Source organism: Lentzea aerocolonigenes (assembly GCF_000955955.1).
Lineage (GTDB): Bacteria > Actinomycetota > Actinomycetes > Mycobacteriales > Pseudonocardiaceae > Lentzea > Lentzea aerocolonigenes_A.
The window spans coordinates 1-115,343 of sequence record NZ_JYJG01000020.1; the positions used below are offsets into that span (position 1 = coordinate 1).

Consider the following 115,343-nt stretch of genomic DNA (forward strand, 5'->3'; position numbering starts at 1 on the left):
GGGGCGCAGTCCGAGCTCCGACGGTCAGCCGTACAACTCGCTGCCCTGGCGGCCGGCCGTGCTGACGCTCCAGCGCTGATCACCTGACCTCGGGCGCCCTCCCCGCACTTCGGGAGAGGGCGCCCGATGCCAGTTAGGTAAGGTTTCCCTATGACCGCGCTGCGCAACGATGTCGCCCGGCTGGGCACCGACGGTGTCACGGTCGGGTACGGCGACCGCGTCGTCCTCGACAACCTGGACGTCTCCATCCCGACCGGCGTCATCACCACGGTCATCGGGCCGAACGGCTGCGGCAAGTCGACTCTGCTGCGCACCCTGTCCCGGCTGCTCAAACCGCGCCAGGGCACGGTGCTGCTCGACGGTCACGACATCGCGCGCCTCAGGACCAAGGACGTCGCGAAGAAGATGGGTCTGCTCCCGCAGGCCCCGATCGCGCCGGACGGGCTCACCGTCGCCGACCTGGTCGCCCGCGGCCGGCACCCGCACCAGAGCTGGGTCCGCCAGTGGTCCAGCGACGACGCCGGCATCGTCGCGAAGTCGCTGGAGATGACCGGTGTCGCCGACCTGGCCCACCGTCCCGTCGACTCGCTTTCAGGTGGGCAACGGCAGCGCGTGTGGATCTCCATGACGCTCGCCCAGGGCACGGACCTGCTGCTGCTCGACGAGCCGACGACCTACCTGGACCTCGCGCACGCGATCGACGTGATCGACCTCGTCGACGACCTGCACGAGGGCGGCTGCACGATCGTCATGGTGCTGCACGACCTGAACCTCGCGGTCCGCTACAGCGACAACCTCATCGTGATGAAGTCCGGATCCATTGTGGCTCAAGGACATCCGAGCGAGGTGATCACGAGCGACCTGCTGCTGGACACGTTCGGCCTGCAGGCGAAGGTGATCGACGACCCGGTGAGCGAACGCCCCTTGATCGTTCCCATCGGACGGACGCACGTGACGCCGACGAGTGACGAACGCCTAGGTTAGCCTGCCCTAACCGGGTGATAAGGTTCGCCTGTCCTAATTTCCCCGCCGCGTGGGCAGCGAACGAAGAGGTGCCGAATGGGCCAGCGAACAGCCATGACCTGGAAGCGTTTGACGGCCGTGGCAGCAGCCGCGGTGGTCGGGGCGACCGTCCTCGCCGGGTGTGGTTCCTCCACTCCGGCCTCGACGCCCGGCGCGAACAACGCTTCCGGTGGCACGTTCCCGACCAAGGTCGAGCACTTCTTCGGCACGACGGAGATCAAGGAAGCGCCCAAGCGCGTCCTGTCCCTCGGCTACACCGACGACCAGACGCTGCTCGCGCTCGGCGTCGTCCCGGTCGGCATGGTCGACCAGTACACGAACCCCGAGGGCACCAAGCCCGACATCAACACCCAGTGGGCCTGGGTGAAGGACAAGTGGGGTTCGGCCACGCCCGAGGTCGTCATGAAGAACGGTGACACCGAGCCGAACTACGAGAAGATCGCGCAGCTGCGTCCCGACCTGATCGTCGCCGTCTACTCCGAGGCCACCCAGGACTGGTACGACAAGCTGACCAAGATCGCGCCGGTGGTCGGCCGCACCAAGGAGGAGAAGGAGCCCTTCAGCGCGAAGTGGCAGGACAACGTGCTGCAGATCGCGAAGGCGGTCGGCAAGGGTGACGAGGGCGCGAAGCTGATCAAGGGCCTCGACGACAAGCTCGCGGACGCCAAGAAGGCCAACCCGGACTTCGCGAACCAGACCGCGAGCGTGGTGACCTGGTACAAGGACGCGATCGTGCCGTTCACCACCACCGACGTGCGCGGCCAGCTCGTGACCGGCATCGGCTTCAAGGGCAACTCGAAGGTCGACGAGATCGCGGGCGGCGACTTCTCCGCCAAGCTCTCGCCCGAGAAGATCGACCTGATCAACACCGACCGCATCTTCGTGATCGCCGACAAGGCGGACGCGGACGCGCTGAAGAACTTCCAGCTGTTCGCGAACCTGCCCGCGGTCAAGGCCGGCAAGGTCACGTGGCTGCTCGACAGCGAAGGCCCGGCGGTCGGCGCCGCGATCTCGCAGGCCACCCTCCCGTCCCTGCCCTACGCGATCGACGAGCTGGTCAAGTCGGCCAAGACCGCCGGCTGATCCGCACAACCCCGGCGAAAGGCCTCCTCTCGTGACCACGAGCGTCTCCGGCGCGCCGTCGAAGATCCTGCGCACGGCGTCCGGGCGGGAGGCCTCCCGCTGGTTGCTCGACCACTGCCGCGCCGCTCCCCTGCTGCCGATCGCCACCGTGCTGGCGACGGTGGCGGGGGCGGTGCTGCAGGTCGTCCCGGTGTTCCTGCTGGGCACTGTGGTGGACGGGATCGTGCAGGGTCGAAACGGTTCGATCCTCTGGTCTGTCGGCATCGCGACCGTCTTGGCAGCGCTGGCCGGGGCGGTGATGACCGCGGTCTCGACGTATCTCGTCGGCCGGGTGGGCGCGGAAATGCTGGCACGGCTTCGGGAAGGCGCTGTTCGCGCGGTGCTCGGGATGCCGAGCGCGCGCATCGAGGAGGTCGGCCGCGGAGACGTGCTGTCGCGCGTCGGTGACGACGTCGCCGTCATCTCCAAGGGTTTCCGCATGGCGATCCCGACGATCTTCTCGGCGGTCGTGCTGGTCGTGATCGCCACTGCGGGCATGTTCGGGCTGGACTGGCGGCTCGGCCTGGCGGGTGCGTGTGCGCTGCCCGCTTACGCGTTGGCGTTGCGCTGGTATCTCCCGCGTTCCCAGCCTCTGTACCGCGCGCGCTCCGAGGCTCAGGCCGACCGCGCCCAGGCGTTGATCAGCGGTCTCGACGGCATCGCGACGGTTCGCGCATACCGGTTGGAGAACGCCTTCCGCGACAAGGTGACCGCCGAGTCGTGGCGGGTGCGCAACATCGGCATCGACGTCTTCCGGTTCTTCGGCCGGTTCATCGGGCGGGAGAACCGCGCCGAGTTCATCGGGCTCGGGCTGATCATCGTGGCCGGCTACTTCCTGGTGACCAGCGGGCAGTCTTCGCTCGGCCAGGTTTCCGTTGCGGCGCTGCTGTTCCACAAGCTGTTCGTGCCGCTCGGCCTGATCATGGCGTTCTTCGACGAGGCGCAGAAATCCGGCGCCGGGCTGACGCGTCTCGTCGGCGTGCTGTCGGAATCCGACGGCGACTCGCTGGTGCGCAGTGCGGTGGCGGTCGATGGCGGCGCACAACCACTTCCGGTCTCGGTGCGCGGACTTTCCTTCCGCTATCCCGAATCCGAGCACGACGTGCTTGCGGACATCTCGCTGGAAATCCCCGCGGGGACGTCGCTGGCGCTGGTCGGCGCGACCGGTGCGGGCAAGACGACGCTGGCCGCGCTGGTGGCCGGTACCGGGACTCCCCTGACCGGGTCCGTGCACATCGGGCCGACCGATCTCGCCGGCGTGGACGAGGCCGGGGCACGTGCGCTGGTCAGCATCCTGACTCAGGAAGCGCACGTCTTCGCCGGTCCGCTCGCCGAGGATCTTCGTTTGGCCGCACCGGATGCGAGCGACGAGGAACTGATGTCCGCGCTGCGAACCGTGGGCGCGGACTCGTGGGTCGAAACGCTTCCGCAAGGCCTGCAGACCGATGTCGGTGAGGGCGGTGAACGCCTGGACGTGACCAAGATCGCCCAGATCGCGCTGGCCAGGCTCGTGCTCGGCCGCTCCCCCGTCGTCGTGCTGGACGAGTCGACGGCCGAGGCGGGCAGCCAGGGTGCCGCCGCGCTGGAACGGGCCGCACTGGCCGCCTGCCGTGGCCGCACGACGCTTCTGGTGGCACATCGGCTGACTCAGGCGATCGCGGCAGACCGGATCGCGGTCCTGGACGCCGGCCGCGTTCTCGAGCAGGGCACGCACGAGGAACTCGTCGCGCGTGACGGGCGTTACGCGGCACTTTGGGCTGCTTGGCGATTCGGATCGGCGAATACTTAGGTTAGGCTCACCTATATGGAACAGGTGCTGCTTTCGACCGACCGGATCGCCTCTGTTCGGCGCCGTGCCGGTGAGTACCCGCAGCGGACCATCGCCGTCGCGAGTGCGGTGGCGCTGACGCACTGGGCGGATCCCTCGCTGATCGTCGGCGGGCTGGAACTCTCGCCCGCAACGCTTTTCGGGGATCTGCTCGTGTGGGCCGACAAGGGTCAGCAGTCGGACGTTGCCGAAGAAGCTGACGGCTGGCGGATTCCGTTGCCGTCGGGGGTCGATGCCGGTGCGGCGCAGCGGGTGCTGGACGACCTCGTCGAGTTCCCGAACCGCGCCATCGGCACGCTGACCGCGCAGACGCTGGACGAGCGGCTCGCGGACCTGACCCGCTGGAACGACAACGAGTTCCCGCGCGAACGGCCGAGCATCGTCGAACTGTTCCGCACGCAGGCTGCCGCGCGGCCGGACGCCGTCGCGATCAACGACGGCGATCGTGCCTTCACCTACGGCGAGACGCTGGCCCGTTCCAACCAGCTGGCTCGCTTCCTGATCGAGCGCGGGGTGACCGCCGAGCAGGTCGTCGGCATCTCGCTGGACCGCTCGGCCGAGATGATCGTCGGCCTGCTCGCCGTGCTGCAGGCCGGTGGCGCGTTCGTGCCGCTCGACCCGCAGTGGCCGGCTTCCCGCCGCCAGTCCGTGATCACCGACGCCCAGGTCGTCCTGCTTCTGGGCACTGGCCTGGAGAACGAGCCCGGCGCCGTCGCGATCGACCTGGATTCCTGGGACTTCACCCGGTACTCGGGCGAACCCACCGACGTGCGGATCGCCGGCGCGCAGCTCGCGTACGTGATGTTCACGTCCGGCTCGACCGGCCGCCCCAAGGGCGCGATGATCCGGCACGAGGCGATCAGCGAGCGCCTGCTGTGGCAGGTGCACCAGATCCTCCACTTCGGACACTCGGACGCGTCGCTGTTCAAGGCGCCGCTGTCGTTCGACATCTCCATCAACGAGATCTTCCTGCCGCTGGTGTGCGGCGGCCGGGCCGTGGTCGTGCGGTCCGGTGGCGAACGCGACCCGCACCACCTGCTGGCCACGATCGCCCGGCACCGCGTGACGTTCGTGTACCTGGTGTCGTCGATGCTGGACGTGCTGCTGAACATCGCCGGCGACGATGAGCTGGAAAGCCTGCGGCACGTGTGGTGCGGCGGCGAGGTGCTGACTCCCGAGCTGTACGAACGGTTCCGCACGCAGCTCGACATCCCGATGTACCACGGCTACGGCCCGGCCGAGGCCACGATCGGCGTCTCGCACGTGATCTACCGCGGCGAGGCCGAGCGGCTGTCGACGTCAATCGGCAAGGCGAACCCCAACACCGACCTGTACGTGCTCGACGACCAGCTGCGGCCGTGCCCTCCCGGTGTCGGCGGCGAGCTGTACATCGGCGGGTTCCTGTTGGGGCGCGGGTATGTGAACGCACCCGGCCTCACCGCGTCGCGGTTCGTCGCGAACCCGTTCGCCACCGACGGCTCGCGCCTGTACCGGACCGGTGACCTGGCGCGGTTCGCACCGGACGGGTCGCTCGACTTCCTCGGCCGCGTCGACAACCAGGTCAAGATCCGCGGCATGCGGCTGGAGCTGGAGGACGTCGAGGTCGCGCTCGCCGAGCACCCCGGCGTCCGGCACACCTGTGTCGTGGTGCGCAGGAACTCCGCCGGCGGCAGCTACCTCGTCGGGTACGTCGTGCCGTCTGATGCCTCGCTGACCCCGGACGCCGTGAAGCAGTGGGCGACCGAGCACCTCGTCGAGTACATGGTGCCGGCGCAGATCGTGGTCATGAGCGAGTTCCCGTTGACTCCCAACGGAAAGCTCGACCGCCGCGCGCTGCCCGAGCCCGTGGTGGAGACCGGTCCGGTGACCGCCGCCGCCAACGACGACGAGGCCGTGATCTGCGCGGCCGTCGCGTCGGTGCTGCGGGTCGAGCAGGTCGGCGCGGACCAGGACTTCTTCGAACTGGGCGGCGACAGCATCCTCGCGATCTCGCTGCTGTCGGCGTTGCGGGCGGAAGGCGTGTACGTCACCGCCACCCAGATCTTCGTGAACCGCACTCCGCGTGCTCTGGCCGCTGTCGCATCCCGCGAAGGTGCTGCTGTCGACCACGACGACGTCCCGACCGGTCCGGTGGCGGGTCTGCCGATCGTGCAGTGGCTCGGGGAGACCACGGACGCGATCGACGGGTTCGTGCAGTCGGTGGTGCTCAACACGCCGGCCGAGCTGACCTCCGGCGCTTTGACGCAGATCCTCGACGCGGTCGTCGCGCGGCACGACATGTTGCGCGCCAAGCTGGTCCGGGGCGAGCGGTGGTCGTTCGACATCCCGGCGGACGGGCACGCGTTGTGGGAAGCGAGCGACGCTCCGTTGGAGGAGTGCGTCGAAGCGGCCACCGAAGGGCTCAACCCGGACGCGGGCATCATGCTGCGCGCGGTGTGGCGGCCCGCGGCACGGCAGCTCGTGCTCGTGATCCACCACGTGGTGATCGACGGCGTCTCGTGGCGGATCCTGTTCGACGATCTCGCCCTTGCGTGGCAACAGGTTTCGGCTGGCAAGCCCGTAGAGCTCCGTCCGGTCGGCACGTCGTTCCGGCGCTGGACGCAGCTGCTGGAGCAGGCCGGCTTCGAGGGGGACCGCGCCTACTACGAGCGCGCGTTGCCGGGCGTGGACCAGTTGCTCGGCCGACGTGAGCTGACCGATAACGATGTCGTCGCCGGCGAACAGGTCCGCACCGTGATGGTCGGTTCGCGGGCCACGGCGGCGTTGCTGGGCGACGTGCCGGCCTTGTTCCACGCCAAGGTCAACGACGTGCTGCTGACCGGTCTCGCGGTCGCGCTGGCCCGCTGGCGGCGCGACAACGGCCAGGACCAGACGTTCGCGCACATCGAGCTGGAGGGCCACGGCCGCGAGGGCCGGTTCGTGCCGCGCGACCCCGATCTGTCGCGCACGGTCGGCTGGTTCACGACGTTGTTCCCGGTGACGGTCGACCCGGTCGACGTCAACGATCTCGCTGCGGCTTTGAAGCGCGTCAAGGAAGACCTGGCGCGGGTGCCGAGCAACGGCGTCTCCTACGGCGCTCTGAAGTACCTGGGACGCACCGAGTTCGACGCGTCGCGCCCGCAGGTGCTGTTCAACTACCTCGGCCGGTTCTCCGGTGGTACGACCGGCGACTGGCAGCTCGCGGAGAACGCCGGTCAGCTCGGCGAGAAGCGCGACCCGGCGATGCGGCTGCCGCGCGCCCTGGAGTTCAACGCCTCCGCCGAACCCGGCGCGGACGGCGACCTGGAACTGGTCACGGTGATGTCGTGGCCTGATGGGGTCTTCACGGACGAGGACACCGCCAAGATCGGCGAGTACTTCGTCGCCGCGCTGGAGGGCCTGGCGGAGCTCGGCACCGGCGGCCACTCCCCCAGCGACTTCCCGCTGCTGCCGCTCACCCAGGCAGACGTCGACGCGCTGGACTCCCCGGTGTTGCGCGAGATCCTCCCGCTGACGCCGTTGCAGGAAGGCCTGTACTTCCACTCCGTCTTCGACGACGACTCCGCGCACCGGTACGTCGAGCAGCAGCTGCTGACGCTGACCGGTGCCGTCGACGCCCGCAGGCTCGAAGAAGCGGCGGCGCGGGTGTTCGACCTGTTCCCGAACCTGGCCGCCCGGTTCGCGAGCCTCGCCGACGGCAGGGTCGTGTCGGTGCTGGAGTCGGGTGTGCGGCCGGTGTTCACCACGGTGAACGGCCAGGGCATGACCGACGACGAGATCAGCGAGCTCGCCGAACGCGACCGCGTCGCCGGGTTCGACCTCGCCACCGGTCCGCTGATGCGCTACACGTTGATCCGCACTGCGCCGCAGAAGTACGTGCTGGTGCAGACCGTGCACCACATCATCGCGGACGGCTGGTCGGTGCCGCCGATGCTGCGCGCGTTGCTGGCCGAGTACGACGCGCCGGGGTCGGTGCACGTGCGCGGCAGCTACTCGGACTACGTGCGGTGGCTCGTCGAGAGCGATCCCGACGAGAGCGACCGCGTCTGGGCGAGCGAGCTGGCCGGCCTGACCGGACCGTCGATCACCGTGCCGGACCACGTGCCGTCCGAACGGTTCGCCGACAGCATCCTCGACGCACCGTCCGATGTGGACGAACGAGTGCGGGCGGCCGGGGTGTCGCTCAGCGTCGCCGTGCACAGCGCGTGGGCCGTGACGCTCGGCGGGATCCTGGGCCGCAAGGACGTCGTGTTCGGCTCGACCGTGTCGGGCCGTGATGCCGACGTGCCCGGCATCGACGAGCTCGTCGGCCTGTTCATCAACACGATTCCCGTGCGCGCCAAGTGGTCCGGCGGCATGTCCGCCCGCGAGCTGCTGGACGCGATGCGCGCGCACCAGACCGCCGTGCTGCCGCACCAGCACGTGTCGCTGAGCAGGATCGGCAAGCTCGCCGGCGCCGGATCGCTGTTCGACACGCTCGTCGTGTTCGACGTCGCGACCGACGTGACCTCGTTGCGCAGCAGCTCGTTCGGCATCGCGGACGTCGTCAACGAAGGCGCGCCCCATTACCCGCTGACCCTGGTGGTCATGCGCGACCACGACGGATCGTTGCGCTTCAACCTGATCCACGACACCGCGGTCGTCCGCCCGGCGGGTGCACGCCGGATCGTGGAGACCTTCGCCGCCACGCTCAGCGCCCTGCTGGCCGGCGAGAGCATTCCGGCGCCGCAGAGTGCCGAACCCGCTGTGGTGAAGCCCGCCACGCTGGCCGAACTGTTCGACGCGGCCGCGGAGCGTGCACCCGAAGCGCGCGCCGTGACGTTCTGCCGGATCGACGGCACTTCGGAAAGCCTGTCGTACGGCGAACTGGCCGAGACGAAGAACCGGCTGGCGCGCACGCTCGCGAACGCCGGGGTCGGGCCGCACGAACGCGTCGCCGTCGCCGTGCCACGTTCGCTGGAGCAGGTCGTCTCGCTCATCGCGGTCGTGTCCGCGGGTGGCGCGTACCTGCCGCTCGACGAGGCGTACCCGGACGACCGGCTCGAGTACCTGATCTCCGACAGCGCGCCGCAGGTCGTGCTCATCGCCCCCGGGCAACGCGATCGCTTCGCCGCGATCGTGGCCCGGACCGGCAGCGCCGCACGAGTGGTCGCGATCGGCGACGAGGTGCCCGGCACCGGCGTGATCACCCCGGCGACCTGGCTGCACCCGGCGTACGTGATCTACACGTCCGGGTCGACCGGCAAGCCCAAGGGCGTCGTGATGTCGCACCGCAGCGCGGTGACGTTCCTGGCGAACATCCAGCCGGACATGGGTTTCGGGCCGGACGACGTGATGACGCAGTTCCACTCGTTCTCGTTCGACCCCTCGGTGCTGGAGCTGTGGGGCGCGCTGACGAACGGCGCCGAGCTGGTGGTGCCCGATCGCGGGCTGACCCGCTCGACGGCCGACTTCCACCGGCTGGTGCGGGAACGCGGCGTCACCTTCATCGTCCAGACGCCGTCCGCCTTCTACCAGTTCATCGAGGCGGACAAGCACAGCGAGCCGCTGACGACCGTACGCCGGTTCATCATCGGCGGTGAGGTGCTGGAACCCGGCCGGATGCGCGACTGGGCGGCGCGGTACGGCACCCGGCGGCCGGACCTCGCGAACTGCTACGGCCCGACCGAGTCCACTGTGTACACCACACGGCACGTGCTCGACGACTACGACTACGACCCCGGCCGTCCCGAGGGCAGCCCGATCGGTTCTTCCGTGCCTGGTCAGCAGGCCTACGTGCTCGACGACCGGTTGCGGCCGGTCGGGCCGGGCGTCGTCGGCTCGCTCTACCTCGCCGGCCCGCAGCTCGCGCACGGGTACGCGAACCGGCCGGGACTCTCGGCGAGCCGGTTCGTCGCCGACCCGTTCGCGGGCGACGGCTCCCGGATGTACCACACCGGTGACCTGGCGAAGAGGAACCTGGACGGCGACCTCGAGTTCCTCGGCCGCGCCGACGGCCAGGTGCAGCTGCGCGGTTTCCGCATCGAACTGGGCGAGATCGAGTCCGTCGTCCGCGAGGTCGCCGGCGTGACCGACGTGGCCGTGACCGTGGCGGACACCGCCGATCACCTCGTCGCGCACGTCGTGGGCACGCCGCCCGCCGACCTCACGTCGGTCCTCGCCGGGAAGCTGCCGCAGCACATGGTGCCGCAGCGGATCATCCCGCTGGCCGCGCTGCCGATCACGGTCAACGGCAAGCTGGACCGTGCCGCGCTGGAAGAGCGCGCCCGCCAGGCCGATGCTCCGGTCGTCGCGGCGAACGCCTCCGTGCTCGACGCGCTGGTCGAGATCTTCCGCGACGCCCTGCCGGTGTCCGATGTCGACGCCGACACCGACTACTTCGTGGCGGGCGGCGACAGCATCGTGGCGATCGGTGTGGTGAACCGGGCGCGGGCGCTGGGGCTGGCGTTCTCGCCACGTGACATGTTCCTGCACAAGACCCCGCGAGCGCTTGCGGAGAAGTTCGCGGCGCAGTCCGTGGCACCGGTCGTGGCACCGGTCGTGGAGGAGATCTCCGACGGACCGGTCGTGCCGACGCCGATCGTGTTGCGGCTGCGGGAGCTCGGCGGATCGCTCGAGAACTTCGCACAGGCGAGACAGCTTCCGTGCGCGAGCCTCACGGACGCCCGGCGCGCGGCGAACGCAGTCGTGGCAACGCATCCCGCGCTGCGGTTGCGGCTGAACACCGACCACGGCGTGTGGTCGCTGCGGACCGAACCGGCGGCCGAGGTCGAGGTCGTGGTGTCGGCGGACGACCCGCAGGAGGCCGCCGAGGCAGCCGCGGGCAGGCTCGACGCCGAAGCCGGTGTCATGGCGGCGTTCACCTGGCTGGAGAACAGCCGCACGCTCGTCGTCGTGGTGCACCACTTCGCGGTGGACGCGGTGTCCTGGATGATCCTGCTCGAAGACCTCGCCGTCGCGATGCGGGGCGAGGAGCTCGCGCCGGTGACGACGTCGTTCGCCACGTACGCCGCGGCATTGGCGCTCGACGCCCAGTCCGGCGGTGACCTGCGCCGGTGGATCGAGACGCTGGACGCCCCGGTGCTCACGCCGCAGCTCGGCGCACGACGCCAGGTCACCGTCACGCTCGCCGCCGACATCACCGGCAGCGTCGTGCAGAAGGCTCCGACCGCGCTCGGCATCGGCCTGACCGAACTGCTGCTGGGCGCGCTGCGGACCGCGCTCACCGAGATCCAGAGCACGCCGACCGAGCTGGCGATCGACCTCGAACGGCACGGCCGCGTCCCCGCCGCCGAACACCACGACTACACCCGCACGGTCGGCTGGTTCACCGCGGTCGCGCCGGTGAAGCTCAGCCCCGCAACGGATCCGGTCGCGGCAGCAGGAGAGGTTGTCGCGCGGCAACCGGACGAGGCCGCGCACGTCGGGTTCGGTCAGCTGCGGTACCTGAACCCGCAGACAGCACCCGTGCTGGCCGCGTTGCCCCGCCCGCAGGTGCTGTTCAACTACCTCGGCCGCGGCAGCGAGTCGCAGGCCCTGCACGTCGATCCGGAGAACCGGCCGAGCCCGTATGCCGTCGAGGTCAACTGCTGGGTCGACACCACCGGCTCGTTGCGCGCCACGTTCGGGCTGACCGAGGACGTGTCGGACGAGATCGCGGCACGGTGGCTGCTGGCGCTGGAACGGATCGCGGACGCCTCGGCGACCGTGCGGCACACCGCGCCGGTCTCGCCGTTGCAGCGCGGCCTGTACTTCCAGGCGGAGCTCGCGGGCAAGTCCGGCCAGTACGTGGCGCAGAGCTGCTTCACGTTCGACCGGCGGCTCGACCCCGGCGCGCTCGGCAAGGCCTTGGCGCACGTCATCGCAAAGCACCCGGTCGTCGGTGCGGGCTTCGTGCCGGACGAGAACGGCACGCCGGTGCAGGTGCTGGGGACCAGTGACCAGGTGCCGGTGCGCACGGTCGACGTGCTGAACTCCGACGCCGTCGAGGCGTTGCGGATCGAGGACCGTGCCACGGGCTTCGACCTGACCTCACCGCCGTTGGTGCGGCTGACCGTGCTGCGATTGCCGGACGGCTGTGACACGTTGCTGTTCACCGCCCACCTGCTGCTGTGGGACGGCTGGTCGCGCGCGATCGTGCTGGACGACCTGTTCGACGCCTACCGCGCGTTGCTCGCGGGCGAGACCGTCGACTCGACGCCCGCCACGCCGAGCTTCGAGAGCTACACCCGCGCCCTGGCCTCGAAGGACGCGGCGGCCGCGGAACGGTTCTGGGCGGACTACCTCGCCGATCTCTCCGGCCCGACACTCCTGAGTGGACTGTCCACCTCGGACTCGCTGCTGACGAAGATCGTGCGGACGTTGCCGGTCGAGGTGTCGAACCGGGTGCGGGAAGCCGCGCGCCGGCACGGCGTGACGGTGAACTCGGTGGTCACCGGCGCGCTCGGGCTGGTGCTCGGCCGGGAGACCGGGCGCGGCGACGCGGTGTTCGGCGTGACGGTGTCCGGACGTGAGGAGGAGGGCACCGAGGGGATCGTCGGCGTGCTGCTGAACACCGTGCCGATGCGGGTGACCGCGCGGCCCCACGACACCGTGGGCGAGTTCCTGACGTCCGTTCAGGCCTCGCGAGTCGCGACGATGGAGCACGAGCACTTCGGGCTCGGCGAGATCCAGCGCGCGAGCGGCCACGACCAGCTGTTCGACAACCTGTTCGTGCTGCAGAACTTCCTGGACGACGACACGTTCACCGAGTTCAACGCGAAGAACGGGATCACCGCCCACGACGCGGAGGACTCGACGCACTACCCGTTCACATGGGTCGTGACGCCGGGCGAGGAGATCACGGTCAAGGTCGAGTACCGGCCGGATGTCACCGATCCCGCGTTCGCCGGGCGGTTGTTCGACGACTATTTGCGCGTGCTGGACGAACTGACCAGCACGGACGGCCTGCTGGGCTCGATCGGCTCTGGGCCGACGCCGGAGCTCAACCCCGCCAACGACTTCGGCAACCTCACCGTCGTCGACCTGTTCGACCAGGCCGCCGACCGCAACCCGGATCGGGTCGCTCTCGTCGCGCACGGCACGACGATGACGTTCGCGGAGCTCCGGGATCGCAGCCGCCACCTCGCCGGCGTGCTGTCGTCGCGCGGAATCGGCGTCGAGACGTCGGTCGCCATCGCGGTGCCGCGCTCGCTGGACTGGGTCGTCGCGCTGTTCGGGATTCTGCGGTGTGGTGCGGCCTACGTGCCGCTGGAACTGGACCACCCGGACGAGCGGATCGCCGCGATCATCGACGACGCGCAGCCGTCGTTGATCATCACGACGTCGAGGGTGGCGCCGCGCATCCAGGGCCCGACGTTCAAGCTGGACGAGCCGTGGCCCTCAGCCGAGCCGGTGATCACGTTCGCAGCGGATGACCCGAACCGGCTCAAGCACGCGGCGTACACGATCTACACGTCGGGCTCGACCGGCAAGCCCAAGGGCGTCGTGACCGAGTACGCCGGCCTGACGAACATGATGGTCAACCACCAGCGGCGGATCTTCGAGCCGGTGCTGGCCGAGCACGGGCACCGGATGTTCCGCATCGCGCACACCGTGTCGTTCGCGTTCGACATGTCGTGGGAGGAGCTGCTCTGGCTCGCCGACGGCCACGAGGTGCACATCTGCGACGAGGAACTGCGCCGCGACGCGACCGGGCTGGTCGAGTACTGCTCGGTGAACGAGATCGACGTCATCAACGTGACGCCGACCTACGCGCAGCAGCTGGTGGCAGAAGGGTTGCTGACCGCAGGGCACAAGCCCGCGCTGGTGCTGCTGGGCGGTGAGGCGGTCACGCCGACGTTGTGGCAGCTGCTCGCGGACACGCCCGGCACGATCGGCTACAACCTTTACGGGCCAACGGAGTACACGATCAACACGCTGGGCGTCGGCACGTTCGACTGCGTCGACCCGGTGGTCGGCGTGGCGATCGACAACACCGACGTCTACGTGCTCGACCCGTGGCTGCGGCACGTGCCGGACGGCGTCGCGGGTGAGCTTTACGTGTCAGGCGTTGGTATCGCGCGCGGCTACCTCGGCCAGCCCGGTCAGTCCGCGGAACGGTTCGTGGCGTGCCCGTGGGTGCCCGGCGAGCGGATGTACCGGACCGGTGACCTGGTGATCCGCCGTCCGGACGGCAACCTGTTGTATTTGGGCCGCACCGACAAGCAGGTCAAGATCCGCGGGCACCGCGTCGAGCTCGGCGAGGTCGAAGCGCGGTTCGCGGCACATCCCGGCGTCCGGTTCGTCGCCGCCGTCGCGCAGTCCGACCCGCAGGTCGACGGCGCGTACCGGCTCGCGGCCTACCTCGTGCTCGAACCGGGAGCGGGCATCCCGTCGATCGCGGCTGAGGTCGGCGCCGGCATGCCGGACTACCTGCGCCCCTCGCACTACGCCGCGGTGGACGCGATCCCGTTGACGGTCAACGGAAAGGCCGACACGAGCGCCTTGCCGGAGGCCCGGCCGCTCGGCACTCTCGTGCAGCAGGAAGCGCGGGAGCTGACCGAGACCGAGACGCTGGTGCGCGAGATGTTCGCGGAGGCGCTCGACCTCGACGAGGACGAGGTGGGCATGACGAGCGGCTTCACCGACCTGGGCGGGCACTCGATGGTCGCCGTGCGGCTCATCGGTCTGCTGCGCCGCGAGTTCGGACCGGTCGTCACGATCCGCGACCTGCTGGCCCTGTCCACCCCCGAAGCGATTGCGCGCCACGTTGACGAACACTGAAATCCGCACCGGCAGGGACATTCTCCGGGCCGCCCTGCGCCGCAACGTCGGCGCGATGGCGTCCGGAACGCTGCTGATGGGGTCGTACCAGGCCGCCGAGACCGCCGTGCCGATCCTGCTCGGCGTGATCGTCGAGTACGCACTGCGCGGCGGGCAGCTGAGTTCCTTAGGTCTGGCGTTGCTCGCGCTAGGGCTCGTCATGGCGACCGTCTCGTACTCGTGGCGGTTCGGCATGCGGATCCTGCAGAAGGCGAACACGACGGAGGCGCACCGGTGGCGGGTCGCGGTCGCGGACCACGGCCTGCAGCCGGTGGCGCGCGACGTCGGCCTGAAGTCCGGCGAGGTCCTCACGATCGCCACCGAGGACGCCGACCAGACCGCGGACATCATCGAGGTGGTGCCGCTGCTGGTCAGCTCCCTGGTGTCGGTGGTGATCACAGGTGTCGTGCTGGCGGTGATCAGCGTGCCGCTCGGTGTGCTGGTTTTCGTCGGTACAGCGGCGATTCTGAGCGTGCTGAGCGTGATGTCACGGCGGATCGGCGCGAGTACTCAAGTTCAGCAGGCCAAGGTCGCACGGGCCGGTGCGAAGGTGTCGGACCTGATCGCCGGTTTGCGGCCGTTGCACGGGTTCGGCGGCAGTTACGCGGCGTTCCAGGCCTATCGGCGGGTGAGCACCGAAGCAAAGAAGCAGTCGATCGTGGTGGCGCGGGTCAACGGTGTCTACGCGGGCGCGTCCTTGGCGTTGAACTCGTTGCTGGCGGCGGCTGTGACGCTGTGGGCCGGGTACCTGACGTTCCAGGGCAGCATCGGCATCGGCGAGCTGGTGATGACGGTCGGGCTGGCGCAGTTCCTGATCGAACCGCTGAAGCTGTTCTCGGAGATGCCGAAGTACGTCATGATCGCGCGCGCCTCGGCCGAACGGATGGCGTTGATCCTGGCCGCGCCGCCGCTCATGACGCCGGGCGTGGAGGTTCCTGGTCCCGATGGCGGCCTTGAGGTCAAGGGACTGACACACGGAACGTTGCGGGACCTCACTTTCTCGGTGCGGCCCGGCGAGTTCGTGGCGATCGCGGCCTACCAGCCGCAGGCCGCGGCCGAGCTGGCGTCGGTGCTTTCCGTTGACGTGCCGCCCTCTTCGTACTCAGGTGTCGTCCGGGTGGCGAAGCAGGAGATCGCCGCGTTGACGATCGAGAGCATCCGGGAGTTTCTTCTGGTCAACCCGTCGCACCACGAGGTGTTCGCGGGCACGTTGCGGGACAACGTCGATCCGTCCGGCACGAGCACGCTGGTCGACGAGGCTGTGTCCGCTGCGATGCTCACCGATGTCGTGGCGCTGCACTCCGACGGCCTCGACTACGCCGTGCGCGACCGCGGCGCGAACCTGTCCGGCGGCCAACGCCAACGGCTCTCACTCGCCCGCGCTTTGGCCGCAGACCCGGAAATCCTTGTACTGCACGATCCCACGACGGCCGTGGACGCGGTGACCGAACAGCTCATCGCCCGCAACGTCACGGCGTTGCGGCGCGGCCGGACCACGGTCGTGATCACCAGCAGCCCGGCGCTGCTCGACGTCGCCGACCGCGTGATCGTGCTCGACGACGGCGTGGTGACCGGTGAGGGCACACACCGCGAGCTGCTCGGCCGTGACTCCTCCTACCAGCTGGCGGTGGCTCGATGAAGTTCGAATGGCGTGGCGGCCCCGCCACCGTGGTGTTCGAGAGTTCGCTGGACCCGGTCGAGCTCCAGCACCAGGGCGGCGATCTCTGGTCCGCGGAAGTCGAGCTGCCCGAACGGTTCCGGGTCACGTACCACTTCGTCGACGCCGACGGGGATGAGCACGCCGACCCGTCGAACCCGTCGGCGGCGGGCCCGAACCGGTCGATCTTCTCGACCCCGGACCTGGAGCCGCAGCCGCACTGGCCGGTCGTGGGGCCGGACGACCTGTTCGACCTGCCGTCGCTGCGGATCCGGTGGAACGGCACGTTGGGGCGCAAGACAGTTCGCGTGCACCAGGCCGGCGAACCCGTCGTGCTGCTGCTCGACGGTGACGACTGGATGTACGTGCACCCGGCCGTCGCCGCCTTCGAGTCGGCGACGGGAGACAAGATGCCCACACTGGTTTTCCTGCCCACGCCACGGGATCGCGACGCCGAGTACAGCGATCCCGGGTTGTGGCAAGCGATTCAGGACGAGCTCTTGCCGTTGCTGGCGGACAACGGCGTGACCGTGGACCCTTCGCGCCTTGTCGTCGCGGGCCAGAGCCTCGGCGGGCTCAGCGCGTTCAACGCAGCCCTGGACTTTCCAGACCTCGTGTCGCGCGTGGCGTGCCAGTCCGGCTCGTTCTGGTGGGCACGTGAGCTGCCCGGCCACGGGATCTCGCTCGACGGCCCGGCAGGTGGCGACACGGCAGAACGCCTGCGCGACCTTGATCTGGCGGGGCTGCGGGTCGCGTTCGACGTCGGCGAGCACGAGCCCAAGATGCGCCGGCACTGCGAGGCAGTGGAGGAGCTGACGGCCAAAGCCGGTGCGGCGGTGCGGGTCAACCGCTCCCCCGCCGGACACGACCGCGTCGGGTGGCGGCATGCACTCGTCCGTGACGTCGCCTGGTTGCTGAACGACCTCTGACCAGCGAGGCTGGGCACCATGCCCGAACCGGTGATCTCAGTGATGCTGATCGTCCCGGACGCCGACGCCGCGGTCGCCTGGTACCAGACCGCGCTCGGCGCGACGGAGCTGTGGAACCTCGGTGGTGTCGCCGGTCTGTCGCTCGGCGGCGCCGCTTTCTTCGTCCACCAGGTCAATCCGGACAATCCCGCGGAAACCAGTCCCAGTGGGATCACGAGTGTCCGGATCGAGGTGTTCACCGACGACCCGGACGGCCTCGTGGCACGTGCCGTCGCGGCCGGGGCCGTCCAGGGGTCGGCGGTCGTGGACCATCAGGTTCCGTGGGGCACCCACCGGCAGGGCGGGTTCACGGATCCGTTCGGCCACAAGTGGTCCGTGGGCGACAGCTCACCACTGCTCTAGCGGCCACACCTCCACCACTCCGTTACCGACCGCGCACGGAGTGTTCGCGACGAGCTTGACCGCCTCGTCCACCGACGCGGCCTCGATGATCGCAAACCCTGCCACCGGCAGGTCGGACCGCAGAAACGCTCCTTCTGCAACCTCGACACCGGCCGTGTTGCGGACCTGCACAGGAGAACCGGCGACGCCCATCTCCACACCCGCGTCCCGCAGGCGCTGGTCGTGCGCGTGCGCCTCGTCGCGCACAACTGGATCCATCCGGTCGTAGTCCTCGCGCGAGCCATATCCGATCGTCACGAACTTCACGGCTGTACCTCCTCTGGTTCGGACTCTTCATCCATACCGACCCAGGAGGCGCGCGAAACTCATCGGTGTATGGCTTTTTCCAGGACACCACAGGATAAAACGGGCTTCTTCGTTCCCAGTGAACAGCCGGTCCTTGCTCGACGCCCTCCCATCGGATGACCCTTTGCCTGCCCCTGCAGAAAGGAACTACTCCGATGACCAGAAGAGCGCTCCCTGCCGCGCTCGCGCTCGTCACCGCCCTGTTCGGTCTCACCACCCCTGCCACGCCGGCGCTCGCCGCCGCGTGCGGGGACCAGGTGATCGGCAACGGCGGCTTCGAGAACGGGACGTCGCCGTGGACCCAGACCACCGGCGTGATCTCCACCGGGACGACCGCGGAACCCGCGCACGGCGGCACCCAGGTCGCCTGGCTCGGCGGCGACGGCACCACGCACACGGACACGTTGTCCCAGTCGGTCACCCTGCCGGCCGGCTGCACCTCGGCGACGTTGACGTACTGGCTGCACATCGACACCAAGGAGACGACCACCGGCACCCAGTACGACAAGCTGACGGTGCAGATCGGCTCGACCACCGTCGCCGCGTACTCCAATTTGGACAAGAACACCGGCTACGTCCAGAAGACCATCGACATGTCCGCGTACCTCGGGCAGACGGTGACGCTCAAGATCACCGGCACCGAGGACGTCAGCCTGGTGACCAACTTCCTGCTCGACGACCTCGCGCTCACCACCGCGGGCAGCGCGCAGAACCCGTCGGTCACGAACCCAGGTAACCAGACCTCGCAGACCGGCCAGGCGGTGTCGCTGCAGATCCAGGCCTCCGACCCGCAGGGTGACGCGCTGACCTACAGCGCGACCGGGCTGCCAGCCGGGCTGGCGATCGACGCGGCCGGGCGGATCTCCGGAACGCCCACGACCGCGGGCACCTCCACCGTGACCGTGACGGCCAAGGACCCGGCCGGCAACAGCGGCAGCGCGACCTTCACGTGGACCGTGGGCTCGCAGCAACCACCGGACGGCACGCGGACGCCGACCAATCCCAAGTACACGGTCAGCCTCACGTCCAACGCCGCGGGCGACACCTGGACCGGCCACCAGTCGGTCACCTTCACCAACGGCTCGCCGACCGCGTTGCCCGAGGTGTACCTGCGGCTCTGGGACAACTACCACGGCAGCTGCCCGTCGACGCCGATCACCGTCACCAACGTCACCGGCGGCACGCCGTCGGCGTTGAGCGTGAACTGCACGGCTTTGAAGATCACCCTGCCTGCTCCGCTGGCGCAGGGGCAGTCCGCGACCATCGGGTTCGACCTGGGCATCGTCGTCCCGAGCGGCGCCGACCGGTTCGGCCACGACGGTGCGTACAACATGATCGGCAACGCCCTGCCGGTGCTGGCGGTCCGCGACGGCGCGGGCTGGCACCTCGACCCGTACACCAACAACGGCGAGTCGTTCTACGCCGTGATCAGCGACTTCGACGTCACCCTGACGCACCCGACGTCGTTGCTCACGCCCGCCACCGGCACGTCGACCGAGACTGTCAGCGGCAGCAACACGATCACCCACGCCACCGCGGCCAAGGTCCGCGAGTTCGCGTGGGGCGCGGGTCCGTTCACGAAGATCTCCGGCACCTCGCCGAAGGGCTTCAAGGTCAACGTGTACGGCACGAGCGGGATCTCCAGCGCGAACGCCAACTCGATGCTGACGCTCGCGAAGGACTCCCTCGACGTGCACTCCGGGCGGTTCGGCGACTACCCGTACCAGGAGCTGGACGTCGTGCTGGACAACAACTTCTGGTTCGGCGGCATGGAGTACCCCGGTTTGGTGCTCGACCTGGTGTCGAACGTGGCGCTACCGCACGAGATCGCGCACCAGTGGTTCTACGGGATCGTGGGCGACGACGAGTACAACTCGCCGTGGCTCGACGAGAGCTTCACCGACTACGCAACGGACCTCTATCGGGGCGTGACCGGCAGCGGCTGCGGCATCACCTGGCAGTCGAGCGCGGAGAAGCTGACCAACTCGATGGCCTACTGGGACGCGCACTCCTCGCGCTACTCCACCGTCATCTACAACTACGGCAAGTGCACGCTGCACGACCTGCGGCGGCTCATCGGTGACACGGCGATGGCGAACCTGCTGAAGTCCTACGCCCAGTCGCACTGGTACGGCGTCTCGACGACCGCCGAGTTCAAGGCGGCGGCACAGGCCGCGGCGGGCTCGACGGACCTGACGTCGTTCTGGGCGTCACACCGCGTCGAGGGCTGATCGACAGCGGCCTCCCCGGCGCGTGAGGGGAGGCCGCTCACCGACTGTTCGCCTCACGATTTGCGACGACTGCCCCTGCAACGGCGTTGAAGTGACGAAAGATCTGTTCTCCCAACAGGGTTCAGAGGTGGACGGTGAAGAGAACTCTCGGCATCCGTCTCGCGGTCGTGCTGCTGGTCGGTGTGCGGCGGCGATCGTCCTGGGGCAACGAGACGACGCGGCGCAGCTCCAGACGGTGCGCGGCGTGATCGGCTCGGAGAAGCTCGCCCTCTTCGCCGACCACGACCAAGGTGCGGAGCAATTCGCAAGCGCGACCCCTCACCATCGACCTGAAGTGCCGAGCACTCATCCGCATTCCGGTAGCGTCGCGATCATGCGTTATGTCAGGGTGTTCGCGGACGAGAACGGCAAATCGGTCTTCGAGGACGTCGAGGTCGAGGGCACGCCAACGGTCACGGTCGAGGGCGTGCCACCGCTGCTGGTGTCCGGCCCGTTCCAGGCCTCCTCGATGCTGGTCGTCGAACAACCGGCAGGCGGCACACCTGAGTGGGAGCTGCACGTCGCCCCGCGCAAGCAGTGGCTCGTCGTGCTGACCGGCAGGGCGGCCGTCACCGTGTCGAACGGGGAACGCCGCGAGTTCGGGCCGGGCGCGCTGCTGTCCTTTGAGGACACAGAGGGCGAGGGTCACATGTCCACGCCGCTCACCGACGACCTGTCGTTCGCGATGTTCCCGCACGAAACGCTTCGCTGAACTCCACTGAGCCCAGGCTGAGGAACAGCACCCCCGCGCTGACCCGCAGCCGCATCCCGTCGGCCAGACCTGACGTGCTCATGTAGTAGGCCGTCAGCGCGAAACTCACCGCCGCCATCACGGCCGTCAGCCGGACTGCGCGCACCGGCATCGCGCCGCGCCACTTCCGCCAGGACCAGTGGCCGGTCGGACGAAGGACGAGCATCATCCGGTCCTCGAACCGAAGGGCGAACAGCGCGGCGGCCATCCACAGCAAGAAGAGGTCCATCACCCCGACCAGCCGGCTGATGTCGTCGACGTCATCGGGCGGGACGGTGTAAGTCCACGCGAGGAGCCCGGCGAGCATCACCGCCGCGGCGATCATCAACCCCCAGATCACCTTCACCAGCAGAGACTAGCCCGGAAGCCCCCGGAGCAGCGGACAAATCCCGAGCGGCATCAGAAAGCGCTTCCATAACCGCGAGATCACCACAGGGTCACGACAAGGTATACCGACCGACCACTCGGTCGGCACATCTGGTGTGCTCGACGGCATGGACATCGAGAAGGCGCTCAAGGGCCTGGACCTGCCCCGGAAGGTGCGGCTGCTGACCGGATCCGCGCTCTTCGCCCTGTGGCCGGAGCCGGAGATCGGGCTCGCGCCGCTCAAGCTGTCCGACGGCCCGACCGGTGTCCGCGGCGCCGAGCTCAGGGGTGGCGTGATCGCCTGCGTGCTGCCGAACGCCACGCTGCTCGCCCAGCACTGGGACACGGCGCTGGCCCGTGAGGTCGGCGAGGTGCTCGCGGACGAGGCGGCTGCGCAGCAGGTGCACGTGGTGCTGGGGCCGACGATCAACCTGCACCGCACACCGCTCGGCGGCCGGCTCTTCGAGGCCTACAGCGAGGACCCGCTGCTCACCGGCACGCTCGCCGCCGCCTACGTACAAGGCTTGCAGGACAAGGGCATCGCCGCGACGCCGAAGCACTACGTGGCCAACGAGTCCGAGACCGAGCGGCGCACGGTCAGCTCCGAGCTCGACGCGAAGACGTTGCGCGAGGTGTACCTGCTGCCGTTCGAGATCGTCGTCGAGGACGCCGCGCCGTGGGCGATCATGGCTGCCTACAACAAGGTCAACGGCATTCCCGCGACCGAGCACACCGAACTGGTCGAGGGCGTGCTGAAGGGCGAGTGGGGCTTCGACGGCCTCGTCATGTCCGACTGGTTCGCCGCGCAGTCCACGGCCGAGAGCGCGAACGGCGGCCTCGACCTCGTCATGCCCGGTCCCGGCGGGCCGTGGGAGGACGAGCTCGTCGCCGCCGTGGAAGCGGGCGAGGTCGCCGAGTCGACCATCGACGACCACCTGAGCCGCCTGCTGCTCCTCGCTTCCCGCACCGGCGCGTTCGGCGCAGAACGCAAGTGGCCGGCGGATGTTCCCGCGCCGGACAGCGAGGTGAGGCGTGAGCAGCTGCGGAGGTTCGCCGCGGGCGGCATGACCGTGCTGACGAACAACGGAGTGCTGCCGCTGCAAGATCCCCGGGTCGCGCTGATCGGCCGGCACGCGATCGACACCGTCGCCCAGGGTGGCGGTTCGGCCGGACTGCGGCCACCCCACGTCATCAGCATCGCCGACGGCCTGACGTCGCTGCTGGGAGACCGGGTGTCCGTTGTGGACGGTGTGGAGGTGCGGATGCGGTACGCCGCCCCCGGTCCTGGCGTGTTGCGCGACATCCGGGCCACGACGTTCGACGCGTCAGGCGAGGTGCTGGCGTCGCGCGAGATGGAGATCGCCGAGCTCGCGGCGTACGGCGGGTGGGCGCAGGGTGCCGCGTCGATCGAGGTGTCCGGCGAGGTCGTGCTGGACGAACCGACGCGGATGCTGGCCGGGGTGCGCGGGTTCGGCGACTGGACGCTGGAGGTCGCCGGTGAGCAGCACGCCACCCGGCTGGCGTGGGCGGACGGCATCGTGGAGGAAGCGCTGCTGAAACCGCCTTTCTGGACGACCGAGGTGCTCGTCTCCCCCGGAGACCGGATCACCGCACGGGTCCGCGAGGCCTCGGCGCTGGTCGGTCTCATCACCCAGCCCGTCCCCCGTCCTCCCGCCGACGCCATCGGTGCCGCTGTGCGGGCCGCGCGCGAAGCCGAGGTGGCGGTGGTGGTCGTCGGCCTCACCGACGAGCAGGAGACCGAGGGCTTCGACAAGACGACGCTCGCGTTGCCGGGCGAACAGGACGCACTCGTCGCGGCAGTGGCGGGCGCCGCGAAACGCACGGTGGTCGTGGTGAACGCCGCGACGCCGGTGCTGATGCCGTGGCTGGCCCAGGTCGACGCCGTGCTGTGGGCGGGGCTGCCCGGCCAGGAAGCCGGTGACGCCGTGGCGGCCGCGTTGCTCGGCGACATCGAACCGGCCGGGCGGCTGGTCACCACGTTCCCGCGGGCCGACTCCGACGCGTTGTCAGTGGTGCCGGCGAACGGCGCGTTGCCCTACACCGAAGGCACCGCGATCGGTTACCGCGGCGCGTCCGAGCCGTTGTTCTGGTTCGGTCACGGCCTCGGCTACACCACGTGGGAGTACGGCCCAGCGTCCGCGTCCTTTGTGGACGGTGTGGTCAGCGCGGTGTCGCTGGAGCTCACCAACACCGGCGAACGCTCCGGCCGCGAGGTCGTGCAGGTCTACCTGCGGCCGGTCAGCGAACCGGTGCGGCTGATCGGGTGGGCGGTCGCCGACGTCGCGGACGGCGAGACCGTGCGGGTCGAGGTGCCGTGCTCGTCGCGGGTGCAACGGACCTGGGACGACGGCTGGCACCCGTTGCGCGGTGGCGAACTGCTGATCGCCCGCGGCCTGGGCGACATCCGGGTTACCCTGCCCGCTGATCAGGAGTGAGGTGAGCCGTGTCGTTCCCGCCCCGCTACCGGGCCAAGTCACGGGTGGACGTCTCGGGCGAGGAGTCCAGGGCCAAAGCCGTCGCCGTCGCCACCGAACTGTTCGCCACCTCCGGGTTCCGCGGCACGTCGGTGGCCGCCGTGGCGGCGAAGACCGGGCTCTCGCAGTCCGGTCTGCTGCACCACTTCCCCAGCAAGGCGGCCCTGCTCGCCGCCGTGCTGCAGGAACGCGACCGCCAGGACGGCGACTTCCTGTCCGGCGTCACCGGCCCACCCCTGGGCTGGGCGGCGTTCGACGCGCTGACGGCCCTGGTCGCCCGCAACTCGACCCGCCCGCAGCTGATCGGCCTGTTCGTCCGCCTGGCCGCCGAGGCCACCGAACCCTCGCATCCGGCCCACTCCTGGATCCGCGAACACTACGAAGGCATCCGGAACTGGCTCACCGACGCCGTCCACACAGGACAGGAACGCGGCGAGATCAGCGCGGACGCCCCCGTGAACACCATCGTGCGCACCACCATCGCGGTGGTCGACGGCCTGCAGCAGCAGTGGCTGCTCGACCCGGACGACGTGTCGATGGCGGCGGAGTTCGAGGCGTTCACCGACACCCTGCGCGCCCGCTGGGGAACCACAGATGGTGGCGAACGTCCTTAGGTCATGCGAAGACGTCCGCTGATCGTGCTCGGGTCCGCGATCGTGCTGACCGCGGCGGCCACCTTCTGGTACGTCAGCCGGCCGGCCCTGGACCCGGCACGGGAACAGGCGATCACGACCTATTTCGAGCAGAACCACTGGGGCGGCAAGACGGGCTGGTTCTGCGAGGGCCAGGTCATCGAAGTGGATCAGGGCCGCGACGAGTCCGAGGTCGGTTTCCTGGCGATGTGCCAGCAGTACAGCGTGACGAACGGCGAGCTGCACATCGACGCCGGCGACTTCGGTCCGAGGCTCGCCACGGTGACATCACCGCCCAGGCCGGTCGAGGTGCTCCGGGTGGACGCACCGGGAGACGGGTCGCGGTACGCTCCGTGGATCGAGGACAACTTCTCCTGGTACGGCACCAAGAAGCTGCATCGAGTGGAGAGAAACGCGGCCCGCACACTGGACGACGCGACGGCGGCCAAGGCTCGCAAGGCGTACGGGCTGCCCGCGGACGCCCCTGTCGGCCGTTGACCCGTTGCGGTACCGTCGACGTCAGGTGAAGTCATGTGACAGTGGTGGTTCCCAACTTCCACGGCAAGCAGGCGCTCGACGCGTGGCTGGCAGGCCACGACGCGGGGTTGCTCCTGCAGGGTCCTGATCCGGACAGTCCCCATCCCCTGATGAACGGCGTCGTCGTGGCGCAGCAACCCGCTGCGGGCACGCGCGCCGAACGCTGGGACGTCGTGACCGTGTGGGTCGAGGGCGGTGGCGACGGCAGCGGAGTGCGCGAGCCGCGGCGTCCGCTGCCGGAACGTCGTGAAGTCACTAAATATTACGACGGGTGTGGTTGAACAACAGGTTGAGCACGAACGCGGTCAGCGCCGCACTGGTGATGGCGCTGCCCGCGATCACCTGTGCCCACGCCGGGAACGAGTGGTAGATCTTCGGCGCCACGACCGGCAGCAGGCCGACGCCGATGGTCACCGCGACGATCAGCAGGTTCCCGGTGTTCTCGAAGTCGACCCGCCCCAGAATTCCGATGCCCAGGGCGGCGACGGTCGCGAACATGACCAGCCCGGCCGCGCCCACCACGGGGCCGGGCAGGGCCGCGACGATCGCGCCGAGCTTCGGGATCAGGCCCAGCACCACCAGAATGCCGCCGGCGACCGCGGTGACGTACCGGCTGCGCACCTTCGTGATGCCGATCAGGCCGACGTTCTGGCCGAATGCCGTGTCCAGGAACCCGTTCATCGCCCCGCCGAGCACACCGGAGACCCCCTCGGCGGCCAGACCCCTGGCCAGGTCACGGGAAGTCACCGCACGCCCGGTCATCTCGCCGACCGCGAGCATCGAGGCGGTCGACTCGGTGAAGGTCACCAGCATGACCACGCACATGGAGATCACGGCGGCCACCGGGAAGTGCGGCGCGCCGAAGTGGAACGGCGCAGCGATCCCGAGCCACGCCGCACCACCGACTCCGGAGAAGTCGGTCATGCCGAGCCCCATCGCGACCAGCGTGCCGCCCACCAGCCCGATCAGCACACCCAGCTGGCCCAGCAGACCGCGAGCGAACCGGCCGACCAGCACGATGGCCAGCACGATCCCGAACGCCAGCGCCAACCGGGACGGCGCCGCGTAGTCGGGCGCCGAGTCGAACCCGGTGATCAGCCCGGCCCCGACCCCGATCAACGACAACCCGATCACCGTGATCACCGACCCGGTCACCACGGGCGGGAAGAACCGCACAGCTCGCGCGAACGGCACCGCGATCAAGATGCCGAACACCCCGGCCGCGAGCATCGAGCCGTAGACGGCCTGCACGCCGTACTGCCCGGCGATCAGGATCATCGGCGTCACGGCGGTGAACGTCGCCCCGGCCACCACGGGCAGCCGGACACCCAGAACGCTCCCGATGCCCAACGCCTGCAGCAGCGTGATCAGGCCCGCCACCAGCAGATCGGCGTTGACCAGCAGCCCGATGGTGTGGGTGTCGAGACCGGCGGCGGCACCGAAGACCAGCGGCACCGTGACGCAGCCGGTGTACATGGCGAGGACGTGCTGCAAACCGAGCAACCCGAGCCGCGCGGGTGGCAGCACCTCGTCGACCGGATGCTTCAGGGCGGTTTCCATGGACCTCTTCGTAGCCGGTGGAAGTTGCACACGCGTCACGCGCACGAGAAGTCGCCCGCTCAGCGGTACTTTCAGGCACATGACCGAGCCGGTGACACCGCTGACGCCGCGTCCCGTGCGGTTCGCCGCCGTCGGCCAGTGGTGGCGTGACGTCACGTTCCTGCACTGGGCGGTCGAGCCGGAGAAGGTCGCGCGGTTCCTGCCCGAAGGCACCGTGCCGGACGTGCTGGACGGCGTCACGTACATCGGGCTCGTGCCGTTCCGGATGCACCCCATCGGCGGACGGATCGGGCCGCGCCTGCCCTACATCGGCACGTTCTGCGAGACCAACGTCCGGCTCTACTCGGTGGACGGCGAGGGCAGGCGCGGAGTGGTGTTCCTGTCGCTCGACGCCAGCAGGCTCGTGCCCGTGCTCGGCGCCCAGACCAGCGCCCAGCTGCCGTACAAGTGGTCGTCCATGCGGTTGAAACGCTTCGACGACGTGCTCACCTACACGTCGAAACGCATCTGGCCAGGACCTCGGGGCGCGTCGAGCCGGGTGGTCGTCCGGACCGGAAAACCAATCACCTCAGGTGACCTCGAACGATTCCTGACCGCACGGTGGGGCCTGCACGTCGCGTGGCACGGAAGAACGATCTACTTGCCCAACGACCACCCCGAGTGGCCTCTGCACGAAGCCGAGCTGCTGGAGCTGGACGACGATCTGGTGGCCGCGTCCGGTCTCGAAGCCCCATCAGGGCCGCCGGTCAGCGTGCTGTTCTCGCCAGGTGTGCCGGTGAGGTTCGGCGTTCCCGTGGCGTGAAGGGTGGTGGCCCGGTCCAGTCTGGGGGACCCTGCCGGGCCACCGGCTTCAAGGTGGCCGACGTGCGCGGTGACTTTCACACGCCGGCCGGGTTCTTGGGGGAACCGGACCCGGCAACTGCGCCGACCCCCTGTGACCGGGTGTTCGGGCCCGGCGGCGCAGGTACCGGATCTGGGTACAAAGGTGCCAGGCGGCGCGCACAGATTTCGCCCAGGCGCCGCACAGAGCCGTCCGGATACGCGAGGATGGCTCAATCCCAAACGATGAGGAGAGATGCGCCTGTGGAGTTCCTGTTGCTCGGCTCGCTGGCGGTCAGGCGGGCGGGCACACCGCTGGAGCTGGGCGGACCCCGGCAGCGGGCGGTGCTCACGATGCTGTTGCTGCACGCCAACCAGGCCGTCAGCGTCGCACAGCTCACCGAGGCGGTCTGGGACTCCCCGCCCGTTTCGCCCGAGTCGAACCTGCGCACGTACGTGGCCGGACTGCGCAAGGTCCTCGGCAATCGGCTGATCACCCGGCCCGGTCACGGCTACCAGCTCGTCGTCGAACCCGGCGAGCTCGACCTCGACGCGTTCGACTCGCTGGTGCGCCAGGGCGAGGAGGCGTTGGCAGAGGCCGACGCCGAGGCGGCGGCGGGGTTCCTCGCCGAGGCGCTGGCCAAGTGGCACGGCACCCCGACCGCCGAGCTGAGCGCTGGACCGTTGCTGCGCGCGGAGTTCACCCGCCTGCAGGAACGCCGGCTCACCGCGGTCGAGCGATATGCCAAGGCGGCCTTGGAACTCGGCCGGTTCGACGACGTGATCGACAGGCTTCGACGAGAGACGGCACAGCACCCGTTGCGCGAGGAGCTGTGGGCCCAGCTGATGCTCGCCCTGGACCGCTCCGGCCGTCGAGGCGAGGCGCTGGAGGCCTACGCGGCCGCCCGCAAGCACGTGGTCGAGCAGGTCGGCGTCGAGCCGGGCGCACGACTGCGGCAACTGCAGCAGGTGATCCTGGAAAGCCGGGTGCCCTCCCCTGCCGCACTGAACGCACACCGCCAGCTGCCGATGGACATCGCCGAGTTCACCGGACGTGAGGCCGAGCTGCGCAAGCTGTGCGAGCCGGGACCGCAGACCACGGTCGTGATCTCCGCGATCGAGGGCATGGCCGGTGTCGGCAAGACGAAACTGGCCGTGCGGGCGGCACACCAGCTCATCCAGCGGTATCCGGATGTCCAGCTGTGGGCGGATCTGCACGGCTTCGACGCGGACGAACTGCCCGCCGATCCCGCTGCCGTGCTGGAGAGCTTCCTGCGCCTGCTGGGCGTTCCCGGCGGTCAGATACCGGAGTCGCTGGAGGCCCGCGCGGCGCTCTACCGCGACCGGCTGGCGGGCAAACGGGCGTTGGTGCTGCTGGACAACGCGGCGGGCGAGGACCAGGTGCGGCCGTTGCTGCCGGGCAGCGCGTCGTGTCTGGTGCTGATCACCAGCCGCCGCACGCTGTTGAGACTGGACGGCGTGAAGTCGCTCTTCCTGGACGTCTTCACGCCAGGCGAAGCGGTGGCGCTGCTCTCCCGGATCGCCGGCGCGGACCGGATCGACGCGGATCGCGAGGCAGCCGTTCGGGTCGCGGAGCTGTGCGGACACCTGCCGATCGCGGTCGCACTGGCCGCCAAACGACTCGCTCGCCGTCCACAGTGGACCTTGCCGGACCTGGTGGCACAGCTGGAACGAGGTGGCGTCGGCGCGCGAGGCGTCTTCGACCTCTCCTACCAGGCACTCCCGGACAACCAGCGCCGATTATTCAGGCTGCTCGGCCTGCACCCCGGCGAGGACGTCACCGCGGAGTCCGCCGCCGCCCTCGCCGGCCTGACCGCGTACGAGACCGAGGACCTGCTGGAGACGTTGCTCGACGAGCATCTGCTGCAGCAGCACACTCCCGGCCGTTACGGACTGCACGACCTGTTGCGCGCCTACGCCGTCGAGCAGGTCATGGCCGCGGAACCGCCGCCCGCACGGGATTTGGCGCGACGACGGGTGCTGGACTGGTACGTGCACACGTCGTGGTACGCCGAACTGCAGCTCAACCCCGTGCGGAAGCTGGAGATCGGCACCGCGGACCCGGCCGTGCACCCGCGCACGTTCGCCGACCGCGACGCCGCCTTGCTGTGGTGCGACACGGAACGCGCGAACCTGGTGGCCGCGGTCCGGGACGCGGCCGAGCACGGCCTGGCGGAGCAGTGCTGGAGCCTCGCTCAATGCCTGTGGGACTTCTTCAACCTGCGCAAGCACTGGGCCGACTGGATCGACACGCACACCGTGGCGTTGGCGGCCGCACGTTCGGTCGGTGATCGCAGCGCCGAGGGCCGGATGCTGATCACGCTCGGCATCGGGCTGCGCGAGATCCGGCGCCACGACGAAGCCATCGAGTGCTACCAGCAGGCACTCGCGATCTTCCGCGCGATCGGGGACAAGTCGCGGCAGGAACCGACGTTGAACAACCTCGGCATCGCGTACATGGTCGTCGGGCGGGTCGACGACGCGCTGGCGTGCTACGAGCAGGCCGCCGAGATCGCGCGTGAGCTGGGCAACCTGCACACGGAAGCCGTCATCTCGAACAACATCGGGCTTCTGCACGCCGACGCCGGGCGGTTCGACCAGGCGCTGGAGTGGTACCTGCGGGCGTTGGAGATCCGGCAGGAAGTCAAGGACCCGTACAGCGAGGCGATCCTGCTCAACAACATCGGCGAGGTGTACCGGGGGCTGCTCGACTTCCCCGAGGCCGTGTCGTACGTCGACCGGGCGCTGGAGACGTTCCGCGCGATCGGCGACCTCTACGGGCAGGCCGAGTCGCTGGACAACCTCGGACTGGCGCTGGACGGCCTCGGCGACCGGCGGGGCGCGGAGAAGTGCTGGCTGGAGTCGGTGACGTTGTTCGAGGAACTGGGCGAGCCGAAGGCCGACGAGGTGCGCGCCAGGTTGTAGCCGAGGCGGTCGAGCAAAGCGCGATCCGTGCCGTATCGCGCTTTGCCAGGGTGGCCGGCATGACAGATCGCGTGCGGGGAGAAGCAGCGCCGTACGCACTCGTGCGGCTGGCGACCCTGCCACACCCGGACGGCGCTGCGGGCGCGGCGCCGTTCCGCCGGGCTGCGGAAGCGTTGGCGGACACCGAAAGCCGGTTGCACGCGCTGGCCGGCCCGTTGTGCGAGCTGCTGCACGACAGCGCGGGCACTCACCCCTCCGAGTTCCACCGCCGGGTCGTGCTGCCGTTGCGCCGCGACATCCACAACCGGCGCATGCCCAAGCCCGCGTTGCGCGCCGCGGCCTCGTCGCTGCGGATTCCTTCGCTGGACACGTGGTTCGAGCTGATGGACTCGCTCGGCCCGTTGCTCGCCGAGATCTCACGACTGCAGGCGGAGGCTTTGGCCGCCGAACGTGAAGTGTGCGCGCCGGAACCGTTGCGCCGCGCAACCGGCTGGGGCACCTGGTCCGCCGACGCGCCGACGCCCGACTGGGGCACGCCGGTCTCCGTCACGCGGGTCGACCAGCTGCTGCTGACCCGTCTGATCGCCGCTCTGGTTTCCGATCGTGCACGGCTCTTCGACCACCCGCACCGCCTCGCGCCGGGCGTGCACGAGGACGACGGCGTGACGAAGTTCCTCCGCGACGTCCCGGCTTCCGGCTCGTATCTGTGCGCCGAGGAGAGCGTGGAGCTGGCCTCAAGCCCGTCGTTGCGGTTCCTCATCGGCCTGACCTCGGCCAACCCCAAGGGAATCAGCCCGTCCGAACTCGCCGGTGCGCTCGCGACCCGGCTGCCCGACGGCGAGTCCCATCGCGCCAGGGGCCACGTCGCGTTGCTGCTCGACATCAAGCTGCTGATCCCGGTGCTGCCGGTCGATCCGCAGGACCCTGCCGCATGTCCGTCGCTGGCCTCGTGGCTGCGCGACACCGGACGGCCAGAGCTGGCCGACCGCGTGCTGTCGATCCACCACTCGACGGTGGCGTTCGGTGAGCTCTCGTCGTCGGAACGGCCCGCCGCGCTGGCCGCGCTCACCGCCGAGTGGGAGGCGCTGGGCTCGGCGGTCGGTGCCGACCTTACCGGCGTCGTACCGTTGAGCGAGGACGTCGTGCTGCCGCAACCGGTTCGCCTCGGTCGCGCGTACGGGTACGACGGCGTGCGTTCGCTGGCTTCGTTGACGCCGTTGCTCATGCTGTTCGACCGGCACCTCGCGATCCGCAGGCACATCCGCGACCAGTTCGTCGTCGAGTTCGGCCGCGGTGGCTCAGCGCGCCTCGCCGAGTGCTCGCAGCTGCTCCTGGACGCGCTGGCCTCCGCACCGACCGGCGGCCTCGGCGCGAGCCGCGCCCAGGTCGCCGATCTAGTGGTGGACGGCGTGATCACCGACGATGCCGTCGAAGCCGCCGCCGACCTGCTGCCGTCGTGGATGAAGACCCGTCCCGTGTCGTACGGCTTCTCCGCGCAGCCTTCTCCGGAAGGTCTGGTGGTGAACGACATCCACCACGGCTTCGGCCGCTTTCCCGTGCGTTTCCTGGACATGCTGCCACCGGAGGCCTACGCGTCCGTCCGGGCCACTTTGGACGGTGTGTTCCCGCGCGGTTTCGCCGAGTACCGCCCGGTGCAGGGCTTCACCCCGAACCTGCACCCGCTGCTCAGCCGCGTGGAGATCGGTGAGGATCCGCGCTGGGCCGACCACACCCCGGACGCCTTCGAACTCTTCCACGACCAGGAACGCGACGAGCTCAGGCTGCGGCGCTCCGGTGCGGTCGTCGACGTCCTGTACCTCGGCCACCTCCTGCCGATCTCACTGCCCGGCCGGGTCGCCGCACTGCACGCCGACCTCGCGTGCGGTGCGGCCGACCTCTCCCAGTTGCGCCCCTTCTCGCACTCCGGTGACGTGCTGTTCGCCGACCGCCTGCGCTACCGCGACGTCCTGCTGGCGCGTCGCACGTGGGAGTTGTCCGCTGCCGCTCTGGACGTCAGGGATGTGGCCTCGGTGGCCCGGTTCCGCGCTGCCAACGGTCTGCCGGGTCAGGTGTTCGTCGGCACGAACCATCAGCAACCGCAGTACGTCGACCTCACCAACGCCCTGCACCTGCGCAACCTGCCGCGCCTGCTGATCCGCGACAGCGACCACCGCGTCCAGCTCACCGAGGCCCTGCCGGTGCCGTCCGGGCAGGGCCTGGAGATCTTCGCCGAGACCTACCGGAGGGCCGAGTAGGCCCCTGGCCTCAGAACGGCCGCCCGCCGACGAACATCATCGCGCTGACCAGCACCGCCAGCAGTCCCAGCAGCAGCCCGATCGCGGCCATCGGCTTGCCGCGCCGGTCACCCAGCAGACCGAGCACCGCCACGACGAGGACGATCACCCCGCCGACCAGCCCGACGTAGCGCCGGAACCCGTCCATGGCGACCGGCAGGAACGGCACCACGACCGCGACCAGCCCGAGAACCAGCGCGGTCAGCCCCACTGCGGGACTCTTGGACGCCTGTGGCAGCGACATGTTCGCGACCCTAACGAACCGGCAATTAGATCTCCACCGAATCCAACAGGGAATCCACCGTCGGTTCGATCGCCGCCGCTGCCCGCGCGTCCCGGAACCTGCGCTCGATGCCCAGATCCCGGCGGAACGCCGCGTCCCCGCACACCTTCATCGCCAGGTCCGTCACCGCGACAGCAGCCTCGGTAGCGGTCACCGCGAGCAGCCGAACCCGGTCAGCGGACCGCTCCGGATGCCACGTCACCGCCGACGAGGTGTCGTTGTAGAGCACCCGAACCTCGTCCGTCCGCAACCGCATCCGAGCCAGATCGGCACGGGTCCGCGGATCACCACCGCCGAGATGTCCCAACGCCGCGGCCAACGCGCCTTCCATCAGCCCCAACGACACCGCGGCCCCGAGCACCAGGAACCACGGGAACGCCAGCTCCTCCGACCACAGCTGGTTCGAAGCGGGAACCCGCACGGGATCAGCCTCGACACAGGTGGCCACGGTCCCCCGCAGCCCCATCCCGGCATGATCGGCGGGCACGAGCAACCCCGGCGCCTCGGCGGGCACCAGCAACAACGCCCGCCCGCACGACCAGACGTAGCTGTCCGCTTCGCCGGCCGCGATCACCCAGCTCTTGCGCGCCCGCACCTGCACGATGTCGCCGTGCGTCGACACCTCGCCGCTCGCGCCGAAAGCCGCCAACGTCGACAGGTGCCGCCCAGCAGCGATCTCCGCGCGCAACCAGTGCGGGCCGGAACGATCGAGCACGGCGGCCGCGGAGTAGTGCGAGCGCAACACGGAAGCCGTTGCGCCGCACACCCGAGCGATCTCCTCGACGACCCGGCCGGCCGAGCGGAGATCCTGACCTCCCCCGCCGACCGTGCGGGAGATCGTCATCCCCAGAAGGCCGCGCGCCCCCAGCGAGTTCAGGGCGGCGCGCGGAAATCTGGCCTGTTGATCGACATCGGCGGCCGAAGGTGCCACCACGTTCTGCACGATGCGGAGCAAGTCCGCCCGGTACGTCACGTGGGCGGGTACAGCGAGTAGGACGGGAAGTTGCCGTACGGCCGTTCATCCGGCGGACCCTCTGTCACGGCGTGCACCAGCAACGTGCCGCCCACGAACGCACCGCGCCACGAGGCTCCACGGCCACCGAACACCTCCTCCCGGTCACCCCGCGAACGCGGCTTGTTGATGCCGACCTTGAACGCCTGGACGTCCTCGCTGAGTCGCTTCGCCGTCGCCTCGTCGTCGCAGGCCAGAGACGCGACCAAGGCACCGTTCGAGGCGTTCATCGCGGCCAGCAGCTCGGCCTCGGTGTCCACCAGGACGATCGTGTCGACCGGCCCGAACGGCTCCGCGTGGTGCAACACGGACGACCGAGGCGGGTCCAGGATCGCGACCGGCGCCAAGTACGCCGCCGTCTGCTGACCGGGCAGGAAGCGACCCGAGTCGAGCGATCCGCGGTACAACGGCACACCGCCGGCCCGGATCGCCTCGTCCACGACGTCACCCAGTTCCTTGGCCTTCGCGTCGTTGATCAACGGCCCGAAGTCCAGCACGGGCAGCTCGTCGCCGGGCGAAGTGACGGCGAGCGGGTGCCCGAAGGTGACCTCCTGGACCGCGGGCAGGTACACCGACAGGAACTTGTCGAACAACGACCGCTGCACGACGTACCGCGGGTAGGCGGTGCAGCGCTGCTTGCCGTAGTCGAAGGCCTTGCGGATCTGCGTGCCGAGCATGTCCCAGGAGTCGGTTTCCCAGATGCCCCAGCAGTTCAGGCCCTCCTGTTCCAGCACGTGCCGCCGGTTCGAGTCGACCAGCCGCGTCGCGATGGCGCTGCCGACGTCGCGACCGCCCACAAAGGACACACAGCCGAGGAACGACGACCCGACCAGCACCGGCGCCAGCTCGGCGCCGCTGCCGCTGACCAACGTCAACGGCAGCCCAGAACGGACCGCCAGCGCCGTCGCCAGCGTCAGGCAGCTCACGCCACCGTCGGTCGGCGCCTTGGCGATGACCGCGTTGCCCGCCAGCGCCTGCACGAGCATCGCGTGCATGAGCACGCTCATCGGGTAGTTCCACGAGGCGATGTTGCTGACCGGGCCGGACAGCGGTTCGCGCCCGGCCAGCATCGAGTCGATCTCCTCGACGTACCACCGCACACCCTCGATGCAGCGATCGACGTCGGCCGTCGCGAGCCGCCACGGCTTGCCGATCTCCCACACCAGCAGCAACGACAACAGGTCGCGGTGCTCGGTGAGTGCGTCCAAAGCGGACGACACCCGCGCCTTGCGTTCGGGCAGAGGCACGTTGCGCCACTCGATGTGCTGGTCGACGGCCGCGACGACCGCCCGTCCCGCGACGTCGAAGTCGAGGAACGGCGGGCCCGCGATGGTGGAGCCGTCGACCGGGCTGGTGGCGGGCATCGGTTCGCCGGAACGACTCCACCCGCCGCCGAAGTGGTTGAGCAGCCGATCGTCGTGGAACGCTTCTGGTGCGATCTTCACGCACTGCGAGTAGACCTCGTCCCACGAGGTGCCGGGCTTCAAGATCAACGGCATTGGGCGGCCCTTCCTGCCAAAAGGAAATGTCGCTGCCTAGCTGTGAATCAGCGGTTTTGCACGTGCTGCCAGCCGAAACGTCCCTTGATGCACAGGTTTCCGTGCGTGACAGTGCTCTCGTGCGGAGAAGTGACCTTCACGATCTCGTTGTCCTGCACGTGCAGGGTGAGGTTGCACCCGACACCGCAGAACGTGCAGACGGTCGTGGTCTGGGTTTGAGCACTCTCGTCCCAGGTGCCGTCCTCGCGCTTGTCGTGCTCGCGCTTGAAGCTCAACGCACCCGTCGGGCAGACCTCGATGCAGTTGCCGCAGTACACGCAAGCGCTGTCGGGCAACGGCGTCGAGAACTCCGTGGAGATCCGCGAGTCGAACCCACGGCCGGCGACGGAGATGGCGAAGCTGTTCTGCCACTGGTCGCCACACGCGTCGACGCACTTGTAGCACATGATGCACTTGCCGTAGTCGCGGACGTACAACGGATTGTCCACAATGGTTGGTTGAAGTTTCGTCTCGGCCTCGGGACCGAACCGAGAGGGGTCGGCGCCGCACGCGGACATCCACTCGTCCACGTGCGGCGTGGTGGACAGGTCCGTGGCGGACCCCAGAAGTTCCAGCACCAGCTTGCGACTGTGTTGCGTGCGCTCGGAGTCGGTGTGCACGACCATGCCGGGCTCGACCTTGCGCGAGCACGACGGCACCAGTGTGCGTGATCCCTCGACCTCGACCATGCAGACGCGGCAAGCGTTTGCAGGCTTCAAAGTGTCGCCGTAGCACAGCGTGGGAATCGACTTCCCCTTGGCCGTACATGCGTCCAGGATCGTCGCGCCTTCAGGCACGCGAACGCTTTCGCCGTCCAGCGTCATCTCGACGAGACGCTTCGGCAGGCCGATTTCCACGATCGTCATTTCGCCGCCTCCTCCGCGTAGCCCAGTCGATCCAGAGCCGATTCGATGGCGTTCCAGGCGGTTTGCCCGAGTCCGCAGATCGACGAGTCGCGCATGACCTGCCCGACTTCGCGCAGCAGCTGGAGATCTGCCGCGCTGGTGCTCAGCGGACGCTTGCCGACGAGCCGGTGCAGCGCTTCCTCCTGCCGCACGGTCCCGATCCGGCACGGCACGCACTGCCCGCACGACTCGTCGCGGAAGAAAGCGGCGATGCGCAACAGGAAGCTGCCCAGGTCGGCGGTGTCGTCGAGTACCAGCACGACTCCGGAACCGAGCGTGGTGCCGGCGGCGCGCGCGTCCTCCAGGGTGAGCGGCAGGTCGAGCTCGTCCGGGCGAACGAACCCGCCTGCCGCCCCGCCGAGCAGTACCGCTCGCAGCTCCCGGCCTGGCGGCACGCCACCCGCCAGATCGAGGAGTTCCCCGAGCGTGGTGCCGAACGGCACCTCGTACACGCCCGGACGACTCACGTTCCCCGACAGGCAGAAGAGCTTCGGCCCGGTGGACCCCTCGGTGCCCACGCGGGTGTAGGCCTCGCAGCCCTCCGTGAGGATCACCGGCACGTTGACCAGCGTCTCCACGTTGTTGACCACGGTCGGCTTGCCGAACAGCCCTTTCTCCACCGGGAAGGGCGGCTTCGACCGCGGTTCCCCGCGGAAGCCCTCGATCGAGTTGAAGATCGCGGTTTCCTCGCCGCAGATGTACGCGCCGGCGCCGCGCCTGATCTCGATGTCGAACGAGAAACCCTCGTGGCCCATGATGTTCTCGCCGAGGAAGTTCCGCTCGCGCGCCTTCGAGATCGCGTTGCGCAGCAGGTGCAACGCCCGCGGGTACTCGCCGCGCAGGTACAGATAGCCGCGCGAACAACCTGCCGCGAACCCGGCGATCGTCATCGACTCGATCACCGCGAACGGGTCGCCCTCCATCAGCAGGCGGTCCTTGAACGTGCCGGGCTCGCTCTCGTCGGCGTTGCACACCAGGTAGTGCGGCCGAACCGGTTGCTTGGCGGTCGCGTCCCACTTGCGCCCCGTCGGGAACGCCGCACCGCCGCGTCCCATCAGCTTGGCGTCGCTGACTTCGCGGATCACCCCGGACGGTCCGAGCAGCAGTGCCGTCCGGAGGGCGTGATAGCCACCTGTGGCCCGGTAGTCGTCAAGTGATTCCGGGTCGACGACACCGACTCGTTTGAGCAGCCGCAGGCCGGGCGAACCGGCCTGCGGCACCTCCGCGCGCTCACCGTCCACATGGGAGGGACCAGCGGCCGCCACCGCGATCACCTCACCTGCGTGGGTGGGCGCCAGGAGCTGCTCCTTCGCCACCTCCCCCGCCTCGAACGCGAGCGCCGCCGGAGCCTTCTCGCACACCCCGAGACACGGGCTGCGCAACCACCCGCTCTTCGCCCCCGCCGGACCGAGCTCGTCGGTCAGCCTGTCGCACAACGCTTTCGCGCCGTTGACCTGGCACGCGAGGTCGACGCAGACGTGCGTGATCTTCGCAGGGCGTTCGGAGAGCGAGAACAACGAGTAGAAGCTCGCCACGCCGTACGCCTCGGCCGGCGGGACGTGCAGGACGCGGCAGATGTGGTTCAGCGCGCCCTGGCTGATCCAGCCGACCCGGTCGTTGACCGCGTGCAGGGCCGGCAACAGCTGGTCCCGTCCCATTCCGGTGAACAGGTCGACGACCACGCGTTCGGCTTCGGTGGGCTCGACGTCGAGGAGTTTGAGGTCCACTCAGGCCACCTTCACGGGAAGCTTGTCGATGCGGATGGCCGCGGCCTTGTACTCGGCCGTGCCCGCGATCGGACAGGTCGCCTCGATGGTGATGATGTTGACGTCGATCTCGTCCGGGAAGTGGAACGTCATGAACACCAGGCCAGGCGTCAGTCCGTCGTCGATCCTGACCGGCGCCTGGATCTGGCCGCGCCTGGACGTGATCTGGACTTCCTCACCGGCCTTGACGTTGAGCTTCTCCGCGTCCTGCGGTGACAGGTCGAGCGTCTCCCCCTTGCGCAGCGGCGACTCGAAGCCGGCCGACTGCACGCCGGTGTTGTAGGAGTCGAGCCGCCGCCCGGTGGTGAGCCGGTACGGGAACTCCTCGGTCAGCTCGTCGACCGGCGGGCTGTGCAGGACCGGCGAGAACGTGGCGGGCATGCCGCGCTTGACCGGGTCCTCCTCCCACAGCCGTCCGTGCAGGAAGCTGGGTTCGAGGGAGTCCTCGCTCGGGCACGGCCACTGGATGCCGCCGAGCTCCTCAAGTCGCTGGTAGGACATACCGGTGTGCAACGGCGACAGGCTGCGCAGCTCGTCCCACACCTTCTCGCCGGTCATGTGCTGCCACGGCGCGCCGAGCCGCTCGGCGATCTGGCTCATGATCTCGATGTCGTCGCGCGCGCCCTCCGGCGGGTTCAGGGCTTTGCGGACGCGCTGGACCCGGCGCTCGCTGTTCGTGAACGTGCCGTCGGTCTCGCACCAGGCCGCCGCGGCAGGCAGGACGACGTGCGCCATCTGCGCGGTCTTGGTGAGGAAGATGTCCTGCACGACGATGTGGTCCAAGTTGGACAGTCGCTTGATCGTGTGCTCGCAGTCCGCCTCGGACTGCACGGGGTTCTCGCCGATGATGTAGACGGTGGTCATGTCACCGCGTTCCATCGCCTCGAGCATCTGGGTGAGGTTCCAGCCCTTCCTGGCCTGGATGTTCGAGCCCCACGCGGCGTTGAACTTGGCCGTGACGTCCGGGTCCGTGATGTCCTGGAAGCCGGGCATGCGGTCGGGAATCGCCCCCATGTCGCCGCCGCCCTGCACGTTGTTCTGCCCGCGCAACGGGTTCAGCCCCGCGCCGTACCGCCCGACCTGCCCGGTGAGCAGCGCCAGGTTGATGAGGCTGAGCACGTTGTCCGTGCCGTTGTGGTGCTCGGTGATGCCGAGCGTCCAGCTGAGCTGCCCCCGGTCGGCCTTGGCGTAGGCGTGCGCGAGCTCGCGGATGAGCTCGGCGGGCACACCGGTCTCCAACTCGGCGACGGGAAGCGTCCACGGCTCGACAGCCTTGACGAACTCCTCGAACCCCTCAGTCGCCCGCTCGATGAAGCTCCTGTTGATGAGGTTCGAGGCGATGATCTCGCGCGCGATGGCGTGGGCCAGCGGGATGTCCGTGCCGACGTTGAGCCGCAACCACTTGTGCGCCCACCTGCCCGTGCTGGTGAGCCGCGGATCGACCACGTACAGCTTCGCGCCCTTGTTGACCGCCTTGAGCACGTGCTGGAAGAAGATGGGGTGCGCCTCACGCGCGTTGGACCCCCACAGAACGATGAGGTCGGCGTCCTCGATCTCCTGGTAGGAGGAGGTACCGCCACCACTGCCGAAGACCTTCGCGAGCCCCGCCACGCTGGGCGCATGACACGTGCGGTTGCACGAGTCGACGTTGTTCGTGCCGATGACCGCCCGCGTGAACTTCTGCGCCATGTAGTTCATCTCGTTGGTGGCCCTGGCACAGGAGAACATCCCGAACGCGTCCGGCCCGTTCTTGGCCACGTTCCTGCGGAACCCCTCTGCCGCACGATCGAGCGCTTCGTCCCAGGTGGCAGGGCGCAGGATGCCTGCGTCGCGCACCAGCGGCTGGGTGAGCCGCACGTAGGGCTCGGTCTTCTTCCGCCTGCTCATCACGACACCTCCTAGCGTCCATACTGTATGCAATCTTCGGTATGCGCTAGCCCCAGTTCGCGGTTTCTTGGAGTGGAGGTGCCCGGTAGCTTCAGAGCAGCTGTCGCCGTGCCGCGGTGAGCCCGACGACCACCAGCACCGGCACGATGATCAGAAAGCTCGGGGTCGCGAACCCGAACGGCATCGCGGAGATCACGACCAGGAGCACGGCCCACACCGCCACCATGCTTCCGGCCAGGTGCGCTGGTCGTGCCCGCGCCGCGAGCCACGGTACGACCGGAGCCCCCAGCGCCGCTCCGCACGAACCCGCGATCCAGACGAGGTCATCCGCGGTGAGCAGGAACGCCCTCCACGCCAGCACGGCCGACACCGCCAGCCCGCACAGGATGAGCACCACCGCGTGCCACGGCGGCGTGGGCGCGGCGAACGACGCGTCGGGCACACGGCGCACGATCTTCACGGCCGCGAATGCGGACCCGATCAGCAACAACATTCCGACGGCGCCCATGTAGTACGCCACGCCGTACGGCGCGAAACTTTCGGAGTAGATCGGTTCGAACAACAGCAGTGCCAGTCCGGCCAACGCGAGTGATCCCGCTGCCACGAGCACTCCGGCGCCCGCTGTGCGAGCGCGCGGCCGCAGCAGAGCGAGGCCCCCGACGACTGCGGCCAGTCCGAGCGACACGAAGTAGGCCCAGAGCGTCGGGCGGTTGACCAGCATCGCGTCGTCGTAGCGGTAGTCGCTCGGCACCGCCAGCAGCAACAGGACAGCGGCTCCCAGCACTGCCGCCGCGCAGCGGGGCACGAGCGCGTCGGTGTCCGGGCGGGGCTGCTTCGGCGATTCCTCGACGGGCCTGCGTTGCCCGGCCTGCTCCGACTGCCCTGCCGGCATCGCCGGACCCGCGGGCATCGGAGGCCCCGGCACGACCGGGCGACTCACGGTCGCCTGCCGCGCCACTGGAGGTGTGTCGACGGGCTTCGCGGCCTCGGACAGCACGGAGACGACCGCGCTCCCCGTCGGCCCGCTGATCTCGATCCGTCCCTCCGACTCGGGGGCCGCCTGCTGCAGCGACACCTGGATCTCGTCCTCGACCAGCGCGACCCGGATCCACGGCTCCGACGCCGTCACCGTCACCGCCCGCGCCAGAGGTGGACCGCCCAGCACCACCACGTGCGAGCCAGGCGTGGAGAAACGCAGCACCGACACGCTCGGTTGGATCATCGCGTCGCTCAACGCGGCGGCCGCCGCCCCGGCCACACTGCTGATGTCCGTGCTGGCCATCCGCGTCAACGCCAGATGCGCTCCGGCCGCGACCTCGAGGTTGCCGCTCGACAACCGCGACCGCAGCTCCGCCACCGCGCCCAGCCGCGTGAACATGTTCGAGTCCGCCACCGCCGCCGCCAGATCGGCCGGCATCGCGGCGGGCTTGATCCTCCGCCGCCCGGAGCGCGCCAGGTACAACTCGCCCTGCATCTCGATGTCCCGCGACGGCGTCTGGTTCGGGTTCTCCTGCCGCACCCGCTCGAACACGTAGTCGTACAGCTCGTTCAACGAGATCAAGCCGTCCTCGTCCCGGTCGGCCTCGCCCGTCGACAACCCCCGCACCAGCGCCGAGGTGAACACCGACGGCTCCGGAGCGTGGTCCTCGGCGAGGTGGTCGCCCTCGAAGGCGTACTCCATCGCGTTCGACGCCGTGATCACCGCCCGGCCCCGGCCACCGGACAGCGTGGACAGGACGCCCACGTCACCGGCCGCCCGCACCGCCACACCCTCGCTGAACGCCCCGCCGTAACAGCAGTCCAGCAGCAGCACGATGCTGCGTGACCGGCTCTGCCGCATGCATCGCCGCACGAAGTCCGCGGGCACCGCCGTCGAGCCGAGGCGGTTCGGCCGGGTGTTGCGCGCGGCGAAGAACAACTCGCCCGACTCGCTCTTCACCCCGTGGCACGAGAAGTGCAGCAGCAGCACGTCGTCCGGCTCGCCTTCGAGGAACAGGTCCTCCACCCGTTCCTGCACGACGCTCGCCGTCTCGTCGCGCACCACCTCCACCGAGAACTCGCTGACCTGGCGATCACCCAGCACCTCGGCCAGCGCCTCGGCATCGGCCGCCGGGGAGCGCAGGCGGCTCAACCCCTCGTGGTCGTAGGTGGAGTTGGCGATGATCAGCGCCCGCCGCCTGCCCATCAGGTGTGCCTGCCGACGAACAGCGCGACCAGCTTGTCCTGCTCCTCACTCGACGCGTCGGCCAGCTCCAGGACGTCACCGTCGATCTCCACCCGCACCGCGCGCTGCACCGGAGTGCCCCGCTGCAGCCAGCTTCGGATCGCGGTCACGATCGTCTGCAGCGCCGTCGTGGACTGCCCGAGCGTCACCAGCAGACCGCCCACCGTCGCCACGTCCAGCGCACGGGAACCTTCCGGCGGCGGACCCGTGCGGAGCGCGGTCACCTCGCGGACGTCCAGTTGCAGCAGATCCTGACGCAGGTAACCCGTCACCTGGTCGAGGCGTTCGGCGTCCGCCCCGCGCTCGGCGAGGTGCACTCGAAGGTTCATGGCGCCTCCTCACCTCGATTTCGCCTGGCGAGGCGCCGCCGTTAGCAGGCAGCTCCCCAATCGTGACTCCCCACGGCGCCCTCTGCCTCAGTACCTCGTTCCCGAGGCGAACATCGGCAGCATCGTCGAGGGGCGGCCGTCCACGGTGGCGCCGGCGAACTGCAGGTGCGGGGCCAGTTCGCGGTTGTTCTCGGCCGGGAAGTTCAGATGAGGTGCGGACACCTCGTCGAGCCTGGCCCGATGGGCGTCGGTGAGGGTCGTGGAGAGAGCGCCGAGGTTCGTTTCGAACTGGTCGTGGCGGCGGGCTCCGATCACGATCGAGGTGACGCCGGGACGTTCGCGCAGCCACGCCAGCGCGACCTGGGACGCGGGCACGCCGATCTCCTCTGCGATGGCGTGGACGGCGTCGATCACCACGAACTCCGCTGCGGAAGGCACCCGGCCACGACCCGAGACCGGGACGCCGCCCGAGGTGTACTTGCCGGACAGGAAACCGCCACGCAGCGGTGACCAGGGCATGACGCCCATGCCCATCGCCCGCGCCATCGGGATGAGCTCGCCCTCCGGGGTGCGTTCGAGCAGCGAGTGCTCCAGCTGCAGGGCGATGATCGGCGACCACCCGTGCCACTGGGCCAACGTCGCCGCATGAGCCGTCGCCCAGGCCGGGACGTCGGAGAAGCCGATGTACCGGACCTTGCCCGCGCGGACCAGGTCGTCCAGAGCTCGCATGGTCTCCTCGACCGGAGTGGCCGGGTCGAAGTTGTGCAACCAGTAGAGGTCGATGTAGTCGGTTTGCAGGCGGCGCAACGAGTCTTCGAGCTGGTGCACGAGAGCCTTGCGGCCGGGACCGCCACCGTTCGGGTCGCCCGCGTGGAGGTTGCCGAAGAACTTCGTGGCGAGCACCAAGCGGTCGCGCAGGGAAGAGCCGGCCAGGAAATCGCCGATGATCTTCTCGGAATGGCCGTTGGTGTAGAGGTTGGCGGTGTCGATCGAGTTGCCGCCTTGGTCCACATAGGACGCGAGGATCTTCGCGGACTCCTCGGGCGAGCTCCCCCAGCCGTGGTCCTCGCCGAAGGTCATGGTGCCGAGCGTGAACGGGCTGACGCGCAGGCCTGAGCGGCCGAGGGTGATGTACGAATCAAGCGACATGCCTCAATTCAAGGCCTCAACAGCATGATCGCCTAGACCGATGGGCGCGAGACGTTGCACGATCCGCTCATTTTCGCTCAGATCGCCACACGACCGTGCAAGACTGGCCGCATGACGCACCTGGAGGAGCTCCGCCGCGGGATCATCCGGCACGCCGGAACCCACGGGCGTCCACTGTGGAACGAAGGCGTGCTGGTGTTCGCGGGCGACCGGGTCACCGAGCCGATGGGCACGGTCACCGAGCCGGTGCTGACGCTCGTGGCCCAGGGGTCGAAGCGCACGATGCTCGGCGACCACGTCTTCGACCACGGGCCCGGCAAGATCGCGGTGGTGACGGTCGACCTGCCGCTGACCGGTCACATCACCGAGGCGAGCCCCTCCAAGCCGTTCCTCGCGCTAGGCCTCAAGCTGGAACCAGCCACGATCGCCCAGCTGCTGGTGGAAGGCGGACCGGCGCCGGTCAAGCCGCACGACGGCCCCGGCATGGCGCTCTCCACCGCCGACGACAAGCTGCTCGACGCCCTCGTCCGGTTGCTCAGACTGCTCGACGAGCCGCGTGACCTGCGGGTGCTGGGGCCGTCCGTGCGTCGCGAGATCCACTGGCGGCTGCTCAACAGCCCGCAGGCCGCGCTGATGCGGCAGGCGGGCACCGCCGGCAGCCGCCTGGCCCTGGTCGCGGCGGCCATCGCGTGGATCAAGCAACGGTTCGACCAGGTGATCCGCATCGACGACCTTGCCGCCGACATCGGCACGAGCGTGTCGACGCTCAACCGGCACTTCCGCACGGTCACGGCGATGAGCCCGCTGCAGTACCAGAAGCAGATCCGCCTGCAACGAGCCCGCGCCGCGCTCGTGACCGCACCGCACGACGTCGCCTCGGCCGGTTACGCCGTCGGGTACGACAACCCGTCGCAGTTCAGCCGCGAGTACCGGCGCATGTTCGGCGCGCCGCCAGGACAGGACGCCCTCCGGTTGCAGAGCGCGTCCATCGTGCAGGAGTGATCAGACCTTGACCAGCGGCTCGGCGAAGATCGGCAGCGCGGCGGAGAGCTGCAGCGACGCGGATTCCGCTGACTCGGCGTTGACCACCACGAACGCGAACGCGTTGCCCCGCGAGAACGCCGCTTTGCACGACCACGGAACAGCGCCGGGGTCGTTCGCCCCGCAGTACGCGAACAGCTCCTCGACCCCGTCCGGCCTGGCCACCGCGACCTCGGCGCCCGGCGCACACGCCTGAGCCTTCTCCCGCACCATCGACACCAGCGCCTTCGCCGGCAGCTCGGACGTGACGTGGACCCGTTCGAACAGGTTCACCCCACCGGACCAGGTGCGGGTCCGCGCGACCGACGTGCCGCGGCCGACGCGCAGCAACGCACCGCAGACCTCGCCGATGCCGTCGCCTTCCACCGGCGCCTCCGGCCCCAGACCGGACGCGTTCACAGGCCCGGCCCCGAGAGTCTCGAACGCCATGTGCGACGGGATCGCGGCCTTGGCCCGCTCGTCCAGGGCCTCCAGCGAGGACCGGGGTGAGAGGCTCGTGGTGGTCGTGGCCGGAGCCGGTACCGTGATCGGAGACGTGCTGGTGCAAGCCGACGTCAACGCGACCACGGCCACGGCGCAAATCCTCGTGAACAAGCTGGTTCCCCCCAGAACGTCAGTCTGGGGACATTGAACCAGGTCAGCCTCGCACGGCGTACGAGTGGGCCCCGGTGCCGGCGAGCTTGCCCCCGTCGACGATCAGGTACTCGTCGCGGATCGGCGTGCCCGCGAAGAACGACTCCAGGATCTCCCGCGTCCCCGCCGCGTACCGGGCCTGCGCCGACAGCGAGCTGCCCGAGATGTGCGGGGTCATGCCGTGATGAGGCATCGTGCGCCACGGGTGGTCCGACGGCGCGGGCTGCGGGAACCAGACGTCGCCCGCGTACCCGGCAAGACGACCGCTCTGCAACGCCCGCACCACCGCGTCCCGGTCCGCGATCCGGGCGCGAGCCGTGTTGATCAGGTACGCGCCGCGCTTCATCGTCGCGATCAGCTCGTCGTCGAACAGGCCCTCGGTCTCGGGGTGCAGCGGCGCGTTGATCGTCACGACGTCGCAGTGCGGCACCATGTCCGCGGCCGACGCGTGAAACGTCAGCCCGAGCTTCTCCTCGATCTCCGACGGCAAGCGGTGCCGATCGGTGTAGTGCAGGTGCATGTCGAACGGCGCCAAGCGCTTCAGCTGTCGCAGCAGCAACTCAGGACACCAGCGACGTGCGTGACAGGAGGTCGATCGCCGCGTACACGTGCCGCAACGTCGGCGCGGGCACACGGGTCAGCGAGGCGATCTCCACCACGGCGGCGATGATCGCGTCGATCTCGAGTCGTTTGCCGGCCTCCAGGTCCTGCAGCATCGAGGTCTTGTGGTGCCCGACCCGCCGGGCTCCGTCGATGCGCTTGTCGATCGAGATCTGCGGGTCGCAACCGGCAGCCCGCGCGATCGTCAGCGTCTCGGCCATCATCTGCGCCACGAGATCGCGGCTGTCCGAGTGGTCGCAGATCTCCACCATCGTCGCGCGGGTCAGGGCGCTCAACGGGTTGAACGCCACGTTGCCCATCAGCTTGATCCAGATGTCCTCGCGGACGTCCTTCTCCACCGGGCACTTCAGCCCGCCCGCGATCATCGCCTCGCTCAGCGCCACGCAACGCGGCGAGATCGAACGGTCCGGCTCCCCGATCGAGAACCGCGTGCCCTCCAGGTGACGGATCACCCCTGGCGACTCGATCTCGGTCGAGCAGTAGACGACACACCCGATCGCCCGCTCCATCGGCAGCACCGCGGACACCGAACCACCGGGGTCGACGGCCTCGATCCGCTGCCCTTCCAGGGGATGCCCGGTCATGCCGTGGAAGTACCACCACGGAATCCCGTTCTGAGCAGCGATGACAGCCGTGTCCTGCCCCATCAGGGGCGCCAGCAGATCGCCTGACGACGCGTACGAGTACGCCTTCAGACCGAGGAAAACGTAGTCGACCTCTCCCACCTCAGCGGGATCGTCAGTCGCATGAGGATGCGCGGTGAAGTCACCACGCGGACTCAGCACCCGCACGCCGTGCTCCCGCATCGCGGCGAGATGGGCTCCACGTGCGATCAGGTGGACCTCCACGCCCGCACGATGCAATGCCGCACCGACGTAGGCACCGATCGCTCCGGCTCCGAGAACAGCGATCTTCATGTCACGCCCCGCTCCGCCAGCCAAGTTGGCAAGATTGCATACAGTATACGGACAACATGACCAAAGCTCTAGAAGTGCTTTTTGCATACCAAAAGCTGTATTCTGTCTGACATGACCTCTTTGCCCAGTGGCCGCCGGGCCGCCAAGTCCAGCGGCCCTCTCAGCGCCGCGGCGAGCCGCCGGGTCGAACGGCCGGCACCGCTGCGTCAGGCCGTTTACGACGCGCTGCTCGAGCTCATCGTCAACCGCACCCTCGCCCCCGGCCAGCACCTGGTCGAGGCCGAGCTCGCCGAGTACCTGGGCGTGAGCCGCCAGCCGGTGCGCGAGGCGTTGCAGAGACTGCAGACCGACGGCTGGGTCGACCTGCGCCCCGCCCAGGGTGCCTTCGTGCACACCCCGACCGAGGAGGAGGCCGACCAGCTGCTCGCCGTGCGCAGCGTGCTGGAGACCTACTCCGCCAAGCTCGCCGCCGAACACGCCACCGCGACCGACGTGAAGCAGCTCAAGAAGCTGCAGAAGGCCGGCGAGGACGCACTGGTCGCCGCCGACGTGGACCGCCTGGTCGAGGCGAACGCCAACCTGCACGCGGCCGTCGCGGCGATCGGCCGCAACAAGGTCCTGTCCGAGATGATCGGGCTCGTCGACCGCAGGGTGCGGTGGTACTACACGCCGATCGCCCGCCCGCGCAGCCGTGACTCGTGGAACGAACACGCTGAGCTGATCGCCGCCATCGCCGATGGTGACGGAGAGCGAGCAGGCGAGGTCATGCACCGTCACGCGGAGCAGACCAGGCAGACGTATCACGACCGGAAGACCACCGAGAGTAACTAAGTCATTACGCTCAGATCACCTGAAATCGGTCATTTGGTGCCACACGGGTGATCCGCGACACGATGGCAGACGATTGCATACAAAACGCAGTATGCTGAATGGCAGCAGGGATGGGATCAACGAGGACCCCGAGTGGGTATCCCGTGGAGGACAACCCAGCCGCAACCCTGCTACTCCCGTGCGACAGTGCCTGATGGGCTTCTGCGCGCGACGGGAGCGACCATCGACAGGAGGAAGACCATGTCCCGCTTGAAGAACTTCGCGCGCTCGCTGACCGAACCGCGCGCCGGTTTCTCCGCCGACGGCCGCGCGCTCGGCCTCGGACTGGCCACTGCGCTCAACGAGCAGCGCAAGGACGCCGAGGCCGTCGCGGCCGTGGCCCAGACGCTCCGAAAGGACGCCGAAGGCCACACGATTCACGGCTGAGCACCCTCAACTCGTTGGGAGCGCTGAGCTTCAGCCTCCTCCACGGCGGCACGGGCGGCCCGCCGGGAGGTGTGCAGGCTCCACACCGTGGTGATCGCGAGAGTCACCACGATCACGCCGAGAGAAGCCACGATCGGAATCTCCGGCGCCCAGGGAACACCGTGGTGGTGCATCGCTTCGAGGATCAGTTTGAGCCCGATGAACGCGAGCACCACCGCAAGGCCCTTGCTGAGGTGCACCAGGCGATCCAGCAGCCCGCCCACCAGAAAGAAGAGCTGGCGCAGCCCCATCAACGCGAACGCGTTGGCGGTCAGCACCAGGTACGGCTCCTTGGTGAGCCCGAAGATCGCCGGGATCGAGTCCACCGCGAACAGCAGATCCGTCGTGCCCACCGCCACCATGACGATCAGCAGCGGACTCGCGCGGGGAAACACCTTGCGCACCGCGCGCAACGCGGCGTTCTCGGAGAACTCGGCTTCCTCGCTCTCGTTGTGCGCCACCAGCTTCCACGCGGTGTAGATGAGGAACGCACCGAAGACGTAGAAGAGCCAGTCGAACCGGGAGATCGCCTCGGCACCGACGGCGATGAAGATCGCACGGAGCAGCAACGCCAGCAGGATGCCGACGATCAGCACTTTCTGCCGTTGCTCCCGCGGCACCGCGAACCGGGCCATGATCAGCACGAACACGAACAGGTTGTCGACGCTGAGGGAGTACTCGGTGATCCAGCCGGCGAAGAACTCGCCGCCGTGCCGGCCACCGGCGAACAGCGTCACGCCGAGTCCGAAGAGGACGGCCAGGCCGACGTAGAACACGACCCAGCAGACCGACTCGCGGAACGTTGGTTCGTGGGGCTTGCGCACCACGAGGTAGAAGTCGAACGCGATCACCAGGGCGAGTCCGCCCAAGGTCGCGATCCACACCCAGACAGGAAGATCGAGCATCGCGAACTCCTTCGGCGGAAGGTCAGCGGGTAGCGGTGGCTCGCGCACGCAGTCGCATCGAGATGCGTTCGTGCAGCCACAGGAAACCGATGGCCCAGCCGAGGCTCACGATCCCTTGGTAGGCGAGGAAACCGGCCAGGTCCGAGGGCAGTCGAACCTGACCGGTGAGCACGAGGCTCACGGTGACTTCGTGCACCAGCCGAGCCAGCGGGAATGCGACCAGCCAGTACAGCGCCACGGGAGCGAACCGCCCCGCCGGGAGCTTGCCCGCCGCAACGAGCAGGCCGAAACCGCCACCGAGCGCGCCCAGCGGTAGTCCTAAAGCGACCATCGTGACGAGTGCCCACCCGAGCGGCTGGCCGACGAGCGCGGCCAGCCCTCCCGCGATGAGCCCGGCGGCGAGCCCGACGAAAGCGCCGGGCACAGCCTCTTTCACAAAGCCTTCGCGGATCTGCATTCGTCAGCCCACCACTACGCCGAACTTGATGAGACTGAAGAACAGCATGCCCAGGTAGAACAACGCGCCGAAGCCGATGATGATGTTCGTGATCAGCTTGGGGCGAATGGGTTTGGGCAGCATCCGGTTGTTCACCAGCAGGAGCACCACGCAGTAGGCGCCCATGGCGAACGTCGACAGGAACGCGAGCACGTCGAGGATCGCGCCAGGCCCGTCGGCAGGTCCGAACAGCAGGATCAGGATGCCGAACGTGATGACGCCCCACAGGAACCCCGCGTAGAGGTGCGACATGCGGAACCTCTTCGCGCCGGGCACGAAGTGGTACGTCATGTCCGCCTGGCCGCGGGAGAACGAGTCGAACAGACCCAGCGTCGCGTTGAGGCCGATCAACGCGATGAACCCGAGGAACACCGCACCCAGCACCGGTCCGCCTGCTGACGCGAAGGCGTCCGACATGGCGTTGAGCGCCGCCTCGCGTTCACCGGACTCGATGAGCGCCTTGACGTCCGGGCTCGTGCGACTGGCCGACTGCGCGAGAACCGTGAAAGAAACCGTGACGAGCATCGTGATGCCCCAGAACAACAGCAGGGCGTCGAACGTCACCCAGCGCCGCCAGCCCTTCCACTTGGCCAGCTCCGCCTTGTCGTCGGTGTCGAACATGAAGCCGCGCGAAGGCATCTGCTCTTCCTCGCCCGCGTGCCGCAAGCCGCGCAGCTTCGGGATGTGCGCGCCCATGCCGGCACCGCTGTCGCGCAGGTGCAGCGTGTACCACATCTGCTGCATGCCGGACGGGCCGGCGAACGCGATCGAGCCGACGATGATCGGGAACCACTCCGGCGACATCGCCTGCGCCGGGAAGTACCCGAACTGGAACATGCCGCTGATCGTGCTGGTCAGGTCGCCCCACGTGCCGACCATCGCGGCCACCACCGCGGTGCTGACGACGAGCAGTCCGATGAGGATGGACAGCAGGTTCTCGAGCAGGTTGTAGATGACCTTGGCCAGGCTGAACAGGATCCCGACCAGGACCAGGCCTACACAGGCCGACACCGTCCACGGTATGCCAGTGATCTTTTCCAGGGCCGCCGCCCCGGCGGAGAGATGGCCTGGCCAGATGTAGACGAGTATCGCGACTACGAAGAAGAACCACATGATCGGTTTGAACACGCGTGCGGCGCCGAAGAAGATGCTCTCCCCCGTCGCCATGGCGTACCTCGCCATCTCGAGCATGACGACCGCCTGCAGCGTCACGCCGATCAGGAAGAGCCACCTGATGTCCGGTCCGAAGACCAGTACCAGGCGCGGCCACATGTAGGACTCGCCCATACCCACGCCAAGGGCCACCAGGAACACCGTGGGACCGAGCAGGTGGATCGACGGTGGTGCGTCGGGCAACTTCCTGATGGGCATCGCTTCCAGCCTGCCCGCGGGCCAGACACGCTCCTTTTCAGGCGGTGTGCTGACTTCCGTGCGGGCGACCAGATTTGGATCATCCACGGTTAACAACCTCCAGAGGACCGGCTGTCTTCGTTGACCTCCCTGGCGGGTTCGCGACCGTGGGCGTGTCACGGTCGCGGACGGGCCATCTCTCCCTTGCTACAGAGGAACCCTGTTGTTACCCAAGCAGCCCAGCGGCGCGTGCCCACCGGTATTTGGCGCCCAGTACAGCGACAGGTTTCTCCGTTGTGTACGGATACGCAACCACTCCGTTCCGATACAGGTACTCGCTGGCCTCCTCGACCTGGACGTCGCCGGCGAGCGAGGCGACGACGGGCTTGTGGATGCCGTTCGCCCGGTACTCCTCCACGACGTCGACCACGAGCTTCGCGAACACCATCGGTGGCGTGACGATGGTGTGCCAGTAGCCCAGGATCAGCGAGTGGATGCGGTCGTCCGCGAGTCCGAGCGCGATCGTGTTCCGGTACGTCGAGGGCGGTTCCCCGCCGGTGATGTCGACCGGGTTGCCCGCCGCGCCGAACGGCGGGATGAACTTCCGGAACGCCGCGTCCAGATCGTCCGGAATGGTCATGAGCGACAACCCGTTGTCCACACAGGCGTCCGAGAGCAGCACACCCGAGCCGCCCGCGCCGGTGATGATGACGACGTTCTCGCCCTTCGGCGTGGCCAGCAGCGGGATTCCGCGCGCGTACTCCAGCAGGTCGTTCAGGCCGGGTGCGCGGATCACGCCGCTCTGCCTGAGGATGTCGTCGTAGACCCGGTCGTTGCCCGCCAGTGCGCCGGTGTGCGAGCTGGCGGCCTTGGCGCCCTGGTCGGTCCGGCCGGCCTTCAGCACGACGACCGGTTTCTTTTCCGAGACGCGTTTCGCCGTTTCCGCGAAGGAACGGCCGTCCTTCAGGTCTTCCAGGTGCATCGCGACGAGCTGGGTGTTCGGGTCCTGCTCGAAGAACGTCAGCAGGTCGTCCTCGTCGATGTCGGCCTTGTTGCCCACGCCGACGATCGCGCTGACGCCCATGCCCGCGGAACGGCTGAACCCGAGGATCGCCATGCCGATTCCGCCGCTCTGCGACGAGAGTGCGACGCCGCCCTTGACGTCGTACGGCGTGCAGAACGTGGCGCTGAGGTTTTCGGGCGTGTAGTAGTAGCCGTAGATGTTCGGACCGAGGATGCGCACGCCGTGCTTGCGTGCGATTGCCACGATCTCGTCCTGCAGCTCGATGTTCCCCGTCTCGCCGAAGCCGGACGGGATCATGATCGCGCCGGCGACGCCCTTCTTGCCGACCTCCTCCAGCGCGGCCGGCACGAACTTGGCCGGGATCGCGAACACCGCGACGTCGATGTCTCCTGGGACGTCGGCGATACCGGCGAACGCCTTGCGGTCGAGGATCTCGTCGGCCTTGGGGTTGATCGGGTAGATCTCGCCCGCGAACCCGCCGTTGACGAGGTTCTTCATCACCGAGTTGCCGATCTTGCCCTCTTCGTTCGAGGCACCGATCACGGCGACGGCGGCGGGCTTCATGATGCGGTTCATCGAGGCCAGGATCTCGTCCTGCGTGAACCGGTGCGGCTCCTTGGCGGCGTTCTCGTCCACGAGGATCCGCACGTCGACCGCGGTGGCGCCGCTCGGCGTGGCGAGCACCGGGTTGAGGTCCACTTCCGCCAGTTGCGGGAAGTCCGTCACCAGGTCCGACACGCGGTGGATCAGGTCGGCGATCTTGTGCGCGTCGACCCCTTGCGCGCCACGGACTCCGCGCAGGATCTCGGCAGCCGCGATGCCGTTGACCATCGACAGCGCCTCACTCGCGCTGGTCGGTGCCAGCCGGAACGTGACGTCCTTGAGCACCTCCACCAGGATGCCGCCGAGGCCGAACGCGACGATCTTGCCGAACGTCTCGTCCGTCACCGCGCCCACGATGACCTCGTGGACCTCGTTCCCGGTCGGCAACTGCTGCTGCACCTGGACGCCGGTGATGTCCGCGTCCGCCTTGTGGTTGCGGGCGTTGTGGATGATCGTGCGGTAGCCCTCGGCGACCTCGCTGGAGCTCTTCAGTCCTACGAGGACACCGCCGGCCTCGGTCTTGTGCAGGATGTCCGGTGAGACGATCTTGAGCACGACCGGGTAGCCGATCTCCTCGGCGAACGCGACGGCGCCCTCCGACGACTTCGCCAGCGCCTCGGCCGGGGTCGCGATGCCGTAGGCGTCACAGACCCGCTTGCCCTCCGGCGCGGTGAGGGACGACCGCCCCTCCGCCCGCACCTTCGCGAGTACGTTCTCGACCGCGGCGCGGTCGTAGCCGTTGTCCGGCATGAGAATTCTTCTCCCTGAAGAGGATTAGATGACGCCTGCGGTGCGGAGCTCGGCCAGTCGTTCTGCGCTGTAGCCGAGGGAGCCGAGCACTTCGTCGTTGTGTTCACCGAGCAGCGGCGGACGCTGCACCGGAACTTCCGAGTCGGAGAGCTTGAGCGGGTTGCCGACGGTCTTGAACTTGCCGCGCTCGGGGTGCTCGACCTCGACGACGGTGCCGAGATCGGCCAGCGTCTCGTCCTCGATGATCTCCTTTGTGGACAGAATGGGTCCGCACGGGATGTTGTGGGCGTTGAGCTTGTCCATCACCTCCCACTTGGTGTGCTTCTCCGTCCACTCCTCGATCAGCGCGAACGCCTTGTCCAGTTTGGACAGCCGCACCTCGGGCGTGGCCCAGGCGGGGTCCTCGGCGAGCTCGGGCCTGCCGATCAGCTCGGTGAGCGGCGCCCACCCGACCGGCTGGATGATCACGTAGATGTAGTCGTTGGGGCCGCCGGGGGCACAGCGCACCGCCCAGCCGGGCTGGCCACCACCGGATGCGTTGCCGGAGCGGGGCACCTCGTCCCCGAACTGCTCGTTCGGGTACTCCCCCAGCGGCCCGTGGGTGAGTCGCTGCTGATCGCGCAGCTTCACCCGGCACAAGTTGAGCACCGCGTCCTGCATCGCCACCTGGACGCGTTGCCCACGACCCGTGTTCGTGCGTTGGTACAGCGCGGCGAGGATGCCCGCCACGAGGTGGATGCCGGTGCCCGAGTCGCCGATCTGCGCGCCGGTGGCGAGCGGAGGGCCTTCCTCGAACCCGGTCGTGCTCATCGAGCCGCCCATGGCCTGCGCGATCACCTCGTACGCCTTGAAGTCGGCGTAGCGGCCGGGCCCGAAGCCCTTGATCGACGCGTAGATCAGCTCGGGGTTCAGCTCCTGCAGCTTCTCCCACGGGTAGCCGAAGCGTTCGACCACACCAGGTCCGAAGTTCTCGACCAGGATGTCGACGTCCGCGACGAGCTTCTCGAAGACCTCCTTGCCGTCAGGAGACTTCATGTTGAGCGTGATGCTCCGCTTGTTGCAGTTGAGCATCGTGAAGTAGAGAGAGTCCACATCGGGCAGATCGCGCAGCTGGCCGCGGGTGATGTCACCACGTCCCGGCGTCTCCAGCTTGATGACGTCCGCGCCCAGCCAGGCGAGCAGCTGGGTCGACGACGGTCCGGACTGCACGTGCGTCATGTCGAGGACTTTGACGCCCTCCAGTGCCTTGGCCATGTCATCTCACCTACTTGTACATCGTCTGGTTCATGGTTCCGGGCGCGTACACATCGGGGTCGATCCACACGTTGATCAGAGAGGGCTTGCCGGACTCGCGGGCGCGCTGCAGCGCCGGGCCGATGTCCTTGGGGTCGCGCACTTCCTCGCCGTAACCGCCGAGCATCTTGGCGAACTGGTCGTACTTCACGTCTCCCAGCGTGTTGCCGACGCGCTCGCGCTCGAGGCCGTACTTGGCAGCCTGGCCGTAGCGGATCTGGTTCATCGACGAGTTGTTGCCGACGATGCCGACGAACGGCAGGTTGTAGCGGACGAGCGTCTCGAAGTCCCAGCCGGTGAGGCTGAACGCGCCGTCGCCGAACAGGGCGACGACTTCCTTGTCCGGCCTCGCGAGCTTGGCCGCGAGCACGAACGGGATGCCGACGCCGAGCGTCCCGAGTGGACCTGGGTCCATCCAGTGGCCGGGCGACTTGGGCTGCACGACCTGGCCGGAGAACGTGACCACGTCGCCGCCGTCACCGATGTAGATGGAGTCCTCGGTGAGGAAGTCGTTGATCTCGCTCACCAGGCGGTAGGGGTGGATCGGCATGTCGTCGGAACGCAGGTGCTCCGAGCGCTTCTGCCGCGACTGCTCCTCGACCGCCTGCAGCTCCTCCAGCCACACCTTGCGGCCCATCGCGCCGTTGTCCTCGCGACCGGACGCGGCCTGCGTCACGCTGGAGAGAACGAGGTCCGCGTCGCCCACGATGCCGAGGTCGACGTCGCGGTTCTTGCCGACCGTGCGGTAGTCGAGGTCGATCTGCACGACCGTCGCGTTCTGCGAAAGCCTGCGCCCGTACCCCATCCGGAAGTCGAACGGGGTGCCGACGATGACGATCACGTCGGCGTTGTCGAAGGCGTAGCGGCGCGACAGCTGGAAGTGGTGCGGGTCGCCGGGAGGCAGGGTGCCGCGACCCGCGCCGTTCATGTAGGCGGGGATGTTCAGGGTGCGGACGAGCTCGATCGCGCTGTCCGTGGCCCGAGTGGTCCACACCTGGCTGCCCAGCAGGATCGCGGGCTTCTTGGCGTGCACCAACAGGTCCGCGAGCTTCTCGATGTCCCTCGGGTCACCGGCGCTGCGCGTGGAGGCGCGGTAGTGGCCTGCCTGCGGGATGCGGGCCGTGCTCAGGGGGACCTTCGCGTCGAGGACGTCGCGCGGGATCTCCAGGAACGACGGGCCGGGCGCACCGGCGTTGGCCTCGCGGAACGCCATCGACACCATGTCCGCGATGCGGGCGGTGTGCGGGACGTTCGCGGCGAACTTGGTGATCGGCGTCATCATGTCGACGTGCGGGAGGTCCTGCAGTGAGCCCATCTTGTGCTGGCTCAACGCACCCTGGCCGCCGATCAGCAGCATCGGGCTCTCCGCGCGGAAGGCGTTGGCGACACCCGTGACGGCGTCGGTGGTGCCCGGACCCGCGGTCACCACGGCACAGCCAGGCTTCCCGGTGATGCGTGCGTAGCCGTCCGCGGCGTGCGCGGCTACTTGTTCGTGTCGGACGTCGACGACGGCGATGCCCTCGTCCACGCAGCCGTCGTAGATGTCGATGATGTGTCCACCGCACAGCGTGAAGATGGTGTCGACGCCCTCAGCCTTGAGCGCTTTGGCGACCAAATGGCCTCCAGAGATCGACCCAGAATCCGACCCAGCCTCCGCGGAACTCGTCACCGGCGATCAGCCCCTTAGCGCTCGACTGTAGATTGCATACCGTATGAGGTAGGCATATCGTTACTCCGCTACCAACCGGATGTCCATAGATGGCCGCAAGTTTTCGGCGAGAGGACGTAGACGGTGGATCTTTTCGAACATGAGGCGCGGGACGTCTTCGAGCGCTACGGAGTGCCCGTTCCGCGTGGTCTCGTGGCGGACACTCCTGAATCCGCGCGCGAGGCAGCCGCTTCCATCGGTGGGACAGTGGTCGTGAAGGCTCAGGTGAAGACCGGCGGGCGCGGCAAGGCGGGCGGCATCAAGCTCGCTTCGACGCCCGACGAAGCTTTCGCAGCGGCATCGGCCATCCTGGGGATGGACATCAAGGGCCACACCGTGCACAAGGTGCTGGTGACCGAGGCGAGCGAGATCGCCGAGGAGTACTACATCTCGTTCCTCCTCGACCGTGCCAACAGGACGTTCATCGCGATGGCGTCGGCGACCGGTGGCATGGAGATCGAGGAGATGGCCGACTCGATCACTCGAATGCCAGCTTCGGCTTTCGACGCATCTGCCGTGTTTTCACCGGAAATCGCCGACCAGGTGAACGCCGTCGCTTCCGCTTTGTGGAAGGTCTTCGTTTCCGAGGACGCGACTTTGGTGGAAGTGAACCCGTTGGCACTCACCAAGTCCGGCAAGATCCTCGCGCTGGACGGCAAGGTGACGCTCGACGACAACGCGTCTTTCCGGCACTCCCGCACCGATTCAGGCGCGGAGGGTGACCCGCTCGAGGTGCGGGCGGCCGAGAAGGGCCTGAACTACGTCAAGCTCGACGGCACGGTCGGTGTCATCGGCAACGGCGCGGGTCTGGTCATGTCCACATTGGACGTAGTGGCACTGGCCGGTGCCGCGCCCGCGAACTTCCTCGACATCGGCGGCGGTGCCTCGGCCCAGGTGATGGCCGACGGGCTCGACGTGATTCTCTCGGACCCGTCGGTGCGCAGCGTGTTCGTGAACGTGTTCGGCGGCATCACCGCGTGCGACGCGGTGGCCAACGGAATCGTGCAAGCACTCGGGCTGCTGGGTGACCGCGCCGACAAGCCGTTGGTCGTGCGGCTGGACGGCAACAACGCCGAAGCAGGCCACCGCATCCTCGACGAAGCACGACACCCGCTGATCACCGTGGCGCACACGATGGACGACGCGGCCGGCCGTGCCGCCGCGCTCGCCGGCGCCGGCGCAGGTAAGGAGTCCTGATGGCGATCTTCCTCGACGAGCACAGCCGCGTTGTCGTGCAGGGCATGACCGGGTCGGAGGGCTCCAAGCACACCCGGCGCATGCTCGCCGCGGGCACTCAGGTCGTGGGCGGTGTGAACGCGCGCAAGGCCGGTACGTCCGTGGCGTTCGACGACACCTCGTTGCCGGTCTTCGGCACGGTCGCCGAGGCGATGGAGAAGACCGGCGCGAACGTGTCGGTGCTCTTCGTGCCACCCGCGTTCACCGGCGACGCGGTGATCGAAGCGGTCGACGCGGGCATCGGCCTGGCCGTGGTGATCACGGAAGGCGTCCCGGTCCACGACACGGCACGGTTCTGGGCACATGCTCAGGGCAAGTCGACGCGGATCATCGGGCCGAACTGCCCCGGCATCATCAGTCCCGGCAAGTCCAACGCGGGCATCATCCCGGCCGACATCACCAAGCCGGGCTCGATCGGGCTGGTGTCGAAGTCGGGAACCCTGACCTACCAGCTGATGCACGAGCTGAAGGACTTCGGGTTCACCACGTGCGTCGGCATCGGCGGCGACCCGATCGTCGGCACCACGCACATCGACGCGATCGCGGCGTTCGAGGCGGATCCGGAGACCGAGCTGATCGTGATGATCGGCGAGATCGGCGGCGACGCGGAGGAGCGGGCCGCGGAGTTCGTGCGGGACAACGTGTCCAAGCCCGTCGTCGGCTACGTCGCCGGCTTCACCGCGCCCGAGGGCAAGACGATGGGCCACGCGGGCGCCATCGTCTCGGGGTCCTCGGGCACGGCGGAGGCCAAGAAGCTGGCCATGGAGTCGGTCGGCATCAAGGTGGGCAAAACTCCATCCGAAACCGCCGCCCTGGCCCGCGCCCTCCTGACCTCATGATCTCGATGAAGGGAACCTTCATAAACTTGAGGTTTATGAAGGTTCCCTTCATCACTTAGCTGTCGGGAGCTTTGCCGAGGTGCCCTGTGCTTGCTCGCCGATGACCGTCATGGCCTGCTTGACGATCTTGAGCACGGCCTGCGCGCCCTCGACCAGCTTGATCAGGTTCTCGCCGCTGGCCAGCAGCTCGCCCATCTTCGCGGCGATCTGCGTGCCGCACTCGACGGCGATCTGCACGCACTGCGGGATGGCCACGGCGATGCTCTGCCCGAACGTCGCCGGGGCCGCCGCGATCGCCTGGGTCATGATCGGCACGATCTTGCCGACCGCCTCGGTGATCAGCCTGGTGACCTCGGCGACGACCTGCGCGACCACCTGGCCCGCCTTGATCAGCGCGCTCGCGTTGGTCAGGGCGGTCTCGGCGACGGACATGACGCCGTCGACGAGCTGCTTGCCGGTCTTGGCGTAGTCCGTGGCGCTCTGGCCGGACCAGCCGCTGGTCTCGCTCTTCGCCTTGTCCTGGTAGTCCTGGGCGAGGTTCGTGGCGGCCTTGCCCGCCTTCTCGAACTCGCCCGCGCCCTGCTGCACGCCGTCCGGGTTGCCGCGCAGCTGGTTCAGCGGCTCGTCCAGGAACGAGATCATCGGCGTGAGGAAGCCGACGCCAGCGCTGTCCAAGGCCTGCAACGGTTTCCCGTTCGAGCCGAGTTCGCTGATGTCGGCTTTCGGCGAGCCGGCGAGGTCCTGGGTCAGCCACTCGTCACCTGCGATGGCGCGCGTGGTGGTGCGGAGCTCGTTGAGCAGCTCGGTGATCGTGCCCGCGTCGGTTGCTGTGGTCATCGGCCGGCTCCCACCACAGTTGCGGCATTGTCGTCGTCGGTGCGCTGGTAGAGATCGGCCGTCTCGCGCATGCCCGCGCCGACCTTGTCCATTGTGGACGCGATCTGTGCGAAGGCGTCGAGGGTCTCCCCCATCGCGCTGCCGAGTCCCGCGGTGAGGAACTGGGCGAACGAGCCGAGCGAGTCCTGGCCGATCTGGTCCGGCAGCCCGGTTCCGGTGGCCGAGAGCTGGTCGGCACAGCCGGCGAGCGTTGCCGCGTGCTGGCGCAACTGCTCGTGGTCGACGTTGAACGACGTCATCGCACGGCCTCCGGCAGATGCGAGGTGATCTGGTGCAACGCGTCGCTCTCGCCGAGGTAGCTCGACATGACCTCGGCCATGCGCGCGCCCGCCAGCCGTTGCGCTTCGCGCGCGGTGCTGACGATCAGCATCGCGAGCGTGTCGACGTCGAGCTTGCGCGCGGCGGGCGTCAGAGCGACATCACCGAGCACACCCCCCGCGTTGACGCTCACAGTCACCTCGCCGCGCGGTGAGGTCGCGCTCGCTCCGACCTCGGCCAGGCTGGCGCTGGCACTGCGAGCGCTGTAGGCCACTCGTTCCAGGCGTTCCTGGTAGTCCGCCAGCCACTGTGCTGGATCCACTTCTCCCCCTCTTCTAGGCTCGCGCCACTGCGGCGAGCTCACCGATCATGCGCACCATGTCGTTGTGGCGCATGGGATTCACGCTGACCCAGCCGTCACTGCCGACGTCGACCCTGACCCGGCCGCCGACACTGTCCAACCAGGACACCTCCTGCCGCTGCCCGCCCTTGACCACCCCGGCCTGGCCCTGCCCGGTGACCTCCAGGTCAAGTGCCGCGCCGGGCGGCAGGGTGATCGGCATCAGCTGTGCGGGCCTCAGTTCCGGCACCAACGCCACGAGTTCCTCGCCCACGGTCTCCGACTCGACGTGCGCGACACGGACCGTGCTCTCGTGCTGCGTGCACACCAGCGCGCTGTCGCCGTAGACCATCGCGACCGCACCCGTTCCCGGCACCACCAGATCGACCACGGCCGTGTGCTCGTGCAGTGCGGTGACGAGTTCACGCGCCATGCCCGTCGGACCGTGAGGTTCGGCGAGTCCGCGCGCCTGGAGTCCGTGGCCGGCCTCGGCGAGCAGCTCTGCGCGTTCACTCGCCAGCTTCCCGAACGACGGCACCCGCAGCGGGAACGGCCAGCGCACCCCGGCGTGGGTGGCGAGCAGGTCCATCTCCACCAGATCGAAGGCGATCATCGAGCCGCCTTTCGGGCCTGCTCGGCGTCGGTCTCGGTGTAGGTGGTCTTGATCTCCGCCAGCATCTGCTGGAACGCGCGCACCTCGCGTTCGGCGGCGCCGACCTCGCCCGCGAGCCCCGACCCTGCCGATTTGAGCCGTTTCGACAGGTCCTGGGCGGGTGGGGCGGTGCCGAGCAACGGCTGGCGCTCGGCCAGCCTGCTCGCGGTCGCCACCAGGTCACCGGTCAGCTCGGCGAGCCTGGTCAGGGTCTTGATCCGGTCCTGCAGCTGTTCCGGAGCGACCTCGTATCCGTTCACTGCTCCTCCCCGATGACGGCAGGCGAGACGCGGTCGTTCACCACGAACAGGCCGTGGTCGAGCGTGGGCATCTGGTTCTCGTGCTCCTGGTCGTCGTCCTTGCGCGCGCCGCCGGCTCCCGGTGCCATGCCGGAGCCCTGGGCGGCGGAACGAGACTCGGTGACGGTCGAGCTCATCGCCATCGGCCCGATGCCGTGCCCGGCCATCACACCTGCGCGCATGCCGGGGCTGAGCTGGGTCTGCTGGCTGACCGGAGCGGCGGCCCCGATCACCGGGCCGCGAGTCGTTCCGGCCGAGCCGCCGCTCACGAGTCGTTGCCACGGCACGCCGCCCGAGCTGGGCGTTCTGACCGGAGACGGCGCTGCGGGGGCTCTGATCGGTGAGGCGGCCTGCTGCGGAATGGTGCCCTGGGCGTTGTCGATCAGGCGCCCGCTGCCGTTCAGGCTCGACTCGTAGGTCTGCATGGCCCGGACGGCGTCGGCTTTCTGCTGGTCAGCCGACGCCGCACCGAAGTAGAAGTAGAAGCCAGAGGTCGTGCCCGACGGCATCGTCGGAGCACTCGGCAGGGTCATCGGAGCGGGCGCGCTCGGCAGCGTGAAGGGCGCGGGCGCAAAGGGTGCCGGTGCGCTCGGCAGCCCCGCGAACGCCGGCATCGTCGCGTCGTTCGGTGGCGGCGGCATGGCGACTCGTGCAGCCGCCAACGCATCAGCGGCGTCCTGCGCGGCCTTCTCCCCCGCCGCCGAGAACTCGCTGATCTTCTCGATCCGCTCGGCCAGCTTCGTGAGCCTCGCCGCCGCCTCTTCGGCCGCCGCGCCCTGCCAGTCGTTGAGCAACGCGGCCCGTTGCTCCTTCAGCACGGCGGCGTGGGTGTCCAGCGCCTCGCGGTGACGCGTCCACTCGTCGGCGACCGTGCTCACATCCGCGACGTCTGCGTCCTGCCACAGCATCCGGTACAGCTCTTCATGGCTGTACGCCTCCCAGTTGATCGCGTCCACGTCGAAAACGATCACAGTCGGGCCAAACGAAGGACAGGCCAGACGACCGGCCACATCTGGCCGGTCGGTCTGATCAGCGCAAACGCGCGAAGTATTCCTGCAACCTCGCGTGCCGGAATTGGTAGACCGCTCCCGCTCGCCGCAGCACACCACGCCGGTACGCGTCGTCCAGGAACGCCTGAAGCCGCCACGGAAGGCGCCCGGTGAGTGGAAGCCACACGCGCGCGAAGACGACCCACTGCCCCCACGCGGTCAGGCTCAGCACGTACGACAGCCCACCGGCGATGCCGCCGACGAGGCCGATCACCAACGATGTCGCCGGACTCCACGAGGCCTCGAACCGCAACGCCGTCAGCCCGCCCGCCACGAGCCCGGTGGTGGCCGCGACGAACACCGCGAACACCGGCACGAACAACGCCATCAGTCCGAGCACATGCCGCCGGTTGGCTTCGAGCAGGTCGCCAGGACTCCCCGCCGAGCGCAGGTCGAGCGGCGCCTCCAGCGCGGCGACCAGCCAGAACACCACTCCGGCGCCGACCCCGAACACCAACCCGAAGACGCCGATGTCGACCAGCACGTCCCAGGTCATCTCGTGTCCCGGCTCGACCAGCCAGAACGCCATCGCCCGCACCAGCCCGTACGCGCTGCCGGCCGCCCCTCCGAACGCCAGCCCGACCAGACCGCGCCGCCACACCGACGGCCCGACCCGTCCGCGCAGGCGCAACCGCGTCCGCACGGGCTCGAGTGGCGCCGCCCGGACCACCCACCAATGCGCCAGCCCGAACAACAGCCCGGTGACCAGACCGATCATCACCGCGAACAACAACCCTCGGACCGTGAGCGCCCGTAAGACGACGGCCTCGACCACGAAGTCGGCGGCGCCTACCGTCGTGCCGATACCAAGCCCGGTCACCACCGAGGAGGTGCCGAGCTGCCACCACGCGATGTTGTGGGTGCCGAGCTTCGTGAGGTGATCGGCGAGATAGCCGAGGTAGGGCTGCACACGTTCGGTATACGACCCGTATACAGCCGGTACGAAGCTGCTGAGCAGGTGTCGTTCGATCTCGTCGGCGTCGTGGAAGCCGAGGAGCTCTGACGGGTCGTGGTCCGGCGTATCGCTGTAGATTCGCCGCGCGAGAGCGACCATCAACGGCGTGGTCAGCACCTTCGCGAGCACACCGCCGTTGCGCATCTCGTCGAGCACAGGCGTCCACACGTTCTTGCGCGTGGTCCGCGGCAGGTAGTCCGCCAAGTCGTCGCACGTCAGGTCGTTGAGCACCACCGCAGCAGCGGACGTCAACACGTCCGTGCCCTCGACCGCGTCCCGGTACTCGTCCACACGACTCGTGAGCAGCAACGGCAGAGTGGTGGTGTTCAACGCGTTGAGCGCCGGCCGGTGCAACCCGGCCGCGATCTCGTCGAACCCGTCCAGCACCGGTAGCACGCGTTGCGCATCGACCAGCGCCGCCGCCAACGTGCCACCGCTCGGCCCCGGCGCCCCGAGGAACGGGTGGTCGCGGATGAGCTGCTCGGCCATCCAGTCGCGCAGCCCGGCCCGTTCCGGATGCCACGAGCCCAGCCCGAAGATCACCGGCACCGGCCCGTCGCCCGCCAGATCGAGCACGAACCGCGTGGTCAGCACCGTCTTCCCGGATCCGGCTCGCCCCAGCACGACCAGCCGTCGTGACCCGACCCTGCGATAGGTCTCGACGACCTGGTCGAGACGTCCGGACAGCTCGACCTCGCCGCCGATGTTGAGCCAGCTGTCCTGCAGGTCCACAGGTGCTGGATCCCAGGTCACGGGGAGCGGCACCGGGTCGTGGATCTGCCGCTGCTCCTCCTCGCGGCGCCACCGGGCCTCGACCGCTGCCCTCAAGGTCTCCGCGGCCTCAGCCAGCGGGTCGAACCTCGCGGGTTCAACGGGCAAGGGCTCGTCACGTCCGGCAGCGGCGAACAACTCGGCCCGTTCTGCGCCGGTCAGCTCCAACGCGTCGGCCAGCGACCGCACGGTGCCCATGCGCGGATCGGTCCGCTCGCCCGTCTCCAACCCGCGAACCGTGCGAATGCCGACCGCAGCGCGCTGGGCGAGCGCTTCCTGGCTCAATCCCGCCCGCTGCCGCCACTGCCGCAGCAGCACACCGAACGCCACACCGCCCCCTCACGCCGGTGATCGTCACCTTAGCTGGCACGGAGAGCGCTCTGAGGGGAAGATCGCGAGAGTGCTGACCGAGTGGCTCCACACCATCCCGCCGCTGCTGGTCTACCTCGTCGTAGGCCTGGTGGTCGGCATCGAGAGCGTCGGAATCCCGTTGCCGGGCGAGATCGTTCTCGTCACCGCCGCACTCATGGCCTCACACCACGACGGCATCTCACCGGTGCTGGTCGGCGTGTGCGCCTCGGCGGGCGCGATCATCGGCGACAGCATCGGGTACGCACTGGGCAAGCGGTTCGGGCCGCGCGTGTTCGGGTGGGCGGGCGAGAAGTTCCCCAGCCACTTCAGCGAGGACAAGGTCGGCCGCGCCCAGGCGCTGTTCACGAGGTTCGGCGCCTGGGCGGTCTTCTTCGGCCGGTTCGTGGCGTTGCTGCGGATCCTGTCCGGTCCGCTCGCCGCCACGATGGGCATGCACTACGGGAAGTTCCTCCTGGCCAACGCAGCTGGCGGCATCGCGTGGGCCGGTGGCACGACGGCAGCGGTCTACTTCGTCGGCGAGGCGGCGGAGCACTACCTCGCCGAGTTCTCCTGGATCGCGCTGCTCGTCGTGTTGCTGGCGGTGATCGGGTTCAGCGTCCGAGCCCGGCTCCGCCGTTCACCCCGATGACCTGCGCCGTGATGTGCCCGGCCTCGGGCGACGTCAGGAAGGTGATCGCCGCGGCGATGTCCTCCGGCGTGCCCGCGCGCCCGTTGGCCGGGTTGCCGACGAGCTTCTTGCGCCGTTCCTCGCTCAGGGTGCCGCCGAAGAACTCCGTGTCCTCGGTGACGCCCGGCGACACCACGTTGACCGTGATCCCCCTGGCGCCCAACGCGAACGCGAGGTCCGCCGTCCACGCCTCGACCGCCGACTTCGCGGCGCCGTAAGCCCCCGATCCCCTGCGCCCGGCGATCGAGCCGAGCGTCACGACCCGCGCGTTGCCGGCCAGCCGCGGCTCGAGAGCCGTCGTCACCAGCACCGCGCTGATCACGTTCGACTCGTAGTTCGCGAGCCACAGGTTCCGCACGTCCGCCAGGTTCTGCGGCGCGGGCAGACGGCGAGTCATGTTGCCGCCTGCGTTGTTGACGAGAACGTCCACCGACTCCGGCAGATCGCTCAGTGCCGCCTCCACCGCGTCCGGGTCGGCCGCGTCGAACACCACCGCGCGCGCACCGATCTCCTCGGCCGCCGCCTTCAGGACGTCCTCCCGGCGTCCCGTGATCACCACGTCCAGGCCCTGCTGCACGAGCCGGGCCGCCACCGCCTTGCCGATGCCCGTGCCGCCGCCGGTCACCACTGCAATCCGTTTCATCCGATCTTCATAACAGCCGAATACATGCAGGTCGATCGGCCTGTTAGCCCATCCGGGTTCACGTGTGTGACTAGGCTGCTCAGACCCGACTCCACTGGGGAGAAATCCATGGCGACACATGTTTTGGAAACCGACAAAGCAGCCATCACGTACGACGTGCACGGTGAGGGCGGCCGTCCGTTGATGATGATCGGCCAGCCGATGGACGCGTCCGGCTTCACCGCCCTGCGCGCGCAGTTCCCCGACCGCACAGTGATCACCTACGACCCGCGCGGGCTCGGCAGAAGCACCCGCTCGGACGGCAGCAAGGAGGCCAGGCCCGAGCTGCAGGCCGCGGACATCCACGCGATCATCGAGGCGGTCGGCGGCCCGGTCGACCTGTTCGCGTCCAGCGGTGGTGCGGTCACCGCGCTCGAGCTCGTCGCGTCCTATCCGGACGACGTGGTCACGCTCGTCGCACACGAACCGCCGCTCCTCGGCGTGCTGCCCGACTCCGACGCCGCCCGCCGTGCCCGTGACGGTTTCATCGACGCCTTCTTCGCCGGCGGGTTCGGCGCGGGCATGGCGCAGTTCATGGCGATGACCTCGTGGCAGGGCGAGTTCACCGACGAGTACTTCGCCCAGCCACCGGCCGACCCCGCGCAGTTCGGCCTGCCCACCGAGGACGACGGCAACCGCGACAACCCTTTGCTGTCCCGCGACTCCCTCGCCATCACCGACTACCAGGTGAAGCCTGACGCCCTCGCCGCCGCACCGACCCGTGTCGTGATCGCCGTCGGTGAGGAGACCGGCAACACCTTCACCGGGCGCACCGCGGAGCACACCGCGAAGCTGCTCGGCCAGGACGCTGTCGTGTTCCCCAGCCACCACGGCGGGTTCATGGGCGGCGAGTTCGGCTACGCGGGCAAGCCGGAGGAGTTCGGCGTCAAGCTCCGCGAAGTGCTCGGCTGAGGATCACGTCGGCGGCGCGTGCCGCGCCGCCACCGGCATCGATGGCGGCACGCATTCGGTCCAGATTGGACCTGATCGTGCCGCTCGATGCCACCCGTTCCACCGCCGCGCGCAGGTCCGCGTGGTCGTCGACCCGTTCGCCCAACCCAAGTTCGGCCACGCGGTCGCCGTTGGCGGCCTGTTCGGGCGTCTGCGGAACGATCACCAGCGGCACGCCCGCGTGCAGAGCCTCCATTGTGGAGTTCATGCCGCCGTGGCTGATGAACGCCGCGGCGTGCTTCAGCACCGCCGGCTGCGGAAACCACGGCCGCACCTCGATGTTCTCCGCCGGCTCGACCTCGCGCGCGGTCATCGCGACCTGCCAGCCGCCGTCCCGGAACTGGTCCTTGCACGCCTGGTAGAAGTTCGCGTCGCTCAGCACCGAGCCGAGCGAGACGAACACCAGCGGCAGGTCGGTGCGCGCCGGTGCCCACTCCTCGTCGAGCCGGCTGCCCAGCACCGGCCCGACGAAGTGGAACGACTCGTCGAACGTCTCCCCGAACGGCTGCCACTCGCGCGGCACGAACACCACGCTGGTCTCCTCCGGCGCCTCGATCGTGCTCGGGATGTCCAGCTCGACGTCGTTGGCCGCCACGAACTTCGCGAGATCGTCCGCGATGAACCTGGCGAGGCTCGAGTCCATCAACGTGTAGTGCTCGTTCGAGGCTGTGTGCGGGAGGGTGCGCACCGCCGGGATGCCGAGCTTGTGCGCCACCAGCCGCGCGGGCCAGTTCGTGGAGTCGTAGCAGATCAACTCAGGACGATCAGTCTCACAGCGCTCCAGCAGCAGCGGGTAGATGGCGACCATCGCCCTGAAGTAGTGCGGAAACCACTCGTCGATCGGGTTGGCGGTGGCCGGCCGGAACTCGGGCAGCCCTGGCAGCTCCACCCAGCGCGCACCGGCCCCGATCACCGCCTCCGCGTGTTCCGGGCCGGTCGCGTACTCGACTTCGGCGCCGCGTCGCACCAGCTCCTCCACCACCGCGAGTGTGGGCGTGACGTGGCCATGTCCTGACAGCGTGACGAACAAGATCCCCATTTCGTCGATCCTGCCGAACACGGTCAAACGCTTTTTCGCACTAGCGCAGGAAGGCCTCGATCACCTGGGCCACCCGCAGCCCGCTCGCGAAGTCCGCCAGGTCGCGCGGGTGCTCTCCCCGCACGGCCTGCGCGAACAGCGTCAGCCGCGAGTAGTCCGAGCCGGTCTGCTTGAGCGGCACCGGCTCCCATCCACCACCGTCCGAAATGGACAGATCAGCCCACTGGTCCAGGCGCAGCGAGCGTTCGGTGCCCCACACAGTCCACTCGTAGACCTCGGGCCCGGCCAGTCCGGAGAACGCCGACACGTGCACCGGCACGCCGGTCCCGCGCAGCACGCCGCGTGCCGCCACCTCGGCGGCACCGGCCTCGGGGAAGTCCGAGGACACGGACTCCACCGTCAGCGGCCCGAGCAACCGGTCGGTCAGGTAGACGAAGTGCGACAACACCTCTCGGACGAACCCGCCCTGCTCGGACCGCGCGAGCCACGCCGCCTCCGCCTGGAACGCCCGTGGCCAGCGCGGGAACTGCAGCCTGATCTCCACGCCCCGCAGCGTGCCCAGCTCCGGCAGCCGCCGTTCGATCTCGACCGTCGCGACCATGTCCGACAACGCGAAGTTCACCGCGTTCGGCAGCCCTTCAGCGGCCGCCGCCATCGCGCGCGCCTCGTCGAGGTCGACCGCGAGCGGCTTCTCGCAGAACACCGCCTTGCCGGCTTTGAACGCCTTGAGCGTCAGTTCGGCGTGCAGGGCGGGCGGAGTGGCGATGTACACCGCGTCCACATCGGACAGCACGTCGTCCAGCGAGGTGACGACCGGGACGTCGAGCGTGCGGGGTGCGACGTCGACGCCCGCGACCACGGTGTAGCCGGGATGGGCCTGCGCCGCCGTCAGCATCCGGGTGCCCATGGCGCCCAGGCCGACGACGGCGAGGCGAATCGGATCAGCGATCATGCACCTATTCTGCAGGTGCCCAGGCCTTCGACAGCTTGACCCGCGTGCCGGTCTGCAACAGCGACCCGGTGTAGAGCCTGGACGCGACCAGCAGGATCACCACGACGGTCGCCGCGAGGATGCCCAGTGAGGCCAGCGCCTCCCACGGCTGGGCCTGCTGTGCGAACATCCGGACCGGCATCGCCACACCCGCGGTGAACGGCACGTACGACATCACGGCGAGCACCGCGGGGTTGTCGAAGAAGAACTGCACACCGAAGTACGGGCCCATCACCGCGATCATCACGAGGCCCATCGTCGAGCCGAGGTCCTCCTGCCGGCTGACCAGCGCGCCCGCGACCGCCCACATCGACGAGATCAGCACGAACCCGAGCAGCAGGAACGGGATGAACCAGCCCAGCGCGGGCACGACCACCGCCAGCAGTTCGGACAGGCCGGCAACCCTGAGCGCGATGGGCGCTGTTAGCGCTAACACGATCACCTGACCCATCGTCAGGATCACGTGGCCGAGGATCTTGCCCGCGAGCAGCGCCCTCACCGGCACCGTCGACACGAGGATCTCGACGATCCGGGTCTGCTTCTCGGTCACGGTGCTCTGCGCGATCGCGGCGCCGCCCATGCCGAACATCAGGAACACCAGCCCGAACACCAGCACGGTGACGAACCGCTGGTCGGAGCTCACCGCGGACGGGTCGAGCAGCTCGACCGGAGGTGACGCCACGAGCTGGCGGATCACGTCGCCGGGCGGGTCGTTCAGCGCGAGGACCTTGATCCCGCTGCCGTCCGGGACGATCGCGGCCTCGACCTCGTCGGCCCTGATCAGGTCCGAGGCGGTCTGCACGTCGGCGACCTCGCGGACGTCCAGCGCCTTGCCCTTCACCACCTGCACGGCCGACCCGACCGCGGCGACCTTGGGGTCGTCGCCGCCGAACACCGTCGGCAGCACTGTGAGCGCGAACAACCCCGCGATCGTAACGACGAAGCTGATCCAGAAGCCCTTGGTGCCGACGAGAGTCTTGATCTCCCGCTCGGCGACGAGCCAGGTCGCCTGCGCAAAAGTAGCCCTGTTGGAAGAAATCGTGGCCATGGTCAGATCACTTCCTTGAAGATCTCGTCGAGGGTGGGCACCACCGGCGTGAACGAGCGGACCTCGCCGCGTCGCACGGCCTCGGCGAGCACCTGCTGCGGTTCCGCCTCGAAGACCGCGCGCGGCCCGTCGAGGTCGAGGATCGTCACGCCGGGCACGTCGCGGACCCAGCCCGCGTCCTGGGCGACGACGATCTCGAACCGGGCCGTCGCGTGCCGGTTCCGCAGCTCCTCGCGGGATCCTGCGGCGGCGATCCGTCCTTTTGAGATGATCACGACGTCGTCGCAGAGCCGTTCGACGATCGCCAGCTGGTGGCTCGAGAACAGCACCGGCACCCCGCTCGCCGCCCGCTTGCGCAGCACGTCGAGCACGGTTTCGACGGCGATCGGGTCGAGCCCGGAGAACGGTTCGTCCAGGATCAGCACGTCCGGGTCGTGCACCAGCGCGGCGGCGATCTGCACGCGCTGCTGGTTGCCGAGCGACAGCTGCTCCAGCCGGTCGTTCGCACGGTCGGTGAGTTCCAGGTCGTCGAGCAGCTGGTCGGTGTTGCGCTGCGCGACCGTCCTTTCGACACCGTGCAGCCGCCCGAGCCAGGTGATCTGGTCGCGCACCTTCATCTTCGGGTAGAGGCCGCGTTCTTCCGGCATGTAGCCGAAATGCGGCCGGTTCTGGGACGTCATCTCGACGCCCTGCCAGCTCACCGAGCCCCCGTGCGCGGCGAGCACCCCCAGCACGATCCGCATCGTGGTCGTCTTGCCGGACCCGTTGGCGCCCAGGAAGCCCGTCATGCGGCCGGGCCGCACGTCGAAGCTCACCTCGTCGAGCACCTTCAGGTCGCCGAAACTCCGGCTGATCCCCCTGACAGTCAACATGAGGGGAAATCTATGCGGGTTCGACCAAGATCGCGTCCGCCGCGAGGCATCCTCCTCGCGGAGGACGCTGTTCGGGCTAGCGGGCTCCGACCGCGACGCCCAGGCGGTGGCCTCCCGTGTAGACGTTCATCGAGGTGCCCCTGAGGAACCCGACCAGGGTCACGCCCATCTCCTCAGCCAGGTCGGCCGCGAGCGACGACGGCGCGGACACCGCCGTGAGCACCGGAATGCCGGCCATGACCGCCTTCTGGACCAGCTCGAACGACGCCCGGCCGCTGACCATCAGCACGGTGCCGGTGAGCGGCAGGCGTCCGTTGCGGGTGGCCCAGCCGACGACCTTGTCGACCGCGTTGTGCCGGCCGACGTCTTCACGCAGGCACAGCAGGTTGCCGGCCGCGTCGAAGAGGCCGGCCGCGTGCAGGCCGCCGGTCTTGTCGAACACTCGTTGCGCGACACGGAGTTTCGCCGGGAACTCCGTGATCAGCTTGGGGTCGAGGCGGATCGGGTCCGCCGCCACCTGCCACGTCGCGGTCGTCCGCACGGCGTCCAGGCTCGCCTTGCCGCACAGCCCGCAGGACGACGTGGTGTAGAAGTTGCGCTCGATCGACGGGTCCGGCGGTGCGACGCCATCCGCGAGGCCGACGTCGAGCACGTTGTAGGTGTTGCTTCCATCGGCCGTGGCGCCCGCGCAGTAGCGGATGTTCGCGATGTCGGACGGGTTGCGCACCACGCCTTCGCTGACCAGGAAGCCCGCCGCGAGGTCGAAGTCGTCACCCGGCGTGCGCATGGTGACGGCGAGCGACTTGCCCCGCACGCGGATCTCCAGCGGTTCCTCGACCGCCAGCGTGTCCGGCCGCGCGGTGGCCGCGTCGTCCACCAGCCGCACCACGCGCCGCCTGCTCGTCACTCGTCCCATGCCCTGCCTCCCTGCAGATCGCGACGCACTCGTCCAGCAGCCGCCGCAACACCTCGTCCCCGCGCAACGCCCGCACCGCCCTGGCCACTTTCCAGTTGCGCGGCCACCACTGCGGGGCGTCGATCCCGCTGCTCTCGAGGCAGTGCGCGGTGATCTTCTGCGCCGCCGGGGCGTTCTCCGTGCCGATCACCCTGGTGGCGAACGGCAACAGCCTTCTCCGACCATCCTCAGTGGACTGATCGTTCACGCACCGCGCCACACACGCCAGCACCGGGTGCACACAGGCGGGCCGGTCCGACCACACCTCGCCCGCGAGCACCGACGTGAGCTCCATCAGGCAACAACCTTCGGACGGCGTCTGGTGCCAGCCCTTAGCGAGCCTCGGCACCCGGCTCACAGGCGCGGCCTTCCCGGCTGCGACAGCTGCCTGGTGAGCACCGAGCCCGCCAGGCCGAGCACCCCGGCCGCGACGAACGCGAACGCCGGCCCTTGCGACGCAAGCACGATCGCCGCGATGAGCGCTCCCGCCGCCTTCGCCGTGTAGAGGACGCCGAAGTTCTGCGCGCCGTTCGTCTCGCCGAAGTACTCCCTGGTGAGACCGACCAGCAACGAGTAGCAGCACCCAGTGCCGAGGCCCGCCAGTGCGGCCCCTATCAGCAACCCCGTGACGTTCTGGGAGTACAGCAGCACGAACTGCGCCATACCTCCGGTGGCCAACGTCCAGACCAGCGCCTTCCTGCGCCCGATCTTGTCCGAGATCCACCCGACCAGCACACGTCCGGTGCCCGTCGCCGCCGCGAGTGTCGCCAGTGCGATGACGCCGAGCACCTTGGTGCCCACGAACAGCGGCAGGTAGACCAAGTCGTAGAGCGACACCGCCGCCGCGAACGCCACACCGCCGTACAGCCACCAGAAGGTGCCGCACCGCATGGCCTCGTGTGTCCGGAACTCCTTGAGCGCGAATCGGTTCGGCACCCGCGCCCGATCCAGTGCCCACTCGCGCGGCGAGACGTGCGGCGGCCACCAGTGCTCGGGCGGATCCTTCATCAACGCCCCAGCGACAGCTGTTGTGGCGACGATCGCGACAGCTGTTTGAGTGAGGAAGCCGGTGACGTTCTGCAGGAACAGGCCAGTAGCCAGTGCGAACGGCACCGACCCGTACGCGAAGGCGCCGCTGACGAACGCGACCTTCCTGGTGACGCGTTCCGGATACCACCGGACGATCGTGCCGAGGCACGTCGCGTAGATCAGCCCCGCCCCGATGCCACCGAGCACGGAGTACCCGACGAGCTGCCCTTGCCCGAGCGTGAAGAACCCCGCGCCGGTGAGGATCGCGCCCATCCACATGGCCCCGGTGGGCGTCAGTCTCTTCTGCTCGCGCAGCCACGCCGCCGGAAACGCCGTGCCCGCCTGGCACACGGTCCACAACGCCAGCGCCCAGAAGAGCTCCGGCACACTCCACCGGTCCTGCAACTGCGGGATCAGCGCGCCGAAGCCGTACTGCCCGATGCCGGCCGCGAGCATCGCCGCCCAGGCCGCCCACAACACCGCGCGGCGCGACCGCCCCGACACTTCGACGTCGGTCTCCCCCACCCGGTAGAGCCTGCCGACGTGATCACGTACGTAAGTCGCGACTGGCATGCACTTCACCCCGTCCCGAGGATTGCATACAGTATGAGGTAGGCTATACCACGGGAGCCGCGATGAACATGCCTTGGAATCTCGCGCGAGAGACGGCCCGCTCGGCCGCCAAGCCGCTGGAGGGTCTTGAGCAGGCCTTGCCGGACGCTCTCGGCCTGGCGCTAGCCGCCGGTGTGCACGCCTGGGCCAGCCAGCCGACCTGTGACACCTCGGCGATGGACGGCTACGCGGTGTCCGGCCCGGGCCCGTGGACGATCGTGGGCCGAGTGGCGGCGGGCGACCCGGTGCCGGGCGTCGAGCTCACCGAGGGCGAGGCGTTCGGCATCGCGACAGGCGCGCCGGTGCCGGACGGCTCCGACTCGGTGATCCCGGTGGAGCTGTGCGCGGTCGAGGGTTCGACGCTCTGGACACCTGCGGGCGACCGGCCCGGGACGAACGGGTGCCACTCAGGCGTTCAACGCGCCAGCCACCCCGTCGCACGATCCAACTCCGGCCGTGACGTACCTGGGAATCTCGGCTCCACGCCACTCGCCCCCGACCTCCACGCGCCCGACCAACCCGACACGTCCCTCACCCCTGGCCTCCACACGCCCGAACAACCCAGCGTGCCCCACACTCCCGGCCACCACACACCCGAGCACCCCACCGCACCCCTCACCCCCAGCCACCACACCCCCGAACAACCCAACACGCCCCTCACTCCCGGCCTCCGCAGCGCTCCTCTTGCCCGCGGCCACCACACGCCCGAGCACCCCAGCGCGCCCCTCACCCCCAGCCACCACACGCCCGAGCAACCCAGCGCTCCCCTTGCCCGCGGCCTCCACACGCCCGAGCAGCCTGGCGGGAGCACGGCGCGCCACCCCGGTCGTCCGCATGCCCTCCACCAGGCGGCGCCCCTTCACCCCGGCAAACACATCCGCCGTCGTGGCGAGGACTGGTCAGCGGGCGACGAGCTCGTCCCCGCCGGATCCCTCGTCACCCCAGCGGTTCTCGGCCTGGCCGCGGGAGCAGGCCACGACACCCTCCTCGTCCACCGCCGCCCCCGAGTGGCCGTGATCGTGACCGGCGACGAACTCCTCCACGCCGGCCCACCCCGCCCAGGCCGGGTCCGCGACGCCATCGGCCCGATGCTCCCCGGCCTCCTCAGCGGAGCCGATCTCCTGGGCACCACCCACCTGCGCGACGACCCCTCCGCCCTCGCCGACGCCCTCATCTTCGACGCGGCCGACGTCCTCGTCACGTGCGGCGCCACCTCGGTCGGCCCGGCGGACCACCTCCGCCGAGTGCTCGCAGACCTCGACGCCGAGATCCTCGTCAGCGGAGTCGCCTGCCGCCCAGGCCACCCGATGCTGCTGGCGGTCCTGCCCGACAGCCGCTGCGTCGTCGGCCTGCCGGGCAACCCGTTCGCCGCTCTCGCCGCGGTCCTGACCCTGCTCCGGCCACTTCTCGACACCCTCAGCGGCCACACCGTCCGCCCACCGATCACGGCGTGGCTGGGCGATGTGAACGCTCACCCCAGAGACACCCGCCTGATCTCGGTCACGAGAACCGGAGGCGAGGCCGTCCCCGTGGGTCACGACCGTCCGGGCTCGCTGTGGGGCGCCGCGCTGGCCGACGCCCTCGCCGTCGTGCCACCCGGACACCGGGGCGGAGAGGTCGAACTGCTGCCGTTCTAGGCAGGCCAGCCCGTGTACCCCTCGGCCAGGTACCGCGACCCCGCCTCCGACCCGACCACCGACCTCAGCTCACCCAGTTGCCGCCGCACGTCGAAGTCGGTCGCGCCGGGCAGCGCGTGCAGCATCGTCGTCATCCAGTACGAGAAGTGCTGCGCCTTCCACACCCGGTCCAGCGCCCGCGGCCCGTACTCGTCCAGGGCGTCGCTGTCGTTCTTGAGCAGCGCCCGTTCGATCACCTCGGCGAGCACGCGCACATCCGCCAGCGCCAGGTTGAGACCCTTCGCCCCGGTCGGCGGCACGGTGTGGGCGGCGTCGCCGGCGAGCAGGAGGTTGCCGTGCCGCATGGGTTCCGCGACGAACGACCGGAACCGCAGCACCGTCTTCTCGGTGATCGGCCCTTCCTTCAACGAGAACCCGTCCGGCCCGGCCACCCGAGCCTGCAGCTCCTCCCAGATCCGGTCGTCGGACCACGACGCGGGATCGGTCGACGGATCGCACTGGAAGTACATGCGCTGATGCGTCTCGGTGCGCTGGCTGATCAACGCGAACCCTCGCGGCGAGTGCGCGTACACCAGTTCCGGCGCACTGCGCGGCGCCTCGGTGATGATCCCGAACCAGGCGAACGGGTATTCGCGGAAGCTGTGCGTGCGCACGACTTCCGGCACCTCGGCGCGGCAGATCGACCGCGACCCGTCCGCGCCGACGAGCAGATCGCAGTGCACCTCCTGGCGCACGCCATCGCTGTCGACGAACCGGATCGCGGGCTCGTCGATGTCCACGCTGGTAGCGCTAACACCGAACCGCACATCACCGCCGTCACGCGCGCGAGCGTCCGCCAGGTCCACGAACACGTCGGTCTGCGGATACAGCCACACCGACTCGCCGACCAGAGCCCGGAAGTCGACCCGATGGCTCTCGCCGCCGAACCTCAGATCGATGCCCTCGTGCGGATGCCCGTCACGCAGCACGCGATCAGACACCCCGGTGTCGACGAGCAGCCGCGCGCTGTCAGCTTCCAGGATGCCCGCGCGGATCGTGTTCTCGATCTCCACGCGCGTCCTGTTGTCGATAACAACGCTGTCGATCCCGTTGAGCGACAACAGGTGCGAGAGCATCAACCCGGCCGGCCCGCCGCCGACGATGCCGACCTGAGTGCGCGTCACGACTCCTCCTTCAAAACCTCACGAGCCACCGCGAACGCGTGGTTGGCCGCCGGCACACCGCAGTAGATCGCGCTCTGCAAGATCACCTCACCGATCTCGTCGACGCTCAGCCCGTTCCGCCGCGCCGCCGACACGTGCAACTTCAGCTCGTCCCAATGCCCGCGCGCGATCAACGCCGTCAACGTGATCGCACTCCGCATCCGCCGATCCAGTCCGGGCCGCGTCCAGATCTCGCCCCACGCGTACCGGGTGATGAACTCCTGGAAGTCCCGCGTGAACTCGTCCGGCGCGGCCCGGTCCACATGCGCGTCCCCGAGCACCTCACGCCGAACCCTCATGCCGTCGTCGTACGACACCGCATCTCCTCAAACACCCGGACCAGCACCGCCGCCAACGCAGGCGACACAACGTCGTGCAACTCCCGCAACGGTTTGACCGCCACACCCGCCCGATAGCGGTCCAACGCCGCACAAGCCAGCGCGTACGACTCCGCATCCACGTCCACCACCGGCACCGACTCGCGGAGACACACGACGGCCTCGAACGAACACTCACCTCGCGCGGCCAGCTCACGCCCAACAGCACCCCCGAACGACGCCCCGGCGTAAGCGACCCGCCGCCCGCACGCCAACGCCTCAACGCGCTCGCACAGCTGATCCGCGATGTCCTGCACGGTGAACGGCCCATCCGCCGGGCCCCCGGAACCGTGGCCCGGCAGGTCCCACCCGATCACCTCGAACTCGCCGGCCAGCACCATCGCGCAGTCCCGCCACTGCGCCACCACGGACGTCCCCACCTCAGGACCGGCGACCAGCACCCGCTCGGAGAACTCCGACCCCGCAAGCCGCGTCAGGCTCAGCTCAGTCGCCATTTCTGTCAGACCCCTCTGAGACGATTGGGATGGGGACCTCGTGCTCCCCCCGGAGGGGGTCCAGTCGGGATCGATTCCGAGCGAGCACCTCGTCGACGAACGACTCGGCAGCCCCGAGATAGGTGGCCGGATCCGCACCGCCGCCACGCTCGGCCAGCTGCCCCTTGCCAGCCGCATCGGCGACATCGCCACGGGGGGCCTGCAGCTCCCCGCCAGCCGAATCAGCCCCACCGCCACGCGGGGCCAGCAGCTCCCCACCAGCCACATCAGCACCACCGCCACGCCGCGCCAGCAACTCCCCGCCAGCCGAATCAGCTGCGCTGCCACGCTCGACCGACTGCTCCCCACCAGCCGAATCAGCACCACTGCCACGCTCAGCCAGCAACTCCCCGGCCGCCGAAGCAGCCCGGCGCGCCATCACGTCCGCGTGCACCTCGAGCCCCTCGACCAGCTCAGCCGCCTGCGAAGCCGCCACCACCGCGAGCTCCAGCAACGCCCGGAACGCAGGCCACTCCGCGTGCCACGCCCCGTCCGGCCGCTCGTCCACCGCCCGCGCCGCACACAGGTGCAGCTGCGCCCCGAGCTGCGGCGCCTGCAACCCAGCACTGTTCACGAGCACCGACAACACCGGATTCCTCTTGTGCGGCATGGTCGACGACCCACCCCGCCCGGCCACGACCCCTTCGGACACCTCACCGATCTCCGGCCGCCCCAACGTCAGCACATCGGCGGCCATCACCCCGAGCGCGTCGCACACCCGCACCAACGCGTCCCCGACCCGCGTCACCGGCGCGCGGTAGGTGTGCCACGGCAACCCAGGCCACACCAAACCCAGATTCTGCGCGAAAGCCGAAGCGCCAGCGATCGGATCGACCAGCGAGGCCGCTCGTGACAACGTCCCCGCCGCTCCCCCGCACTGCACCGGCAACCCAGCAGACACAACGGAAAGCTCGTCCAGCGAGTCCAGCACCCCGACCAGCCATCGAGCCGCCTTCAGCCCGAACGTGATCGGCACGGCGAACTGCGTCAACGTCCGCCCGGCCATGACACTCGACCGGTGCTCAGCAGCCAGCCCACCAAGTCCAGTCGCAACCCGCGACAAATCAGCAGAAACCCGATCCAACACCGCGCGTGCGAGCAACATCAGCGCGCTGTCGAGCACGTCCTGACTCGTGAGTCCAGTGTGGACAGGCCCGGGAACCCGCGCACGCAACGCCGAAACCAGTGGCAGCACCGGATTTCCGGCAGCCTCGACCTCGACAGGATCCAGAACCGGCACCCACGACCCCAGCGAGACCGAGGTTCCCAGCACCCGAGCCCACGCCACCTCGACGTCCAAAAGTGCCCGGACCAGCGCGGCGTCGTCCACCAGTCCGGCAGCGCGATACGACCCGGGCAGCACGGTCAGCTCCGCGGAAACGTGAAGAAGGGCGTCTCGGACGGCCCCTGCAGGTGGATGTCGAACCGCAGCCGGCCGTCGGCCTCCCGCGTGGCCGTCAACCCGTCCAGATCTGCCCCCGGCAGGTAGATCCGCGTGAACAACCGGTCCAGCAACCCCCGCGCGAACACCGTCACCGCGAAGAACGGCGCCCCCGGCTCGACAGTGCTGAACCAGTAGTGCCCAGCAAAATCCGTGCAGCACCGTCCCCACCCGGTGAACCCGTGCCCGCGCCGACGCAACGACCCACCGATGGCAGGCACCACGCCGGAAGCGTCAGCCTGCCGGATCTCGATCATCGCGTCCGGCACCACGTCCCCGGAACCGTCGTACACATATCCGTGCAGCACAACGGATCCAGCCGCCCCGAACGGCACCAGCTCGGCATCGCCGGGATAGGCCAGCGCGTGGTGGAAGAACGGCCCGACGGTCTGCCCAGGAGTCGCTTCAGTCATCGGTCGGCTCCAGATAGGTCGCGTGGCTGCCGGTCAGCACGATGTCCCAGCGGTACCCCAGCAACCACTCGTGCTCGGACTGCGAGTGGTCGTAGGAGGCGATCAGCCGCTCCAGATCAGCGGGTGAGGTGATCGACTGCGCGATCGGGTCCAACGCGAGCAGCTGGTCGCCGGGGAAGTACATCTGCGTGATCAGCCGCTGTGTGAAGTCGGTGCCGAACAACGAGAAGTGGATGTGCGCGGGCCGCCAGGCGTTGTGGTGGTTGCGCCACGGATAAGGCCCCGGCTTGATCGATGTGAACGAGTACCAACCGTCGTCGTCGGTCAGACACCGCCCCACGCCGGTGAAGAACGGGTCCAACGGCGCCGGGTGCTGATCGCCCTGGTGGGAGTAACGGCCAGCGGCGTTGGCCTGCCAGATCTCGACGAGCTGACGCCGCACCGGCCGCCCGTCGCCGTCCAGCACCCGGCCGTGCACGCGGATGCGCTCGCCGATGGGCTCGCCACCGCGCTGGATCGTCAGGTCGGACTCGACCGGGTCGACGTCGGAGTGGCCGAACACCGGGGCGAGCAGCTCGGCGCCCTCCGGATCGACCAGCTGCAGGTCCTTGGTCGGGTGACGCAGCAGGGTGCTGCGGTACGGCGGGAAGTCCAGCAGCGGCGCACCCCTCGGTGAGTCGGCCTGGATCTTCGCGATCTCGTCGCTGATCTCGTGCTGGCTGGTCGTCACGAGATCGAACGCTAGGGACGTGCACCGCACTCCGTCGACCGTATGCTTCCACTGAGCGGAAGATCGTCGCGGCACACGGCATCGAGCGCAACCTGGCTTGACGAACCCCGAGACGACCGCTCATATTGGAAGGATGCCGAGGGCCAGCGTGCGGGAGCAGATCGTCGACGCCGCATACGAGCAGTTCCACCGCCACGGCTACAACGCGGCGGGCGTCAAGCTGATCACCGACAGCGCGGGCGTGCCCAAGGGCTCGTTCTACAACCACTTCGAGAGCAAGGAAGCGCTCGCCCTCGTCGTGATGGACCGCTACGGCGAGTCGCGACACCTGGAAACGTTGGCAGACAAGAAAGTGTTAGCGCTAACACGGCTGCGCGAGCACTTCGAGTTCCTCGCCAAGGACATCGTCGACTTCGGCTACGAACGCGGCTGCGTCTACGGCAACTTCAGCACCGAGGCGGCCGACCACATCCCGGCGATCCGCGAGGGCGTCAGGACCGGCTTCGACCACTGGGCCGACGCGATCACCGCGGCGATCCGCGAAGCCCAGGAGGACGGGTCGATCACCTCGTCCCAGGATCCCGGAACACTCGGCCGCTTCCTGGTCAACGCCTGGGAGGGCGCGATCGTGGGCGAACGAGCGGCGAAGGACGGCTCCTCGTTCGCCGCGTTCTTCACCGTCGCGTTCGACACGCTCCTCCGTTAGGCCCATGAAAATGACCGGTCGTCTCAAGCTCTTGACGACTCTAAGACGACCGGTCATATTGAAGTCATGACACGGATTCAGCCCCGCTTCCGCACCATCGACGGCCTGTCGATCCGGTACGCGGAGAGCGCTGACAAGAAGCCCGCTGCCCTGCTCTTCAGCCCGTGGCCCGAGAGCATCTACGCCTACGACGCGACCTGGTCACGCCTCGCTGAGCACGCTCACCTGATCGCGGTCGACCTGCCCGGCTTCGGACACTCCGAGCTGCGCGCGGACCTGCTGACCCCGAAGGCGATGGGCGAGTTCATCGTGAAGATCGCCGACGCGTTCGACCTCGAGAAGCCGCACGCGGTCGGGCCGGACGTCGGCACCAGTGCGGTGCTGTTCGCCGCAGCCGCGAACCCGGGAAGGTTCCGCAGTGCCGTCATCGGCAGCGGCGGTGCGCTGGTGCCGACGGACCTGGGCAGCCCGCTGCGCGAGTGGGTGCACGACGAGGACATCTCGCCGTACCAGGCGATGGGCCCGAAGGACGTCGTGAACATCGCGATGGACGCGATCGACGGCTACGAGCTGCCCGACGTGGTGCGGCAGGACTATCTCGCCGCGTACCAGGGCACGCGGTTCTACGAGCAGATGGCGTACGTGCGCGCGTACCCGGCCCAGCTCGAGGAACTGGCCGAGCTGCTGCCCGCCATCACCACGCCGGTCCAGCTGCTCAACGGCAAGAACGACCCGGTGGTGCCGGTGTCGAACGTCGAGTACCTGCACGGCAAGCTGCCGAACAGCAAGCTCGACGTGATCGACGCCGGCCACTTCGCCTGGGAGGAGAACGCGGACGAGTACGCCCGCATGATCACCGAGTGGTGGCAGCAGAACTGAGGATCACCCGGCTGTACAAGTCGCGCCGTTGAGCGTGAACGACGACGGCGCCGAGTTGGCGCCGTTCACCGAACCGTTGAACCCCAGCGACACCGACCCGTCCGGCACGAGCAGCGCGGTGTAGCCGGCGTTGGTAACGCTCACATCCGCGCCGGACTGGGACGACGTGGCGTTCCACATCTGCGTCACCTGCTGGCCGTCGGGGAACCGCCAGCGCAACGTCCAGCCGTTGATCAGCGCACCGCTGACGTTGCGCACGGTCACCTCTGCCTGGAACGAACCGGGCCAGGTGCTGTTGATCCGGTACACGACAACGCACGGCGGCGAGGGCGGCGCTGGCGGTGTCTGGGTCTCCTGAGGTGGCTTGGCAGAGCTGGAAGCGGGCGGCGGAGGAGTCGTCGAGGTCGGACACTCCTTCCCCCACAGCCCGAGCTTTCCCTTGGCCGCCTTGGACTCCGCGTCCGTCATCGGGCCGCCGTCCACGCCCGTGGTGCGCAGGATGCCGTTCTTGACGGCCAGCAACGCGTAGTCCGCGCCGTCCTCCATCCGCAGCGTCACCTCGCCGGGCGTGATGCTGCCGACGTGGACTTCCTTGTCCAGCAACGTCTTCGTCGCGAACTCCAGAGCAGCGGCGGCAGCGCACGGCGACGGCTCGGCCAGCAGCGAGATGCGGGCCTTCCTGCCGTCGGTGAGTTCGACGGTACGGCCGTCGATCACGGCACGGACCTTTGTGGACGTCTCCTTCTCCGGCGACGGGGACGAGATCTGCGGTGCTGGCTTGGGCGTGCCGCCCTGCTCTGCCGTGCAGGCGGCGGTGAACAGGGTCAACAGCACCAAGAAGTGCTTCCGTGCTGCCATTGGGCAAACTTATCGCCGGAGGCAGCGCGCGCAATCGGCTGTTCGGAGTTGATCAACTCGCCTGGTTGATCCAAGACCGCCCGCGGCGCCGCGATCTGTGCGAGCGTGGTGAGGCCACAGTTGCGCGGATGGTTCCCTGCCGTTCACCGGCTCGTGGTGATCAACAGAAATGATCACGACATCCAGGTTCCCTGCCGATGGAGGTCTTGAAGTGCACACCCTGCAACCGCACTGGACACGTCGCCTGCTCGCCGCTCTCGCCATCGTCGCGGCCGTGTTCAGCGTGACCACGGTCGTCGCGCCCGCCGCGGACGCCGCCGTCTACAACTCCTGCACGCAGTCCCGTTGTTCGGCGGCCCGCTCCGCCAACTCGACGTGGGCCTCGAAGGGCTACCCGGTCACACGCACCTGGTACTCCTGGCCGAACGGACAGTACAACTTCGCCGGCGGCGTCTTCCGCAACCAGGAGGGCCAGCTGCCGAGCGGCTCCTACCAGGAGTTCGACGTCTACCCGCGCGCCCGCGGTGCCGCCCGCGACGCCTACCGGATCATCGTCAACATGAACTCCCGCGTCGTCTACTTCTCGCCGGACCACTACTCGAACTTCTACAAGCTGTAGAGGCTCAGCGGGCGCTGCGGCCGAACCACGACCGCAGCGCCCACCAGGTGCAACGCCGACGTGTCAGAGGTCGACCAGCACGTCCAGGACGCGTTTCACCGAGCTGCACGTGCCGCGCGAGACCTTCGGGCTCTCGGTGGACGGTTCCAGGTCCAGGTACCGCTGGAAGGCCTCTGTCGTGCCTAAACATCGATGTGGGCGCCCATGATCACTGTTCGCTCCCTGGGCAATCCGAAGTGCTCGGCGGCGTCCGCGGTGATGTAGGACGTGGCGACGAAGAGCCGCTTGCGCCAGCCCGCCATCGTCGCCGCCCTGCCGCGTTGCAGCTCGATCTTCGACAGGAAGTACCGCGCCTGGCCGAGGTCCAGTTCGCCCTCGGTCTGCGAGGGATCCAGCAACGCCAGCGCCGCGGGCACATCGGGCGTCTCCATGTACCCGAAGCGAGCGCTCACGTGGATGATGCCGTCGTCGCCGTAGCCGAGCTCGTCGACCTCGATCCGGCGGTCCAGCGGCACACGCGGCACGGGTTCTGTCTCGATGGACACGATCACCACGCGTTCGTGCAGCACCCGGTTGTGCTCGACGTTGGCCCGCAACGCGAGCGGCGCGGTCTCCTTGCCGCGGTTGAGGAACACCGCGCAGCCGGGCACGCGGGTGAGCTCCTGGCCGCGCAGTTCCTCCACGAACGCCGTCAGCGACCCCTCGGCGTTGCCGCGGTTCCTGGTCACGATCGCCCTGCCGCGCTGCCACGTCGTCATGACCGTGAACGCGGTGAGGCCGATCAGCAACGGCAGCCACGCGCCGTGCAGCAGCTTGGTCAGGTTGGCGGCGAGGAACAGCAGGTCGACACCGAGCAGCACCACGCACCCGAGCGCGATCGCCCAGGCCGGCGCCTTGAACTTCAGCCGTGAGATGAACAGGAACAACGTTGTGGTGATCGTGATCGTGCCGGTCACCGCCATGCCGAACGCGAACGCGAGCGCCGCCGAGCTGCGGAACGCGAACACCAGCGTCAGCACCGACACCATCAGCAGCCAGTTGATCCACGGCACGTAGATCTGCCCGATCGTCGACTCCGACGTGTGCGCGATGCGCAACCGCGGCAGGTACCCGAGCTGCGCGGCCTGCGACGCCACCGAGTACGCGCCGGTGATCACGGCCTGCGAGGCGATCACGGTCGCCGCCGTCGCCAGCACCACCATGGGCCAGCGTCCCCACTCGGGCACGAGCAGGAAGAACGGCCCGCTGACGTTCTTCTCGTCCGCGAGGATCAGCGCGCCCTGCCCCAGGTAGCTCAGCACACAAGCGGGCAGCACCAGGAACAACCATCCGCGCGCGATCGCGGGCCGGCCGAAGTGCCCCATGTCCGCGTAGAGCGCCTCGGCACCCGTCACCGCCAGCACCACCGCCGCCAGCGCGAAGAACGCGGTGCCGAAGTGCCCGAACAAGAAGCCGAGCGCGTACGTCGGCGACAACGCCTTGATGATCTCCGGATGGCTCGCGATCCCGACGATCCCGGCCGCGCCGATCGCCGTGAACCACAGGATCATGATGGGCCCGAAGAACCGCCCGACCGCCGCGCTTCCCCTGCGCTGCACCAGGAACAGTCCCACGATGATCACCGCGGTGATCGGCACGACGAACCGCTCCAGCTCCGGCTGGACGACCTTCAGACCCTCCACGGCGGACAGCACCGAGATCGCGGGCGTGATCATGCTGTCGCCGAAGAACAGTGCCGCGCCGAAGATGCCCAGCGCCGCGAGCGTCGCCGCCGCTTTCCTGCCCTGCTTGGCCTTCCACCGCCGCAGCAGGGTGATGAGGGCCATGATGCCGCCCTCGCCGTCGTTGTCGACCCGCATCGCCAGGAACACGTACGTGATCGTCACGATGATCATGACCGACCAGAAGATGAGCGAGACCACGCCGTAGACGTTGTCCACGCTCACCGGCACCGGATGCGGGTCCGTGGGACTGAAGACCGTCTGGATCGTGTAGATCGGGCTGGTGCCGATGTCGCCGAACACGACGCCGAGCGCCCCGACGATCACCGCCAGCCGGACCGTGTCGTGCGCCAGCTTCTGCCGATCTTCCACGACCGCAAGATAACCGCAGGACCGGGCGATCGCACGACCAATCTTTGACATACCCATACCCCCCTAGGGTATAAATGCCTCGAGCCCACCGCTCCCCCGGCGTCACCAGCCGGCCGCGCGGTGGCAGGAGAAGGAGCGAGACATGCACGGCTACGCCGAGAACAAGGACGCCCACCTGCGCCGCCTCCGCCGGATCGAGGGGCAGGTCCGCGGTCTGCAGCGGATGATCGAGAACGACGAGTACTGCATCGACGTGCTCACTCAGATCTCCGCTGCCACCAGGGCGTTGCAGGCGGTCTCACTGGGGTTGCTCGACGAGCACCTCAAGCACTGCGTGAGCCAGGCCATCAGCGAGGGCGGCACCGCGGCCGACGCGAAGATCGCGGAAGCCAGTGACGCCATCGCCCGCCTGGTCCGTTCCTGACCCGTGAGGAGAAAGCCGTGAAGACCGGTCCCAAGGTCGCCGTCTACGGGCTGGCGCTGGCCGTCGTCTTCGGTGGCACGTGGGCGGCGGGCGCCGCCGTGGGCACGCCGCCACCGAAAGCCGACGAGGCCATGGCGCACAACGAGAGCGCTGGGCACGACGAGCACGAGGCCGAACCGGGCAAGCTGCCACCGGGACTGTCCGTTTCGGACAACGGCTACACCCTGAAACTGCACGAGAACTCCTCGCTCGGCTTCCACATCAACGGACCGGACGGCAAGCCGGTCACCAAGTTCGACGTGGAGCACGAGAAGCGGCTGCACCTGATCGTCGTCCGCCGGGACGGGTCGAACTTCCAGCACGTCCACCCGGAAATGGCACCGGACGGCAGGTGGCAGGTGCCGCTCACACTCGGCCAAGCGGGCAGCTACCGGGTGTTCGCCGACTTCAAACCGGAAGGCGGCCCCAAGACCACGCTCGGCGCCGACATCCAGAAGGCCGGCGACTACCAGCCGCGGCAGCACGAGGTCAGCCGCACGTTCACCGTCGACGGCTACGAGGTAACCCTCCAGGGCGACCTCACCGTCAACGCGGCGTCGACCCTGACCGTGCAAGTCACCAAGAACGGCCAACCGGTCACCGACCTGCAGAACTACCTGGGCGCCAAGGGACACCTGGTCGCGCTGCGGGCAGCCGACCTCGCGTACCTGCACGTGCACCCCGAGGACGGCGACCAGGTGAAGTTCGCGGTCGAGGTGCCGACGGACGGGACCTACCGGCTGTTCCTGGACTTCCAGCACGAGAACGAGGTCCGCACCGCGGAGTTCACGCTCACAACGCACGAGGAGGGCGGTCATGGCCACTGAAGCCACCTCTGGCACCGTCGAGATCTCGATCGGCGGCATGACCTGCGCTTCCTGCGCCGCGCGGATCGAGCGCAAGCTCAACAAGCTGGACGGCGTCGAGGCCTCGGTCAACTACGCGACCGAGAAGGCCCGCATCAGCTACGCGGGCGACCTCACGCCCGCCGACCTGGTGAAGGTCGTCGAGGACACCGGCTACACCGCCGAACTCCCCGCCGCCGAGGAACCGGAGGAAGAACACGACCCGACGAGCACGCTCAAGCAGCGGCTGATCACGTCGGCGGTGCTGGCCGTGCCGGTGATCGCGCTCGCGATGATCCCGACCCTGCAGTTCACCTACTGGCAGTGGTTGTCGCTCGCGCTTGCCGGACCGGTCGTCACCTACGCCGCGTGGCCGTTCCACAAGGCCGCGTGGACGAACCTCAAACACGGCGCCGCCACGATGGACACGCTGATCTCCATCGGCGTCGGCGCGGCGTTCCTGTGGTCGCTCTACGCGCTGTTCCTGGGCACCGCGGGCACTCCGGGCATGACGCACGGGTTCACGTTCACCATCGAGCGGATGGCCGGCACCGGCAACATCTACCTCGAGGTCGCGGCGGGCGTGACGACGTTCATCCTGACCGGTCGCTACTTCGAGGCGCGGTCGAAGCGCCGTGCCGGAGCAGCTCTGAAGGCACTCCTCGAACTCGGCGCCAAGGACGTCGCGGTCATCGAGGACGGCCGCGAGGTCCGCATCCCGACCGGCCAGCTGAAAGCGGGCGACCGGTTCGTCGTGCGCCCTGGCGAGAAGATCGCCACCGACGGCGTCATCGAGGAAGGCAGCTCCGCGGTCGACGCGAGCATGCTCACCGGTGAGTCCGTGCCGGTCGAGGTGCGGCCGGGCGACGCGGTCGTCGGCGCCACGGTCAACGCGGGCGGCAGGCTCGTCGTCCGGGCCACGAGGATCGGCTCGGACACGCAGCTCGCGCAGATGGCGAAGCTGGTCGAGGACGCGCAGAACGGCAAGGCCGAGGTGCAACGCCTCGCCGACCGGATCTCCGCGGTCTTCGTGCCGATCGTGATCGCTCTCGCCGTGGGCACGCTGGGCTTCTGGCTCGGCACGGGCGGCGGCGCGGGCGCGGCGTTCACGGCGGCGGTCGCGGTGCTGATCATCGCGTGCCCGTGTGCGCTGGGCCTGGCGACGCCGACCGCGCTGCTCGTCGGCACCGGCCGCGGTGCCCAGCTCGGCATCCTGATCAAGGGTCCGGAGGTGCTGGAGTCCACCCGCCGCGTCGACACGGTCGTGCTCGACAAGACCGGAACCGTCACCACCGGCCAGATGAGCTTGGTGAGCGTTCACACCGCCGAGGACGAGGAGGAGGTTCTCAAGCTCGCGGGAGCGTTGGAACACGCCTCGGAGCACCCGATCGCCAAGGCCATCGTCAAGGCGGCGGGCGAGGTGCCGGTCGTCGAGGACTTCCAGAACGTCGAAGGTCTTGGCGTGCAAGGCGTTGTGAACGGTCACGCGGTGCTCGTCGGCCGCGCGAAGCTGCTCAACGACTGGAGCGTCCAGCTCGACCCGGCGCTCACCGAAGCGAAGGAAGCCGCGGAACGACAGGGCCGGACAGCGGTGCTGGTCGCGTGGGACGGCAGGGCCCGCGCGGTCCTGGTCGTGGCGGACACCGTCAAGCCGACGTCGAAGGAAGCCGTCGCAGGCCTCAAGAAGCTCGGTTTGCGTCCTGTGCTGCTGACCGGCGACAACGAGGCAGCAGCGCGCACAGTTGCCTCTGAGGTGGGCATCGACGAGGTGATCGCCGAGGTGCTGCCCGCGGACAAGGTCGACGTCGTGAAGCGCTTGCAGGACGAGGGCCGCGTGGTCGCGATGGTCGGCGACGGCGTGAACGACGCCGCCGCGCTCGCCCAGGCCGACCTGGGCCTCGCCATGGGCACCGGCACGGACGTCGCGATCGAGGCCAGCGACCTCACCCTGGTGCGCGGTGACCTCAACGCCGCCGTGGACGCGATCCGGCTGTCCAGGCGCACGCTCACAACGATCAAGGGCAACCTGTTCTGGGCGTTCGCCTACAACGTCGCCGGGCTCCCGCTGGCCGCATTCGGCCTGCTCAACCCGATGATCGCGGGCGCGGCGATGGCGTTCTCGTCGGTGTTCGTGGTCAGCAACAGCCTGCGCCTGCGCAACTTCCGCTGACCGGCTGACACGACCCTCACGGGCGGTTTCGTAGCCTCGGCACATCCCTCTTCCAGCCAGAAGGAGCAGATGTGCCGAGGTTTGCCCTGGTCGTGGCGCTGCTCACGGCGCTGGCCGCGTGCACCTCGCCCCCGCCCGCACCCGCGCCGGCACCTACGTCGAGCAGCACACAGCCACCAGCTCAGCAGCAGGTCTACGTGTCGATCGGCGACTCCTACGCGACGGGCCTCGCGCCGGGCGGACCCGGTGAGAGCTTCGCCCAGATCGTCGCGAAGAAGTCCGATCTCAAGCTCCTCAACCTGGCCTGCAACGGCGCCACCTCCGCCGACCTCGCCACCAAGCCCGCGTGCGGGCCGGAGGCGGCCGGCAGGACCCAGCTCGACGCGGCCGTCGAGGCGTTGCGCGGCAAGAACACCGGGCTGGTCACCGTCGTGGTCGGCGGCAACGACCTGGTGCCGTGCGCGGTGGCCCAGGACCCGGTGCAGTGCGCGTCCAGGACCGTCGCCGACATCAGGACCAACGTCGCCGCCACGCTCACCCGCCTGCGGGAGGCCGCGCCGGACGTCAAGATCGTCGGGCTGACCTACCCGGACGTGTTCCTCGGCGCCTGGGTGAACCCGTCCTTCCCCAACGGGAAGAACATCGCCCGTCTGTCGGTCACGATGTTCCAGGACTTCAACACCACGATCGCGGCCGAGTACGCGAAGTTCGGCGCCAGGTTCGCCGACGTCACCAGGACGACCGGCGCCTACAGCGACCTGGCCGAGCTCACCCAGGACCCGAAATACGGCCAAATCCCGTCCTCGGTCGCCAAGGTGTGCACGCTCACATACTTCTGCGACCGCACCGACGTGCACCCGACTCCGGCAGGCCACCAGGCCATCGCGGAGGCCGTGGCCGCGGTGGGCTGACAGCACTCTCACCGCCGGTTCCGTACCCTCGACCCATCGGTGTCGAATGAGAAGGAGCCCGCGTGCCGAGGTTTGCCCTGGTCGTGGTCCCGGTGGCGGCACTGCTGATGCTGACCGCGTGCACCGCGGTCCTGCCCGCCGTGGCTCCTGACACCGAGAGCGTCAAGCAGCCCGGGCAGCTCACGTACGTCTCGCTCGGCGACTCCTACGCCACGGGCTACGGACCGAACGGCCCCGGCGAGAGCTTCGCGCAGATCGTGGCCCGGCAGGAGAACCTGCACCTGGTCAACCTGGCCTGCAACGGCGCCACCTCCGCCGACCTCCTCACCCAGCCCGCGTGTGGACCCGAGACGGAGGGCAGGACCCAGGTCGACGCGACCGTCGACGCGTTGCGCACCGGCGAGGTCGGCCTGGTCACGATGGTGATCGGCGCCAACGACCTGCTGGAGCCGTGCGCGGTGGCCGAGGACCCCGGCAGCTGCGCCACCGCGGCGGCCACCGACACCAGGAACAACATCGGCACCATGCTCACGAAGATGCGCGAGGCGGCGCCGGACGTGAAGATCGTCGGACTGTCCTATCCGGACGTGTTCCTCGGTGCGTGGGTCAACCCGGAGTTCTCGAACGGCGAGGACGTCGCCCGCGCGTCGGTCAAGCTGTACGAGGACTTCAACGGCGAGATCGCCGCCGAGTACGCCAAGTTCGGCGCCAGCTACGTCGACGTCACCAGCAGGACCGGTGGCTATGGCGCGCTGACCGACCTGACCCAGGACCCGAAGTACGGCGAGATCCCGTCACCGGTCGCCGAGGTGTGCGCGCTCACCCACTACTGCGACCAGGGCGACGTGCACCCCACGCCCGCGGGCCATCAGGCGATCGCGGACGCGGTCATCGCCGCGGGTCGCTGAACTCCGCCCGCACCGTCGTCCCCTCACCCACCGGTGAGTTCACCGCGAGCCGTCCGCCCAGCGCCGCGACCCGGTCGTCCAGCCCGCGCAGCTCGGAGACGCCACCGACTCCGTTATCGCTGACATCGACCGTGACCAGCCCGTTCGAGCTGATGATCTCGATCTTCACCTCACGGGCTCGCGAGTACTTGGCCGCGTTCGTGAGCGCTTCCGCGACGACGAAGTAGCAGGTCCGTTCCGCGACCGGCGACAACCGCTCCTCGGGCACACCCACGAGCACCGCCGGGACCGCGGACCGTTCGACGAGCGACAGCAGCGCCGGGCCGAGTCCGGCATCGGTCAGCAGCACCGGGTAGATGCCCCGCGCCAGCTCACGCAGTTCGTCCAGTGCCCTGGCCAGCTCCTCGCGGGCAGCGGCGAGCAGTTCGGGCGAGATCTCGGCCAGCCTCAAGGTCAGCAGCACCGAGACCAGCCGCTGCTGCGCGCCGTCGTGCAGGTCGCGTTCGACCTGACGCCGGGCCTCGTCCGCGGCCTCCACGATGCGCCGCGCCCGCAGTTCGTTCTGCACGGCCAGAGCCGCGCTCGCCGCGACCGCCCGCACGAACCCGGGATCGAGCGCCGGATCGTGCACGAGCGCCGCCAGCCGCGTCCCGCCCGCTTCGAGGTAGGTCACGCCACGGGACGTCGGCGCCACCTCGCCGTAGACGATCTCCAGCGTCGGGTCGTGCAATGTTCGCGCTAACACCGACCGCAGATCACCCGGCAGCCCAGCGCCCAGCGACACAGCCAGCTCCCCCACCGCCGACCGGTCCAGCCGCGCCCGCACCAGCCCGTAGAGCAACGCCAACGGCCACCCGACCAGCACCGCCTCGGTCGACCACTGCAGCGGCACCTGCACGGCCGGCGGCAACCCGGCCAAGGCCGCCAGGTAGGTCACGACCGTGGTCAGCACGATCGCCGCGCCACCCCACACCACCGGCCCGAGATCGCGCCGGCCCACGCTGCCCGACCGCAGCCAGCGCGTGATCATCCGCGCCAGCAGGGCACCGAACAGCGCGATCCCGCTGATCATCACGACCACCGCGACCGTCGGAATCCCGCGCGCCTGGACCTCGCGGATCACCACGATGTTCTGCGGCCCGTCGAGCGGCGCGACCAGCAGGTAGCCGACGTTGACCGGCACGGTGAGCCCATAGGCAACGCTCACAACCACGCGCTGCCAACGACTTGTGATCCGCCCGGACGGATAGGTGACCAGCAGGTGCCCGAGCACCGCCAGGTAGAGCGTCTTGGTCGCGACCCCGACGGCGAACGCGACGTCGTTCTCGATCGCCCCGGCCAGTCGCACGAACCACGCCAGCCCGACCGCGATCATCAGCTGTCCGGAGAAGCTGTCCGGCCGCCGGTCCGCCGCCTCGACCCCGGCGCCGATGAACGACAGGCCCACCGCGAGGTTGAGCACGACCGCGGGCACCGGCACCTCGTAGCCGCCCCAGACCAGCGCGGCCAGGGCGAGGAACCCGGTGCCCAGCCAGAGGACTCTCATCGGCGCAGGTAGGCGAGCACGGCGAGCACCCGCCGGTTGTCGTCGGGTCCCTGCCGCAGCCCGAGCTTGGTGAACACCGACCGCACGTACGCCTCGACCGTCTTCGGGCTCAGGAACAACCGCTCGCAGATCGCCTGGTTCGACCGTCCCTCGGCCATCACGGCGAGCACCTCGCGTTCCCGTTCCGACAACGACTTCAGCGGGTCGTCGACCCGCTGCCGTCCCACCAGCGTCGCCACCACGCCGGGATCGATCACCAGCCCGCCCGCGGCGACCCTGCGCACGGCGTCGGAGAGTTCGGCGAGGTCGGTGACCCGGTCCTTGAGGAGATACCCGGCACCACGAGCGTTGGTGTCCAGCAGCTGCAACGCGTAGTGCGGCTCGACATGCGCTGACAGCACCAGAACCCCGATCTCCGGGTGCGTCTCGCGGATCTCCCGCGCCGCGTCGAGGCCCTCGGTGGTGAAGCCGGGTGGCATCCGGATGTCGACGACCACGACGTCCGGCGGGTCGGCGTGCACCCGAGCCAGGAGCTCGGCCGCGTCGCCGGCCTTCGCCACCACCTCGAATCCCGCGTCGGTGAGCAGCCGCGCGACACCCTCTCGGAACAGCGCCGCGTCGTCAGCCAGTGCTACCCGCATGCGCCGATGGAACCACGTGCCCGACCCGCCTGCGCCGCCACATGAACAACAGGACCGCGTTCACCACGACGAGTCCGGCCGCCGCCGGGTAGAAGAGTCGCATCGCGCTCTCGGTGTCGCTCACCGCGAACGACCACGCGATCTTGAAGATCCCACCGGCGTTGATCACGACCAACGCCCAGACCATCGACCGCCGCCACACCGCGGCGCCCAGCGATACCAGCATCAACGGCACGAGGAGAGCCATCGCGATCTTCGCGAGCCCCCACTCCCCCAGCAGGTACTCGCGCTCGTCGGCGAGGAACTGGATCGCACCCGGCGTCGGGTGCTCCGGTGCCGGGAACCACGCCATGCTCGTCGCCAGCGCGACCAGCGTGAGCGCGATGCCCCAACCACTGCGCTTGTAGCTGAAGTACGCGAACGGCAGCAGGAACAACGGCCGGATGTACCAGCTGAGCTCGTTGTGGTGCCGTGCCCACGCCCACGAGGCGAGCTCGTTCAGCCACTCCATCGTCTTCTCCTCTCGAGTGGCTTTCAGCGTTCTCGTTCCCACTGATCGAAACCACGAGGGCAACCCGTGAACTGCGGGCAGGGTTGTCCCCGTATTACCCGAAAGCCTCTGTCGGTCGGCGGCGCCGGCTGCCAGGCTCTGGAACCGTTGCCGCAGCGAGGAAGTGTTCGATGACAGTGCTCCCGCAAAGCATGGACGCCCTGCACCGGCTGAACGACGCCGTCGACGGGTTCCTCCGCAGTGAGAAGGAGTTCAACCTCACCGATCCCGCCACGCACATGCTGGTCGGCGGCCGCTTCCGCACCCTCGGCACGCAGATCGGCGCCAGCGTGCTCGCGGGAGTGCCGGACGAGGACATCGCCGCGATCGTCCAGCCCGCCCGGTCGGCATGCGCACGTTCACCTTTCATGCGCGACGAACAGGAATGGGCTCGCGGCTACCCGAGCGACTACAAGCTCGTCGAACACGTCCTGGCCCAGGCCAACGGAGCCGCGCCGGGCACGCTCGGCTGGCACGTCGAGGCCAGCCTGCAGAGCTCGGCGATCACCCAGCAGCAGCGCAACCGGGTCATGCACCAGGCCCGGCTGATCAGCGACGTGCTGACCGCGCCGCGCAACGGCCCGCGCTCGGTGCTGATCATCGCGTCCGGAGCGGCACCCGACCTGCGGACCATCCCGCCCGGCATCGTCCGGCCCGGTGACCGGTTCGTGCTGACCGACGTCGACCCGGACGCACTGGAGCTGGCCCAGAAGCGGCTCGGGCTGCTCAACAACTTCACCACCGCGGTGCCAGGCAACATCTTCCGCGCTCTGGGACCGTTGGCGGAGCTCGGGCCGTTCGACCTGGTGCTGGTGAACGGGCTGTACGACTACCTCAACGACCGCGCGGCCGTCCGGTTGACCGAGGCCGTGCTGACTCGGCTGTGCCGGCCGGGCGGCACGTTCTACTTCTCCAGCACCGGGGTGGGCAACCCGTTCCGGTGGCCGTTGGAGTATCTGATGGAGTGGCAGCTGATCGAGCGCGACGAAGCCGCCGTTCGCGCACTGCTGCCGGGGTGTGACGTGTCGATCGGCCGTGAGCCGACGGGGCTTGCGTTGCTCACGCACGTCCGGACGCGGACGGGCTGAGCTCAGGCGATCTGCTTCTGGGCTCGGCGGCGGCGAGAGTGAATCCGAGGACGGTGCTCAGCGCAGCCCGTGGGCGATCCGGGACACGAAGGCCACCAAGCGGTCCGGCGTGAACTTCTCCGGGTCGGTGAGGACGAGCCGGCCCGACATCTCGGCCAGGGCGAGCATCGCGTGGCCCAGCAGGTCCGAGTCGAGGTCGTCCAGGCCGCCCAGCTCCTTGAGGCCCAGCGCGGCCAGGTCCTCGATCTGGGCCAGGACGCCCGCGCGGACCAGTTCCACCTGGGCGCGGAACTCGTGGGGCGTGCCCTCGGGCGGGAGGAGCACCAGGCGCCAGCGGTCCGGGGCTTCGACGACGGCGTTCACGAAGACGCGGACGGCGTCGGCGAAGGCGTCGTCCGGGGAGCGCGTGGCGAAGTCGGTGGGGAGGGCGGCGATGACCTGCTCGGTGGCTCGGCCCGCCTCGCGTTCGAGCAGGGCGCTGATCAGTTCGGCGCGGTTGGCGAAGAGGTCGTAGAGGACGGGTTTCGTCACCTGGGCCTGTTTGGCGACGGATTCCATCGTCACCGAGTCGAACCCTGCCGGAATCAGGCTCAGGGCGGCGTCCAGCAGCTGCTCGCGGCGCTGTTCGGGCGGCAGGCGGCGGGCGTACTTGCGACGCGTTGTGCTCACGGGTCCATATTGCTACGGTGGCGTAGCTTTCACAAAGCTACGCGGGCGTAGTAATTGTCGGAGGAGCGCGATGGAGCCGGACAACCTCGTTCTGCAGCCGCGTGACGTGCAGTTCGACTGGTCGACACTGCCGATGCACTGGGTCCCGGACGAGCCGGTGGCCACGCACGTCATGAACGTCCTGCACCTGCTGCTGCCGGAGGGCGAGCGGTGGTTCGTGCGGACGTTCCAGCAGGTCGTGCCCATGATCTCGGACGACACGTTGCGCGAGGACGTGCTCGGCTTCATCGGGCAGGAGGCGATGCACGCCGAGGCGCACAGCGAGGTGCTCGACCACCTGCTCGCCAACGGGCTGGACCCGCGGCCGTTCACGCGGCAGATGGAGCACGTGTTCCGGCGGATCCTCGGGCCGAAGCCGGGGTTGACCGAGGAGCAGGCGCGCGAGCAGTTGATCGAGCGGGTCGCGATCGTGGCGGCTGTGGAGCACTTCACGGCGTATCTGGGCGACTGGATGTTGAACGCCGACGCGCTCGACCGGGCCGGGATCCACCCCGTGATGCTGGATCTGTTGCGGTGGCATGCGGCTGAGGAGGTCGAGCACCGCAGTGTGGCTTACGACCTGATGTGTCACCTCGATCGCCGGTATGTGCGGCGGGCGCGGACGATGCTGCTGGTCGCGCCGGTGTTGTTCTGGCTGTGGGTGCGGGGTGCGCGGTTCATGGTGCACGCCGACAAGACGACTCGGGTGCGGTTGACGTGGCGTGAGGCGATGCGGGCCGGGCGGCGCGGGTTGCTGCCGAAGCTGTCGGAGATCTTCCGGGCGTTCCTGCGGTACTTCCACCCCGCCTACCACCCGAAGCAGGAAGGCTCGACGTCGCAGGCCATCGCCTACTTGGCGGCGTCGCCTGCCGCTCGCGAGGCGCACTGATGCTGAGCGGCCTCACGAAGTTCGGCGACTTCTACGACGCCGCGGTCACGCGATTCGGTGGGCGAACACGTCCGGGAACTGCCCGGGATTCCTTGTGGCTCAACGTTGTCGAACGCTCACAAGTCGCGGACGGCGTGGTGAGCCTGCGGTTCGGCGGCGCGACGTTGCCCGCCTGGCAGCCCGGTTGCCACATCGACCTGCACCTGCCGAGCGGGCTCCGGCGCCAGTACTCGTTGTGCGGCGATCCGGCGGAGAGCACCTACCGGATCGCGGTGCGCGAGGTCGGTGCGGGATCACGCGAGGTCCAGGCGCTGCGGGTGGGCGACCGGATCCAGGTGCGCGGGCCGCGCAACGCGTTCCCGTTCGCCGGTCTCGGGCCGATCGTGTTCGTGGCGGGTGGCATCGGGATCACGCCGATCCTGCCGATGGTCCACGCGGCGGCCGGGCGAGGCCTGGACTGGCGCCTCGTCTACTGCGGGCGGTCGACGAAAGCCATGCCGTTCCTCGACGAACTGCCGATCGGGCGGGTCGACATCCGGATCGGCCGCGGCGGGCCGCTGCTCGGCGACGCCCACCCGCGTGGCGCGGTCTACTGCTGTGGTCCGGCGTCGATGCTCGGCCAGGTGCGCACCGAGTTCTCCTCGCGATGGCTGCACTTCGAGCGCTTCAGCCCGCCCCCGGTCGTCGACGGCCGGCCGTTCACGGTCGAACTGCGCCGCAGCGGGGTATCCCTCGACGTGCCCGCTGATCGGTCCGCGCTCGACGTCATCAGGGACTTCCGGCCGTCCGTCGCCTACTCGTGCCGGCAGGGGTTCTGCGGCACGTGCGACGTCGGCGGTGTGCGGATCTGCGTGGACAGGCCAACCGGTGACCGACTGGTGCTGGAGGAACTGTGAAGGTGCGTTCCGGAGAAGTCGACCTCGCCGTGCAGGTGCGCGGCACGTCCGGGCCCGCGGTCGTGCTCGTCCACGGATATCCCGACACGCACGCCGTGTGGGACCGGGTGGCGACGTTGCTGGAGAAGGACTTCCGGGTCGTCACCTACGACGTGCGCGGCGCGGGCGAGTCGACGCCGCCGTCCGCTGAGGACGGTTATCGGCTCGAACATCTCGCGAACGACCTGTTCGCGGTGATCGACGCGGTGAGCCCGGACGAGCCGGTGCACCTCGTCGGTCACGACTGGGGCTCGATCCAGTCGTGGGAGGCCGTGACCACGCCCGGCGCGCGGATCGCCACGTTCACCTCGATCTCCGGACCGTCGCTCGACCACATGGGTCACTGGTCGCGCAAAGGCTTGTCGATCGCTCACATCCGGCAGTTCTTCCGGTCGTGGTACATCGGCGCGTTCCACCTGCCGGTGCTCGCGCCGCTGTTCTGGCGGCTCTACCTCGGCCCGCGCTGGGGTGGCGTGCTGAAGCGGCTGGAGGGCGTCGAGGTCAAGCCCGCGAGTACGATCACCCGCGATGCCGTGCGCGGAATCTCGTTGTACCGGGCCAACATCCGGCCGGTGATGCGGTCGCCGCGGCATCGGCTCGCGCCCATGCCGGTACAGGTGATCCAGCCGACCCGCGACCGCTACGTCGACACGCGGCCGCTCGACCTGGAGCGCTGGGTGCCGTCACTGCGCCGTCGCAGGATCGCCGCGGGACACTGGGCACCGCTCAGCCACCCCGCGCAGCTCGCCCGCATGATCAGCGAGTTCATCGCGGACACCACTCCCCCGCGCGAGCTCGTCGTGATCACCGGTGGTGGCAGCGGAATCGGCAGGGCGACGGCGGTGGCGTTCGCCGAGGCCGGCGCGAAGGTCGTGGTGTCCGATGTGGACTTCGCTGCAGCAAAGGAGACCGCGGAACTGACCGACGGCCACGCCTACGAGGTGGACGTGCGCTCCGAAGACGCCGTGCGGGCCTGGGCCCTGCAGGTCGCGGACGAGCACGGCGTGCCGGATGTGGTCGTGAACAACGCCGGTATCGGCCACTCCGGGTCGTTCCTGTCGACCTCGACGGAGCAGTGGCAGCGGGTGCTGGACGTCAACCTGTGGGGTGTCGTGCACGGCTGCCGCGCGTTCGGGGAGCTGATGGTCGAGCGCGGCGAGGGCGGGCACATCGTGAACCTGTCCTCGGCGGCGGCCTACCTGCCGTCGAAGATCCTCTCCGCCTACGCGACGAGCAAGGCCGCGGTGTTCATGCTCTCGGACTGCCTGCGGGCCGAGCTCGCCCCGCACGCCATCGGTGTCAGCGCCATCTGTCCCGGGCTGGTGAACACGAACATCACGGCCACCACGACGTTCTCGGGTGTCAGCGCCGAGGAGCAGAGTCGCAAGCAGGACCGCGCGACCCGCATCTACGCCAGGCGCGGCTTCGGTCCTGAGGGAGTGGCGAGCGAGATCGTGCGCGCCGTCCGCCGCAACCGCCCGGTGGTGCCGGTGACGGTCGAGGCGAAGGCGGCACGTCTCGCGAGCCGGGTCGCGCCAGGGATCCTGCGCTCGTTCGCCAAGCTAGACGTCGGCTAGGCCGCCACCGAACGCGGCGGCCAGCCGGAGCCAGGGCGCGGCCTCGTCGGGCCGGCCCTGCCGCTCCAGCGTGCGCCCGAGCAGCAGGTGGGCGTAGTGCTCGACCGGGTCGCGGTCCACGATCACGCGCAGCTGCGCCTCGGCCTTGCCCAGCTGCGCCGAGTGGTAGTAGGCGCGGGCCAGCAGCAGGCAGAGATCCGTCTGGAAGGGCACTTCCCCGACGACCTCCGCGAGCAGCTGCGCGGCCTTGGCGTAGTCACGGGCCTCGAACAGCAGTTGTGCGCGTTCCCACTTGTCCGCCGCGCTCTCCACGTGCCCGTCGTCGAACAAATGCGTCGCGGTGACCCAGCGGTCCTCCGAGACCTGACCGAAGTCGTACATCCGAGCCTCCCTTCCGGACGCGTACAACGCCGTCCGGCGGCAGGTATTCCCGCCGTCAGAGCAACGGGAGCGGCTCGAACGAGCGGCCCTCCCAGAGCTGCCGCGATACCTCCTCCGGGTATGCGGTCACGGCATCCTCGACGTCGAACACCCGCGTCTGGCGGTCAGCGCCGTACGCAGGCCAGCCCGGATCGCCGTCGATCGCGAACCCCGACCACGCCGCCCGCATCCGCCCGGACACCTCCCACGCCACCGGCGTGATCTCGCCGAGCACCGCGGCCGCCTGGCCCCGGTCGATGTTGCCGAACACCATGGGCACGTCCATGCCGTGGCACGCGCGGAAGATCTCCGTCGGCTCCCACGCCACCACGTAGACGTGCGCCCGGCCGCCCGCCGCCACCTGGGCTTCCGCCAGGTGCAGCGACGGCATCCGGAACAGCCAGTCCGAGCACACCAGCTCGAACAGCTCCCCCGGCGCCAGGTCCGGATACGCGAGGCCGGGCGCGAACACCTCCAGCGCCTCCGCCGCCTGGTCGGCGGTCACGTTGCCCACCAAGCCTTCCAGCACCGACAGCAACCGCTGCTCGTGACGCGTGTGCCCGGCGATCAGCTCGACGTCCCGCGCCGAACCCGAAGCCACCGCCTGCCACGGCGAGACCGGCAGCACGTCGCCGTCGACGACCGGGGCGAACGGGATCTGCTTGTGCGCGGCCTGCCCCCAGCGGCCGGCGAACTGCCCGATCTTGGCCATCACCTCGTCCCCGGCGGACGGCAGCAACTCCGGTTCCACAGTGGACAGATCCTCGACCGTCGGACGCAGACCGAGTTCGGCGGCGCACGTGGCAGCGATGTCGGCGGCCAGCTCCGGCGTGAAGAACGTGCCGGGCACGCTGCTCGCGATCGCCCGGTGGAACAGCCCAGCCGCCCGCGGCATCGCCAGCAGTGCCGCGACCGAGCCACCACCGGCGGACTGGCCGAAGATCGTCACACGCGCCGGATCCCCGCCGAACGCCCGGATGTCAGCGCTCACCCACTCCAGCGCGGCGACCTGATCGAGCAGGCCGCGGTTGGCAGGAGCGCCCTCGATCTGCGCGAATCCCTCGATCCCCACGCGGTAGTTGAACGTGACCAGCACGACCCCGTCCAACGCCAGCCGAGTGCCGTCGTACTCGGGCAGACCGGACATGCCTACCGCGTAGGCGCCGCCCTGGATCCACACCATGACCGGCAGATCACCGGAAACGTCGGGCGACCAGACGTTCACGGTCAGCCAGTCGTGCCCGGCCACGCCCATGCCGTCCATCCCGAAGAACCCGGCTTGCGGTGGCGGTGGACCGAACTCCGAGGCGTCCCGGACGCCCTCCCACGCGGCAGCCGGCCGGGGTGCGGCGAACCGCAGCGCACCCACCGGAGCCGCGGCGAACGGGATGCCGCGGAACACCGCGACACCCGATTCCATAGCGCCCCGAACCATTCCACCGCTGACGCGAACCTCGACCATGCGCGGATCGTCGCCCCTGCACCCCCGGCAACGCCACGCAATTTCCGGCGTCAGGCCGTGACGACGACCTTCGCGCGGGCGTGCTCCAGTTCGACGTGCCGGATCGCGTCGGGCGCGTCGGTCAGCGGATAGGTCCGCTCGATCACCGGCACCAGTTCCCCGGACTCGGCGAGGTCGCGCAACGCGGCCAGGTTCTCCTTGCTGGGCTTGGCTTCCAGCACCACGAGCCGCTGCCGGGTGAACGACCGGATCAGCTTGGCCTGAACCATCAACCGGTAAGGGCCGAACAACACCCCGCCGGTGAACGTGCCTCCCCCGGACAGCACCAGCGTCCCGTCCGGCGTCAGCACGCTGCGCAACGAGCTCATCGACCTGTTCCCCACCAGGTCGAAGACCATGTCGTAACGCTCGGAACCGTGCGTGAAGTCCTCGGCCTTGTAATCGATCACATGATCCGCACCCGCCGACCGCACCTGCTCGACGTTGCGCGTGGAGCACACCCCGGTCACGACGGCCTTGCGCGCCTTGGCGATCTGCACCGCCATCAGCCCCACCCCGCCGGACGCGCCGTTGATCAGCACCTTCTGCCCGGCCTGCAACTCCCGCAGCCCCATCCACGCCGTGTTGCCCGCCAGCGGCAGCGTCGCCGTCTGCTCGAACGACAGGTTCGACGGCTTGCGCTCCACCAGGTGCGCCGGCACCCGCACGTACTCGGCGAAGGACCCCGAGACCTCGCCGAACACCTCGTCCCCCACTCGCAGCAACCCGTTCACGCCGGCCCCGGCCGACTCGATCACACCCGCGAAGTCCATACCGCGGATCCGCGACTTCGGCCCGCGCAGCCCCAGGAACAACCGCGCGAAGTACGGGTCTCCGCGCATGATGTGCCAGTCGGCGGCGTTCACCGACGACGCCCGCACCCGCACGAGCACCTCACCGGCGGCCGGCACCGGCCGTTCGACCTCACGCAGCTCCAACACGTCCGCCGAGCCGTATCTGTCCTGGACGATCGCCTTCATCGCGGCCTCCCTCGCTTGCCGCAGAAGGTATGTCGCGCCGGCGGCCGCCCACATCAGGGACGACCCCTAGGGCGGCCACCCGATGTCTCCCGACGACGAAGCGCGCGGAACACCGGCTCTCGTCGGCGTTCCGCGCAGCGCTTCCGTCCAGAACTACAGCGGCAGCTCCTGGCCCGTCTGCTCCTTGACCAGGTACTCGGCGTACCAGTCGGGCCAGTTCTCGTCGAACGCGCCGCCGTTGCGCTTCTCGTGCTCGCCGTGGGCCAACGCCGCGCGGCGCAACGCCGAAGCCAGGTCGGTGATCGACGCGTAGGTCGTGTCGTCGGCGTCGACGCGTCCGGGCAGGCGGGTCGTGACCTCCTGCAGGATCCACAGGTTGCCGTCCGGGTCGGCGAACTCGGCGCGCGAGAAGTAGCTGCGGCGCTCCGGGTCCACGCCCTCGACCGGGCCGTCCGGACCACCGTGGTAGACCGGGCCGACCTTGACGCCGGCGGCGAGCAACGCCTCGTGCGTCTCGACGATGTCGTTCACGATCAGGAAGTGCCGGCCCGAACCGGGTGCGGCGGTCGTGACGCCCTCACCGAAGTGGATGGACGCGTTGGAGCCGTTCGGGGTGAACTGCACGACCCACGGCGGGGTGACGTCGAGCCTCCAGCCCAGGTGGCTGTAGAACTCCTTGGCGCGCTCGACGTCCGTGACGCCGATGACGGTCACTTCGAGCTTCATGTCGATCGCAGTGAGATCTTTTGGCTGGTTCATTTCGCTACTTCCTCTGCCAGGTCGCGGAGGCCGTTGAGGAACGCCTCGGAGAAGGTGGGAAACGGTTGGATGACGTCGAGCAGCACGGACAGCGGGACCTTCGCGCGGATCGCGAGGGTGGCCTGCTGGAGCCACTCGCCTGCCTCGGGGCCGATGGCGGAGGCGCCCGTGAGGACTTCGCCGTCGGAGACGAGGGTCAGGAAGCCGGGCCGCGTGGCGTACTCACGGGTGTAGGTGGCCGTTCGCGCGACGCCGGACAGGTGGGCGGTTGCGGTGTACTTTCCTTCTGCTGCACCGACCGCGGCGACCTGCGGGTCGGTGAACACGACTCGCGGGACGGCGCTGTAGTCCACTTCGGACGGCGTGCCGAGGATGTTCGCGGCGGCGACTCGGCCCTGGTACTTGCCGGCGTGGGTCAGGTTCCACTGGCCCGTGACGTCGCCGACCGCCCAGATCCCGGGAGCCACGTTCATCCGCTCGTCGGTTTCCAGGCCGTGCGGATTCGGTTCGATGCCAACGGTTTCGAGCCCGATGCCGTTGACCCGCGGACGCCTGCCGGTGGCGACGAGGAGCTTGTCGCCGCGCAACTGGGTGCCGTCCTCGAGGTCGAGCACGTACTCGTTGTTGTCGTACCCGGCTTTGGTGACGTGGCGGCCGAGGTACAGCTCCACTCCGGTCAGCGCTTCACCGAGTGCCCGGCCGACCGCCTCCGGTTCGCGGGGCAGCAACCGGTCCGCGCCCTCGACCAGCGCGACCTCGGACCCGAGCCGCTGGAACGCCTGCGCCATCTCGACACCCACCGGTCCGCCGCCGAGGATCAGCAGCCTGCCGGGGATCTCCTTGACGCCGGTGGCCTCGCGGTTCGTCCACACGTCCAGGTCGCGCAAGCCGGGAATCGGCGGGATGAACGCTTCGGAGCCCGTCGCGAGCACGATGTGGTCGGCCGTGTAGGTCTGGTCGCCGACCGCGACGGTGTTCGGGCCGGCGATCCGGCCGTCTCCGCGCAGTACGTCGATCCCGGCGTCCCGGGCCCACTTCTCGCCGCCCGCATCGTCGTAGGACGAGACCATGAAGTCCCGCCACGCCAACGCCGCCTCGACGTCGATCGGCCCGCTGATCGCCTCACGCGCACCGGGAACGTCCTGCGCTGCCGCCACTGCCTCGCCGGGCCTGAGCAACGTCTTGGACGGGATGCACGCCCAGAACGAGCATTCGCCACCGAGCAGTTCGCGCTCGACGATCGCGACACGGAGTCCTCCGTCGGCGACGGCGGCGGCGAAGTGCTCGCCGGGTGATCCGCCGCCGATGACGATGACGTCGTAGTTGTTCACGTTCACACACGTCCCGGAAGGCGCGTCGTGACCTCCTGCAACACCCAGCCGTTGCCGTCGGGGTCGCTGAACGAGGCGAACGAGCCGTAGCTGGCGCGGTCGGAGGCAGGACCGTCGACCCGGCCCTCGGTCCCCGCGTGGTGGAAGACGCCGGTCTTGTCGTGGAAGATCTCGCTGACCTCGACACCGCGGCCGATCAGGTCCTCACGGGCGGCCACGATGTCGTCGACGATCAGGTGCAGGCCCTCGGCGCTGCCCGGTGCCGCGTTCGTGACGCCGCTGCCGAAGATGATCGACGCGGGCGAGCCGGGCGGGGTGAGCTGGGTGAGGCGGTAGCCCTCGTCGTTCGCGAACTCGGCGTCGAACCGCCAGCCCAGCGTCTTGTAGAAGTGGATCGCGCGGTCGACGTCGCTGACCGGGATGACCGCCACCTCGAACTTGAAGTCCATCTGAGTTCGTCTCCTTCGTTTCGGTAACTCGAGATTGCTCCCGCCAGGGGGTGCTTCGAACCCGTGGAACCCCCTGGTCGATCCCCGGCACGTAGGCTCGGACCCGTGTCGGACGATCTCCTGGGCAGACGCACAGAGGGCGAGCAGCTGGACCGCCTGTTGACGCAGGCCAGGTCGGGTACGGGCCAGGTGCTGGTGCTGCGGGGCGAGGCCGGGATCGGCAAGACCGCGCTGCTCGACCACGTGTCGGCGCGGGCTGCTGGGTTCCGGGTCACCCGAGCCGCAGGCGTCGAGGCGGAGAGCGCGTTCCCGTACGCGGGCCTGCACCAGCTGTGCGTGCCGTTCCTCGACCGGCTCGACAAGCTGCCCGCACCCCAGCGCGAGGCCCTGGGCACCGCGTTCGGGATGGCCGCCGGGCCTCGGCCGACGCGGTTCATGGTGGGTCTGGCGGTGCTGACGCTGCTCGCCGAGGTCGCCGACGAGCAGCCGCTGGTGTGCCTGGTCGACGACGCGCAGTGGCTCGACTCGATGTCGTCCGCGGTGCTCGGGTTCGTCGCGCGCAGGCTGCTGGCCGAACGGATCGCGCTGGTCTTCGTGCTGCGCGAGAGCAACGACTACCTCGACGGGCTGCCGGAGCTGTTCGTGCGCGGCCTGGACGACGCGGACGCCCGCGCGTTGCTGGAGTCGGTGATCAAGGGGCCGGTGGACGGGCGGGTGCGCGACCGGATCGTCGCCGAGGCCCGCGGCAACCCGCTCGCGTTGCTGGAACTGCCGCGCGAGGTGGCCGACGGGCTGGATCCTGGGCCGCTGACCAGCCGGATCGAGCAGAGCTTCGTCCGGCAGATCGAATCGCTGCCGCTGGACACACGGCAGCTGTTGCTCACCGCCGCCGCGGAACCGCTCGGTGACGCGACGCTGTTGTGGCGTGCGGCCGGGCTGCTCGGGCTCGGCGCCGACCCGGCCGCCGCAGCGGTGGGAACCGGGCTGATCGAGTTCGGCGCTCGGGTCCAGTTCCGGCATCCGCTGGTGCGGTCGGCCGTGTACCGGTCTGCGTCCACTGTGGACCGGCAGCGCGTGCACCGGGCGCTGGCCGACGTGACGGACGCGGCGATCGACCCGGACCGCCGTGCGTGGCACCGGGCCCAGGCCACCACCTCACCGGACGAAGAAGTCGCCGGGGATCTGGAGAACACGGCTTCACGAGCGCAGGCCCGTGGTGGTCTGCTGGCCGCCGCCGCGTTCCTCGAACAGGCCGCCGTCCTCACCCCGGAACCGGGCCGCCGCGCCGACCGTGAGCTCGCCGCCGCCCGTGCCAAGCGCGACGCGGGTGCGTTGGACGCGTCGTTGCGGCTGCTTTCCGCAGTCGAGGCCGGTCCGCCGGACGAGCGCCGCAGTGCCGAGATCGAGCACCTGCGCGGGCACATCGCGTTCGACCAGCGCCGGGTCGCCGAGGCCGCTCCCCTGCTGTTCAGCGCCGCTCGCCGGCTGACCCCGTTCAACCGCGACCTCGCTCGTGAAACGCACCTGGAGGCGTTGTCGGCGGCCATCTGGGCCGGTTCACCGCTGGCAGACGCGGCTCGAACGGCTCCCCCGGCGCGCACTCCGCCGTGTGCTCTGGACCTGGTGCTCGAAGCTCTGGCGACCCGCATCACCGCGGGCTACGCGGAATCCGTACCGCACATGGCCCGCGCGCTGGACGAGGTGCGGGCGCTGAAGGTCGGTGCCGAGGACGTCAGCCGCCTGCCGTGGCTCTTCGGCAACCGCGCGGGCGGGATCATCGCGACGGAGATGTGGGACTTCGAGACGCGGCGTGCGTTCGCCGGACAGCAGGTCCGCCTGTCCCGTGACGCGGGCGCGTTGGTCCAGCTGCAGTTCGCGCTGAACTTCTTGGCGGACAACGAACTCCTGGCCGGCGAACCCGCGGCCGCGCAGGCGTTGATCGAGGAGGACCAGCGGATCTCCGAGGTCACCGGCACACCACCGGTCTCCTACGCCGTCCTGCTGCAGGCCGCGTACCGGGGTGAGGATCTGGCGACTGCCGCCGGCGCGCAAGCACGTGCCGACGGGCAGGGACGGCTGGCCACCATCGCGGACTGGACGCTCGCGATCCTCCACAACGGACTCGGCCGCCACGACCTGGCCCGCGACGCCGCCCTCCGCGTCGGCGACTCCCTGGTCTACACGTGCTTGGCGACCTCGGAACTGGCCGAGGCCGCCTCGCGCACGGGTGATGCCGCCTTGGTCGCGGAAGCGCTGGAGCGTTCAGAAGCCTGGGTCGACACCGGGTGGTCGTCGGGCATCAAGGCACGGCTGCGCGGGTTGAACGGGGACTCCGCCGGCTTCCGCGACTCCATCGGCCACTTCGCGGGCACCGGTTTGCGCACTGAGCTGGCACGCGCACACCTGCTGTACGGCGAATGGCTGCGCCGAGAAGGCCAACGCGTTGAGGCCCGCGACCACTTGCGCACGGCCCACGAGATGCTGACGGCGTGTGGCATGCCGACGTTCGCCGAGAGGGCCTGGCGAGAACTGCAGGCCACCGGTGAGACCGCTCGCAAGCGCAGCGCCGAGCCCACCGACGAGCTGACCGCGCAGGAGTACCAGATCGCGAGGCTGGCGCGCGAGGGCTACTCGAACCCGGAGATCGGAACCCGCCTGTTCATCAGCCCGCGCACGGTGGAATGGCACCTGCGCAAGGTGTTCGGCAAGCTCGGCGTGACCTCGCGCCGCCAGCTCCGCGATGCTGCTTTCTAGTCCCACTTCACGGCAGTCAGCGGCGAGTAGTACTCGCCGGTGTAGCCGACGATCACGCCGTTGTTGTTGATGCTGACGGCTTCGGCCTTGCGCGCGCCGTCCGGTCGGCCGAGGTCGGTCTCGGTGCCGTCGGCGTCCCAGCGCTTCGGGAAGTTGTCCGACGTCGTGACGGTGGTGAAGCCGACCGCCACACCGTGGTCGTTGATGCCGCGCGGGTGGGTGTTGCCGTGGCCGTACATCGTGACGATCTTGCCGTCGATGTCCCAGCGTACGCCGGCCACACCGTAGTTGTTCTTGGTGTAGGCCTCGCCGACGACCTCACCGTGCCGGTTCACAGCCCGGGCGTAGCTGGTGTTGCCGCCGTCCAGGTCGGCGAGCTCGGTCACCGTGCCGTCGGGGTTCCAGCGAACCGCCCTGGTGATGAAGCCACCCAGGACGTACCCGACCGCGTAGCCGTTCGACGCGCCGGTCACCAGGCCCCAGTTCATCCCGCTGGGCAGGGGCAGCCTGGTGAGCGCGCCGGTAGCGTCCCACTTCACCGGGAGCTGCGGGTTGTTGTCGTCGGTCACGACTCCGTAGACGGTGCCGTTGTCGTCGATCGCCACGCCGGCCGCGCGGGCGTAGCCGGGGTACAAGTCGAGCACCTGGTACGTGCCGTCCGGGTTGAACCGGGTGGCCCGGCTGCTCACCCACGGCTCGAAGCTGCTGCCCGCCATCACACCGCTGTTGTTGATGGACGCCAGCCTGGTCTCCAGTCCTGCGGGCCCGGCCACCTCCGCGGGCAGACCGTCGTACTTCACCCCGCGCTCGGGCTTGCCGTCGGCACGGGATCTGCCGACCACCACGCCCGCGTCGTTGATCGCCTGCGCGGAGTGCCACGTGCCGCCGTCCAGACCACCGAGGTCAGTGGTGGCCGCGTGTGCCGGCGTCGTGACGACGACCGTCGCCAGAAGTGCTGCGGACAGGCTGAAGCCCAGCCGTCGACTCATCAGAAACCCCCCAGAGTTCACAAATCGAGCACGGCCACCGTATCAGCACTCGACGACGTTCACCGCCAGTCCTCCGCGTGCGGTCTCCTTGTACTTGTCGCTCATGTCCGCGCCGGTTTCCCGCAACGTGGCGATGGCGTCGTCGAGGTGGACGAGGTGCGTGCCGTCACCGCGCAACGCCAGTCGTGCGGCGGTGATCGCGGTGACGGCGGCGACGGCGTTGCGTTCGATGCACGGGATCTGGACCAGGCCGCCGATCGGGTCGCAGGTCAGGCCGAGGTGGTGTTCGAGGCCGATCTCGGCGGCGTTCTCGATCTGCCGGACGGTGCCGCCCAGCACCGCGCAGAGTCCGGCCGCCGCCATCGCGCACGCGGAACCCACCTCGCCCTGGCAGCCGACTTCGGCACCCGAGATCGAGCCGGTTTCCTTCAGCACCACGCCGATCGCGCCCGCGGTCAGCAGGAAGTCCTCGACGCCGGAAGCGTGCACGAACCGCGTGTAGTAGTGCAGGACAGCGGGCACGATTCCGGCGGCGCCGTTCGTCGGCGCGGTCACCACACGGCCACCGGAGGCGTTCTCCTCGTTCACCGCCAGTGCGTAGAGGCTCACCCAGTCCTGAGGTTCGGCGTCGCTCACCGACAACGTCTCCAGCAGCGCTTTGGCTCGACGCGGGACGTTCAGGCCGCCGGGGAGCACGCCGTCGCGCGCGCAACCCCACCGCACGCACTCCTGCATCACCCGCCAGATCTCGCCCAGCCCGGCGTCCACTTCGGACTCAGAGCGCCACGCGCTTTCGTTGCGGCGCATCAGCTCGGCGATCGACAGACCAGCGGACTCACAAGCGGCGACCAGGTCGGCGCCGGACCGAAAAGGATGTGGCACCGGCGGCGGGTCCGCGACCGCGTCCAGCGACGACACCACGAACCCGCCACCGATCGAGTAGTAGGTCCGTTCGACGCCGTCGGCCTGGAACACCATGCCGTTCGGGTGTTCTGGCAACGGGCGCGAGTCGAGGACCACGCAGGCGTTCACGAACCGGTCGCCCAGCAGCCTGACCTGGCCGCTGGCGTGGATGCGGGCGATCCGTGCGGGGATCGACGCGATGTCGACGTCCTCCGGGCGGCTCCCCTCCAGGCCGAGCAGCACGGCGGTGTCCGAGCCGTGGCCCACGCCGGTCGCGCCGAGCGAGCCGTGCAGGCGAACGGTCACCGAGTCCACGTCGGCCGGCAGTGTGAGCGCGAACAGCCGGGCCGCGCGCATCGGGCCCACGGTGTGCGAGCTCGACGGGCCGATGCCGATGCTGAACAGGTCGAACACGCTCGTCTTCACAGTTCCCCCAGGTCGATCGAGTGCCAGGTCAGCGAGGTGTTGTCGCCGGTCGACCACCACACGGCGTTCCCGCGGGCGACGACCGTGCCGAACGACGAAGCGAGGTCGGCGAGCCGGCCGCGGTCGACGTCGTACAGGCACAGCACGCCTCGGGAGTCGTCCGCCAGCACGGCGAACCGGTCGAGCAGCAGAACGTCCTGGACCGCCGGACGCAGGCCCGCGCCGCCGATCCGGCGGCGATCTGTGCCGTCCGCGCGCATCAGGTCGAACCGGGCACTGCCGCCCTGCCGCAGCACCTGCACGCGGCACCACGACGGCGTGCAGTCGATCAGCTCGTAGTTCTGCCCTGGCACGACAGTTCGCGCCGTGGTGCGCAGGTCGACCAACGCGGACGGGCCGCCCTGCTCAATCTCCGCACTGGTGGCGTACGGCCACTCTGTTAGCGCTAACTTCCCTGGCAGCACAAGCTTTTCCACCGCTCCCCCGGTCAGCGCGACCGTGCGGATCTCGGTGGTGCCTTCGGGTCCGACGGCGGCCCAGCTGACGTGGTCGTCGTGCACGACGACGTCGTACTGCGACTCCAGCACCACCGGAGCACCGATGTCGGCGGTGATCAGCTCGGCCACCGAGTCGGCCATCCTGAACAGCCCGGTGCCGCGTTCCAGCCACACCAGCGAACCAGCGGCCAACGTGTACTGCGCCGGCCCCTCGCGCACCACGTCGTCGTCGATCACCAGCCGCCCATCGGACTCCCCTGCCCTCAGGTCAGGTGACAGCGGCGCGAAAACACTGCCGTCAGGCAGGTTTCCGGACAGAGTGGAGATCCGCGCACCCGGCCAGGCGTCGGTCACGACCGGCGCCGCCACAAGTTTTCCGGGTGCGCGGACCGGCCCCGGCGCGGCGACGAGTACAGCCGCTGCCAGGGCAGCCACGACCAGCGCGATCCGGTGGGTCATCGGGCCACCGCTGGTGAAGCCGCATCCGCGTGGACGAGTTCCGGGCTCCCGCTGCCGGACGCGGGCACCTTCCAGATGGCCTTGTCCCGCCCGTAAGCCACCCAGGAGTCGTCCAGCCACTGCGGCTGGTCGTCGACGTGCTCCGACTCCGCCAGCGCGACATCCACGCCAGACCCCAGATCCAGCACGTGCAAGCGCCACTGGTCGCCGGCCCGGAACTTGTAGGCGATCCGCGTGCCGTCCGGCGACAGCGACGGGCATTCCACGTTCTCCCGCACCGAAGTCAGCACACGGGTCTCGGCCGATCCGCGCACCAGCCAGGTCTTCCCGCCCGAAGCCGCGGTGGCGTAGAAGGTGCGGTCGTCACGGCTGAACGTGATCCCCCAGTAGTTCACGTCCTCCGCCGTGTGCTCGGCACCGTCGATCATCAACGTGAAGTCCTCCAGCGAGCCGAAGTGCTCACCGCGCTTGAGGTCGTAGAACCCGGCGGTCGTCGAGAACGTGCCCACTCCGCCCAGATACGAGTCACCGGCGCGGAAAACGGTCCACATCACGACGTTGCCCGACGGCGATACCCGCGCACGGCTCGGGGTGCCCCATTCGGAGAGACGAAGGCGTGTCTCCCCGCTCCTGTCCAGCACCACGATCTCCGACTGCGCGGGTACCGCCGTGGTCCGCAGGCACACCAGGGTGCCCGCGGCGACGTCGACCCGTTGGCAGGCAGGCCCCGCACGTCCTGCCTGGCGCACCCGGCCCGCCAGGTCGACGTACACCAACTCACCGCTGGAGAGGTCCAGCGGCTCCTCCGCGGACCGCGCACCCACAGCCCGCATGCCGACGAACACCGCGCCCGCCACCAGCACGGCCGCCACCAGCACGACACCCAGCACCGTTCGGTTCACCAGCGCGCTCCCACCATCACCGCGACCGCGAGCACCGCGGCGAACACACCGAACGCGGGCCCCGACGACATCCCCGTGGCCGCCACACCGAACAACACAGCACCCGCGGCACGAGCCAAGGCCTGTCCTGTTTGGACGAACGCCAGCCCGGTCGCCCGCACCGGCTCCGGCACCAGCGGCCCGACGTAAGCCATCAACACGCCGTCCGTGCAGGCGTAGAACACCCCGTGCGCCAACAAGACCAAGGAAGCAGGAAACCAGCCACCCCACGACACGGCGACCAGCACGTAAGCCAGGAACAGCACGACGTGGCCGACGAGGAACACCTTCCACCGCCCGAGCCGGTCAGCGAGCTTCCCGACCGGTGCGGCCGCCACCATGAACGTCAACGCGGTCACCAAGGGCAGCAACGGCAACACACCGGCCGGCAACCCGGAAGTCTTCTGCACGCCCACGAACAGGAACATGTCGCCGACCGTGCAAGCACCGAGCAAAGCCACGATCAGCACAACGCGGCGAACCTCGCGGTCCCGCACCACGTTCCACGACAACCCGGGCCGCCGAACAGCGACCCCGGCAGGCTGACGGACGAACAGGGCCAGCACCACCACCGCGATCACGGCGAAGCAGAAGCTCACCGCGAACACCGACGTGTAGTCCATGACCAGCAAGCTCAACAACCCGAACGCCATCAGCGGCCCGAGCAGCGCACCGGCCGTGTCCAGCGCCCGGTGCACCCCGAACGCCCGTCCCAGCGCGTCCGACGGCGTGGCGAGCGTGATCATCGCGTCCCGCGGCCCGGTCCGAATCCCTTTGCCCGCCCGGTCGACGCCGATCACCAGGCCCATCCCGGCCACCGACGCCCCGACGAGGGGAAACCCGAGTTTGGTCAACGCGGACAGACCGTAACCGAAGAGCGCCACGGCTTTCGGGCGACGCAACCGGTCGGCCAGGTGCCCACCGGCGAGCCGCAGCAACGCCGTGGCACCGGTGTAGAGCCCGTCGATCGCACCGAGCTGCAAATAACCGACGCCGAGCCCGTAGACCAAGTACAGCGGCAGCACCGCGGTCACCATCTCAGCCGAAAGATCGGTGATCAGGCTGACCACGCCGAGACCGATGACCGTCGCAGGGATCTTGCCGGACCGGCCCTCGCTCTTGGCAAGACCGGCGCGCACAGAGGAGACGTACATCAGGGAAGTCCTTCCGGTGGAGAACGCGCGCACGGCCCCGCTTGCAGGGCGCGGAACCGTGCGCACGTCTTCCCTCATCCAGTGACGCGAACGTCATCCACAGCGGACTCCCAAAGGGATCCGGTACCCGCGTCCGCCGCTTCGACGACGAGCTTCACGTTGCGCCCGGCGAACTGCGCGAGGTCGACGGTGGCGGTCTGCCACGCGCCCGCGACCTTCACACCGGATGTGCCGAGCTTCTCGAACACCTTCGTCCTCGTCGTCCCGTCCAGCACGTGGACTCGCAGGAAGTCCTCAGTGGACGAGTTGTCGCCGTGCGCGAAGGTGTAGGAGAACGTGAGCTTTCCGCCCGACGGCACGGAGATCTGCGGCGAGGTCATCGACGTCAGGCCTCCGTCCACGTCGTTGGCGCCGTCACTGGCGCCGGCGAGTCGTCCCGTCACCAAGCAGTTCGTGCCACTCGTGGTGGTGCCGAGCTGCTTGACCGACCCGTCGGCCTCCCTGGTCTCCTCCGGGTCACCGCGCTCCCACCTGCCCGTGGTCGCGTTGTCGGTGCCCGAGGCGTTGACGACCCAGCCCCTGTCGGACTCGAAGTCGTCGCTGAAGCCCGTCGGCGTGCTGCCGACGGTGACGCTGAGCGAGGCCGTCTTGCTCACCCCGCCGGACGTTCCGGTGATCGTCGCCGTCGCCGAACCCGAGGCTGACGCCGACGCGGTGAGCGTCAACGTCGAGCTTCCGGGCGCGGAAACCGAGGACGGCGAGAAGGAACCGCTGACGCCAGAAGGCAATCCGGACACCGACAGCGCCACACTGCCGGTGAAGCCACCCGAAGCGCCCACGTCGACGGTCACCGTCTTGGACGTGCTCACCGGCACCGCGACCGAGGACGGCGAGGCGCCCACGGTGAAGGCGGGCGTGCTCGAAGCCTTCTTGCAGTTGCCGGACGTGGTGTCGGTGTACGTCCGCCCGGACACCGGCACGAAGTCGGCGCGGTAACCAGTAGCTGTCAGCGTCAGCTTGCCGACGCCGAACGTGTTCGCGTTGCCCGCCTCCTGCACCGCGTCCGAGTCGAGGTTGTAGTCGTAGAACCCACGCCCTCCGGTGCCGATCAGCAGCTCCCGCACGCCGTTGGTGTCGTCGCGCGTGCCGTCCGGCCGCGACGGCGCGAACCGCTGGTAGTTGTGATCGTGCCCAGCGATGATCAGGTCCGCCTTCGCCGCGTACAGCGCGTTCCAGAACGGCGTCACCGACGTGTTGTCGCCGTGGTCGCCACGACTGAACCGCGGGTGGTGCCAGTACGCCGCGGTGCACGGCTTGGTGTTCGCCGCCAGGTCGTTCTTCAGCCATGTCACCTGCGCAGAGCTCGCGTCGCGCGTGATGTTGGAGTTCAGCGCGACGAAGTGCCAGTCGCCGACGTCGAAGCTGTAGTAGCCCTTGCCGCGCTCACCGGCCCGCGCCCCGAAGTAGTCGAAGTAGCCCGAGGCGCCGGAGGTGTTGTACTCGTGGTTGCCCGGCGTGGGGTAGGTGATCGACTTGAACTGCCCGTACTGCGGGTTGTACTTGTTGCTGTAGTCCGAGCTGGACCCGCTGTCGTAGGCGTTGTCCCCGGCCAGGACCAGCGCTTGTGGCGCCATGTTCTTGACCAGCGGCGCCGTCTGGTTGCACGACGAGCCGCACACGTCGCCGACCGCCGCCACGGTCGCCGTCGCCGCCGCCAGCGACTGCGTGCCGTACTGGTAGGAGTCCACTGTGTACTTGCTGCCGCTGTCGGCGAGGTTGGGCTGCACGCGCACGCAGTCGCCCTCGAACGCCCTGGTGTGGAACGCCTTGCCGGGCCAGTTCTGCGCGGTCAGCGTGTACGAGCCCGACTTCGACCCGGTGAACGTGACGGAGTCGTTGCCCCGCAAGGACAACTCGGTGACGCGCAACCGCAGCCACTGTGCGCCGGACTGGCACACCTGGCCGTTCTCCGCCACTGAGGACCCGATCACCGCGGACTGCGTGCCGGGCTCGGCGAGCTGCGGCACGGACGGCACGTCCGGTACCGCGGCGGCGAGCGGGTGGATCCCACCGCCCGGCGGCAGCACGACAGCGGCAACTCCGCCGGCCACGACGGCCGCCGCCGCGTAAATCGTCGTTACGCGCCATCGTCGGCGCAGGAAGGATTTCATGGTGGTTCCTCTGAATGCAGGGGGAATTCAGGAAAAGTGGAATCGCGTCGCCGGCCTGCCGAGGAGCCGGACCGGCGCGCGACCTATTCGATTTGAGCTGACCTTAACGAGCGTTCAACGCCCGTCAACGAACCGGCTTTCAGAGCGCTGGATAACTCTGAATGGCGAAGTCGTCGACGGCCGCTTCCCACAACGACGCACCGCTCGCGTCCGCGGTCTCGACGAGCAACCTGATCTGCTTGCCCGCGTAGGCCGTCAGATCGACCGTCGCGCTCTGCCAGGAACCAGCGCGTTCGGCGGCCTCGCCGAGCTTCTCGAACACCGTGGTGGCCGTGCTTCCGTCCAGCACCTTGACGCGCAGGTAGTCCGCGCTCGACGAGTTGTTGCCGTGCGCGTAGGTGTAGGAGAACGTCAGCTTTCCCCCAGACGGCACCGTGATCGACGGCGACGCGGCCGAGGTGACACCGCCGTCGACGTCGTTCGCACCGTCACCACTGCCCGCGAGGCGACCGGTGACGAGGCAGTTCGTGCCGCTGACCGTCGTGCCGAGCTGCTTGACCTGGCCGTTGGACGCGGTGGTCTGCTCGGGGTCTCCGCGCTCGAGCTGGCCGGTGGTCGCGGTGTCGGTGCCGGCCGGGTTCATCGTCCAGCCCTTGTCCGACTCGAAGTCGTCGGCCCACACAGGCGGTGTGGAAGTGCCACCGCACGGCGAGTAGAGCAAGCGGTTCGGCGAGCCGGAACCGGCGCTCTTCACGACGTCGGCCGTCGAGCACGCCACCAGCGCGTCCCGCACCTGCTGTGGCGTCGCGTTCGGGTTCTTCTGCAGGTACAGAGCGGCGGCCGAGGCCACCAGCGGCGACGCCATCGAGGTGCCGCTCTTGGTCGCGGTGGCGGTGTCGCTGGAGTTCGACGCCGAGACCACGCTCGTGCCAGGAGCGAAGATGTCCACACAGGACCCGTAGTTCGAGTCGCTGTTGCGGGTGTCGGAGTTGGTGGTGTTGCCGACGGTGATCGCTTCGGCGACGCGCGCCGGGCTGTAGTTGCAGGCGTTGGCGCCGTCGTTGCCCGCCGCCACGACGTAGGTGATGCCCGCCGCGATCGAGTTGCGGACCGCGGTGTCCTGCGCCTGGTTCGCGCTGCCGCGCAGGCTCATGTTCACGACCGCGGGCTTGATCGCGTTGCGCGTCACCCAGTCCACGCCGGCCGTGACGACCGAGTCGGGGCTGGTTCCGTTGCACCCCAGCACGGGCACGGCGTGCAGCGTCACGTTCTTGGCGCCGCCGTACGTGGCGCCGCCGATCGTGCCCGCGACGTGCGTGCCGTGGCTGTTGCAGTCGTCGGCGTTGCTGTCGTTGTCGACGATGTCCCAGCCGTACGACGCTCTCCCGCCGAACTCGCGATGAGAGATCCGCACACCGGTGTCGACGACGTACGCGTGCACACCCTGACCAGTGGCGTCGTAGTTGTAGGTGCTGTTCAACGGCAGGTTGCGCTGGTCGACGCGGTCGAGGTTCCACGGTGCGTTGGTCTGCGTCGCGGTCGTGTGCACGTAAGTGTCCTGGACGACGCGCTCGACTGAAGGGTCAGCGGCGAGCCTGCGGGCCTGTGCCGGTGACAGGCGGGCCGCGAAGCCCTTCAACGCCGCCGTGTAGACGTGCGTGGCGTTGTAGCGGGAAGCCAGTTCTGGCGACTTGGTGATGACGATGTAGCTGTCCGGAACGGGTTCAGCACCTTGCGGCACCACGACTTCGCCCGCCATTGCGGGTGCGGGGACCAACACCGCGGCTATGAGTGCCGCGACAACAGGGAGTGTTCGCACGGAATGCTCCTGGAACTGAGGAGGACAAAAGGATCTCCTCGGTGCCGGTCATCCCGGTTGAGCGCTGACGATAGGAACGCCCCGGTTGAGCGGTCAATTGAACCGGGG

Annotated in this window: 98 protein-coding genes; 37 read left to right on the forward strand and 61 right to left on the reverse strand. The window is 69.0% G+C overall.

Features of this window, described 5'->3' with window-relative positions; translation table 11 throughout:
• Positions 1-150: 150 nt before the first annotated feature.
• The 7 genes from UK23_RS04585 to UK23_RS04615 all read left to right on the forward strand — a co-directional run bounded on the left by UK23_RS04585 (position 151) and on the right by UK23_RS04615 (position 17,743).
• Positions 151-984, forward strand: coding sequence for an ABC transporter ATP-binding protein (locus UK23_RS04585; RefSeq protein WP_045310090.1), 834 nt, complete (start codon positions 151-153; stop codon positions 982-984).
• Between the two features lie 93 nt (positions 985-1,077).
• On the forward strand, positions 1,078-2,106 hold the full coding sequence (locus UK23_RS04590) for an iron-siderophore ABC transporter substrate-binding protein (RefSeq protein WP_196777607.1): 1,029 nt from the start codon (positions 1,078-1,080) through the stop codon (positions 2,104-2,106).
• Between the two features lie 31 nt (positions 2,107-2,137).
• Positions 2,138-3,934 carry an ABC transporter ATP-binding protein gene (locus UK23_RS04595; protein ID WP_045310092.1) on the forward strand — a complete coding sequence of 599 codons (1,797 nt, stop codon included), beginning with the start codon at positions 2,138-2,140 and terminating at the stop codon, positions 3,932-3,934.
• A gap of 15 nt (positions 3,935-3,949) precedes the next feature.
• Positions 3,950-14,716, forward strand: a complete 10,767-nt coding sequence (locus tag UK23_RS04600; protein WP_045310093.1) for a non-ribosomal peptide synthetase — start codon at positions 3,950-3,952, stop codon at positions 14,714-14,716.
• Entirely contained in the window at positions 14,703-16,394 is a 1,692-nt protein-coding gene (locus tag UK23_RS04605; RefSeq protein WP_045310173.1) for an ABC transporter ATP-binding protein, read from the forward strand. The genes UK23_RS04600 and UK23_RS04605 overlap by 14 nt, the downstream gene beginning before the upstream one ends.
• Positions 16,391-17,341, forward strand: coding sequence for an alpha/beta hydrolase-fold protein (locus tag UK23_RS04610; protein WP_052684353.1), 951 nt, complete (start codon positions 16,391-16,393; stop codon positions 17,339-17,341). Before UK23_RS04605 ends, UK23_RS04610 begins: the two co-directional genes overlap by 4 nt.
• 18 nt (positions 17,342-17,359) lie before the next feature.
• Positions 17,360-17,743 carry a VOC family protein gene (locus UK23_RS04615; RefSeq protein WP_052684354.1) on the forward strand — a complete coding sequence of 128 codons (384 nt, stop codon included), beginning with the start codon at positions 17,360-17,362 and terminating at the stop codon, positions 17,741-17,743.
• Here UK23_RS04615 and UK23_RS04620 read toward each other — a convergent pair.
• Positions 17,729-18,049 (reverse strand): YciI family protein, encoded by a 321-nt coding sequence (locus tag UK23_RS04620; RefSeq protein ID WP_231114372.1) that lies wholly within the window; start codon positions 18,047-18,049, stop codon positions 17,729-17,731. The two genes, UK23_RS04615 and UK23_RS04620, sit on opposite strands and share 15 nt — an antisense overlap.
• A 194-nt stretch (positions 18,050-18,243) precedes the next feature.
• Between UK23_RS04620 and UK23_RS04625 the strand changes: the two genes are divergently transcribed.
• The gene (locus tag UK23_RS04625; protein ID WP_045310094.1) at positions 18,244-20,319 is read left to right on the forward strand and encodes a putative Ig domain-containing protein; all 2,076 of its coding nucleotides are present in this window, start codon (positions 18,244-18,246) and stop codon (positions 20,317-20,319) included.
• A 373-nt stretch (positions 20,320-20,692) separates the two neighbouring features.
• The gene (locus tag UK23_RS04635; RefSeq protein ID WP_045310096.1) at positions 20,693-21,070 is read left to right on the forward strand and encodes a hypothetical protein; all 378 of its coding nucleotides are present in this window, start codon (positions 20,693-20,695) and stop codon (positions 21,068-21,070) included.
• Here the strand turns inward: UK23_RS04635 and UK23_RS04640 are convergent.
• Positions 21,021-21,455, reverse strand: coding sequence for a hypothetical protein (locus UK23_RS04640; protein ID WP_156212773.1), 435 nt, complete (start codon positions 21,453-21,455; stop codon positions 21,021-21,023). The two genes, UK23_RS04635 and UK23_RS04640, sit on opposite strands and share 50 nt — an antisense overlap.
• 148 nt (positions 21,456-21,603) lie before the next feature.
• On the opposite strand from UK23_RS04640, the gene UK23_RS04645 reads away from it, so the two are divergent.
• Genes UK23_RS04645 through UK23_RS04660 form a run of 4 tightly spaced genes read left to right on the forward strand, consistent with a single transcriptional unit; the run spans position 21,604 to position 25,420 of the window.
• Positions 21,604-23,931, forward strand: coding sequence for a glycoside hydrolase family 3 protein (locus UK23_RS04645; RefSeq protein ID WP_045310177.1), 2,328 nt, complete (start codon positions 21,604-21,606; stop codon positions 23,929-23,931).
• Between the two features lie 8 nt (positions 23,932-23,939).
• Positions 23,940-24,584: a TetR/AcrR family transcriptional regulator gene (locus UK23_RS04650; protein ID WP_045310098.1), complete on the forward strand. Its 645-nt coding sequence runs from the start codon at positions 23,940-23,942 to the stop codon at positions 24,582-24,584.
• 3 nt (positions 24,585-24,587) lie between these two features.
• Entirely contained in the window at positions 24,588-25,100 is a 513-nt protein-coding gene (locus UK23_RS04655) for a hypothetical protein (RefSeq protein ID WP_045310099.1), read from the forward strand.
• Positions 25,101-25,135: 35 nt separating this feature from the next.
• A complete protein-coding gene (locus tag UK23_RS04660; RefSeq protein ID WP_156212775.1) occupies positions 25,136-25,420 on the forward strand; it encodes a PASTA domain-containing protein in 285 nt (94 codons plus the stop codon).
• Here UK23_RS04660 and UK23_RS04665 read toward each other — a convergent pair.
• Positions 25,395-26,699: a nucleobase:cation symporter-2 family protein gene (locus UK23_RS04665; protein ID WP_045310101.1), complete on the reverse strand. Its 1,305-nt coding sequence runs from the start codon at positions 26,697-26,699 to the stop codon at positions 25,395-25,397. The two genes, UK23_RS04660 and UK23_RS04665, sit on opposite strands and share 26 nt — an antisense overlap.
• A 79-nt stretch (positions 26,700-26,778) precedes the next feature.
• On the opposite strand from UK23_RS04665, the gene UK23_RS04670 reads away from it, so the two are divergent.
• The 3 genes from UK23_RS04670 (at position 26,779) to UK23_RS04680 (ending at position 32,719) form a co-directional block, all read left to right on the forward strand.
• Positions 26,779-27,501 (forward strand): YqjF family protein, encoded by a 723-nt coding sequence (locus UK23_RS04670; RefSeq protein ID WP_045310102.1) that lies wholly within the window; start codon positions 26,779-26,781, stop codon positions 27,499-27,501.
• A 281-nt stretch (positions 27,502-27,782) separates the two neighbouring features.
• The gene (locus tag UK23_RS04675) at positions 27,783-30,464 is read left to right on the forward strand and encodes an AfsR/SARP family transcriptional regulator (RefSeq protein WP_052684356.1); all 2,682 of its coding nucleotides are present in this window, start codon (positions 27,783-27,785) and stop codon (positions 30,462-30,464) included.
• A 59-nt stretch (positions 30,465-30,523) separates the two neighbouring features.
• The gene (locus UK23_RS04680; protein ID WP_156212777.1) at positions 30,524-32,719 is read left to right on the forward strand and encodes a lantibiotic dehydratase; all 2,196 of its coding nucleotides are present in this window, start codon (positions 30,524-30,526) and stop codon (positions 32,717-32,719) included.
• A gap of 10 nt (positions 32,720-32,729) precedes the next feature.
• Here the strand turns inward: UK23_RS04680 and UK23_RS04685 are convergent, their stop codons facing one another.
• The 9 genes from UK23_RS04685 to UK23_RS04725 all read right to left on the reverse strand — a co-directional run bounded on the left by UK23_RS04685 (position 32,730) and on the right by UK23_RS04725 (position 43,851).
• Positions 32,730-33,002, reverse strand: a complete 273-nt coding sequence (locus UK23_RS04685; protein ID WP_045310104.1) for a hypothetical protein — start codon at positions 33,000-33,002, stop codon at positions 32,730-32,732.
• A 25-nt stretch (positions 33,003-33,027) separates the two neighbouring features.
• Positions 33,028-33,996 (reverse strand): acyl-CoA dehydrogenase family protein, encoded by a 969-nt coding sequence (locus tag UK23_RS04690; protein WP_196777608.1) that lies wholly within the window; start codon positions 33,994-33,996, stop codon positions 33,028-33,030.
• 14 nt (positions 33,997-34,010) lie between these two features.
• Positions 34,011-35,552 (reverse strand): aldehyde dehydrogenase family protein, encoded by a 1,542-nt coding sequence (locus UK23_RS04695; RefSeq protein ID WP_045310105.1) that lies wholly within the window; start codon positions 35,550-35,552, stop codon positions 34,011-34,013.
• A gap of 47 nt (positions 35,553-35,599) precedes the next feature.
• Entirely contained in the window at positions 35,600-36,457 is an 858-nt protein-coding gene (locus tag UK23_RS04700) for a 2Fe-2S iron-sulfur cluster-binding protein (RefSeq protein ID WP_045310106.1), read from the reverse strand.
• Entirely contained in the window at positions 36,454-38,223 is a 1,770-nt protein-coding gene (locus UK23_RS04705) for an NAD(P)H-dependent oxidoreductase subunit E (RefSeq protein ID WP_045310107.1), read from the reverse strand. Before UK23_RS04705 ends, UK23_RS04700 begins: the two co-directional genes overlap by 4 nt.
• Positions 38,224-40,149, reverse strand: a complete 1,926-nt coding sequence (locus UK23_RS04710) for a molybdopterin oxidoreductase family protein (RefSeq protein ID WP_045310108.1) — start codon at positions 40,147-40,149, stop codon at positions 38,224-38,226. It abuts the gene before it with no gap.
• A gap of 91 nt (positions 40,150-40,240) precedes the next feature.
• Positions 40,241-42,334 (reverse strand): caspase family protein, encoded by a 2,094-nt coding sequence (locus tag UK23_RS48250; protein ID WP_052684358.1) that lies wholly within the window; start codon positions 42,332-42,334, stop codon positions 40,241-40,243.
• Positions 42,334-42,702, reverse strand: a complete 369-nt coding sequence (locus UK23_RS04720) for a hypothetical protein (protein ID WP_045310109.1) — start codon at positions 42,700-42,702, stop codon at positions 42,334-42,336. Before UK23_RS04720 ends, UK23_RS48250 begins: the two co-directional genes overlap by 1 nt.
• Positions 42,703-42,789: 87 nt before the next feature.
• Positions 42,790-43,851, reverse strand: coding sequence for an aldo/keto reductase (locus UK23_RS04725; protein ID WP_045310110.1), 1,062 nt, complete (start codon positions 43,849-43,851; stop codon positions 42,790-42,792).
• 111 nt (positions 43,852-43,962) lie between these two features.
• On the opposite strand from UK23_RS04725, the gene UK23_RS04730 reads away from it, so the two are divergent.
• Positions 43,963-44,853 carry an AraC family transcriptional regulator gene (locus UK23_RS04730; RefSeq protein ID WP_196777609.1) on the forward strand — a complete coding sequence of 297 codons (891 nt, stop codon included), beginning with the start codon at positions 43,963-43,965 and terminating at the stop codon, positions 44,851-44,853.
• Here the strand turns inward: UK23_RS04730 and UK23_RS04735 are convergent, their stop codons facing one another.
• The 3 genes from UK23_RS04735 to UK23_RS04745 are packed head-to-tail and all read right to left on the reverse strand — an operon-like array spanning position 44,854 to position 47,063.
• On the reverse strand, positions 44,854-45,486 hold the full coding sequence (locus tag UK23_RS04735; protein WP_156212779.1) for a hypothetical protein: 633 nt from the start codon (positions 45,484-45,486) through the stop codon (positions 44,854-44,856). It abuts the gene before it with no gap.
• A gap of 43 nt (positions 45,487-45,529) precedes the next feature.
• On the reverse strand, positions 45,530-46,084 hold the full coding sequence (locus UK23_RS04740) for an NAD(P)-dependent oxidoreductase (protein WP_231114373.1): 555 nt from the start codon (positions 46,082-46,084) through the stop codon (positions 45,530-45,532).
• Position 46,085: 1 nt separating this feature from the next.
• On the reverse strand, positions 46,086-47,063 hold the full coding sequence (locus UK23_RS04745; protein ID WP_045310113.1) for a 2-dehydropantoate 2-reductase: 978 nt from the start codon (positions 47,061-47,063) through the stop codon (positions 46,086-46,088).
• Between the two features lie 111 nt (positions 47,064-47,174).
• On the opposite strand from UK23_RS04745, the gene UK23_RS04750 reads away from it, so the two are divergent.
• Together UK23_RS04750 and UK23_RS04755 are read left to right on the forward strand one after the other, a co-directional pair.
• The gene (locus tag UK23_RS04750) at positions 47,175-47,894 is read left to right on the forward strand and encodes a GntR family transcriptional regulator (protein WP_045310114.1); all 720 of its coding nucleotides are present in this window, start codon (positions 47,175-47,177) and stop codon (positions 47,892-47,894) included.
• Positions 47,895-48,134: 240 nt separating this feature from the next.
• A complete protein-coding gene (locus UK23_RS04755) occupies positions 48,135-48,320 on the forward strand; it encodes a hypothetical protein (RefSeq protein ID WP_045310115.1) in 186 nt (61 codons plus the stop codon).
• Here UK23_RS04755 and UK23_RS04760 read toward each other — a convergent pair.
• The 6 genes from UK23_RS04760 to UK23_RS04785 all read right to left on the reverse strand — a co-directional run bounded on the left by UK23_RS04760 (position 48,311) and on the right by UK23_RS04785 (position 56,449).
• A complete protein-coding gene (locus tag UK23_RS04760) occupies positions 48,311-49,264 on the reverse strand; it encodes a TerC family protein (protein WP_045310182.1) in 954 nt (317 codons plus the stop codon). The genes UK23_RS04755 and UK23_RS04760 overlap by 10 nt on opposite strands.
• Before the next feature lie 22 nt (positions 49,265-49,286).
• Entirely contained in the window at positions 49,287-49,700 is a 414-nt protein-coding gene (locus UK23_RS04765; RefSeq protein WP_156212781.1) for a hypothetical protein, read from the reverse strand.
• A 24-nt stretch (positions 49,701-49,724) separates the two neighbouring features.
• The gene (locus tag UK23_RS04770; protein ID WP_156212783.1) at positions 49,725-51,131 is read right to left on the reverse strand and encodes an Nramp family divalent metal transporter; all 1,407 of its coding nucleotides are present in this window, start codon (positions 51,129-51,131) and stop codon (positions 49,725-49,727) included.
• 205 nt (positions 51,132-51,336) lie between these two features.
• Positions 51,337-53,487 carry an acetate--CoA ligase family protein gene (locus tag UK23_RS04775; protein ID WP_045310118.1) on the reverse strand — a complete coding sequence of 717 codons (2,151 nt, stop codon included), beginning with the start codon at positions 53,485-53,487 and terminating at the stop codon, positions 51,337-51,339.
• A 24-nt stretch (positions 53,488-53,511) separates the two neighbouring features.
• Positions 53,512-54,741, reverse strand: a complete 1,230-nt coding sequence (gene frc, locus UK23_RS04780) for a formyl-CoA transferase (RefSeq protein WP_045310119.1) — start codon at positions 54,739-54,741, stop codon at positions 53,512-53,514.
• A 10-nt stretch (positions 54,742-54,751) separates the two neighbouring features.
• Positions 54,752-56,449, reverse strand: a complete 1,698-nt coding sequence (locus UK23_RS04785; RefSeq protein ID WP_045310120.1) for a thiamine pyrophosphate-binding protein — start codon at positions 56,447-56,449, stop codon at positions 54,752-54,754.
• A gap of 123 nt (positions 56,450-56,572) precedes the next feature.
• Between UK23_RS04785 and sucC the strand changes: the two genes are divergently transcribed.
• Together sucC and sucD are read left to right on the forward strand one after the other, a co-directional pair.
• Positions 56,573-57,685, forward strand: coding sequence for an ADP-forming succinate--CoA ligase subunit beta (gene sucC / locus UK23_RS04790; protein ID WP_045310121.1), 1,113 nt, complete (start codon positions 56,573-56,575; stop codon positions 57,683-57,685).
• Entirely contained in the window at positions 57,685-58,563 is an 879-nt protein-coding gene (sucD, locus tag UK23_RS04795; RefSeq protein ID WP_045310122.1) for a succinate--CoA ligase subunit alpha, read from the forward strand. The genes sucC and sucD overlap by 1 nt, the downstream gene beginning before the upstream one ends.
• Before the next feature lie 51 nt (positions 58,564-58,614).
• On the opposite strand, the gene UK23_RS04800 is transcribed toward sucD, so the two are convergent.
• The 7 genes from UK23_RS04800 to UK23_RS04830 all read right to left on the reverse strand — a co-directional run bounded on the left by UK23_RS04800 (position 58,615) and on the right by UK23_RS04830 (position 64,114).
• Positions 58,615-59,400 (reverse strand): hypothetical protein, encoded by a 786-nt coding sequence (locus UK23_RS04800; RefSeq protein WP_045310123.1) that lies wholly within the window; start codon positions 59,398-59,400, stop codon positions 58,615-58,617.
• Positions 59,397-59,699, reverse strand: coding sequence for a type VII secretion target (locus tag UK23_RS04805; protein WP_045310124.1), 303 nt, complete (start codon positions 59,697-59,699; stop codon positions 59,397-59,399). The genes UK23_RS04800 and UK23_RS04805 overlap by 4 nt, the downstream gene beginning before the upstream one ends.
• Positions 59,696-60,040, reverse strand: coding sequence for a YbaB/EbfC family nucleoid-associated protein (locus UK23_RS04810; protein WP_045310125.1), 345 nt, complete (start codon positions 60,038-60,040; stop codon positions 59,696-59,698). The genes UK23_RS04805 and UK23_RS04810 overlap by 4 nt, the downstream gene beginning before the upstream one ends.
• Positions 60,041-60,053: 13 nt before the next feature.
• Positions 60,054-60,671 (reverse strand): ESX secretion-associated protein EspG, encoded by a 618-nt coding sequence (locus UK23_RS04815; protein WP_045310126.1) that lies wholly within the window; start codon positions 60,669-60,671, stop codon positions 60,054-60,056.
• Positions 60,668-60,970 (reverse strand): hypothetical protein, encoded by a 303-nt coding sequence (locus tag UK23_RS04820; RefSeq protein ID WP_045310127.1) that lies wholly within the window; start codon positions 60,968-60,970, stop codon positions 60,668-60,670. Before UK23_RS04820 ends, UK23_RS04815 begins: the two co-directional genes overlap by 4 nt.
• Positions 60,967-61,965: a hypothetical protein gene (locus tag UK23_RS04825; protein WP_231114374.1), complete on the reverse strand. Its 999-nt coding sequence runs from the start codon at positions 61,963-61,965 to the stop codon at positions 60,967-60,969. The genes UK23_RS04820 and UK23_RS04825 overlap by 4 nt, the downstream gene beginning before the upstream one ends.
• Before the next feature lie 73 nt (positions 61,966-62,038).
• Positions 62,039-64,114: an XRE family transcriptional regulator gene (locus tag UK23_RS04830; RefSeq protein WP_045310128.1), complete on the reverse strand. Its 2,076-nt coding sequence runs from the start codon at positions 64,112-64,114 to the stop codon at positions 62,039-62,041.
• Between the two features lie 70 nt (positions 64,115-64,184).
• Here UK23_RS04830 and UK23_RS04835 point away from each other — a divergent pair, with 70 nt between their 5' ends.
• Positions 64,185-64,784: a DedA family protein gene (locus UK23_RS04835; protein ID WP_045310129.1), complete on the forward strand. Its 600-nt coding sequence runs from the start codon at positions 64,185-64,187 to the stop codon at positions 64,782-64,784.
• Here UK23_RS04835 and UK23_RS04840 read toward each other — a convergent pair.
• The gene (locus UK23_RS04840; protein WP_045310130.1) at positions 64,747-65,466 is read right to left on the reverse strand and encodes an SDR family NAD(P)-dependent oxidoreductase; all 720 of its coding nucleotides are present in this window, start codon (positions 65,464-65,466) and stop codon (positions 64,747-64,749) included. The genes UK23_RS04835 and UK23_RS04840 overlap by 38 nt on opposite strands.
• Positions 65,467-65,574: 108 nt before the next feature.
• Between UK23_RS04840 and UK23_RS04845 the strand changes: the two genes are divergently transcribed.
• Positions 65,575-66,417 carry an alpha/beta fold hydrolase gene (locus UK23_RS04845; RefSeq protein ID WP_045310131.1) on the forward strand — a complete coding sequence of 281 codons (843 nt, stop codon included), beginning with the start codon at positions 65,575-65,577 and terminating at the stop codon, positions 66,415-66,417.
• Here the strand turns inward: UK23_RS04845 and UK23_RS04850 are convergent.
• The 7 genes from UK23_RS04850 to UK23_RS04875 form a co-directional block, all read right to left on the reverse strand.
• Complete coding sequence (locus UK23_RS04850) at positions 66,392-67,495, reverse strand: macrolide family glycosyltransferase (RefSeq protein ID WP_045310184.1); 1,104 nt, start codon at positions 67,493-67,495, stop codon at positions 66,392-66,394. The genes UK23_RS04845 and UK23_RS04850 overlap by 26 nt on opposite strands.
• A gap of 40 nt (positions 67,496-67,535) precedes the next feature.
• A complete protein-coding gene (locus UK23_RS04855; RefSeq protein WP_045310132.1) occupies positions 67,536-68,447 on the reverse strand; it encodes a Gfo/Idh/MocA family protein in 912 nt (303 codons plus the stop codon).
• Between the two features lie 4 nt (positions 68,448-68,451).
• Positions 68,452-69,534, reverse strand: coding sequence for an ABC transporter permease (locus UK23_RS04860; protein ID WP_045310133.1), 1,083 nt, complete (start codon positions 69,532-69,534; stop codon positions 68,452-68,454).
• Between the two features lie 2 nt (positions 69,535-69,536).
• On the reverse strand, positions 69,537-70,406 hold the full coding sequence (locus UK23_RS04865; RefSeq protein WP_045310134.1) for an ABC transporter ATP-binding protein: 870 nt from the start codon (positions 70,404-70,406) through the stop codon (positions 69,537-69,539).
• A 76-nt stretch (positions 70,407-70,482) separates the two neighbouring features.
• Positions 70,483-71,295: a formate dehydrogenase accessory sulfurtransferase FdhD gene (gene fdhD, locus UK23_RS04870; protein ID WP_231114382.1), complete on the reverse strand. Its 813-nt coding sequence runs from the start codon at positions 71,293-71,295 to the stop codon at positions 70,483-70,485.
• Positions 71,177-71,656, reverse strand: coding sequence for a hypothetical protein (locus UK23_RS53580; RefSeq protein ID WP_231114375.1), 480 nt, complete (start codon positions 71,654-71,656; stop codon positions 71,177-71,179). The genes fdhD and UK23_RS53580 overlap by 119 nt, the downstream gene beginning before the upstream one ends.
• A gap of 59 nt (positions 71,657-71,715) precedes the next feature.
• Complete coding sequence (locus tag UK23_RS04875; protein ID WP_045310136.1) at positions 71,716-72,963, reverse strand: MFS transporter; 1,248 nt, start codon at positions 72,961-72,963, stop codon at positions 71,716-71,718.
• Positions 72,964-73,025: 62 nt separating this feature from the next.
• Between UK23_RS04875 and UK23_RS49975 the strand changes: the two genes are divergently transcribed.
• Positions 73,026-74,639 carry a molybdopterin molybdotransferase MoeA gene (locus tag UK23_RS49975; protein ID WP_082114407.1) on the forward strand — a complete coding sequence of 538 codons (1,614 nt, stop codon included), beginning with the start codon at positions 73,026-73,028 and terminating at the stop codon, positions 74,637-74,639.
• Here UK23_RS49975 and UK23_RS04885 read toward each other — a convergent pair.
• From UK23_RS04885 to pcaH, 6 genes are read right to left on the reverse strand one after another with little or no spacing between them, the layout of a single operon-like run.
• Positions 74,636-75,802 carry a 4-hydroxybenzoate 3-monooxygenase gene (locus UK23_RS04885; RefSeq protein ID WP_045310137.1) on the reverse strand — a complete coding sequence of 389 codons (1,167 nt, stop codon included), beginning with the start codon at positions 75,800-75,802 and terminating at the stop codon, positions 74,636-74,638. The two genes, UK23_RS49975 and UK23_RS04885, sit on opposite strands and share 4 nt — an antisense overlap.
• Positions 75,799-76,140 (reverse strand): carboxymuconolactone decarboxylase family protein, encoded by a 342-nt coding sequence (locus UK23_RS04890; protein WP_045310186.1) that lies wholly within the window; start codon positions 76,138-76,140, stop codon positions 75,799-75,801. The genes UK23_RS04885 and UK23_RS04890 overlap by 4 nt, the downstream gene beginning before the upstream one ends.
• Positions 76,137-76,673 carry an alpha/beta fold hydrolase gene (locus UK23_RS48270; protein ID WP_052684363.1) on the reverse strand — a complete coding sequence of 179 codons (537 nt, stop codon included), beginning with the start codon at positions 76,671-76,673 and terminating at the stop codon, positions 76,137-76,139. The genes UK23_RS04890 and UK23_RS48270 overlap by 4 nt, the downstream gene beginning before the upstream one ends.
• On the reverse strand, positions 76,663-78,075 hold the full coding sequence (locus UK23_RS04900) for a lyase family protein (protein ID WP_063778044.1): 1,413 nt from the start codon (positions 78,073-78,075) through the stop codon (positions 76,663-76,665). The genes UK23_RS48270 and UK23_RS04900 overlap by 11 nt, the downstream gene beginning before the upstream one ends.
• Before the next feature lie 2 nt (positions 78,076-78,077).
• Positions 78,078-78,566, reverse strand: coding sequence for a protocatechuate 3,4-dioxygenase (locus UK23_RS04905; protein ID WP_045310138.1), 489 nt, complete (start codon positions 78,564-78,566; stop codon positions 78,078-78,080).
• Positions 78,559-79,296, reverse strand: coding sequence for a protocatechuate 3,4-dioxygenase subunit beta (gene pcaH / locus UK23_RS04910; RefSeq protein WP_045310189.1), 738 nt, complete (start codon positions 79,294-79,296; stop codon positions 78,559-78,561). Before pcaH ends, UK23_RS04905 begins: the two co-directional genes overlap by 8 nt.
• A 133-nt stretch (positions 79,297-79,429) precedes the next feature.
• On the opposite strand from pcaH, the gene UK23_RS04915 reads away from it, so the two are divergent.
• Entirely contained in the window at positions 79,430-80,002 is a 573-nt protein-coding gene (locus tag UK23_RS04915) for a TetR/AcrR family transcriptional regulator (RefSeq protein ID WP_045310139.1), read from the forward strand.
• A gap of 66 nt (positions 80,003-80,068) precedes the next feature.
• On the forward strand, positions 80,069-80,881 hold the full coding sequence (locus UK23_RS04920) for an alpha/beta fold hydrolase (RefSeq protein ID WP_045310140.1): 813 nt from the start codon (positions 80,069-80,071) through the stop codon (positions 80,879-80,881).
• A gap of 3 nt (positions 80,882-80,884) precedes the next feature.
• On the opposite strand, the gene UK23_RS04925 is transcribed toward UK23_RS04920, so the two are convergent.
• Complete coding sequence (locus UK23_RS04925) at positions 80,885-81,739, reverse strand: cellulose-binding domain-containing protein (protein ID WP_045310141.1); 855 nt, start codon at positions 81,737-81,739, stop codon at positions 80,885-80,887.
• 211 nt (positions 81,740-81,950) lie between these two features.
• Between UK23_RS04925 and UK23_RS04930 the strand changes: the two genes are divergently transcribed.
• Positions 81,951-82,358: a ribonuclease domain-containing protein gene (locus tag UK23_RS04930; RefSeq protein WP_045310142.1), complete on the forward strand. Its 408-nt coding sequence runs from the start codon at positions 81,951-81,953 to the stop codon at positions 82,356-82,358.
• Between the two features lie 182 nt (positions 82,359-82,540).
• On the opposite strand, the gene UK23_RS04935 is transcribed toward UK23_RS04930, so the two are convergent.
• Entirely contained in the window at positions 82,541-84,451 is a 1,911-nt protein-coding gene (locus tag UK23_RS04935) for a potassium transporter Kup (RefSeq protein WP_231114376.1), read from the reverse strand.
• Between the two features lie 142 nt (positions 84,452-84,593).
• Here UK23_RS04935 and UK23_RS04940 point away from each other — a divergent pair, with 142 nt between their 5' ends.
• The 5 genes from UK23_RS04940 (at position 84,594) to UK23_RS04960 (ending at position 89,748) form a co-directional block, all read left to right on the forward strand.
• On the forward strand, positions 84,594-84,875 hold the full coding sequence (locus UK23_RS04940) for a metal-sensitive transcriptional regulator (protein ID WP_045310143.1): 282 nt from the start codon (positions 84,594-84,596) through the stop codon (positions 84,873-84,875).
• Positions 84,876-84,892: 17 nt separating this feature from the next.
• Positions 84,893-85,741, forward strand: coding sequence for a hypothetical protein (locus tag UK23_RS04945; protein ID WP_045310144.1), 849 nt, complete (start codon positions 84,893-84,895; stop codon positions 85,739-85,741).
• A complete protein-coding gene (locus UK23_RS04950) occupies positions 85,731-87,929 on the forward strand; it encodes a heavy metal translocating P-type ATPase (protein ID WP_045310145.1) in 2,199 nt (732 codons plus the stop codon). Before UK23_RS04945 ends, UK23_RS04950 begins: the two co-directional genes overlap by 11 nt.
• A gap of 71 nt (positions 87,930-88,000) precedes the next feature.
• A complete protein-coding gene (locus tag UK23_RS04955) occupies positions 88,001-88,840 on the forward strand; it encodes an SGNH/GDSL hydrolase family protein (protein WP_082114410.1) in 840 nt (279 codons plus the stop codon).
• Between the two features lie 62 nt (positions 88,841-88,902).
• Positions 88,903-89,748 (forward strand): SGNH/GDSL hydrolase family protein, encoded by an 846-nt coding sequence (locus tag UK23_RS04960; RefSeq protein ID WP_156212789.1) that lies wholly within the window; start codon positions 88,903-88,905, stop codon positions 89,746-89,748.
• Here UK23_RS04960 and UK23_RS04965 read toward each other — a convergent pair.
• From UK23_RS04965 to UK23_RS04975, 3 genes are read right to left on the reverse strand one after another with little or no spacing between them, the layout of a single operon-like run.
• Positions 89,729-91,294, reverse strand: a complete 1,566-nt coding sequence (locus tag UK23_RS04965; RefSeq protein ID WP_045310148.1) for a sensor histidine kinase — start codon at positions 91,292-91,294, stop codon at positions 89,729-89,731. The genes UK23_RS04960 and UK23_RS04965 overlap by 20 nt on opposite strands.
• Positions 91,291-91,935: a response regulator transcription factor gene (locus UK23_RS04970; RefSeq protein ID WP_045310149.1), complete on the reverse strand. Its 645-nt coding sequence runs from the start codon at positions 91,933-91,935 to the stop codon at positions 91,291-91,293. Before UK23_RS04970 ends, UK23_RS04965 begins: the two co-directional genes overlap by 4 nt.
• The gene (locus tag UK23_RS04975; RefSeq protein WP_052684365.1) at positions 91,916-92,446 is read right to left on the reverse strand and encodes a hypothetical protein; all 531 of its coding nucleotides are present in this window, start codon (positions 92,444-92,446) and stop codon (positions 91,916-91,918) included. The genes UK23_RS04970 and UK23_RS04975 overlap by 20 nt, the downstream gene beginning before the upstream one ends.
• Positions 92,447-92,616: 170 nt before the next feature.
• On the opposite strand from UK23_RS04975, the gene UK23_RS04980 reads away from it, so the two are divergent.
• On the forward strand, positions 92,617-93,573 hold the full coding sequence (locus UK23_RS04980) for a class I SAM-dependent methyltransferase (RefSeq protein WP_156212791.1): 957 nt from the start codon (positions 92,617-92,619) through the stop codon (positions 93,571-93,573).
• Between the two features lie 57 nt (positions 93,574-93,630).
• Here UK23_RS04980 and UK23_RS04985 read toward each other — a convergent pair whose 3' ends face one another.
• Positions 93,631-94,242 (reverse strand): TetR/AcrR family transcriptional regulator, encoded by a 612-nt coding sequence (locus UK23_RS04985; protein WP_045310151.1) that lies wholly within the window; start codon positions 94,240-94,242, stop codon positions 93,631-93,633.
• A 70-nt stretch (positions 94,243-94,312) separates the two neighbouring features.
• Here UK23_RS04985 and UK23_RS04990 point away from each other — a divergent pair, with 70 nt between their 5' ends.
• The 3 genes from UK23_RS04990 to UK23_RS05000 are packed head-to-tail and all read left to right on the forward strand — an operon-like array spanning position 94,313 to position 97,682.
• A complete protein-coding gene (locus UK23_RS04990) occupies positions 94,313-95,170 on the forward strand; it encodes a metal-dependent hydrolase (RefSeq protein ID WP_045310152.1) in 858 nt (285 codons plus the stop codon).
• Complete coding sequence (locus UK23_RS04995) at positions 95,170-96,066, forward strand: PDR/VanB family oxidoreductase (protein ID WP_045310153.1); 897 nt, start codon at positions 95,170-95,172, stop codon at positions 96,064-96,066. The genes UK23_RS04990 and UK23_RS04995 overlap by 1 nt, the downstream gene beginning before the upstream one ends.
• A gap of 2 nt (positions 96,067-96,068) precedes the next feature.
• On the forward strand, positions 96,069-97,682 hold the full coding sequence (locus UK23_RS05000; RefSeq protein ID WP_231114377.1) for an SDR family oxidoreductase: 1,614 nt from the start codon (positions 96,069-96,071) through the stop codon (positions 97,680-97,682).
• On the opposite strand, the gene UK23_RS05005 is transcribed toward UK23_RS05000, so the two are convergent.
• The 6 genes from UK23_RS05005 to UK23_RS05030 all read right to left on the reverse strand — a co-directional run bounded on the left by UK23_RS05005 (position 97,668) and on the right by UK23_RS05030 (position 103,122).
• A complete protein-coding gene (locus UK23_RS05005; RefSeq protein ID WP_045310155.1) occupies positions 97,668-98,063 on the reverse strand; it encodes a tetratricopeptide repeat protein in 396 nt (131 codons plus the stop codon). The genes UK23_RS05000 and UK23_RS05005 overlap by 15 nt on opposite strands.
• A gap of 55 nt (positions 98,064-98,118) precedes the next feature.
• Positions 98,119-99,564 carry a carboxylesterase/lipase family protein gene (locus UK23_RS05010; protein ID WP_045310156.1) on the reverse strand — a complete coding sequence of 482 codons (1,446 nt, stop codon included), beginning with the start codon at positions 99,562-99,564 and terminating at the stop codon, positions 98,119-98,121.
• 50 nt (positions 99,565-99,614) lie between these two features.
• Entirely contained in the window at positions 99,615-100,583 is a 969-nt protein-coding gene (locus UK23_RS05015) for an NAD(P)-dependent alcohol dehydrogenase (RefSeq protein ID WP_045310157.1), read from the reverse strand.
• A gap of 153 nt (positions 100,584-100,736) precedes the next feature.
• The gene (locus UK23_RS05020) at positions 100,737-101,309 is read right to left on the reverse strand and encodes a VOC family protein (RefSeq protein ID WP_231114379.1); all 573 of its coding nucleotides are present in this window, start codon (positions 101,307-101,309) and stop codon (positions 100,737-100,739) included.
• 29 nt (positions 101,310-101,338) lie between these two features.
• Positions 101,339-102,673: a dihydrolipoyl dehydrogenase family protein gene (locus UK23_RS05025; RefSeq protein WP_231114380.1), complete on the reverse strand. Its 1,335-nt coding sequence runs from the start codon at positions 102,671-102,673 to the stop codon at positions 101,339-101,341.
• Positions 102,674-102,675: 2 nt separating this feature from the next.
• On the reverse strand, positions 102,676-103,122 hold the full coding sequence (locus UK23_RS05030; protein WP_045310160.1) for a VOC family protein: 447 nt from the start codon (positions 103,120-103,122) through the stop codon (positions 102,676-102,678).
• A 105-nt stretch (positions 103,123-103,227) separates the two neighbouring features.
• Here UK23_RS05030 and UK23_RS05035 point away from each other — a divergent pair, with 105 nt between their 5' ends.
• Complete coding sequence (locus UK23_RS05035; protein ID WP_045310161.1) at positions 103,228-105,876, forward strand: ATP-binding protein; 2,649 nt, start codon at positions 103,228-103,230, stop codon at positions 105,874-105,876.
• Here UK23_RS05035 and UK23_RS05040 read toward each other — a convergent pair.
• The 7 genes from UK23_RS05040 to UK23_RS05070 all read right to left on the reverse strand — a co-directional run bounded on the left by UK23_RS05040 (position 105,873) and on the right by UK23_RS05070 (position 115,235).
• A complete protein-coding gene (locus tag UK23_RS05040; RefSeq protein ID WP_045310162.1) occupies positions 105,873-106,865 on the reverse strand; it encodes a hypothetical protein in 993 nt (330 codons plus the stop codon). The genes UK23_RS05035 and UK23_RS05040 overlap by 4 nt on opposite strands.
• A gap of 42 nt (positions 106,866-106,907) precedes the next feature.
• Positions 106,908-108,194, reverse strand: a complete 1,287-nt coding sequence (locus UK23_RS05045; RefSeq protein ID WP_045310163.1) for an L-serine ammonia-lyase — start codon at positions 108,192-108,194, stop codon at positions 106,908-106,910.
• Complete coding sequence (locus tag UK23_RS05050) at positions 108,191-109,150, reverse strand: hypothetical protein (RefSeq protein WP_045310164.1); 960 nt, start codon at positions 109,148-109,150, stop codon at positions 108,191-108,193. The genes UK23_RS05045 and UK23_RS05050 overlap by 4 nt, the downstream gene beginning before the upstream one ends.
• The gene (locus tag UK23_RS05055) at positions 109,147-110,052 is read right to left on the reverse strand and encodes a TolB family protein (RefSeq protein ID WP_045310165.1); all 906 of its coding nucleotides are present in this window, start codon (positions 110,050-110,052) and stop codon (positions 109,147-109,149) included. The genes UK23_RS05050 and UK23_RS05055 overlap by 4 nt, the downstream gene beginning before the upstream one ends.
• A complete protein-coding gene (locus tag UK23_RS05060; protein ID WP_045310166.1) occupies positions 110,049-111,245 on the reverse strand; it encodes an MFS transporter in 1,197 nt (398 codons plus the stop codon). Before UK23_RS05060 ends, UK23_RS05055 begins: the two co-directional genes overlap by 4 nt.
• Before the next feature lie 74 nt (positions 111,246-111,319).
• Positions 111,320-113,416, reverse strand: coding sequence for a metallophosphoesterase (locus UK23_RS05065; protein WP_045310167.1), 2,097 nt, complete (start codon positions 113,414-113,416; stop codon positions 111,320-111,322).
• 139 nt (positions 113,417-113,555) lie between these two features.
• A complete protein-coding gene (locus UK23_RS05070) occupies positions 113,556-115,235 on the reverse strand; it encodes a S8 family serine peptidase (RefSeq protein ID WP_045310168.1) in 1,680 nt (559 codons plus the stop codon).
• Positions 115,236-115,343 lie beyond the last annotated feature (108 nt).

Coding starts and splice junctions, on each gene's coding strand:
- UK23_RS04585 (WP_045310090.1), top strand. CDS start 151: ATGACCGCGCTGCGCAACGATGTCGCCCGGCTGGGCACCGACGGTGTC.
- UK23_RS04590 (WP_196777607.1), top strand. CDS start 1,078: ATGACCTGGAAGCGTTTGACGGCCGTGGCAGCAGCCGCGGTGGTCGGG.
- UK23_RS04600 (WP_045310093.1), top strand. CDS start 3,950: ATGGAACAGGTGCTGCTTTCGACCGACCGGATCGCCTCTGTTCGGCGC.
- UK23_RS04610 (WP_052684353.1), top strand. CDS start 16,391: ATGAAGTTCGAATGGCGTGGCGGCCCCGCCACCGTGGTGTTCGAGAGT.
- UK23_RS04615 (WP_052684354.1), top strand. CDS start 17,360: ATGCCCGAACCGGTGATCTCAGTGATGCTGATCGTCCCGGACGCCGAC.
- UK23_RS04625 (WP_045310094.1), top strand. CDS start 18,244: ATGACCAGAAGAGCGCTCCCTGCCGCGCTCGCGCTCGTCACCGCCCTG.
- UK23_RS04635 (WP_045310096.1), top strand. CDS start 20,693: ATGCGTTATGTCAGGGTGTTCGCGGACGAGAACGGCAAATCGGTCTTC.
- UK23_RS04645 (WP_045310177.1), top strand. CDS start 21,604: ATGGACATCGAGAAGGCGCTCAAGGGCCTGGACCTGCCCCGGAAGGTG.
- UK23_RS04655 (WP_045310099.1), top strand. CDS start 24,588: ATGCGAAGACGTCCGCTGATCGTGCTCGGGTCCGCGATCGTGCTGACC.
- UK23_RS04665 (WP_045310101.1), bottom strand. CDS start 26,699: ATGGAAACCGCCCTGAAGCATCCGGTCGACGAGGTGCTGCCACCCGCG.
- UK23_RS04670 (WP_045310102.1), top strand. CDS start 26,779: ATGACCGAGCCGGTGACACCGCTGACGCCGCGTCCCGTGCGGTTCGCC.
- UK23_RS04680 (WP_156212777.1), top strand. CDS start 30,524: ATGACAGATCGCGTGCGGGGAGAAGCAGCGCCGTACGCACTCGTGCGG.
- UK23_RS04685 (WP_045310104.1), bottom strand. CDS start 33,002: ATGTCGCTGCCACAGGCGTCCAAGAGTCCCGCAGTGGGGCTGACCGCG.
- UK23_RS04695 (WP_045310105.1), bottom strand. CDS start 35,552: ATGCCGTTGATCTTGAAGCCCGGCACCTCGTGGGACGAGGTCTACTCG.
- UK23_RS04700 (WP_045310106.1), bottom strand. CDS start 36,457: ATGACGATCGTGGAAATCGGCCTGCCGAAGCGTCTCGTCGAGATGACG.
- UK23_RS04710 (WP_045310108.1), bottom strand. CDS start 40,149: ATGAGCAGGCGGAAGAAGACCGAGCCCTACGTGCGGCTCACCCAGCCG.
- UK23_RS48250 (WP_052684358.1), bottom strand. CDS start 42,334: ATGGGCAGGCGGCGGGCGCTGATCATCGCCAACTCCACCTACGACCAC.
- UK23_RS04720 (WP_045310109.1), bottom strand. CDS start 42,702: ATGAACCTTCGAGTGCACCTCGCCGAGCGCGGGGCGGACGCCGAACGC.
- UK23_RS04725 (WP_045310110.1), bottom strand. CDS start 43,851: ATGTCGCTTGATTCGTACATCACCCTCGGCCGCTCAGGCCTGCGCGTC.
- UK23_RS04730 (WP_196777609.1), top strand. CDS start 43,963: ATGACGCACCTGGAGGAGCTCCGCCGCGGGATCATCCGGCACGCCGGA.
- UK23_RS04745 (WP_045310113.1), bottom strand. CDS start 47,063: ATGAAGATCGCTGTTCTCGGAGCCGGAGCGATCGGTGCCTACGTCGGT.
- UK23_RS04750 (WP_045310114.1), top strand. CDS start 47,175: ATGACCTCTTTGCCCAGTGGCCGCCGGGCCGCCAAGTCCAGCGGCCCT.
- UK23_RS04755 (WP_045310115.1), top strand. CDS start 48,135: ATGTCCCGCTTGAAGAACTTCGCGCGCTCGCTGACCGAACCGCGCGCC.
- UK23_RS04760 (WP_045310182.1), bottom strand. CDS start 49,264: ATGCTCGATCTTCCTGTCTGGGTGTGGATCGCGACCTTGGGCGGACTC.
- UK23_RS04770 (WP_156212783.1), bottom strand. CDS start 51,131: ATGCCCATCAGGAAGTTGCCCGACGCACCACCGTCGATCCACCTGCTC.
- UK23_RS04775 (WP_045310118.1), bottom strand. CDS start 53,487: ATGCCGGACAACGGCTACGACCGCGCCGCGGTCGAGAACGTACTCGCG.
- frc (WP_045310119.1), bottom strand. CDS start 54,741: ATGGCCAAGGCACTGGAGGGCGTCAAAGTCCTCGACATGACGCACGTG.
- sucD (WP_045310122.1), top strand. CDS start 57,685: ATGGCGATCTTCCTCGACGAGCACAGCCGCGTTGTCGTGCAGGGCATG.
- UK23_RS04800 (WP_045310123.1), bottom strand. CDS start 59,400: ATGACCACAGCAACCGACGCGGGCACGATCACCGAGCTGCTCAACGAG.
- UK23_RS04805 (WP_045310124.1), bottom strand. CDS start 59,699: ATGACGTCGTTCAACGTCGACCACGAGCAGTTGCGCCAGCACGCGGCA.
- UK23_RS04815 (WP_045310126.1), bottom strand. CDS start 60,671: ATGATCGCCTTCGATCTGGTGGAGATGGACCTGCTCGCCACCCACGCC.
- UK23_RS04840 (WP_045310130.1), bottom strand. CDS start 65,466: ATGAAACGGATTGCAGTGGTGACCGGCGGCGGCACGGGCATCGGCAAG.
- UK23_RS04845 (WP_045310131.1), top strand. CDS start 65,575: ATGGCGACACATGTTTTGGAAACCGACAAAGCAGCCATCACGTACGAC.
- UK23_RS04850 (WP_045310184.1), bottom strand. CDS start 67,495: ATGGGGATCTTGTTCGTCACGCTGTCAGGACATGGCCACGTCACGCCC.
- UK23_RS04855 (WP_045310132.1), bottom strand. CDS start 68,447: ATGATCGCTGATCCGATTCGCCTCGCCGTCGTCGGCCTGGGCGCCATG.
- UK23_RS04860 (WP_045310133.1), bottom strand. CDS start 69,534: ATGGCCACGATTTCTTCCAACAGGGCTACTTTTGCGCAGGCGACCTGG.
- UK23_RS04865 (WP_045310134.1), bottom strand. CDS start 70,406: ATGTTGACTGTCAGGGGGATCAGCCGGAGTTTCGGCGACCTGAAGGTG.
- UK23_RS53580 (WP_231114375.1), bottom strand. CDS start 71,656: ATGGAGCTCACGTCGGTGCTCGCGGGCGAGGTGTGGTCGGACCGGCCC.
- UK23_RS04875 (WP_045310136.1), bottom strand. CDS start 72,963: ATGCCAGTCGCGACTTACGTACGTGATCACGTCGGCAGGCTCTACCGG.
- UK23_RS49975 (WP_082114407.1), top strand. CDS start 73,026: ATGAACATGCCTTGGAATCTCGCGCGAGAGACGGCCCGCTCGGCCGCC.
- UK23_RS04890 (WP_045310186.1), bottom strand. CDS start 76,140: ATGAGGGTTCGGCGTGAGGTGCTCGGGGACGCGCATGTGGACCGGGCC.
- UK23_RS48270 (WP_052684363.1), bottom strand. CDS start 76,673: ATGGCGACTGAGCTGAGCCTGACGCGGCTTGCGGGGTCGGAGTTCTCC.
- UK23_RS04905 (WP_045310138.1), bottom strand. CDS start 78,566: ATGACTGAAGCGACTCCTGGGCAGACCGTCGGGCCGTTCTTCCACCAC.
- UK23_RS04915 (WP_045310139.1), top strand. CDS start 79,430: ATGCCGAGGGCCAGCGTGCGGGAGCAGATCGTCGACGCCGCATACGAG.
- UK23_RS04920 (WP_045310140.1), top strand. CDS start 80,069: ATGACACGGATTCAGCCCCGCTTCCGCACCATCGACGGCCTGTCGATC.
- UK23_RS04925 (WP_045310141.1), bottom strand. CDS start 81,739: ATGGCAGCACGGAAGCACTTCTTGGTGCTGTTGACCCTGTTCACCGCC.
- UK23_RS04940 (WP_045310143.1), top strand. CDS start 84,594: ATGCACGGCTACGCCGAGAACAAGGACGCCCACCTGCGCCGCCTCCGC.
- UK23_RS04950 (WP_045310145.1), top strand. CDS start 85,731: ATGGCCACTGAAGCCACCTCTGGCACCGTCGAGATCTCGATCGGCGGC.
- UK23_RS04965 (WP_045310148.1), bottom strand. CDS start 91,294: ATGAGAGTCCTCTGGCTGGGCACCGGGTTCCTCGCCCTGGCCGCGCTG.
- UK23_RS04970 (WP_045310149.1), bottom strand. CDS start 91,935: ATGCGGGTAGCACTGGCTGACGACGCGGCGCTGTTCCGAGAGGGTGTC.
- UK23_RS04975 (WP_052684365.1), bottom strand. CDS start 92,446: ATGGAGTGGCTGAACGAGCTCGCCTCGTGGGCGTGGGCACGGCACCAC.
- UK23_RS04980 (WP_156212791.1), top strand. CDS start 92,617: ATGACAGTGCTCCCGCAAAGCATGGACGCCCTGCACCGGCTGAACGAC.
- UK23_RS04990 (WP_045310152.1), top strand. CDS start 94,313: ATGGAGCCGGACAACCTCGTTCTGCAGCCGCGTGACGTGCAGTTCGAC.
- UK23_RS04995 (WP_045310153.1), top strand. CDS start 95,170: ATGCTGAGCGGCCTCACGAAGTTCGGCGACTTCTACGACGCCGCGGTC.
- UK23_RS05005 (WP_045310155.1), bottom strand. CDS start 98,063: ATGTACGACTTCGGTCAGGTCTCGGAGGACCGCTGGGTCACCGCGACG.
- UK23_RS05010 (WP_045310156.1), bottom strand. CDS start 99,564: ATGGTCGAGGTTCGCGTCAGCGGTGGAATGGTTCGGGGCGCTATGGAA.
- UK23_RS05015 (WP_045310157.1), bottom strand. CDS start 100,583: ATGAAGGCGATCGTCCAGGACAGATACGGCTCGGCGGACGTGTTGGAG.
- UK23_RS05020 (WP_231114379.1), bottom strand. CDS start 101,309: ATGAAGCTCGAAGTGACCGTCATCGGCGTCACGGACGTCGAGCGCGCC.
- UK23_RS05030 (WP_045310160.1), bottom strand. CDS start 103,122: ATGGACTTCAAGTTCGAGGTGGCGGTCATCCCGGTCAGCGACGTCGAC.
- UK23_RS05040 (WP_045310162.1), bottom strand. CDS start 106,865: ATGAGTCGACGGCTGGGCTTCAGCCTGTCCGCAGCACTTCTGGCGACG.
- UK23_RS05050 (WP_045310164.1), bottom strand. CDS start 109,150: ATGACCCACCGGATCGCGCTGGTCGTGGCTGCCCTGGCAGCGGCTGTA.
- UK23_RS05060 (WP_045310166.1), bottom strand. CDS start 111,245: ATGTACGTCTCCTCTGTGCGCGCCGGTCTTGCCAAGAGCGAGGGCCGG.
- UK23_RS05065 (WP_045310167.1), bottom strand. CDS start 113,416: ATGAAATCCTTCCTGCGCCGACGATGGCGCGTAACGACGATTTACGCG.